73 protein-coding genes (1 of these 73 running past the window's edge) are annotated in these 86,024 nt (G+C 45.0%); 42 read left to right on the top strand and 31 right to left on the bottom strand.

Going from position 1 to position 86,024, the window contains the following annotated elements; all coding sequences use genetic code 11:
- Both A136_RS07210 and A136_RS07205 read right to left on the bottom strand, forming a co-directional pair.
- A partial coding sequence (locus tag A136_RS07210; RefSeq protein WP_017065064.1) for a chitinase N-terminal domain-containing protein occupies positions 1–305 on the bottom strand: 305 nt, incomplete at its 3' end.
- A 398-nt stretch (positions 306–703) separates the two neighbouring features.
- Positions 704–1,168: a DUF2850 domain-containing protein gene (locus tag A136_RS07205; protein ID WP_017065063.1), complete on the bottom strand. Its 465-nt coding sequence runs from the start codon at positions 1,166–1,168 to the stop codon at positions 704–706.
- Between the two features lie 307 nt (positions 1,169–1,475).
- Here A136_RS07205 and A136_RS07200 point away from each other — a divergent pair, with 307 nt between their 5' ends.
- Positions 1,476–1,757, top strand: a complete 282-nt coding sequence (locus A136_RS07200) for a pyrimidine/purine nucleoside phosphorylase (protein WP_017057600.1) — start codon at positions 1,476–1,478, stop codon at positions 1,755–1,757.
- Positions 1,758–1,953: 196 nt separating this feature from the next.
- Here A136_RS07200 and A136_RS07195 read toward each other — a convergent pair whose 3' ends face one another.
- Positions 1,954–2,826, bottom strand: coding sequence for a pirin family protein (locus tag A136_RS07195; protein WP_017065062.1), 873 nt, complete (start codon positions 2,824–2,826; stop codon positions 1,954–1,956).
- A gap of 157 nt (positions 2,827–2,983) precedes the next feature.
- Between A136_RS07195 and A136_RS07190 the strand changes: the two genes are divergently transcribed.
- Positions 2,984–3,268, top strand: coding sequence for a hypothetical protein (locus tag A136_RS07190; RefSeq protein ID WP_017061541.1), 285 nt, complete (start codon positions 2,984–2,986; stop codon positions 3,266–3,268).
- 25 nt (positions 3,269–3,293) lie between these two features.
- Here the strand turns inward: A136_RS07190 and A136_RS07185 are convergent, their stop codons facing one another.
- Positions 3,294–4,484: a GGDEF domain-containing protein gene (locus A136_RS07185; protein WP_017065061.1), complete on the bottom strand. Its 1,191-nt coding sequence runs from the start codon at positions 4,482–4,484 to the stop codon at positions 3,294–3,296.
- A gap of 315 nt (positions 4,485–4,799) precedes the next feature.
- Here A136_RS07185 and A136_RS07180 point away from each other — a divergent pair, with 315 nt between their 5' ends.
- The 6 genes from A136_RS07180 (at position 4,800) to manA (ending at position 12,037) form a co-directional block, all read left to right on the top strand.
- Complete coding sequence (locus tag A136_RS07180) at positions 4,800–5,138, top strand: DUF1840 domain-containing protein (RefSeq protein WP_017061543.1); 339 nt, start codon at positions 4,800–4,802, stop codon at positions 5,136–5,138.
- Between the two features lie 406 nt (positions 5,139–5,544).
- Positions 5,545–6,939: a hexose-6-phosphate:phosphate antiporter gene (gene uhpT / locus A136_RS07175; protein ID WP_017061544.1), complete on the top strand. Its 1,395-nt coding sequence runs from the start codon at positions 5,545–5,547 to the stop codon at positions 6,937–6,939.
- Positions 6,940–7,086: 147 nt separating this feature from the next.
- Entirely contained in the window at positions 7,087–7,695 is a 609-nt protein-coding gene (uhpA, locus tag A136_RS07170) for a transcriptional regulator UhpA (protein ID WP_017061545.1), read from the top strand.
- Complete coding sequence (gene uhpB / locus A136_RS07165; RefSeq protein ID WP_017065060.1) at positions 7,695–9,191, top strand: signal transduction histidine-protein kinase/phosphatase UhpB; 1,497 nt, start codon at positions 7,695–7,697, stop codon at positions 9,189–9,191. Before uhpA ends, uhpB begins: the two co-directional genes overlap by 1 nt.
- Positions 9,192–9,199: 8 nt before the next feature.
- Positions 9,200–10,540 (top strand): MFS transporter, encoded by a 1,341-nt coding sequence (locus A136_RS07160; RefSeq protein WP_017065059.1) that lies wholly within the window; start codon positions 9,200–9,202, stop codon positions 10,538–10,540.
- A gap of 291 nt (positions 10,541–10,831) precedes the next feature.
- Positions 10,832–12,037 carry a mannose-6-phosphate isomerase, class I gene (gene manA, locus A136_RS07155; protein WP_017065058.1) on the top strand — a complete coding sequence of 402 codons (1,206 nt, stop codon included), beginning with the start codon at positions 10,832–10,834 and terminating at the stop codon, positions 12,035–12,037.
- Here manA and A136_RS07150 read toward each other — a convergent pair.
- The 6 genes from A136_RS07150 to A136_RS07125 form a co-directional block, all read right to left on the bottom strand.
- Positions 12,034–12,489 carry a GNAT family N-acetyltransferase gene (locus A136_RS07150; protein ID WP_029235277.1) on the bottom strand — a complete coding sequence of 152 codons (456 nt, stop codon included), beginning with the start codon at positions 12,487–12,489 and terminating at the stop codon, positions 12,034–12,036. The genes manA and A136_RS07150 overlap by 4 nt on opposite strands.
- 161 nt (positions 12,490–12,650) lie before the next feature.
- Complete coding sequence (locus tag A136_RS07145) at positions 12,651–12,908, bottom strand: YdcH family protein (RefSeq protein WP_009846137.1); 258 nt, start codon at positions 12,906–12,908, stop codon at positions 12,651–12,653.
- Positions 12,909–13,109: 201 nt separating this feature from the next.
- Positions 13,110–14,099, bottom strand: a complete 990-nt coding sequence (locus tag A136_RS07140; RefSeq protein WP_017065056.1) for a rhodanese-related sulfurtransferase — start codon at positions 14,097–14,099, stop codon at positions 13,110–13,112.
- Positions 14,100–14,365: 266 nt separating this feature from the next.
- The gene (locus A136_RS07135) at positions 14,366–14,797 is read right to left on the bottom strand and encodes a GNAT family N-acetyltransferase (RefSeq protein ID WP_017065055.1); all 432 of its coding nucleotides are present in this window, start codon (positions 14,795–14,797) and stop codon (positions 14,366–14,368) included.
- Between the two features lie 75 nt (positions 14,798–14,872).
- A complete protein-coding gene (locus tag A136_RS07130; protein WP_017065054.1) occupies positions 14,873–15,208 on the bottom strand; it encodes a 5-carboxymethyl-2-hydroxymuconate Delta-isomerase in 336 nt (111 codons plus the stop codon).
- Between the two features lie 154 nt (positions 15,209–15,362).
- The gene (locus A136_RS07125) at positions 15,363–16,511 is read right to left on the bottom strand and encodes a PLP-dependent aminotransferase family protein (RefSeq protein WP_017065053.1); all 1,149 of its coding nucleotides are present in this window, start codon (positions 16,509–16,511) and stop codon (positions 15,363–15,365) included.
- Between the two features lie 115 nt (positions 16,512–16,626).
- Here A136_RS07125 and A136_RS07120 point away from each other — a divergent pair, with 115 nt between their 5' ends.
- The 7 genes from A136_RS07120 (at position 16,627) to A136_RS07090 (ending at position 24,635) form a co-directional block, all read left to right on the top strand.
- A complete protein-coding gene (locus tag A136_RS07120) occupies positions 16,627–17,496 on the top strand; it encodes an AraC family transcriptional regulator (protein ID WP_029235276.1) in 870 nt (289 codons plus the stop codon).
- Between the two features lie 246 nt (positions 17,497–17,742).
- Positions 17,743–19,080, top strand: coding sequence for an MATE family efflux transporter (locus tag A136_RS07115; protein ID WP_017065051.1), 1,338 nt, complete (start codon positions 17,743–17,745; stop codon positions 19,078–19,080).
- 234 nt (positions 19,081–19,314) lie between these two features.
- Positions 19,315–20,073, top strand: coding sequence for an ATP-binding cassette domain-containing protein (locus A136_RS07110; RefSeq protein ID WP_017065050.1), 759 nt, complete (start codon positions 19,315–19,317; stop codon positions 20,071–20,073).
- Entirely contained in the window at positions 20,070–20,921 is an 852-nt protein-coding gene (locus A136_RS07105) for an ABC transporter ATP-binding protein (protein ID WP_017065049.1), read from the top strand. The genes A136_RS07110 and A136_RS07105 overlap by 4 nt, the downstream gene beginning before the upstream one ends.
- A gap of 48 nt (positions 20,922–20,969) precedes the next feature.
- Positions 20,970–22,499: an ABC transporter substrate-binding protein gene (locus A136_RS07100; protein WP_017065048.1), complete on the top strand. Its 1,530-nt coding sequence runs from the start codon at positions 20,970–20,972 to the stop codon at positions 22,497–22,499.
- 4 nt (positions 22,500–22,503) lie between these two features.
- Positions 22,504–24,240: an ABC transporter permease subunit gene (locus tag A136_RS07095; RefSeq protein WP_017065047.1), complete on the top strand. Its 1,737-nt coding sequence runs from the start codon at positions 22,504–22,506 to the stop codon at positions 24,238–24,240.
- Positions 24,241–24,392: 152 nt separating this feature from the next.
- Positions 24,393–24,635, top strand: coding sequence for a hypothetical protein (locus tag A136_RS07090; protein ID WP_017065046.1), 243 nt, complete (start codon positions 24,393–24,395; stop codon positions 24,633–24,635).
- 140 nt (positions 24,636–24,775) lie between these two features.
- Here A136_RS07090 and A136_RS07085 read toward each other — a convergent pair whose 3' ends face one another.
- From A136_RS07085 to A136_RS07075, 3 genes are all read right to left on the bottom strand, one after another.
- On the bottom strand, positions 24,776–27,631 hold the full coding sequence (locus A136_RS07085; protein WP_017065045.1) for an FAD-binding and (Fe-S)-binding domain-containing protein: 2,856 nt from the start codon (positions 27,629–27,631) through the stop codon (positions 24,776–24,778).
- Positions 27,632–27,782: 151 nt separating this feature from the next.
- The gene (lldD, locus tag A136_RS07080; protein ID WP_017065044.1) at positions 27,783–28,922 is read right to left on the bottom strand and encodes an FMN-dependent L-lactate dehydrogenase LldD; all 1,140 of its coding nucleotides are present in this window, start codon (positions 28,920–28,922) and stop codon (positions 27,783–27,785) included.
- Between the two features lie 201 nt (positions 28,923–29,123).
- On the bottom strand, positions 29,124–30,818 hold the full coding sequence (locus tag A136_RS07075) for an L-lactate permease (RefSeq protein WP_017065043.1): 1,695 nt from the start codon (positions 30,816–30,818) through the stop codon (positions 29,124–29,126).
- 246 nt (positions 30,819–31,064) lie between these two features.
- Between A136_RS07075 and A136_RS07070 the strand changes: the two genes are divergently transcribed.
- The 3 genes from A136_RS07070 to A136_RS07060 all read left to right on the top strand — a co-directional run bounded on the left by A136_RS07070 (position 31,065) and on the right by A136_RS07060 (position 34,847).
- Positions 31,065–31,982 (top strand): LysR family transcriptional regulator, encoded by a 918-nt coding sequence (locus tag A136_RS07070; protein ID WP_017065042.1) that lies wholly within the window; start codon positions 31,065–31,067, stop codon positions 31,980–31,982.
- An 11-nt stretch (positions 31,983–31,993) separates the two neighbouring features.
- Positions 31,994–34,054 carry a prolyl oligopeptidase family serine peptidase gene (locus A136_RS07065; protein WP_017065041.1) on the top strand — a complete coding sequence of 687 codons (2,061 nt, stop codon included), beginning with the start codon at positions 31,994–31,996 and terminating at the stop codon, positions 34,052–34,054.
- A 373-nt stretch (positions 34,055–34,427) separates the two neighbouring features.
- Positions 34,428–34,847, top strand: coding sequence for a substrate-binding domain-containing protein (locus tag A136_RS07060; protein WP_017065040.1), 420 nt, complete (start codon positions 34,428–34,430; stop codon positions 34,845–34,847).
- Positions 34,848–35,386: 539 nt separating this feature from the next.
- On the opposite strand, the gene A136_RS07055 is transcribed toward A136_RS07060, so the two are convergent.
- From A136_RS07055 to A136_RS07045, 3 genes are read right to left on the bottom strand one after another with little or no spacing between them, the layout of a single operon-like run.
- Positions 35,387–35,860, bottom strand: a complete 474-nt coding sequence (locus A136_RS07055; RefSeq protein ID WP_017065039.1) for a GNAT family N-acetyltransferase — start codon at positions 35,858–35,860, stop codon at positions 35,387–35,389.
- A complete protein-coding gene (locus A136_RS07050; protein WP_017065038.1) occupies positions 35,853–36,776 on the bottom strand; it encodes an ornithine cyclodeaminase family protein in 924 nt (307 codons plus the stop codon). Before A136_RS07050 ends, A136_RS07055 begins: the two co-directional genes overlap by 8 nt.
- A 2-nt stretch (positions 36,777–36,778) precedes the next feature.
- A complete protein-coding gene (locus tag A136_RS07045; protein ID WP_017065037.1) occupies positions 36,779–37,930 on the bottom strand; it encodes an alanine racemase in 1,152 nt (383 codons plus the stop codon).
- 112 nt (positions 37,931–38,042) lie between these two features.
- On the opposite strand from A136_RS07045, the gene A136_RS07040 reads away from it, so the two are divergent.
- Positions 38,043–38,954 carry a LysR family transcriptional regulator gene (locus A136_RS07040; protein ID WP_017065036.1) on the top strand — a complete coding sequence of 304 codons (912 nt, stop codon included), beginning with the start codon at positions 38,043–38,045 and terminating at the stop codon, positions 38,952–38,954.
- A gap of 585 nt (positions 38,955–39,539) precedes the next feature.
- The gene (locus tag A136_RS07035) at positions 39,540–40,430 is read left to right on the top strand and encodes a LysR family transcriptional regulator (RefSeq protein WP_017065035.1); all 891 of its coding nucleotides are present in this window, start codon (positions 39,540–39,542) and stop codon (positions 40,428–40,430) included.
- Between the two features lie 4 nt (positions 40,431–40,434).
- Here A136_RS07035 and A136_RS07030 read toward each other — a convergent pair whose 3' ends face one another.
- Together A136_RS07030 and A136_RS07025 are read right to left on the bottom strand one after the other, a co-directional pair.
- The gene (locus A136_RS07030) at positions 40,435–40,845 is read right to left on the bottom strand and encodes a hypothetical protein (protein ID WP_017065034.1); all 411 of its coding nucleotides are present in this window, start codon (positions 40,843–40,845) and stop codon (positions 40,435–40,437) included.
- Positions 40,846–40,897: 52 nt separating this feature from the next.
- The gene (locus tag A136_RS07025) at positions 40,898–42,571 is read right to left on the bottom strand and encodes an amidohydrolase (RefSeq protein ID WP_017065033.1); all 1,674 of its coding nucleotides are present in this window, start codon (positions 42,569–42,571) and stop codon (positions 40,898–40,900) included.
- A gap of 312 nt (positions 42,572–42,883) precedes the next feature.
- On the opposite strand from A136_RS07025, the gene A136_RS07020 reads away from it, so the two are divergent.
- The 4 genes from A136_RS07020 (at position 42,884) to A136_RS07005 (ending at position 47,703) form a co-directional block, all read left to right on the top strand.
- Positions 42,884–43,480 (top strand): tyrosine-type recombinase/integrase, encoded by a 597-nt coding sequence (locus A136_RS07020; RefSeq protein WP_029235274.1) that lies wholly within the window; start codon positions 42,884–42,886, stop codon positions 43,478–43,480.
- A 283-nt stretch (positions 43,481–43,763) separates the two neighbouring features.
- Complete coding sequence (locus A136_RS22180; RefSeq protein ID WP_017065031.1) at positions 43,764–45,728, top strand: ATP-dependent nuclease; 1,965 nt, start codon at positions 43,764–43,766, stop codon at positions 45,726–45,728.
- 759 nt (positions 45,729–46,487) lie between these two features.
- Complete coding sequence (locus tag A136_RS07010) at positions 46,488–46,742, top strand: hypothetical protein (protein WP_017065030.1); 255 nt, start codon at positions 46,488–46,490, stop codon at positions 46,740–46,742.
- A complete protein-coding gene (locus A136_RS07005; RefSeq protein ID WP_017065029.1) occupies positions 46,735–47,703 on the top strand; it encodes a glycosyltransferase in 969 nt (322 codons plus the stop codon). The genes A136_RS07010 and A136_RS07005 overlap by 8 nt, the downstream gene beginning before the upstream one ends.
- A 125-nt stretch (positions 47,704–47,828) precedes the next feature.
- Here the strand turns inward: A136_RS07005 and A136_RS07000 are convergent, their stop codons facing one another.
- From A136_RS07000 to A136_RS06990, 3 genes are all read right to left on the bottom strand, one after another.
- Positions 47,829–48,959, bottom strand: coding sequence for an ISAs1 family transposase (locus tag A136_RS07000; RefSeq protein WP_029235273.1), 1,131 nt, complete (start codon positions 48,957–48,959; stop codon positions 47,829–47,831).
- Positions 48,960–49,354: 395 nt separating this feature from the next.
- A complete protein-coding gene (locus tag A136_RS06995; protein WP_017065027.1) occupies positions 49,355–50,983 on the bottom strand; it encodes an ABC transporter ATP-binding protein in 1,629 nt (542 codons plus the stop codon).
- A 12-nt stretch (positions 50,984–50,995) separates the two neighbouring features.
- The gene (locus A136_RS06990; protein WP_029235272.1) at positions 50,996–51,490 is read right to left on the bottom strand and encodes a hypothetical protein; all 495 of its coding nucleotides are present in this window, start codon (positions 51,488–51,490) and stop codon (positions 50,996–50,998) included.
- Positions 51,491–51,730: 240 nt separating this feature from the next.
- Between A136_RS06990 and A136_RS06985 the strand changes: the two genes are divergently transcribed.
- The gene (locus A136_RS06985; protein ID WP_017061577.1) at positions 51,731–54,091 is read left to right on the top strand and encodes a Lon protease family protein; all 2,361 of its coding nucleotides are present in this window, start codon (positions 51,731–51,733) and stop codon (positions 54,089–54,091) included.
- Between the two features lie 200 nt (positions 54,092–54,291).
- Here the strand turns inward: A136_RS06985 and A136_RS06980 are convergent, their stop codons facing one another.
- Positions 54,292–55,038, bottom strand: a complete 747-nt coding sequence (locus A136_RS06980; protein WP_017065025.1) for a flagellar brake protein — start codon at positions 55,036–55,038, stop codon at positions 54,292–54,294.
- 272 nt (positions 55,039–55,310) lie between these two features.
- Here A136_RS06980 and A136_RS06975 point away from each other — a divergent pair, with 272 nt between their 5' ends.
- From A136_RS06975 to A136_RS06965, 3 genes are read left to right on the top strand one after another with little or no spacing between them, the layout of a single operon-like run.
- On the top strand, positions 55,311–55,595 hold the full coding sequence (locus A136_RS06975) for a GNAT family N-acetyltransferase (protein WP_017065024.1): 285 nt from the start codon (positions 55,311–55,313) through the stop codon (positions 55,593–55,595).
- A gap of 11 nt (positions 55,596–55,606) precedes the next feature.
- On the top strand, positions 55,607–56,755 hold the full coding sequence (locus tag A136_RS06970; RefSeq protein ID WP_017065023.1) for a phosphotransferase: 1,149 nt from the start codon (positions 55,607–55,609) through the stop codon (positions 56,753–56,755).
- Entirely contained in the window at positions 56,745–57,926 is a 1,182-nt protein-coding gene (locus A136_RS06965; protein ID WP_010432674.1) for an MFS transporter, read from the top strand. The genes A136_RS06970 and A136_RS06965 overlap by 11 nt, the downstream gene beginning before the upstream one ends.
- Positions 57,927–58,034: 108 nt before the next feature.
- Here the strand turns inward: A136_RS06965 and A136_RS06960 are convergent, their stop codons facing one another.
- Both A136_RS06960 and A136_RS06955 read right to left on the bottom strand, forming a co-directional pair.
- Positions 58,035–58,949, bottom strand: coding sequence for a DMT family transporter (locus tag A136_RS06960; protein ID WP_017065022.1), 915 nt, complete (start codon positions 58,947–58,949; stop codon positions 58,035–58,037).
- 332 nt (positions 58,950–59,281) lie between these two features.
- Positions 59,282–60,175: a DMT family transporter gene (locus tag A136_RS06955; RefSeq protein ID WP_017065021.1), complete on the bottom strand. Its 894-nt coding sequence runs from the start codon at positions 60,173–60,175 to the stop codon at positions 59,282–59,284.
- 123 nt (positions 60,176–60,298) lie between these two features.
- On the opposite strand from A136_RS06955, the gene A136_RS06950 reads away from it, so the two are divergent.
- Positions 60,299–60,781: a MarR family winged helix-turn-helix transcriptional regulator gene (locus tag A136_RS06950; RefSeq protein WP_017061583.1), complete on the top strand. Its 483-nt coding sequence runs from the start codon at positions 60,299–60,301 to the stop codon at positions 60,779–60,781.
- Between the two features lie 99 nt (positions 60,782–60,880).
- Here A136_RS06950 and A136_RS06945 read toward each other — a convergent pair whose 3' ends face one another.
- Positions 60,881–61,321 carry a GlcG/HbpS family heme-binding protein gene (locus tag A136_RS06945; protein WP_004732837.1) on the bottom strand — a complete coding sequence of 147 codons (441 nt, stop codon included), beginning with the start codon at positions 61,319–61,321 and terminating at the stop codon, positions 60,881–60,883.
- 101 nt (positions 61,322–61,422) lie between these two features.
- The gene (gene aceB / locus A136_RS06940; RefSeq protein WP_017065020.1) at positions 61,423–63,048 is read right to left on the bottom strand and encodes a malate synthase A; all 1,626 of its coding nucleotides are present in this window, start codon (positions 63,046–63,048) and stop codon (positions 61,423–61,425) included.
- 313 nt (positions 63,049–63,361) lie between these two features.
- Here aceB and gcl point away from each other — a divergent pair, with 313 nt between their 5' ends.
- From gcl to A136_RS06915, 5 genes are all read left to right on the top strand, one after another.
- Positions 63,362–65,134 (top strand): glyoxylate carboligase, encoded by a 1,773-nt coding sequence (gene gcl / locus A136_RS06935; protein WP_017065019.1) that lies wholly within the window; start codon positions 63,362–63,364, stop codon positions 65,132–65,134.
- A gap of 153 nt (positions 65,135–65,287) precedes the next feature.
- Entirely contained in the window at positions 65,288–66,064 is a 777-nt protein-coding gene (hyi, locus tag A136_RS06930) for a hydroxypyruvate isomerase (RefSeq protein ID WP_017065018.1), read from the top strand.
- Positions 66,065–66,101: 37 nt separating this feature from the next.
- Complete coding sequence (locus A136_RS06925) at positions 66,102–66,998, top strand: 2-hydroxy-3-oxopropionate reductase (protein ID WP_017065017.1); 897 nt, start codon at positions 66,102–66,104, stop codon at positions 66,996–66,998.
- A 242-nt stretch (positions 66,999–67,240) separates the two neighbouring features.
- On the top strand, positions 67,241–68,551 hold the full coding sequence (locus tag A136_RS06920; RefSeq protein WP_017065016.1) for a glycerate kinase type-2 family protein: 1,311 nt from the start codon (positions 67,241–67,243) through the stop codon (positions 68,549–68,551).
- Positions 68,552–68,714: 163 nt separating this feature from the next.
- The gene (locus tag A136_RS06915; RefSeq protein WP_017065015.1) at positions 68,715–69,329 is read left to right on the top strand and encodes a TetR/AcrR family transcriptional regulator; all 615 of its coding nucleotides are present in this window, start codon (positions 68,715–68,717) and stop codon (positions 69,327–69,329) included.
- Positions 69,330–69,438: 109 nt separating this feature from the next.
- Here the strand turns inward: A136_RS06915 and A136_RS06910 are convergent, their stop codons facing one another.
- Positions 69,439–70,914: a Na+/H+ antiporter NhaC family protein gene (locus tag A136_RS06910; RefSeq protein WP_017065014.1), complete on the bottom strand. Its 1,476-nt coding sequence runs from the start codon at positions 70,912–70,914 to the stop codon at positions 69,439–69,441.
- A gap of 17 nt (positions 70,915–70,931) precedes the next feature.
- Positions 70,932–72,275 carry a glutamine synthetase family protein gene (locus A136_RS06905; RefSeq protein ID WP_017065013.1) on the bottom strand — a complete coding sequence of 448 codons (1,344 nt, stop codon included), beginning with the start codon at positions 72,273–72,275 and terminating at the stop codon, positions 70,932–70,934.
- Positions 72,276–72,617: 342 nt separating this feature from the next.
- Between A136_RS06905 and A136_RS06900 the strand changes: the two genes are divergently transcribed.
- The 8 genes from A136_RS06900 to gabT all read left to right on the top strand — a co-directional run bounded on the left by A136_RS06900 (position 72,618) and on the right by gabT (position 81,557).
- A complete protein-coding gene (locus tag A136_RS06900; protein WP_017065012.1) occupies positions 72,618–73,364 on the top strand; it encodes a gamma-glutamyl-gamma-aminobutyrate hydrolase family protein in 747 nt (248 codons plus the stop codon).
- Between the two features lie 16 nt (positions 73,365–73,380).
- The gene (gene puuR, locus A136_RS06895) at positions 73,381–73,938 is read left to right on the top strand and encodes an HTH-type transcriptional regulator PuuR (protein ID WP_017065011.1); all 558 of its coding nucleotides are present in this window, start codon (positions 73,381–73,383) and stop codon (positions 73,936–73,938) included.
- A gap of 36 nt (positions 73,939–73,974) precedes the next feature.
- Positions 73,975–75,459, top strand: a complete 1,485-nt coding sequence (locus A136_RS06890) for an aldehyde dehydrogenase (protein WP_017065010.1) — start codon at positions 73,975–73,977, stop codon at positions 75,457–75,459.
- Between the two features lie 30 nt (positions 75,460–75,489).
- Complete coding sequence (locus tag A136_RS06885; RefSeq protein WP_017065009.1) at positions 75,490–76,767, top strand: NAD(P)/FAD-dependent oxidoreductase; 1,278 nt, start codon at positions 75,490–75,492, stop codon at positions 76,765–76,767.
- 21 nt (positions 76,768–76,788) lie between these two features.
- Positions 76,789–77,655, top strand: a complete 867-nt coding sequence (gene aguB / locus A136_RS06880; RefSeq protein WP_017065008.1) for an N-carbamoylputrescine amidase — start codon at positions 76,789–76,791, stop codon at positions 77,653–77,655.
- Between the two features lie 11 nt (positions 77,656–77,666).
- Positions 77,667–78,749 (top strand): agmatine deiminase, encoded by a 1,083-nt coding sequence (aguA, locus tag A136_RS06875; RefSeq protein ID WP_017065007.1) that lies wholly within the window; start codon positions 77,667–77,669, stop codon positions 78,747–78,749.
- A 93-nt stretch (positions 78,750–78,842) separates the two neighbouring features.
- Positions 78,843–80,270: an NAD-dependent succinate-semialdehyde dehydrogenase gene (locus A136_RS06870; RefSeq protein ID WP_017065006.1), complete on the top strand. Its 1,428-nt coding sequence runs from the start codon at positions 78,843–78,845 to the stop codon at positions 80,268–80,270.
- Positions 80,271–80,285: 15 nt separating this feature from the next.
- Positions 80,286–81,557 (top strand): 4-aminobutyrate--2-oxoglutarate transaminase, encoded by a 1,272-nt coding sequence (gene gabT / locus A136_RS06865; RefSeq protein ID WP_017065005.1) that lies wholly within the window; start codon positions 80,286–80,288, stop codon positions 81,555–81,557.
- A gap of 169 nt (positions 81,558–81,726) precedes the next feature.
- Here gabT and A136_RS06860 read toward each other — a convergent pair whose 3' ends face one another.
- From A136_RS06860 to A136_RS06850, 3 genes are all read right to left on the bottom strand, one after another.
- A complete protein-coding gene (locus tag A136_RS06860) occupies positions 81,727–83,088 on the bottom strand; it encodes an 8-oxoguanine deaminase (RefSeq protein WP_017065004.1) in 1,362 nt (453 codons plus the stop codon).
- A 173-nt stretch (positions 83,089–83,261) separates the two neighbouring features.
- Positions 83,262–84,713, bottom strand: coding sequence for a nucleobase:cation symporter-2 family protein (locus A136_RS06855; RefSeq protein WP_017065003.1), 1,452 nt, complete (start codon positions 84,711–84,713; stop codon positions 83,262–83,264).
- Positions 84,714–84,937: 224 nt separating this feature from the next.
- Positions 84,938–86,024 carry the 3' portion of an NCS2 family permease gene (locus A136_RS06850; RefSeq protein ID WP_017065002.1) on the bottom strand. Its footprint extends 257 nt past the window's final position, so only the last 1,087 of its 1,344 coding nucleotides appear in the window; the start codon falls outside the window, past its right edge; the stop codon is at positions 84,938–84,940.

The raw sequence follows: 86,024 nt of genomic DNA, 5'->3' as shown, positions 1-86,024 counted from the left end.
CCGAATGAAGCCGTGGTTTGGCTGCCAGTGATTGGGCCAGTGGCTACTTTAACGCCATCAAAGTAGATGTTGTACGTGTTTCCTGACGTTCCGCTCCATTGGTTGAACTTAACGTCGACTTTTGCTTTGTCGTGATATTTAACCATCTGGTTGTAGCCAGAGGTGGTTTCCATCGCGAGTTCAATTTTAGAAAATTGCAGGTTGTTGGAACCGTACATGTCGATGCTAGGTGCTGTTGGAGCAGCTAATGCTGTACCAGATAGCGCTAGAGCAATGCTTGCAGCACAGGTATTTATACGAATCATACTATTTCTCTCATTCCTTGAAGATTACGAGAACCCAATGGCCCCATAAACGGCTCCAATCAGTTTTGAAGGAGCTTCCCAGTCAGTATTCGAGAGAGTTTTAATTTCATAACTGAAAATAAATCCGTTTTCGATGGACAACTAAAAAATTGTATCTTGTTACAATTCTGTTGCTTAATGAATGAGAGGCTGAGTCCATGTTTTATAAAATAAAACATCCTTCAGTAGGAAAATCTCACAAGTGAAAATTCACGACATGAAGTTATGAAAAGGTGCGACAAACTATAAGAAAATACTGTGGATTGAAGCTGAATCACAAAGTGAAGTATGTTGAGCGAGCGGGGTCGATCGACGGGTAAACTTGAAGACGAATGCTTATGGCAGTATGGATAAGAGGGTTATCTTTTGAATTGCTCAGCTAAGGAAGCGCGTCGTTGTTGCATGACACTATGGGTATCACCAGTCGCAGTATCTTCGTAGCCTTCTTTAATAAATTGCTGAGATGGTACGCTTGGCTCTAATCGCTTTAAGCGAGGCGAATCGTAAGTACCACTGATGGTGTAAACGGTGGTTCCAGAGCCAGTATTGATCGTGACGATCTTCCCGTCAAAATCGAATGAGGTAGTGATAAGACGATGATTCATCATCACACCGTTTTCTGAAAGTGTCAGGATGTCGGTGTTGTAAGGTGGCGCCGCAATCTCTATCCATGTGCCATAGACGTTGCTTGGGCTGACAGATTGCTGGTGGGCTTGGTAAGCAAAATAGCCGGCGGTGAGGGCAACCATAAAGCCAGCTAATAGGAAGCCGTAGAGTAACGAGTTGGCAAATAGATCTCTGCTTTTAGTCGGCTTTTTTGCCATTATCTCTTCATTTTTCGACTGATATTGTTTTAGATTCTATTAATTAAAACCTTAGTTTGCAAAAATTGTTCTAAGAGTTAGAAGCAGGATCGAATGTTCTAATAAATGTGGTTGCGTTAGTGGTTTTTAGCCTTGCTCCTCAGTATTTACGCTATCAATGAAAGCGAACTCCAGAAATGCTTAAGCTATGCGTATTTATTTCTTGTAGGAAAGTCTCGAATTGGTTAAAACAATTATCACCTAAATTTACGCATAGGCTTACTCGGTGAGCTCAATAATTGCAATTTGAAGATAACAAGGAAGTACAATGATTAAAGAAAACACATACTTTGAAGGTGGCGTTAAGTCGTTAGCGTTTAACCAGTCTGGTGCTGATGTGAGTGTTGGTGTAATGGCGGCTGGTGAGTACACGTTCGGTACTGCGGCTCCAGAAAAGATGACCGTTGTTAAAGGTGCTTTGATTGTAAAGCGTGTTGGTGATGATGACTGGACGACATACCAATCTGGTGAGTCTTTTGACGTTGCGGGTGACTCTTCATTCGACCTACAGGTAAAAGAAGCGACTGCTTACCTATGTGAGTACTTGTAATCAGGTCTAAATTTGTTCAATCAGGCATCGTTTGTCTCTGATTTAATAGAAAAAAACCACGCTCTAGGAGCGTGGTTAAATAAGTGATAGTAACCGGCAGTGGATAGTGTCACTTGTTTTTGTAGTCATCAAATGGATGACCAAATCGTTGTTCGTTGCAAAATCTCTTCAACCTTCAAAGCTCAAAGCCAAGACATCAGTAAGTCTCAAACACACCGTTGTTGTAGTCTTGAATTGTCTGTTTAATCTCTTCCATCGAGTTCATGACAAACGGACCATAGTGCACGACAGGTTCATTAATCGGCTGACCAGAAAAAATCAGTACACCTGAATCTTCTAGGCTTTCTAAAGACAACAATTCAGCTTTGGTGAGCAGGGCAAGTTGACTTTGGTTGATCACTTTGTCGCCGATCTTAATACTGCCTCGGTACACATAAGTCATGGCATTGTGATTAACATTAGTCCCTAACGTGACTTTTTGCCCAGAATGAGAGCGCCAATCCGCAACGCTTAATGGCACACCTGTTTTCTGTAATGGACCCTGCGCTCGTAAAGCCTCTGAATCCTTGTCAGTTTGGTTGTACAGTTCAAACCCTCCGGCAATCATTCTCAACAAACCACTTTGTTCACTTTGATGTTCCGCGATGCTTTCATTTTGGAAGTCGTGATATTGCGCTGGCTGCATTTTGTGTGCCGCAGGTTGGTTTATCCAAATCTGAAAACCATGCAGTGCGCCTTCTTCCATCATTGGCATTTCGCTGTGAATGACACCACGGCCTGCGGCCATCCACTGTGCGCCACCGCTGCGCAGCTCTCCAACATTCCCCATATGGTCTTTGTGTTGGAAGTGACCTTGCAGCATGTAAGTGAGCGTTTCTATCCCACGGTGAGGATGTGGAGGAAAGCCGCCAACATAGTCTTTGCTTTCATCCGACTTCAGTTCATCAATCATTAAAAATGGAGAGAAACGTGCGTTATTAAAACCTGCGAGTCGTTGGATTTTGACGCCATCACCATCTGAGGTGGCATGTGCTGTAATCACATGATCTACTGCTCTTACATTCGTCATTTTGAAACCCTCATAAACTTGAATAGCTGTAGTTTATGTAATTTGATTTAAAAAGAAGATGGCACAGCGTTGAGTGACTTATTCGAAAATCTTGAACAGGTAACAATATGAAATTATGTCTATACTCAATAGAGAGTATATCGCCAAGGAGGCCGCTATGGCAGTTCAGCAAAAACATGGCGAAAGGCATGGTCGGATAGGTTTTGATAACGACTTTACAACGGAGCAAAGCCAGCGCTTTACAGAGGTTGCAAACAGCGCAGTTAAACGCCGCGTGAAAAAACGTGAGATAGAAGCGCCGTTTATTCAGTCAGCTAAGCAAGCCGCTTTTAAAACCGTGGTGAGGCGACCTAAAGGGAATAACCCAAACCGAACACGTCAAGTCATATGGATTATTATGATCGGGTTAGTGAGTCTTTGGCTTATGTACCTTGCAGGTTAGCAGCGCCGCTCCGTTATAGGAATGGCTAGCGTTGGCGCGTTTTTAATAGCGTAACATTGTTCCCTTCGATCTTCGCTTCAAAGCAATCTTCAAGTTCAGATGAATCCGGTGCTGAGCTAACAAGGCTCGTTGGTAGTTCTTCTATCAGGGTCGATACTGGGTTGTCGTGATAATAAGCATATCGGTTTTTTCCTGAATGCTTGGCAACATACATCGCTTTATCAGCACATCTCGTCAGCTCATGTAATTCTTGGGCATCTTGCGGATACAAAGCAACCCCAACACTTAACGTCAATTCCTTGATTCTCTCGTTTGTTTGGCAGCCGCTTTCGAACAGCCCGCAGATCCTATCTAGAATGCCGTCTAGATCTTTACGAGTTGGCACATCGTAGAGCATCAGAACAAACTCGTCTCCAGCAAAGCGCGCGATGGAATAATCGTATTCATGGCTTTTTCTGTCTCTGGTTCGAATGTTGTTGCTCAAGCGATTGGCAAAATGCTGTAAGACACTGTCTCCCACATCGTGCCCGTAGCTGTCGTTAATGCCTTTAAAGTCATCTATATCCAAAAAGACCAATGCCGTAAGTGATCGCTCACTATCCACTGTCGCAAGCTTTTCTACAGCCCAGCGCTCAAAGCTCCAACGGTTGGCCAATCCGGTAAGTTGGTCTCTGTAGGCGAGATCTTCAATGCCTTCTTTATAAAGGCGTTGGATATAACTGACGGCTTTTGTGTAGTAATAAGCGGACGTGTGACACACCAAGCTCATGGTAAACAGGCTAAGAATAAACCGATGTGTGCTGTTAAATGGCAGAGAAAAGTTATTGGGCATTGCCGTAATTAAGGTGCTGATAAACAAACAAAATGAGGTGCTGAAGATGATTCCAATTCTGAAGTCATTGATAAAAATCACCGCCGCCAGAATAGGGTAGAGCCAAAGAATTCGGTCAGGAATGGCGTGACTGTACAAAAATAGGATGACCCCTTGAACCAGTAAAACACCGCTCAGGATCAATTCTGAATACTCAGGGTTAATGACTTTTCTTACGTAAAATGCATTGGAGATAGCGATAAGTGCAAAACACAGTTCGAAAACCGACAGCGTGTAATGTTGGCCTTGGAAGTAAGCCCAAGTGTAGAAAATGAATAACGCAGCGGCAGTCAGTGAAAAGGAGTGAACAATTTTTTGCTTGCGGGTGGATCGTATGTCCGCCATTTCTTCTAGGTGCCTGCCGACGAGCCTTTTCATGTGATCTGTGCCAAAGTTTTTGATAATGGTGTTAATAGTAGATTAAATAACAAGCTATGCAGAGGCTTAGATGTCTATTTAGTGTGACTACTATCAAGGTTTCATATGAAAGGCTGTTCAATCAATTCCAAATAGTGATGTATATCACCGATGGTGCTGGTCATCTCTAGAAGATTAGATTTAAGCATCAAACTTGTAACCGTTGTTTGATGTTTATCTACTTGCTTTCCAGAGAGTTACTCCACATAGTTTGTAAACGACCAAAATTAAGAAAGGCTCATTATGTTAATTACCTTTAGTTGTAAAGCTCATGCTAGTGTCACGATGTTTGGTGAAGTCGGCCTCCAGTTCATCAAGATGCTTGGGCATAGCGGCTCCATCCCAGGTGCTATGGATGCTTCAGAGGTTCCTCAAGCTCTGGATAATCTACGTGCTGCTATTGCAGCAGAGCAGAGCAAGTCCGTAGAGCATGAAAATACTGATGACGACAATGAAGAAGAGGTGGTTGAAGCGCCTGTTAATATCGGTAGTCGAGCGTTCCCACTGGTTGAATTATTAAAAGCTGCCATCAAAGATGAATGTGAAGTAATGTGGGAAGACGGTAGCGGCAAGCGACTGTAGTACGATTCACGCGAAACGTAACAAGCCTATTGAATCTATTTTAATCAGAATGAATGCTGAACCAGTATCGGACACACCATGACCATGGAGTTTTATGGTGATGAACCGATACTGGTGTTTTTTTAATGAAGTAATCCATTCGTTTCTGTTTATTTACAAGGTTCGTCAGCCCTGAAATGAGTGACTTTTGTTATCGTAATATCAATCCATAACAGACCGTAAACAAAGTGATGCTGTTCACGCTTTCTTGACTCCCAATTCTGAACTAAGAATTTTTCCTAGTTATTCTAAGACCCTCTCTCATGCGGTCGATTTTTAGACTCCTTATTATTTCACGGTCAACTAACAAACAATGTATGGCCGCAATTATGCCGTGCAGACCTCACAAAAAATAAGAGAGTTCACAATGTTAAAGTTCCTAGATCAGGTTCGAAAACCGACGCTGGATCTTCCGGTCGAAACTAGAAGAAAAATGTGGTTTAAACCATTCCTACAATCTTACCTCGTCGTGTTCATTGGTTATCTAACCATGTATTTGATCCGTAAGAACTTCAATGTCGCGCAAAACGACATGATTTCTACTTATGGATTATCGATGACGGATCTAGGTCTTATCGGTCTGGGTTTCTCTATCACTTACGGTATCGGTAAAACCGTCGTTTCCTATTATGCCGATGGTAAAAACACCAAGCAGTTCCTGCCATTCATGCTTGTCCTTTCTGGTATCGCTATGTTGGGCTTCAGCTTCAGTATGGGCGGTGGCAGTGCTAGCTTATTCTTGATGGTTGCCTTCTATGCGTTGAGTGGTTTCTTCCAAAGTACCGGCGGTCCTTCAAGCTACTCGACCATCACTAAATGGACGCCTCGTAACAAGCGTGGTTCTTATTTAGGCCTTTGGAATATGTCGCACAACGTGGGTGGCGCAGGTGCCGCTGGTGTTGCTCTGTTCGGTGCTAACTACCTTTTTGATGGCAACGTGATCGGTATGTTCGTGTTCCCATCAATCATTGCGATTGTGGTTGGCTTTATTGGTATGCGCTTTGGTAATGACTCTCCAGAAGCCTATGGTCTAGGTACGGTTGAAGAGTTGTTTGATGAAGAAGTCAGCGAAGAAGATACGGCTGCTGAAGAAAATCAAATGACTAAGAAAGAGATCTTTGTTGAATACATCCTGAAAAACAAAGTGATCTGGTTGCTCTGCTTCGCGAATATCTTCTTATACATTGTTCGTATCGGTATCGATCAATGGTCTACCGTTTATGCGTATCAAGAGCTAGGTCTATCAAAAGAAACCGCGATTTCAGGCTTCACTCTGTTTGAGGTTGGTGCACTGGTCGGTACGTTAATGTGGGGTTATCTGTCAGACCTTGCGAACGGACGCCGTGCTTTGGTTGCTTGTGTATCGCTTGGCCTGATTATCGTTTCGCTAGAGTTCTACCAGCATGCAACCAGTGAGTTCATGTACCTAGCATCACTGTTTGTGCTTGGTTTCCTAGTATTTGGTCCTCAGTTGCTGATTGGTGTTGCTGCAGTAGGTTTCGTGCCTAAGAAAGCAATCAGCGTTGCGGATGGCGTGAAAGGTACATTTGCTTACTTAATTGGTGACAGCTTTGCCAAACTTGGCCTAGGTATGATTGCAGACGGCACACCTATTTTTGGCTTAACGGGTTGGAAAGGCACGTTCGCAGCGCTTGATACGTCAGCTGCCATTTGTATCGTGTTACTGCTATTCGTTGCGGTTGCGGAAGAGAAGAAGATTCGCCACGCTAAGAAAATACACTTAGCGTCTCAAAACGCGTAGCGAGTCTCACGTGCTTTATTGGTTTAAAGCACGTGAGATCATACCAATCGTTAGTTCGATTCAGTATCATCTCTATTAATAAACTTAATTTTAGATAGCTCCTGTTGGGGCTATTTTTCTTTCTTACTCTTAATTTTGGTTAATATCATGATTAATGTTGCGCTTGTTGATGACCACGTCATTGTTCGATCTGGCTTTGCTCAATTACTCAGTCTTGAAGCTGATATTACGGTCGTGGGGGAATTCAACTCTGCGGCAGAAGCGCGCCTAGGATTGCCAAGTTGTCACCCTGATGTCGTGATCTTAGATATCTCAATGCAAGACGAAAGTGGCCTGAGCTTATTGGAAGAGATTCCATCTGGCATTGCCAGCATCATGTTGAGCGTTCATGACTCGCCGGCGATGGTTGAGAAGTCATTAGAGTTAGGAGCCAAAGGTTATCTCAGCAAGCGCTGTAGCCCTGATGAGTTAATCCAAGCCGTACACACGAGCGCAAATGGTGGCTGTTATCTCACGCCCGATATCGCCATAAAGCTTGCGACGCCCATGAAGAATAAAGCCTCTTTAAATCAGCTCACCCGCAGAGAAAGCGAAGTGTGTCAGTTATTGGCGACAGGGCTCGATGTAAAATCTATTGCCGTAGAGCTAGGGGTTAGCCATAAAACGGTGCATGTACACCGTGCCAATGCTATGGACAAACTCAATGTTAAGAACAACGTCGAGTTAGCTAAATTGTTTACACAAGACCAGTATTAATGCGTTCTTACCTAGCCACCTCCCTGTGTGGGGTTTTTATGGCTGGTTGTGCATGGTTCTGTTTGTGGGTTATTGCCTTCTATTTTATTAATGACCCTGAGTTAGCCATTCTGCTTTTCCCGTTTTCACTTCGATTGGGAATGACGCTGCACACTCGCACTCACTATTGGCCTGCTATCTATATTGCCGAGTGGGGGCTTGCGATCGCTTTAGCTCTGCTGCTTGATGAACCCCAATGGCTGACGATACTCATCGCCAGTGGATTGAGTATTCCTGCCACGCTAATTGCCAAGCGTTATTATTCTGGTGACCAGAATCGTCACTTGTTAGTGATGGCGAGCTTAATCATGGTCACAGCATTTATTAACGTTGCCGTGGTGGGTTCTCATGTTTCTGCTGTTTACATGGTGTGGTTGGTGAGTATTACTGGCGGACTGATGCTGGTGCCGATGTGTTATCTGGTCTGGAACTATCTATTCCAAAACAAGTGGGCACCATTGAGCTCTTACTTAATCAATAATGTCGTTGAGTTCAAAATCCGTCATATTGCTTTATATAGCGTGTTGTTGGTCGCCAGTATTTTGATACAAACCAGTTTGCCTGATGAGCTAAGGCGCTTTGCCCCGTTCTGTATGGCGATCCCTATTATCTTGCTCGCCGTTCGTTATGGATGGCAAGGTGCTCTGCTTGCAACAATGTTAAATAGTGTCGCGTTGATTGCAGCCCACAGCGGAACATCCAAACTCGAAATTACCGACTTACTCTTGTCTCTATCTGCTCAAACCATCACAGGTATACTGCTTGGTTTAGCGGTTCAAAAGCAGAAAGATCTCAACTCCAAATTGCGAAGTGAACTCTCCAGAAATCAAAACCTTTCACGTCAGTTAGTTACCGCTGAAGAGTCGGTTCGTCGTGATATTGCGCGTGAACTGCATGATGAAATCGGCCAAAACATCACGGCAATTCGTACTCAGGCAAGCATTATTAAACGTGTCGACGCGGCTGAGATGAGCGTTCGCTGTGCGGGTACCATTGAATCATTATCTTTGAATGTTTATGACACCACCAAACGTCTACTTACAAAATTAAGACCTAAGATGCTGGACGATCTGGACCTAAAAGATTCCGTGGAACAGCTTATTCGAGAGATGGAGTTTTCGGATCACGGCGTTGATATTCAGTTAAATTGGCAAGGTGATTACTCGTGTTTGAGTGACACGCTTAAGGTCACTATCTTCAGGCTGTGCCAAGAATCTCTAAACAATGCCTCTAAATACGCCAACGCGAGCGAAATCAGAATTGAACTGCTTTTAGGTGACCAGGCTTATCTTCAGATATCAGATAATGGCATTGGTTTTACAGCGCAAGATCTTCTCAAAGGAATGGGTGTTCGCGGTATGCAAGAGCGTGTTCAGGCGCTCGGCGGCAAGATGACAATCAACGCTAATGGCTCATCTTCGGGTACCAATATCAGCGTTACATTACCTAAAGTGTGAGAACGAATATGTTTGGATTTCTGCGCTCAACAACGTCAGAGAGTGATGCTCTAACTGATGATGAGGTCAATCAGAGTTATCGCTATTGGCGCCTTCACATCATGATAGGAATGTATGTCGGCTATGCGGGTTTTTACTTCACTCGTAAAACCTTTAATTACGCCGCGCCTGCAATGATCACCGATCTAGGTTTGGACAAAGGCGATATCGGCTTAATTGGCACGCTCTTTTATCTTTCTTATGGCTTATCGAAATTTATCTCAGGCACGATATCGGATCGGTCGAACCCTCGTTACTTCATGGGGCTTGGCCTAATCGCGACTGGTCTGATAAACATCGCGTTTGGCTTTTCGAGTTCGTTAGCGGCTTTTATCTCGCTATGGGTATTGAATGCATGGTTCCAAGGTTGGGGCTGGCCATCGTGTTCCAAGTTATTGACGACTTGGTATTCTCGCTCCGAAAGAGGCTTTCGCTGGGCAATCTGGAATACAGCGCACAACGTTGGTGGAGCGCTTATCCCTATTCTTGTGGGTTATCTAACGCTGCAGTTCAGTTGGCGAGCTGGGTTTATCTGGCCGGGTGTGATTGGTGTTTTTATCGGTCTTATTATCTGCTGGCGCTTACGTGACAAGCCCACCACCATGGGACTTCCGACGGTAGGGAAGTGGCGCAGTGATCACCTGGAATTAGCGCAAGAGAGCCATGGGCAAGGGTTAAGCTATCGAGAGATCCTGAAAACCTATGTGTTCAGCAATAAGTACATTTGGTTGCTCGCCTTTAGTTATGTGTTGGTTTACATCGTAAGAACGGCAGTTAACGACTGGGGCAATTTATACCTCACCGAAGAACACGATTACAGTTTGATCAACGCCAACGCTGCCTTGTCTCTGTTCGAGATAGGAGGTTTTGTTGGTTCACTTGTTGCTGGGTGGGGATCGGATAGGTTGTTTGGTGGCAACCGAGGCCCGATGAACATCTTGTTTGCGATTGGCATCTTCCTTTCGGTTTCGGCTTTATGGCTTATGCCTTTAACCAACTTTGTGTTTCAAGCGGCTGGGCTATTCTGCGTTGGCTTTTTTGTTTTTGGCCCTCAAATGCTTATTGGCATGGCGGCGGCGGAATGTTCACATAAAGACTCTGCCGGGGCAGCGACAGGTTTTGTTGGCTTGTTTGCTTATATGGGAGCAGCACTTTCTGGTTACCCATTAGCGCTCGTTCTAGAAGCTTACGGCTGGAGTGGGTTCTTCATTACCATCTCTACTTGTGCGGCCGTTATTGGCTTGCTGTTACTGCCTTTCCTACAAGCTCAATCACCTCAGAAAAGTGCAGAAGCTCGCTCTGGTTTTTAAGGAACGATAACAAGATAGTCACTAGTGTTTGTATTCAGATGCTTGTATCGCTGCTGTAATCAGTGCGATACAAGCCGCTATCTTATTCTCAGCGCTTTCTACTCGTGATATTCAAATGTGACTATTTTCACGCTTTTCATCGGTCTCACCTGTTTCTAAGAATTTTTCCTATTGCGTCTAAGACCTCATCTCATGTGGGTTCTAGCCGAGCTCTGTAGTCTTTCTAATTATTTACGTTATTAGAAATCAGCTCTCTGAATTGTGTTCAAAGGGCTCACTACGGAAAACGCCATGTCACTCAGCCACCTCTCAGAACACTCATTTTTCCCAATGGAAAACACCATCCAAAATTATGCATGGGGGAGCATTTCTTCGATACGTGAACTGTTTGGCTTTAAGAATGAGTCACAAGAGCCGCAAGCGGAAGTTTGGATGGGAGCGCATCCGAAAGGTTGCTCAATGGTCAAGCTGGACCAACATTTAGTGCCTCTATCTGAGCTGATTAACAAGAATAAATCGGCCTACCTATCAACCGATATTGCGCAGGCGTTTGGTGAGCTACCATTCTTATTTAAGATCTTAGCGGCAGAAAAGGCGCTGTCGGTTCAGGTGCACCCAAACAAGCGACAAGCTGAAATTGGCTTTGCGAGAGAAGAGCAAGCAAGAATCCCTCTAACCGCAGGGCATCGTAACTATAAAGACTCAAACCACAAGCCTGAATTGGTTTACGCGGTCACTGAATACCAAGCGATGAATGGCTTTCGAGAGTTCGATGAAATATTAGGTCTGTTCAGAAAGTTAGATTCGAGCGAGCTGGCTAGTTTGGTTGAACAGTTTGGCAATAACCTTGATTCTCTAGGTTTAGAGACGTTTTTCCGCGATCTATTAACGTTGAATGAACAACGTAAACATCAAGCATTAGAGCAACTTCTGACTTACGCGGCTGCTCATCAAGACCAAGCGGAGTTTGCTTTGGTTATTGAGCTTAGTCATCAGTATCCAAACGATATTGGTCTATTTTGTGTTCTGCTGCTTAACTTGATCACATTGAACCCGGGTGAAGCGATGTATTTGAATGCGAATACTCCGCATGCTTACATTAAGGGAACTGGGCTCGAGATCATGGCAAATTCAGACAACGTTTTGCGAGCAGGTTTAACGCCAAAGCACATTGATGTCGCCGAGTTGGTTGCCTGTACAGAGTTCAAACCGATCCCGTTTGAACGCTTGTTGTTAGCGCCCTCAAAGTTAGGTCAATGTGATCGCTATGATATTCCTGTCAGTGATTTTGATTTCAATATCTTTCATCGCCCAAAGCAAGAAGAAGTCATCACAAGCGGTGCTGAAATTTTAATGGCGATAGATGATGATTTAACGTTAATGAGTCAGAAAGGTGAACACCTAACACTCACCAAAGGGCAATCGGTATTTATCCCAGCTTATATTGGTCATTATGTACTGAGCAGTAATGGGCGAGTGGCTAGGGCGTTTAATTAGAGATGGTGTTTGTGGTATAGATTGAGCTCCATCCCCACAAAATCATCATCTCCTTCATCAACAACGTGATAGCCAAGCGATTGATAAAAGTTAATAGCACGAGCATTACTTTTAAAACTCGATAGAGTGACTTGACTAAGTTGCTCTGCCATAGCTTTTTTATGTATGAGAGTCATGACTTGCTTGCCAAGCGAACGGCCTTGGTATTGAGGGAAAATGATCAGCAGATGAATATGGTATGCGTTGTCATAAGGCTTAAAGCAGACGAGTCCTACTCTCTCATTTTCGCGATATACCCAATGAAACCAAGATGGATGGTATTCGTTTAAAAGTCGTAGGCGTTGGAAGTTGTCATCCCAGCCGAAAACGTCATCTACGTGTATGAAAAGACCTTGTTTAACACACGCAAACAGTTCTTCGAATTCAGAATTTGAAACGAGCTGGAGTTGTATATTCTCTTCTTTCATTGCCACTTTGCTTCTTTATCAAACGCCTTTGAATAAGCAAACAGTAACATAACTGAAGAAGCCGAATTAGCTTAGATTTGCGAAGTGATGAAACCAAAAAGCCATGCGTGATGCATGGCTAAGAATAAAGTCTTGGATTGATTTTTCTATACGATCTTAAGCGCGTGATGGCGTGTGAGCTGTTTGTGTAGCGAGTCTTTTAGCTCCATGCGTTCTACTTTGAGGTTGTGCATGCTGTCGTCATCGATAGGGCTGCCAGAGATTTCTAGCTGACGGATGTCGTAGTCGAGTTGGTGGTATTTCTGCATGTCTGCTTTGAATTTTTCGTCGTCGTGGTTGAGCTGAACAATGTCTAATTTAAGATCTGGGAAATCTAAGATAAAGGCATGGTTTTCATTGAGCATTGGCACTTCCTCTCTAGTCGAATTATTAACAGTATAGAAGTAATTTTTCGAAAGAAATGTGGTTCAAAACACAAAGCCGTAAAGCGATCAAAAAACGGCGCAAACTCGTGGGATTATCCTCGAAATTGCGCCCTTTTGTATGTATATAGCTAACTATTTATAGTTATATGTTTAGAACTATAAGAGTTTAAAGCAGAAAGTTTACTTTGCTTTCTTACCAGAGCGTTGCTGCTCTTTGTGTGCAAGCTTCTCTTTTTTGCGTTGCTCGATAAGGTGAGCAGCTTCGCCGCCTACGTGGGTTTCGCCACGAGCATTCGACAGTTGAACTTGCTTTTCACGTTCACGGAAACGGGCTTTCTGCTCGTCGCTGTGCTTATCAATACACTTAGGGCAGCTTACGCCTTTCTCGAAGTGTTTAGAGGCTTTGTCTTCGTCAGTGATTGGCAGGCGACACGCGTTACACACATCGTAACCGCTCTTTTCTAGCTGGTGGTTTACTGCAACTCGACCATCAAATACGTAGCAGTCGCCTTCCCACATACTCTCTTCTTCAGGTACCTCTTCTAGGTACTTAAGAATGCCGCCTTCAAGGTGATAAACCTCATCAAAGCCTTGTTCTTTCATGTAGGCTGTTGATTTTTCGCAACGAATACCGCCAGTACAGAACATCGCAACTTTCTTGTGCTTCTTAGGATCAAGGTTGTCTTCAACGTACTGAGGGAATTCACGGAAGGTTTCTGTGTTTGGGTTTACAGCATTTTTGAAGGTGCCGATGTCCACTTCGTAGTCGTTACGAGTATCAACCAGAATCACATCAGGATCAGAGATCAATGCGTTCCATTCGTTTGGTTTCACGTAAGTGCCGACAACGTGGCGTGGGTCGATGCCCTCAACGCCCATGGTTACGATCTCTTTCTTAAGCTTAACCTTGGTGCGGTTGAATGGTTGTTCTTCGTTGAACGACTCTTTGTAAACAACATCAGCCAAGCGAGAATCTTGTTTGAACCATTGAAGAAGGGCGTCGATAGATTCGCGCTTACCTGCAACGGTACCGTTGATGCCTTCACTCGCAAGTAACAAAGTACCGCGGATTTGGTTGGCTTCTAACACGTCGGTTAGTGGCTGGCGAATTTCTTGGTAATCATCAAGTGCTACGAATTTATACAGAGCACATACAACATATTGAGACATGGTTTTTCCTTTCTGCGAGCTGGAACGTAAATCCAGAGCGGTTGCCTGTTTTGATCAGAACTGAGTATTTCAACTTAGTTCTGTCTTGTTGGCTTATTAAAATCAGGCGCAGTATAACCAAGGCGGTGCGGGACAAAAACCAACCAAACGTAGGGCTATATAACATCATTTTTGATGTGGTTTTAGGTGTGATAAAAAGGCCGTTATTTGAAAAGCAGTTTTAACTCAAATAAGGAGTGGTGCTTTGTTGTCTACTGAATACTTGGCTAAGAACTTATGTAGTATCTCATCTCAATGAGTTGGTGTTCTCCGACGATTTCCACTTCACGAATGAACTCAAAGCCGAACTTTTCATAGTAATTCTTTAGGTATTGATGGGCGTGGATTTCAATGACTTTGGCACTATGTTCAGAGGCGTGTTTTAGAAGTGCGCTAACAATTTTAGACGCGATACCAGATCCTCGATAAGGCTGTAGAACCGCAACACGTGCCATGGTTGAGTGTCCTGATTCATCAATGTGCAAGCGTGCCGTCGCGACTAAATTATCTTCATCGGTGATCAGTGCATGATGTGATACTGGGTCTAACCCATCAAGATCCAATACATGGGGGATACCTTGTTCAACAACGAATACTTGATGACGAATGGACTGTGCTTTCGTTATCAATTCTGGGTTGTTACCAATCACCAATTCCATTTCATTGCTCCATGCTGCTAACGAATGTTTTGAAAATACCCTATTTGTGAGGGGCTGTACGTTTGTAACTTGTCCTTAAACTAAGGCTTTTGAATAGCTGCTTGTCTCTATATCGATGATCTCTACGGTCAATGAAGCATTGGATAGTGGAAGAGCAAGTAATTGGTCCAAAATGGACTTGGAGAGCATCGCTTTAACGCTTTCGTTACGCCCAGACAAAATACGCACAGAGACATGCACGAAGTCTTCTTTTACTTCGCCGGTTTGGTAATGCTGATAGGCAAGGCTGCGTACTTTGATGTCTTCTCCTGTTGGTGAGAACAACTGAGATTCCATCGCGCCGAGAAACACTTTTTGGTTGAGTTGCTGACCATCAATAGTGGATGAGTGTTCGATAATACAATGCGGCAAACTGACGTCCTTTCTGTACTTTATGGAGACCTAAAATTAAGGCCAATGTGACTCTCTTGTTGAGAATGACATTGGCCTTTAATGCTGACTCGTGACGGCTTTCTCGGTAATAAGCCGATCAGGCAATCACCAAAGCGGCCAGTACTGTCAGCGATTACGCTTGGTTAAGTACTTCCGCTAAGCGTTTCACCGCTTCTGTTAATTCTTCTGGGTTGGCGTTAGTGAAGTTTAAGCGCAGTGCGGCTTTTGCTTCATCGGCCTTTGGATAAAATACTGGGCTTGGTACAACCGCCACACCATTCGATAGCAAAGTCTTAGCTAATTCGAAGGTATCGCACTCTGGGGTTTCTACCCAAATGAACATCCCGCCATCTACGGCTTTTAACACGCAATCTGCAGGCAGTTGTTTTTTTAGCTCTGAGAACAACACTTCATAACGAGACTTGTACAGTGTGCGAATGTTTTCCATGTGTACGTTGAAGTCTTCATGTTTTAGAAGACCAACAAGCAGTGCTTGCATAGGTACACTTGAGTGTAAATCCGCGCCTTGCTTCACTTTGATCAGTGGCTCAAGGTAGCTGCGTTTGCCTGTTACCGCGCCAATACGTAGACCTGGCGATGCAATCTTAGAGAATGAACGAAGAACGATAGAGTTATCAGGGCAGAACGAAGAAACCAACGGCAGCTCTGTGCCTGTGAAACGTAGCTCACGGTATGGCGCATCTTCAATGAATGCCACGTTGTATTTGATACACAGCTCAGCCACTTTTTGACGAGTTTCTGTTGCCCAGCACACACCGGTTGGGTTGTGAAAATCAGGCACCGCGTAGAACATTTTTGGCGCTTGCTGTGCAAAGCATGTTTCCAATTCATCTAGATTCGGCCCAAATTCGGTTTGAGACACGGTCGCAATGTTTGCTTGAACTAGGCCAAACACCTGCATCGCACCTAAGTAGCTTGGCGCTTCCATCACAACCACATCACCTGGATCGACATACGCACGCGCAATCAAATCCAAACCTTGCTGAGAGCCAGTACAAATCATTGCCGTGTGTGACTCTGGCAATTGGTAGCTTTGTGTTAGGTGGTCAAGCAACGGGCCGTAACCGGCAGTAGAACCGTATTGGAAAACTTCAGGCATGTTCGCTAGGTTTTCTAGCGTTGGCTTCATTAAATCGATAGGGAATGTTTTCTCGTCCGGTAAACCACCGGCCAATGAGATGACATTTGGATCACTTGCGGCTGCGAGGATCTCTCGAATGTATGAAGATTGAATCTGTTGTAATGACTGTGCGATTTCCATGTGTTGTGTCTCGTCGTTTATCGTTTTTATTCTATCGCTTGATATTACACGGCAATTGTAAAAACAAGCGTGTCCGTTTATGCTCTTAAACATGTCCATTTATGCTATTTAAACGATGTCACGTCAACACATATCGCGAATCAATGATGTCCTGTTCCATATTCACCAAGACATCAGTCAGCCTTTGTCTGCCAAAGAGTTATCTGAGATAGCGGCCTATTCAGAACAGCACTTTCATCGCACCTTTAAAAGCGTGGTCGGGGAGTCGTTGCATCAATATATCCGACGCACTCGAATGGAGTATGCAGCCAACCAATTGATGTTTGATACCAGCTCGTCAGTGGTCGAGGTCGCCCATAAATGTGGCTTTAGCTCGGTGTCTTCGTTTAGTCGAGCATTTAAAGCGACTTTTAATATGTCGCCCGGAGAATGGCGTAAGCATGATTTACAAGTAGCAGAAAAACCCTATTTAAAAGATCCCGAAGTGGCGGCGGGCTATTTGAATGTTGCGCAGCGAGTGTTACCTGAACCTAAGATTATTGAAGTGCCTGAACGGATGGCGGCCTATGTTCGACATACGGGATATAATCGATCCATTCGCAATGCGTGGTTGATATTGAAAGCGTGGGCGAATTCGGAACAGCGTGATTTCTCGAGCCAATTTGGTTTGCATCACTCAAACCCTGCTTGGGTTGGGATGGATCAGTGCCGCTATGTGGCGTGTATCGCGATTGATGAGCCGATTAAGTATCGTAGCGTAGTTAATCAGATGGTGATTCCGGGCGGCTTACACGCTGTGTTTCGACTAAATGGCCGCTATGGAGAACTGCTACCACAGATCAGTATGGTGTTAGAAAAGTGGCTACCCACATCTGGTTTCAAACAGCGCTCGACTCCCGCGTATGTGCATTATCATCAGAATCATTTTCTCAACACCGATGAAGTGTTCGAACTCGATTTTTACCTTCCCGTGAGCTTTTACTGAGCCTTTACTAGGTTAACCATTGAGTTGGCTCAGTAATTGGTTTTGTTGTGTTTTGTCGAGCGTGATTTTACTCATTTGTTGTGGCTAATATGCTCGCTCAATGACAGAAAGGCCTCTTATGTTGATGGTGCGATAGGAGAGAAGCTTGTTGATAAACGACTCTAAGTAAATGATGACAACGTACGGATTAAACGATAGCATCCCGCTCTAATTGCAAATAGTTCTTAATATCACCCGCTAGAATATATGACCATTACCCACAAAGATTATCTGAAAATTGCCTTCCCTTTCATCATCTCAACGGTGACACAGCCTCTACTAGGTGCTGTGGATACCGCTGTTATCGGCCAACTTGGTATTGCTGAACTGATTGGCGGCGTGGCGATCGGCACCATCATTATGAACACCATGTATTGGTTGTTTGGTTTTTTCCGTGTCAGTACCACGGGCCAAAGTGCGATGGCACTGGGTAAGGGAAACCGCACTGATTTGGCGGGTAGCTTGATGCGTCCGTTTGTGCTGTCTGGTTTAGTGGGTTTGATCTTTATCTTGATACAACCACTCATCTGGCAAGGCGCAATGTGGGTGATAGAGCCTGAAGCCAATGTAGCCGAGCACGCGCATATCTACTTCAGTATTTTGATTTATGGCGCGCCTTTCGTGTTGCTTAACTACACCATTATTGGTTGGTTAATGGGACAGGCGAAAGCCAAAGACGTTCTTTATACACAAGTGTTTGGTAATGTGTTGAACATTGTCTTGGATGCGGTGTTTGTACTTTATTTCGATTTGGGTGTCGCAGGTGTGGCTTACGCAAGTTTGATTGCACAAGTTACCACCTTTGCGATTGGTGTGACCTTGGTGATGAAGACCAGCAATATTTCGATCTCTGAGTTCTTGCAAGGCTCGAAGATGACCAAGAAAGACCTATCGACAATCATCTCTTCGAATACCGATCTATTGCTTCGCACCATTTGTATCTTGGTGTTCTTCAACATGATGGCGCGTACTGGCTCTAAACTGGGTACCGATGTTCTAGCGGCTAACGCGATCTTGATGCAGGTGACCTTCATTGTCAGCTATATGTTTGATGGTATTGCCAACGCATCGAGTGTGTTTGCAGGTAAGGCGGTAGGACAGAAGAACCCTTCAATGCTTGATCGTGTTTTAAGGCTTAACTTCCAATGGACGGCAGGTTTCATTGCCGCGCTGACGCTTTTAACTTTGATTTTTAAAGATATGATTGTTTTCTTGTTTACCGATATTCCAGCGCTGGTCACGCTGTACCAAGAGATGGCTCCGTGGTTGATTGTGTTCCCGCTGGTGTCTGGCTTTGGCTTAACGGTTTACGGCATCTTTACCGGAACGGGAACCACGCGTCCGGTTAGAGACTCAAGCATCGTGACTTTGTTGGTATTCTTAGCGGTACAGGCATTCACCGTCGATATTTGGGGTAATCATGGTTTGTGGTTGGCGTTTACTCTGTTCTATCTTGGGCGTATTGCGTTCCTGTATCCGTTCATCGCACAAGTTAAGCAGAAGTGTTACCCAGTCGAAGATACCGCTCATGGTGCCATTAACTAAGTAACCTAATCACCACCTGTAATATTTTATGAAAGCGCTTTACTATTTTTACACGATAAATTTAGTGAGTGCTTTTTTGTATCGGTAAAAATCACCTCGAAGGGTCAACACGCCCTAATGAAAATTGGTCAATCAAACAGCAAATAAAGTGCGATGCAGTTCAATGTTCTCTTTTCATCATGTCGGCTAAATGATAGAGTTGTTATGTTATAACATCTATATGTGAGTATCTGCGTGAACACCCCACTTTTGTCTGTTGACCACCTAACGATCAAAACCTCTTCGAGAACCCTTTTCCAAGATATCCACTTCGATGTTTATCGAGGTGAGCTGTTGGCGATCATGGGACCGTCAGGCATTGGTAAGTCGATGCTTTCACGTGCGATTGCGGGTTTTCTGCCAGAAACGGTCGAGGTTGAAGGTCATATTTCTCTGTCTGGTGAAGCGGTATGTGGTTTGCCTATGTTGCAAATAACTGCCACACAGCGCCCCGCAGTTATCTTCCAAGATGCGCTTCAAGCTTTGAACCCTCTGGTTTCAATAGAAGGTCAACTCTGCCTTGCCTTGACGGGAACTCGCACTAAGCTTAAATCAAAAGAAAAAATTCAAATTACCGAGTTGCTGAATCAACTTGGTTTTCCTAATCCAGAAACCATCTTGCCGTTGTACCCGAGCCAAATTTCGGGTGGGCAACGCCAACGTGTGTGTATTGCGATTGGCTTGCTGAGTAACGCCGATATTATCATCGCCGATGAACCAACCAGTGCGTTAGATCCGGTGACAGAGCAAGAGATACTTAAGCTGATTCGACACAATGTTAAACAGCGTCAAATTGGTGGTTTACTCATCACCCATGACCTGCATAGCGCGTTGGCGTGTGACAAGCTGTTAGTCATCGATGATGGTGGTGTGGTGGCTTACGGTGCACCGAAACATGCACTTGAGTCGAGCTCTCACGCTTTCTGCTGTTCATTGAGAGACTTAATCGAATGAGCTCGACCTTATCACTAAACTCAGAAGCCTCGCCATTAATGCCAGTGACTGATTCAGAAACACAAACACCGATAGAGATTAAGTTCGACAATGTGAGTGTTCACTACTACTCCGTACCAAGTTGGTTGGGTGGTAAAGCGTTCAAAGCGCTACAGAACATAGACCTTAATGTTGAAGACAAAAGCCTAGCAATTGTTGGGCGTTCTGGTGCCGGTAAATCAACGTTAATTGAACTGCTATTTGGCCTTAAAGCGCCAACCGTTGGTCAAATAAACTTGTTCGGTTATTCGCTCCCAATTCGCGATAGCAAAGCGCAAGCAACGGTGTGTCGCTTGATTCAATTGGTGCCTCAAGAGCCCCACACTAGCCTCAACCCTTACTATACCGTTCGACAGATCTTAGCCGAACCTCTAAGTAACTTAGATGTTTCGGGTAATCATGAAGCCATCATTGAAGAGGCGCTTTCAGACGTTGGATTGCCTGCCAGTTTGCTCTTACTGAAACCTAATCAGCTTTCTACAGGTCAAGCTCAACGTGTGGCTATTGCTCGGGCTCTTGTCGTTAGACCCGCAGTGCTGGTGGCCGATGAACCTACTGCCAGCCTTGACCCAGTGAATCGCCAAAGGTTGTTGGACTTGGTTAATTCATTAAAAAAGAAGCGCGATATGCGCCTTATTTTGGTTACTCACGATTTAGGTGCCGCAAAAGCCCTTTGTGAAGAAATACTGGTACTCGACCATGGTGAAATGGTGGAGCACGGACCGACCGATCAAGTGATGAGTAAACCTGCTCATCCTGCGACTCAGATGCTGATCGAGTCTCAGCCTCTTTCGAAATCTACTTGTTAAACACAACCTTATTTATAAAAAAAATACAGCTACAGAGAAAAAATAATTATGCGTTTTAATTCAATCAAACTGGCTTGCACGCTTGCGTTGGCTCTGCCTTTGACGGGCTGTTTTGACTCTCAACCAGGGTCTAGCGATGCCGTAGTAAAATCTGAAATTCGAGTTGCGATGATGCAACCACCAAGAACGGGTTTATCGCCACTTTCTGATGACGCTTTTAAGTTATCTCGTTGGAGCACAGCAGAAACTCTGGTTAACCTGAGCCCAACCTCAGAAGCAGAACCTATGCTAGCAACGGATTGGAAACATCTTGATCCTCTGACTTGGCAGTTCACGATTCGCCAAGGCGTTAAATTCCATGATGGTTCGACATTAACGGCAAACTCTGTAGTGAACTCTCTACAAAAAGCGCTTGAAGCAGCACCTAAGCCGCGCATCCTAGATGGCGTAGAGCTAGAAGTGAAAGCGATGGACAACTACCGCGTAGAGATCAAGACCAGCTTTGATGACCCTCTGTTACCAAGCCGTTTATCAAGCCCTCAATTAGCGATTCTTGCAGCAAGTGCTTACCAAGAAGATGGCCGTGTTAGCCCAATGGGTGCAGGTACGGGCCCGTTTGAGTTGACTGAAATTAACGGTACAACCAGCGCGAAGCTAAAACGTTTCGATGGCTACTGGGGTCAAAAAGCACAGGTTGAATCTGTGATTGCAGAATACGTTCCTAACGGTTTTGCTCGTGCTGCAGCTCTAAGAACAGGCACGGCAGACATCGTTGAAGCAGTGCCCGTTTCACAAATCGCGACCATTGATCCGAACCTACTTTATGAAGTGGCGATGCCTCGTACCAATACGCTTTACCTAAACAACAAGTCAGGCGTATTCAGCGATATTAACTTGCGTAAGGTTGCGGCGGCTGCGGTGGACCGAGAGCAAATCGTGAATACCGTTTATGAGAACCACGCGGATATTGCACAAGGTCTATTAGGTCCTGCACTTGCTTGGGCTGAACCAATTCGACCTGAAGGTCAGGCAGTTGACAAAACGCTAAAAGCGAACGGCGAAAGCATTGTTATTGGTACCTTTACCGACCGTGCAGAGCTTCCAGAAGTGGCAGCGCTACTGAAGCAACAACTTGAAGCGGCTGGTTTCAAGGTTGAGCTGGATATTCGTGAATATGCTCAGATCGAGAACGATGCGCTATCTGGTAAGTTTGACGCGTTTATCCTTTCTCGTGCAACGGTTCTAGATTCGGGTGACCCAGTGGCTTACATGATGAGCGACTTTGGTTGTAAGGGTTCATTCAACCTTGGCCAGTTCTGTTCTCAAGAGGTAGATAAAGCACTGAATCACGCTGACCTACAACCGCTAGGTGCGCTGCGTCACCAAGCGATCATCGAAGCTGAACAAAAAATCCTTAACGATTTCGCGGCTATCCCGCTGCTTCACGAACGTGTGATTCAAGGTGAAAGTGAGCGTGTAAGCAATGTAGTTCGTGACCCAAGTGAACGTCGCTTGGTTGATCAAACTACACAGGTCAAAAAAGCGACACAAGTTAACCCGGCAACACAGGCTAACTAAATAAATGTTATCTGCTGAGACTCTGCGTCGAACTCTATTTATCTTGACGCCTTGGCTATCAAGAATCGCCTCACTGATTGTGGTGGTGATTCTTGTTGGTTTGATGCCTGACATTGCAGGCATCGATCCAAGCCAATCTATTCTGCGGGCTAGGGCGGGGCAACAACACCTGCTTACGCCTGAAGCTTTAGCGGCGGTACGCGCTGATCTTCAGCTTGACCGTTCAGCCATTGAGCGCCTGCTCGACTGGGTAGGAAGTGCTTTTTCAGGTGATCTAGGTGAATCATGGATTGATGGTTCCTCGGTTGCATTAAGCATTCAAAAAACAGCATCTACGTCTCTGTTCTTGATGTCTAGCGCACTTGTGATGACTTTCGTACTGTGTGGTGCAGGCTTACTTGCTACCTTACGCAGTTGGAAGAAGGGCAAACTAGGGCAGAGTTACAGCAGTTTAAGCACCGTATTAATATCGTTGCCAGAGTACGTAGTGGCCTCGGTATTAATACTGGTGTTCTCTATCTGGTTAGGTTGGCTGCCGCCGTATGGTTGGCAAGGTTGGCAAGACATCTGGCTACCGAGCTTAGCGCTTGCATTGCCTGCCAGTGGCCTGTTTAGTCGTCTACTCAGAGACAGTTTACAACGCGTTCTCAATGAACCTTGGGTGATCACTTGGCTCAGTGCCAACGTTCATTCCAATCAAATTATTCGCTTTGCGCTGAAAAGAGCGCTGAGCAGTCTGATCCCGCAAATCGCGATGATCGTGATTGGCTTAACTGGTGGCGCAGTCGCGGTTGAGCTTATCTTCTCGATCCCTGGTATCGGGCGCATGATTCTTGGTGCAGCCAAGGCGCAAGACTTACCAACGCTGCAAGGCGGCTTATTGGTGTTGCTGCTATTTTCAATTGCCGTGAGCAGCATGAGCTTGTTTGTTCAGCAATTGATTCTTGGCCACAGCCTGAAAAGCGGCAAGCTCATCAGTAGCCACTCTTCGTTTCGTTTTACCCAGAACCGCGCAAAGCGTGTCACTGCTTTTGCGATCTTCTCTTTCCTAATTGCTATCGTTGTATGGGCTGCATTCCGAGACCCATACACTAGCCAATTCGCACGCTTGGCATCACCGAGTTGGCAAGCACCTTTGGGCGCAGATGGCATTGGTCGAGACCTACTGGCGAGAATTGGTTCTGGTATGATTGCGACCTTCCAAGCCGGCATATTGGCAACGTTCTTGAGCTTGGTGACGGGCATCATTATGGGTTTCAACACCCGCTTTAGCCAAGGCCTTATCGAGATCACTAAGGGTATCCCATACATCATTGCAGGCTTGCTTGTTGCAGGCTTAACGGGGATGAATCCGAACAGCGCATTAATCGCGATTGTATTGGTGTCGTGGGCGCCGCTAGCTGCACACTGCTCAAGCTTGATCGTAGAAGCCAAGGCTCAACCTTATACACACCTCGCGCCACTATGGGGCACCAGTAAGCTTAGAATCTTCCGTTTCTACTTGCTTCCGTATGTGTTGCCACCGTTGTTAAGACACGCGATGTTGAGGCTACCGGTTATCACTCTAAGTCTGACCTCGCTGAGCTTCATCGGATTAGGGGCAAAGCCACCAACACCTGAATGGGGTTTGATGATCGCAGAGAACCTTCCATACATTGAGCGCGCGCCATTAGCAGTCATGGGGCCAATTGTTGGGCTGATCTTGTTCGGTGCAGCCATTAACTTGATGTTTGATGACTAACGTAAAGATCCGGTCGCTGAGGTTTCTAAATTGACGATCCGATTGGGTATTCGATTTAGCATTTATGTTGTAACCTTAGCCCTGCTTTTTAGAGACGCTTTTTGATCGGCTCGAAAGTTAAACAGGCCCTAGTTAAGTGTAAAGGATTCAACATGTATCTCGTTTTGTATTGCCACAATATTGGTATGACCGACTTTTCTTTCTTTGAGACGGAAGATTTCGATAAGGAAGATGGCTATATCGTGCGAGGCAAATGGCCGAACGAGAAAGCGTTCCGTGATTACTTAACCAAAGAGTTTGGTGACATGAACGAGTTCCAAGTGATCGACTTAATCGCCAAAGGCGCAGAAGCAGAACACTACTCGCCAGAAGAGTTGGTGCGCTTAGCTTTGTAATATCTAGTTTAATAACGGTTAGCTTATCAGCATCCAGTTAAGTAGCATCTTTCGAACAAACGAATAAAGAAATGGCAGCCTGATTCGGCTGCCATTTTCGTTTTAGGTTAAAGCTAATACCTTTTGCATCGTGAATGATGCTACTGCGCCACTTCGTCCACCAAGTACAAGATTGACTGATACGGAATGCCACTGTGATGCGACAAACCTATCTCACAGGTTCGGCTGTTGCTGAATCCGCGAGTGCAGTTGCTCGGCACTTGTTCTTTGAGTGGGTGTACCGCCGCTTCATTCAGCTCTGGAGTGGTAAAACCTTTATCACCCGCCCAACCACAGCATTGAATATGCTCAGGAACGATGACCTCTTCGGTACAGGCTTTAGCAAGGCTCAACATCGCGCCTTCCAAACCCATTCGACGAGAACTACACGTCACATGCAGCATCACGGTTTCTTGCAGCGGCTCAAGTGTCAGGTGCTCAAGCAAGTATTGATTCACAAACCCTGTCGGCTCTAGCACTTCTAGTGGCTTGGTGAACTGTTCAATACTGCGTTTAGCACATGGGCTGGTGTCCATTAATACTGGGTATTCACCCTGACGACTGGCTTGCCACAACACTTCTTCGAGCTGTTGCGCTTTAGATTGGGCTAAATCGGTCATCCCTTTGCTGTCGTAAGGCATGCCACAACATTGGTCGTCTAGCTTCTTCGGAAGAATCACCTCAAATCCTGCTTTGTTAAGCAAAGACATGGTCACTTCAGTTAGAGGGCGTTGGTCGCCCGCATCACTCTGTTGTCCCATGGTGCGACTGGCACACGAAGGCAGGTAAACCACCTTCTTATGATTGCTTGAGTTTTCTGCCGTCACTGGTGATGAGACTAGCGTGTGACTATTGGATTGCGGCATCTCAGGCATCCAAACGGGTGTCGCGCCTTTGGTGATAGAGCGCAAGCCGTTGGTTAGCTTTCCGACTGTATTCGCCCCTAGAACCTTGCTTGCCACTTGGTTGGTTTTGAGCCCAGCTTTGGTCAGCTTTGTGGTGGTCGAGAAATGCTCCGCTGTCCATTTGGCGATTGGTGTAAATTTTTCGTATTTGGCAATACGGAGCTTCTTGATCAAATCGCCGGTGTTGATTCCCACTGGGCAACGCTCGGCACACAGGCCAGTTGCGGCGCAGGTATCGATACCTTGGTATTCGAAGGTTTTCTCTAGCTCACTTGCTTCTATCTCTTCACCTGCGGCACGGCGGCGTTGTAGCTCGCGATATAACACGATGCGTTGGCGTGGTGATAGGGTTAAGGTGCGAGACGGGCAAACAGGCTCACAGAATCCACACTCAATACAGCGGTCGACTAGATCATCGGCAGCAGGCATCGGCTTCAGGTCTGTGATGTGGGAGTTTGGATTGTCGTTGATGATAACGCCGGGGTTAAGCAGCCTTTCTGGGTCAAACAGCGCTTTGATCTGTTGCATCAAGGCATAGCCATCTTTGCCCCATTCCAATTCCACATAAGGTGCCATGTTTCGGCCCGTGCCGTGTTCCGCTTTCAGTGAACCTTGATACTTCACTGCAACTAGCTCGGCAACGTCATCCATGAAACCGCCGTAACGGTCGATCTCTTCTTGGCTGTCGAAGCCTTGGGTAAACACAAAATGAAGGTTGCCTTCGAGTGCATGGCCGAAAATGATCGCTTCGCTGTAGTCGTATTTATCGAACAACTCTTGCAGCTCTCGAATACCGTTAGCCAGGTTTTCAACAGGGAAAGCCACGTCTTCGATGATAACGGTTGTGCCAACTTCACGAACGGCCCCAACTGCTGGGAACATGCCTTTTCGAATGCCCCACAGGGTTGCAACAGTCTTTGGATCGGACGTAAAAGGGACCGATTCAACAATCGTGTAATCAGCCAATGCATCCAAAATTGATTTACATTGTAAATCTAAGTCCTGCTGGGAGCTGGCGTGTGATTCCACCAAAATAGCCGCCGCTTCTAAATCTAGGTTTGGCATAAACGCAGGCATACCCGGTTTATCCGCGACAGAACGTAGCGCCCTGCCGTCCATCAACTCAACGGCTGCAACCGGAGTTTTGGATAATGTAGTTACGGCTTTACTTGCTTGCTCGATGTCGGCAAACACCAATAGCGCTGAAGCTTTGTTCGGGTGTTCAATCACCGTGTTGTAAGTGATCTCGGCTATGAAGCCTAGTGTGCCTTCTGAGCCAATCATCAGGTGTTTTATGATCTCAATTGGGTCGTGGTAATCGACCAATGCATTGAGCGCGTAGCCGGTGGTGTTTTTAAGACGGTACTTGTGGCGGATTCTGTCTGCCAGTTCTTGATTTGAGCTAGTCTGTCTGTGTAAATCAATAATGCCTTCAAACAACGTTTTGTGTGATTGCTTGAAAGCTTCAACGCTGGCGTTATCTGCCGTATCAAGCAGGGAACCATCACTCAATACGATTTTCATGCTCTCGACGGTGCGATAGGAGTTTTGCGCAGTACCACAACACATACCGCTGGCGTTGTTCGCGGCAATACCGCCAATTTTACAGGTGTTGATAGAGGCTGGGTCTGGGCCGATTTTACGTTGGAAAGGGGCGAGGTATTTGTTGGCATCAGCACCAATCACACCGGGCTGAAGAATGATCTGATTGCCGTTATCGACAATTTCATGACCACGCCAGTCGTCGGTAAGGGTGATGAGCACCGAGTCTGAAACCGCTTGTCCTGACAGGCTGGTGCCTGCGGCGCGGAAGGTAAAGTGAATGCCGAGTTCGCGACAGCTTTGAATGGTGAATATCACTTCGTCTAAGTTTTTAAGCCTTAGAACCATTTTCGGCACCAAGCGATAAAAACTCGCATCGGTGCCGTAGGCCAATCGCTTTGCCTCTTGCGTGACAATGCGTTCCGTTTCTATTTTTTGAGCCAGTATCGCTTCAAGCTGCTGATAAGCTTGTGCGTCTATTACTCGCTCATGGGATGTGTTTGTCTCCATCTTTGCTTCCTTGTGCTTCTTATTTGGCACTGATTTGTTTTTATATTAATTTTCCAGTGCTTAAACGGTGTCACAACGGTAGTGGAATTGCTGTGACACCGATTGAACTTCAGCCTAAGTAGACCAAAGCATGAGTCTGAATCGTGGAGATTTAATCTAACCCCACCAAAGATTCACGAGTTAAGTCTTTGATTGTCTTCGCGCCTGTTAATGTCATCGCAACGCGCATCTCTTTGTCGTAAAGGTCGAGTAGATTCTCAACGCCGGCTTGTCCTTGCGCTGCTAATGCGTAAACGAAAGAACGGCCAAGCAAGGTGCAGTCTGCGCCCAATGCCATCATTCGAACCACATCCAAGCCAGTACGAATGCCAGAGTCGACCAGAATTTTGGTGTCGCCTTTAACTGCATCAGCAATCGAAGGCAGCGCTTTGGCACTTGATAGAACGCCGTCAAGCTGGCGGCCGCCGTGGTTTGAAACCACAATGCCGTCTGCGCCAAATCTCACCGCATCCTTTGCATCTTCTTCATCAAGAATGCCCTTGATGACCATTGGACCGTCCCAGAAATCACGAATCCACTCTAGATCTTTCCATGAAATCGACGGGTCGAAGTTATCACCTAACCAACCGATGTAGTCTTCCAGCTTGGTAGGAGAACCACGATAAGTAGAGATGTTGCCTAGGTCGTGTGGTTTACCCAGTAAGCCGACATCAACTGCCCAGCTAGGATGACGCATAGATTGGAATACGCGGCGTACTGCTGCATTTGGACCACTCATTCCTGAGTGCATGTCACGGTAGCGAGCGCCGGGTACGGGCATATCCACGGTGAAGACCAGTGTTGTGACGCCAGCGGCTTTAGCGCGTTCAAGAACGTTCTTCATGAAGCCACGGTCTTTTAACACGTAAAGTTGGAACCACATTGGGCGTTCAATCTTAGGTGCAACTTCTTCAATCGGACATACCGACACGGTCGACATGGTAAAAGGGATGCCTTTGTTGTCGGCGGCTTTTGCTGCTTGTACTTCACCGCGTCTTGCGTACATACCCGTTAAACCAACAGGCGCCAGTGCGATTGGCATCGCTAGCTTCTCGCCAAATAGTTCGGTTTCCAAATTTAGGTCCGACATGTCGTTGAGTACGCGTTGTTTTAGCGCAATCTCAGCTAGGTCAGCCGTGTTGCGACGTAGGGTATGTTCTCCGTAAGAGCCACCATCAATGTAGTGGAAAAGAAACGGTGGTAATTTCGCTTTTGCTGCGGCGCGGTAATCAGTCGATGCGGATATGATCATAATTTCAGTCCTAAATTCTTGGGATGTTGCTCTTCTTTGAGAGCTTGGTTTGGGCTGCTTTAATTCGGGAAAATGGCGTTAATACCCATGGGTGTTGATGTGCTCTAGTATCCATCCCGGAACTCATCAACTGTCTTATTAGACGGTGTCGCTGTCGGGGAATTGAGTATTAACGCCAAGTGCTTTTGAACGACTTATGGTTTACATAAGTGCGTCGGTCATTTTGAATCCGTAGATAACCACTAGGCCGATGATGCCTGTCATCACCAAGTAGTAGAACGTTGGAATGATTGTCTTACGTAGGGTTGCACCTTCGCGTCCTAGCAAGCCAACAGTTGCTGATGCCGCTACCACGTTGTGAATCGCAATCATGTTACCTGCTGCTGCACCAACGGCTTGTAGAGCAACAACCACCGCACTAGAGATAGTCAGAGTCTGCGCTACTTCGAATTGGAACTGGCTGAACATCATGTTTGAAACTGTGTTCGAACCTGCAATGAAGGCACCTAACGCACCAACCGTTGCACTCAATGCTGGGAATGCGCTACCAACGAGGTCAGCTGCGAAGTTTGCCGTGGTTACGGGCATACTTGCTAAATCTGCGCCGTTCACACCAGAGTTAATGAAGATACGAACCATTGGGATGGTGAACGCCAACACAAAGCCTGCGCCAATCAGAGTCTTGCTCGATTCACCGAAGGCTTTAGCCAGTGGCGTTGCGCTGCGAGATTGCATGAGAACAGCAACCAGCGCGACGAAGACCAAGATACCGCCCGGTAGATACAGAGGCTGAATCGCAGTGCTCACACCGGTTTCACCAAGGATGTTGCTGAACGATAGGCTAACGCTCTTCAGTAGGCCTTTGAATTCAGGGCTCACGCGGCTCGCAACCAAGGTCACCGCTAGCAGCACGTATGGTGCCCATGCCATCGCCATGCTCATCTTCTTATGGCCTTGATTGTTGTCGTCAAGGTCGATTTTCAGAGAACCTAGCCATTCTGCAGGCCACTTGTCTTCGCTCTCAAAATCCCATTTTGATTTTGGTACGAGGAAGCCACGTTTTGCTGCAGTAACCACAATCGCAAGGCCAACCAAACCACCAATCAGTGATGGGAATTCAGCGCCTAGGAAAACACCTGTTAGTGCGTAAGGAATAGTGAAAGCAGCACCTGCGAACAGTGCGAACGGCAGGATATCTAAACCTTCAGTCCAGCTTTTGTTCTTACCGAAGAAGCGAGTCAGCATCATTGCCATCAAGACAGGAATCATCACACCAACGCAGGCGTGGATGATTGCAACACTTGATGTGATCTGTTGTAGGTAAGCATCCCATGTTGAACCATTGGCAATCAGGCTTTCACCAATGTTGTGCGTGTCCAATCCTTTGTTCACACCAACGATGATAGGTGTACCAACCGCGCCGAATGATACTGGCGTAGATTGGATCATCATGCCCATCAGTACCGCAGCCAGCGCAGGGAAGCCGATAGCAACCAGCAGTGGTGCAGCGATGGCAGCTGGTGTGCCGAAGCCAGATGCGCCCTCAATGAATGAACCGAAACACCAAGCAATGATGATTGCTTGAACACGACGGTCAGCGGATATATCAGTGAATCCGTTGCGGATGGTGGTGATAGCTCCGGTGTGTTTCAAAGTGTTTAATAAGAAGATGGCGCCGAACACAATCCAGAGAACCGACACTGTAATGCCGAAGCCTTGGAATACAGAAGCCAGCACGCGAGTGCCAGACATGTCCCAAGCAAGTAGGGCGATAGCAACGGTTAAGGCAAATGCCACAGGCATCGCTTTTTTTGCAGGCCAGTTAAGGCCAACCAGCAGAATCGCTGCAACAACTATTGGTAAAAATGCCAATAGGGCTAGTAGAGTTTCACTCATGGGTACTTCCTCGTACTGTTTTCAAACGTTCATGTTTGAAGTGAATAACACGTCATTAGTTTTGTAGGTGTAATCTGAATCTCGAGGATTCAATTGTTGTAATTAGAGTCGCTTTATTTGTAACCGATGTGATTGCAAAAGCTGTTTTTGTAATTGTTTTGTTAATTTGGCGTGAATTTACCCCTTTATTTTTTATTGATATAGGGAAATAATGAAAATAATTAATTCCAAAATTGGCATAATCAGATGCGAGCAGACGATTTGATCCTGTTTTCACAGGTGGTAGAGCTGGGCAGTTTTAGTAAGGTGGCAGAGCAAAATAACCTTACAAATTCGGTAGTTAGTAAAAGAATTGCGCGTTTAGAGGAAGAGATTGGCGTGCAATTATTATATCGAACCACGCGTAAATTGACCTTGACTGAGGCGGGCAAGGCAATGTTACACGGGGCCAAAAATGTGAAGCAGGCAGCTCAAGAGGCTATGGACGCAGTTTCAGGCTTTGGTGAAAATGTCAGTGGTCATATCAAAATGTCAGTGCCTAATATCTCCGGAGATTTGATTCTCGCAGACGCTGTGGCCGAGTTTTGTAATATGCACCCAGGTTTAACGGTCGATATGTCTCTGAATAATCGCTTTGTCGACTTGGTTGAGGATGGTCTCGATTTGGTGATTCGAACCGGCTACTTGGAAGATTCAAGCCTCATTGCTCGTCATATATTGGATTCACAATGGGTGGTGTGTGCCTCGCCATCTTATATCGCTAAGAACGGTAAGCCGATGCAGCCCAAGGATTTGGTTGAGCACAATTGCTTGCAATACGCTTATCAAACGACAGGCGCTAGTGAGTGGCAGTTCTTACACAGTAAGGATGGCTGTACCGACAACGACAAATACATCGTGCGCGTCTCTGGCTCTTTCTCTACCGATAACGCGACGGCATTACGAAAAGCCGCTTTGGGCGGTCATGGTGTGGCGTACGTGCCACGTTGTCTGGTGTATCACGATATTCGTAACGGCCAGCTGGTGGATATCTTCCCTGATTTAGTCGGTAAAAAGCTGGGTATTTATGCGGTGTACCCGTTCACTCGTCAGCCACCGAACAAGATTAAGTTATTGATTGAACACATCAGAACGCGTTATCTGACGATTTCACATTATTTTTAATAAGGATCACGATGAGCTATTTAAAAGAGTATCAATATCCAGTCACCAACAAACAGATCGTCAGCGATGACTATTTTGGTCAGATAGTCGAAGACCCATATCGCTGGTTAGAAGACGACAGAAGTGACGAAACCGCGCAGTGGGTGGCGAGCCAGAATGAAGTGACGTTTGATTACCTCGCTCAAATCCCGTATCGCGCAGAACTGCGAGAGCGATTAGCGAAAGCGCAAGACTACAAAAAGAGCTCACAGCCGTTTGTGCGAGGTAATTACACCTATTTCTATAAGAATGATGGACTGCAGAATCACAGTATTCTTTATCGTCAGAAAGAAGGTCAGTCGATTGAAGTATTCCTAGATCCGAATACCTTCTCGGAAGACGGCACCACATCTCTAGGCTCGGTGTCGTTTTCTAAAGACTACAGCTTAGTGGCGTACAGCATTTCTGAAGGTGGTAGCGACTGGCGCAAGATCTTCGTGATTGATACCGAGACTAAACAGCAGCTTGAAGCCGAAATCACTGACGCCAAATTTACTGGTATTTCTTGGTTGGGTAATCGCGGCTTTTATTACTCTAGTTACGACAAGCCAGACGGCAGTGAACTCTCTGCTCGTACTGAGCAACACAAGCTGTACTTCCATGAGTTGGGTACAGAGCAAGCTAGCGACAAAGTTATCTTTGGTGAGAACAACGCTGAGCAGCACCGCTATGTATCAGGCTATACCACCGAAGACGACCGTTACTTGATCATTCTAGGGCGAGAGTCGACATCGGGTAATAGACTGTTCTATATCGATTTAAACTCACCAGAACAACAGCTGAACACGCTGATTGATCATGTGGATAGCGACATTTATCTCATCGATAACCAAGATGAGACCTTCATTCTATATACGAATCTTGATGCGCCTAATGGCAAGGTGGTGAGCTTTGGTACTCGCGATGGGAAATGGCTCGAAATCATCCCTGAAAAGCCACAGCCATTGGATATCAGCACGGGTGGTGGCCACTTGTTTGCTCACTACATGGTGGATGTGGTGTCTAAGATTGAGCAGTTGGATTACCAAGGTAACCTAGTTCGTGAAATTCATTTGCCTGGGCTGGGAACGGCCAGTGGCTTAGGTGGAAAAAACGAGCAAACTCAGCTTTATTACACCTTTACCAACTATGTAACGCCGCCAACGATTTTCTCTTTCGATGTCGAATCAGGCAATTCTGAAATCTACCAACGCTCTGAGTCTCCGTTTGAGTCGGATCAATTTGAGTCTAAACAAGTCTTCTATACCTCGAAGGATGGCACCAAGGTTCCGATGCTTATCTCTTATAAGAAGGGATTAGTGTTAGATGGCAATAATCCAACCATGTTGTACGCCTATGGTGGCTTTAACGTTAGCCTAACGCCTTCTTTTTCGGGCACGGTTGGCAGTTGGCTAGAACTGGGTGGCGTATATGCGGTGCCGAACCTGCGTGGCGGTGGTGAGTATGGTAAGGCGTGGCACAAAGCGGGAACTCAGCAGAAAAAGCAGAATGTCTTTGACGACTTCATTGCTGCTGCCGAGTTCTTAATTGAAGAAAACTACACCAGTAGCGATAAGTTGGCGATTCGCGGCGGTTCTAACGGAGGCTTGCTGGTAGGAGCTTGTATGACACAAAAGCCTGAGCTGTTCCAAGTGGCTCTGCCTGCTGTTGGGGTGTTGGACATGTTGCGTTACCACACATTCACGTCTGGCGAAGGGTGGGCGTACGACTATGGCACATCCGCGCAGAACAGAGAGATGTTCGAATATCTGCTTGGCTATTCTCCGGTTCATAATGTGGTGCGTGGCACGGATTATCCAGCAACATTGGTGACGACCGCTGATCACGATGACCGCGTAGTACCGGCTCACTCTTATAAGTTCATCTCAGAGCTGCAAGATAAGCATGAAGGTAGTGCGCCCGTGATGATTCGTATTGATGTTAATGCGGGCCATGGCGCCGGAATGCCGCTCAGCAAAGCGATCGATCTCACCGCCGATATCTACGCATTTACTCTGTTCAATATGGGGGTTGCGTCTCTAGATTCACTTTAACGAATGCTTGATTCTAGATAACTGGGTATTTTACTCAGACCAAGAAGCCTCAAAATCTACCTTAGATTTTGAGGTTTTTCATATATATGAAAACCAATCAAATTCACACCTCGTTCTCTTTGCTTTTCGGCACCCTTTTACGTGATAGCCGCCACCATTACTGATGAAATGAAAGCGATTTCAAGCTGATATTTTACGCATTTTTCACTATAACCTGTTGATCTAAAATCAGTAGTTTTCGTCATGGATTTTCTAAAAGTTTCATGGCATTTAAGCTGATTTATCAGTGTGAACAGCGACCAACTTTTCAACTCTTTCATTGCTTAATATTTCCCTGTTCGATGAAAACTCAAAAAAATAATAGGGAATTACAATGCAAAATTTTAAGCTTTTGCCAATAACAGTCGCAGTGGCGGCCTCGCTTGCTTCACTCTCTTCTTTTGCTGCTGATACTGATATCGAAGCATTAGAAAAACGAATTCAAGAGTTAGAATCTAGGGTTCACTTCTCCGCCTTGTTTACTGCTAACGACCAAACCGCTTACGGGGCGATTAAGGCGCTACACGATCACGGTTATAAAGTGCCAGAAGATGTGTCAGTGATTGGGTTTGATGACTTACCAACGTCGAAGTATTTCACACCCGCGTTAACAACATTAAGGCAGCCAATTGAAGAGATTGGTGAAGTGTGTGCTCAGTCGATCTTGAACTTGTTATCTGGCGAGCGACATGAAGCAAGGTTGCCTCCGATTGATTTAATTGTGAGAGAGTCGACCAAATCTTTGTATCGTTAATTTCAAGACAAGCATCAAGGTGGTGCGCCTGTGATGATTCGTACTGATGTCAATGCGAACCATGGTGCAGGAATACCGCTGAGTAAAGCTATCGATCTCACCGCTTATATTTGCGCGTTCATATTGTTCAATACGGGGCAGGTAAGCTAAAACACTTTTGCCCCATTGTGTGTTCACTTCGATGAGTGAACTACATCGGCAATCTATTTTTACAATACATAAACTAATGGTTAGGAAAAGGCCCGACACATTTTCTTTCTTCACTCTAGGTAGTCAGCATATTTAGATAGTATGGACAATAGGATAGAGTCAGACCATACTCCAGTCAAAAAGCTCATCGAAGCGATTCAAGATCTTTAAAGGTTACGGAGACTGAATAAGAGTCAATTTGATTGTTGGTTACTCTGTGACCGGGGGGAGGTGAGAGTGCACGAGGGGTCAGCGTTTTTGAATGAACTCTTCAATACCTTTACAGTTGAAGTATAAAATGAGGCGGCCAAATAGCCGCCCCAGACACACCATCTGACTTGTTTATCCACTCATTCCTTTAAGCTAAAAATTAATTCAATTTCATCATCAAGTCTTCTACCCGTTGGTATAAATCCGAGCTTTTGGTAAATATGGAGAGCATTCCCTTCCTCTTTATCCATTGTGGTCAGGGACACGCCTTGTAAACCGATAATGGAAGCGTATCGCTTACTAAAGTTAATCGCTTGATTTCCCAATCCCTTTCCTTGAAAACGATGGTCAATCATGACGCGCCACACGTACAAATGATCCTTTTGAAAGTGCTCATCGAACTTGTCGAGTAGTCTTGGATCGATAAGAGAGATGAGCCCTGCTGGTTTGTCGTCTAAATAAATGCCGTAACTGACGCTATCGTCGTTGAAACTCGCCTCTGCAAGCCATTCTGCGTTATTAGCAATGAGGTGTTTTTGGGACTCTTCCACGGAGAGGTCGATAATGTCATCGATGGTGTTACCGTTTATTTTTAAAAAGCCAACGTTATTCATGGTAATCTCCCTTGGATAGGTATTTATCTAAAACTATTTGCGCAATATAAAGATCTTGATAGGCAATTCCTGAGCTATCAAAAATAGTAATGTCGTTTTTGTTCCTTTCTTTTAATTGAAGATTGTCACCGATCTGATAGATCTCTTTATCTGGCGCATGCTGGAACTCACCAATTGTTTTGGACTGAGATAAATAATCACAGTAGAGGGTGGCGTTCTCAAATAGCGATGGTGGAAGTTCCTGTTTTCCTATTTTATCTGCTCCCATTGCAGAAATATGAGTTCCAGGTTTTACCCATGAAGATTCAAACAAAGGAGCGGTGGACGCTGTAACGGTAACAATAATATCTGCGCTTTCACAGGCTTCTTGAGCGGATTTGATGTCTGTTGTTAACCCTTCTTTGCTTAGCTCTTTCGCTAGTTGGTTGGCGTTAGTCTGATTTCTACCAACAATCAGGACTTTAGATAGATTCCTAACTTTTGAAATGGCAAGCGCTTCGTATTTAGCTTGATGACCTGTGCCAAATAACGCGAGTACAGATGAATCTTGTCTCGCCAGTAGATCAACAGCGATGGCATCAGCTGCTGCAGTTCGGTAGGCATTGACCAAACTTGCTGACAAAATGGCTTTCATTTCCCCCGTATCCGGTGAAAGAAGAAAGATATGAGTACCATGGTTCGGTCGCCCAAACTGATTATTGCAAGGCCAATAGCTTCCCATTTTCCAACCAAGTAATTGATTTGTGCATGCTGATTTGAGTGAAAACATTGAGCCTTCGATCGGGCCTGATGCGTTAACGACCGGAAATATTGATGAGTGCTGATCTTGTACTGAAGAAAATGCCGCTTTGACCGCTTTGTATGCCAGCTCGTGAGAAATTAACGCTGCTGTCGTTTTTTCATCTAGATAAATCATGTTTACCACCCTGAAACACGTTGCCATTGCTCAATTTGACCCTCGACCAAGTCAAAGACATAGTATTTACTGTGCATCGCGCTTGTAGAGCATGCATGATTTGGGACGATGTGTACTCTAGAACCAATGGGAAAACATTCGAAGTCGATCTCGCTTCCAGAAGCCGCTTCGAGTATGCCGTGCTCTTGATTTACCTGCACTACTTTCAGTATTTGACTCTCTTTGCCATTCGGTTGGAGAACCACGCCATAACATTGTTCGTCATGACCTTTATCTAAAGAAAGAGCCATCCATCCAGCATCAACAAATATTTGCCCCCTCGATTTGTTGTGTCCAATAACACTACTTACTACTGAGATTGCGATATCGTTTAAAGTGCATACTCCAAGCCGATGCATCACTAAGTCAAACAATGAATAGACGCCAGCTCTGACTTCTGTGATTCCACTTGTGTTTGTGTATGAGCATGCCGTCGGGGTAGAACCCACGCTGACTATTTCGCAGTAAATCCCAACCGACTCGAGGCGTTTCGCCGCAAGTTGTGCAGTCGCTACTTCATTACTGGCGGATTGGTTTAACGCTTCTCGAGACTTACAGTGGTAAGACTCACCTGCGTGGAGCATCACCCCTTTAAAATTGCCCAAACCCTTATCTAAGCTCTTAGCCATTGCAATCAGGGCTTCGGAATCTGCACTTACTCCACCTCGGTGTCCGTCGCAATCAATCTCTATCAGGCAGCTAATAACACACCCACGTTCTTGACAGTAGGTGTTAACGAAATCGACTTGTTCCATGCTATCAAGTAAAACCACAATACTCATACCACGTTTCAGTAGCAGTTCGACTCGCAATAGCTTTTCTTTTGATATGCCAACAGCATAGAGAATGTCTTTACAACCATAACTGGCAAGCTGTTCTGCTTCCTCAAGGGTGGATACAGTGATTGGAGCCTCTAGAGAGTCAATTAAGTAAGGAAGCGCATCTAACGACTTTACTGTTTTAAAGTGGGGTCTTAGTGGTGTGCCTAGTTTCGACATATGGCTGCGCATTTGAGCAAGGTTGCTCAAAAATTTTTGTTTATCCAAATAGAGAAATGGTGTGCCGATGGCATTGTATTGTTTTTCTAAATCAGGGTGTCCCGTATGCTTAATCATTTCATTTACCTAAACTTGCAAAGTGAAATTAACTATTGATGAAATGATTATGAAGTAGGAAGAAGTTGAATTATATTAACAAAAATCTACTTATACATTAGGTTGGAAGTTAATGTTAACGACAGAAGATATTCGATTTCTTGTGGTAGTTTCTAACCATAGAACATTGGCAGATGCGGCTCGTACGCTCAATATAACGCCGCCATCAGTCACTCAGCGTATTCAACATATCGAAAAGAAGCTATCGCTTAAGTTACTTCAACGGCCTTCGCGCGTGGTTAGCTTAACAGAAGAAGGGCGCGTTTTAGTTGATACTGGTATTTCGATCCTTGAAGATTTGGACGAGCTCACCGATAAACTCAATGAAAGCAGAGGGGATGTCAGTGGTTGTCTAAGAGTATTGGCGCCCCTTGGCTTTGGCAACGATGTGATAGCCCCTTTATTAGGTGAGTATAAAAAAGCTCATCCTCGCCTAGAGGTGGAGCTAGAGTTATCAGATAAGCCAAACTGGGCCAACCATCATAAATGGGACATTATCATCTACATTGGTCACCTGGCGGATTCCAGCCTTAAGATGGTGAGTTTAGCCCCAAACAAGCGCTTTGTTTGCGCTTCGCCCGAGTATTTATCACGTTATGGACAGCCTGAAACTCCGCAAGATCTTAAGAAGCATCAATGTATTGCGTTGAGAGAAAATAATGAAGATGTCACGTTGTGGAGCTTTACTCATACAGTCTCAGGATCCATAGAAAATGTTCGAATTCGTCCTTCACTTGCAAGTAATGAGGGCAGAGTGATTAAAGACTGGGCCTTAAGAGACTTAGGGATTATCATGCGATCTGAATGGGATATTCAATCACAGATTGATAGTGGTAAATTAGTGCGATTATTGCCAAATTATGAGCTTCCAAATGCCGATATTGTTGCCCTCGTGAGTTCTGCTGCGCATGAGAGGTCAGCGCGAGTCACTGGCTTTTTATCTCTATTAAAAGATCAATGCCAAAAAGCGCCGTGGTTAAGTTGATAGTATGTTGTTATCAGAGGTGTGCTAGCGCCGATCATGGCAAACACACCTTTGCCCCAAGACGTGTTTAGTGCGCATGAAACCAACATGAGATTTATTTGTGCAACAAGCTGCTGCACAATTAGTAAATTGCCTGCTTCATCGAATGTCCAACAGGCTGCTGGACAAACTCCAACCCCAATTTTGCAACAGCCTGTTGCAAAATTCACTATGAAGCACTTCTGCCCCAAAACAATTTAGAGTGTTTGCCTAGTTTAAAAATGTTATTGGTGATTTACTTTATCTTTTTTCATATATGTCTTTAATACATTCTTTTTTGGGTTAGAACGGTATGCTTTCTTCGAATAGGGCTTGTTTTTCGGGTGCTACGCGCTGAGCATAGTAATTCAAGATAGGTGGGCGCGGAGAATTTTCTATTAATATTTTTTTATCTTCGAGTAGAATTATTAATTCTACATATGTCTTAATTGATAAAGAACAAGGACTTATTGTGTAATTTGGCTGAGCTGAGATCTCAAGAAATGAGTCACGCATTTAATACATACTGGAATTAGTCAAAGCACCATCAACTCTAAGTATTGGTCTATGAACACACTTCATCTAAAAGCACTGTTATTAGCCGTAGAAACTGGATCGATTTCTGCCGCGGCACGTAAACTGGGTAAAAAGCAATCTCAGGTTAGTCAATGGATTTCTGATCTGGAAATCGATCTGGGGGTTAACTTCTTTGACCGAACAGGAAATAAAACCACTTTGAGTAAAGACGGGGAACGTTTACTTCCCCATCTTACTCATACACTGAGCCACCTTGATAAGTTTGTCCAAGGTGCTGAAATGCTTATGCAAAATGAGCCGACTGTACTGACCATAGGGATTGAAAACTACATCCCTGACATTGTGTTTACGCAACCTCTAGCCTCTGTTTTAGATTTACCCCATTTGAGTGTTGAGGTCTATCGCGATGAAAGAACCCAACTGGAGCAAGACTTAGGCGATGGTCATGTAGATGTCATAATTACCCATGAGTCGGAAACTATTCATCACAAACATTTCGATTATTGCCGTCTAGGGTACTATAGAGAAATTCTAGTCTGTAGTCCTGACCATCCACTGGCTCAGTTATCTCACGTTACCAGTAAGGACTTGAGTGAATACCGCGAGTTAGTATGGGGTGAAGTAAGTAGCGAAGACAACGATGGTTTTAGCCCGTGTTACTGTGTGTTCTCAGATATCGATCCCCTCATAGCTATGCTCAAACACAATAAGGGATTTGCGTTTTTACCAGAGGAGTGTGTTAGCACGCAAATCGAAAACGGCCTACTGGTTGCTCTCAAATGCGACTTCGAACTCTCTGGCATTGACCGAAAAGTTGAGCTGTGTTGGCGCAACGGACTAACCCTTTCTGAAAGTGGGAGTATGGTAATTAAAGCCTTTAAACACTACCATCTTCTGCCCCAGAAACACCAATACAAGTAGCGAATTAGTCAGACGCTGCGATAAGCGCATCCCACCAATCATAGATATACAGGGAGGCGTAAATAGGTAATAGCGCCCATAGCAATGGATCGTCCCATACCGTTGATGTGGTGCCAATAGCCGCTATCGCCAAGATCATAAGCTCAGAAATACCAGTAAAGAGAAGTAGCTTAGTGAAGTGAACCAGAATTCGCTGAATCTGATTAGCAAGCTGAGTTTTCTGGTATGTCGCTTCAAACACGCCAATAATACCAGCAGCCATCATGAGCCCAATAACGGCTAAAATCGCCGACTGATTACCATGTTCCATATCGCGCATGCTATCGAAGGTGCAGCTAAACAGTACCGGGACAAGGATCACCAGCAGTATTAGTTGTTTCAGGCTCACTTCAATATAGAAACGTTTACGTAGCACTCTTACCTCCGTGGAAAAAATAAGGTGCCGGAAACATCCTGCACCTTTTTAGTTACTCTTCTGAGTCGAAAACTATATCACCCTGTAACATTGTCATTAAGATCTTAGTGTCGGCAATCTCACCTACCCGCAAGCGGGTAATATCATGTTCCAAAATGGCAAAGTCTGCTGATTTTCCGACTTCTATCGAACCTGTAATATCACTGATTCCCAAACTTTCTGCGGCGTTGGTTGTGTAAGCATCAATCGCTGAATGAATATCCGGCAATCCCGTTTTACCCATTTTAAGGCTATTGGCGATACCAACTAACGGATTGATATCATGCACATTCCAGTCACTACTCAAAGAGACGTTAGCCCCTGTATCAAAGATGGCTTTCAGGTTCATCATGGCTCTGGTGCGTTTAGCACCAAGAAAAACTTCTGCCCATTTGTGATCATGGTAAGCCACATAATCAGAGCCAACCTGAAAATCTGCCGTTACATTCAGCTTGGCAAAACGCGGGACATCTTTTGAGTTCACCAGCTCCACATGAGTTAGTGTATAAGGTTTATCTGCGCCTTGACTGCGAACATATTCGATAGCATTCAGTGACTCACGAATACCTCCATCACCTATAGCATGAATATGAGCGCTATAACCAATTTGATTTAACTCATCAAGCCAGATTTTCATTTGCTGCGGTGGAATATAGTTGATGCCGTATGGCTCGTCAGGAATATAGGTGTCTAGATACGGAGCCAGTGTTTTTGCAGTTCCGTTAATGAAAATACCATCGCTATACATTTTCACCTGATCCACCAGTAGCAAACGAGATTTGTCGCTGGATTGAATTTTCTTTAAAAATGTAAGCTGGGGTTCCATGGAGTCGGCCGGGTAAATCCACGGGCGAAGCGATACACGAGCCGTTAAGTTTCCTTTTTCTTCAGCTTGTTTCCACACTTCATACCAGCCACGTTTCCAATATAATCGACCGTCACCAATTGTGGTTATACCATGAGCGGCCGCTTCTTCAAGGCCTGCCATTAAGCCTTCGTAACTTTGATCAAATTGGCTCTCTAAGCTGTTCCATGCCATCTCCATAACAATATCGCCCGCATTATCAAGCAAAATGCCATTGAGTTCTCCAGTTTCATCGTCTTTAAGAATCTTGCCGCCTTGCGGTTCTTGGGAGTGTTTGGAGATGCCTGCTTGCTTAAGGGCTGCTGAATTCACCCACATGGAGTGGGAAGTCTGCTCCATAATCACCACTGGTTGATCCGGGAAAATACGGTCAATCACTTCTAAAGGTGTATAACGGTTGTCTTCACTTAGGATTGCATCAAGAGAAAAGCCATAACCCATTAGCCATTCGTTCGACTTAGCTTGCTTACGACACGCTTTTAGATAGGGGATCTGCTCTTCCAGTGAAGTATCCATATTCAGCTCACAATTGCCCCCTGCCTCCGAAGCCGCTTCAAACACATGGTTGTGGTTATCGATAAAACCCGGCATCACAAAAGCTTGTTCAACATTGATAATGTTAGTTGTCGAGGTCCGATAGGCATTGACTTCGGGTGTATTACCAACATACACAATATTACCATCGTAAATCGCGATAGCATCTGCATCGTCGTAACCGTAAATCTTGGCGTTAGTGATAATCACATCCGCTTGTTCAGCAGCAAGAGAAATTGGACTCATGGTTAAGCTCGCTATTAATGCAAGTGAGTAAACTCGGTTCATATATTGATCCTTTAATGTCCCACAATATCTGTGAGTATAGGAAGTAGGTGGTTTGAAGAAAGTCTACAGTAGTCAAAAAATAAATGAAAAATAGTGAGTATTAGAATCTTGGGGTAGTCTGCACAAATCAGATTTCAAGTTACTTATTCTTATATGTTGCACTCTTGTTAAAGCAATTAATCTAACAAAGTATTGTCCACGGATGATTCTGAGCACCCTGAACGACTGCGTGATCGATGGCTATCAGGCTGGAACAGTTTCAGTTTATAGCCAGACTTTATGTTGACCAATAATATCGAAGAGGAGGTCAACATGAGAAAGTTATCTTCGGGAAAATGCAGCGGCATTAAACGACCATTCAAGTTGGAAGAAATTTGGCGAATTAGAACTAGGCTAGAGCTTGAAAGCGACCTAATGCAGCTTGCACTATTGAACTTAGCCATTGATAGCAAATTAAGGGCAAGTGATTTACTAAGGCTGCATGTATATGATGTTTCTTCGCAAGGTGTAATCTATGAAAGGGTTCAATGCATCCAGAAAAAAACTGGCACCGACGTCCACTACGAGATTACCCCGAGAACGCAACAAAGTATTAGCCGATGGATCTACTCGGCATCCTTAGAGGCAAGCAGTTTTTTGTTTCCAAGTGGTCGCCAAAAAGGACAACCTATCAGCTACTCATTCTATCGATCGATTATCAGGAACTGGGCAGTAAAACTTGGATTGAATGCGGACTACTATGGCACTCATTCCATGCGCCGTACTAAAGCAACCTTGATCTATGCCAAAACAAAAAACATCAGAGCGGTACAGATTTTACTGGGGCACTCGAAGCTAGATAACACTATTCGTTACCTTGGAGTGGAACTGGAAGACGCTCTGAGGCTCTCAGAGCAAACAGACTGCTGAGGCTTGCTGATACAGGCTTTTCTCCTGAAAAGCCTGTGCCACAAAGTCATTTTGGCCAGCAGTCCAGCATAGCGCGTTCTGTTGGTTCTTCCCCTATTTTTGCTAATGTCATCACGCCTGATTGACCATGCAGCGTGTACAGTTATGAGTGCAGTTGTGATAGTGCTATCAGACGCATGGGGCTTTGGTAGTGTGTGAAAAACTCACATTGGCAGACGATGCTCTGTTTAAACAGAGCACAACGCTATTGAATAAGATGTTAGCTTCTTAAACAAGGATGAACATGAAATTAGAGTCAGTTAGAATTCAAAACTTCCGGTCTTTTAAAGACGAAACTGTAAACTTCGATGATTATAACTGCTTGGTTGGTCCAAATGGTGCCGGAAAATCAACAGTAATGAATGCACTGAATGTTTTCTTTCGTCAGCATAAAGACTCTAAAACCGACTTAAGCAAACTTTCTGCTGATGACTTTCACCATAAAAATACGAGTGAACCAATCTCAATTACGGTGACTTTCAAAGACCTTTCGACAGAGGCTAAAAAAGGGCTAGCTGATTATGTAAGACAGGACCAGTTAGTTGTTATGGCTAAGGCTGAATATGACGAGGGAACAGAAAGGGCTGGAGTAAAGCAATTTGGTAATAGACTCGGCATGACCGAGTTTAAAGTTTGGTTTGAGGCTGAAAAAGCTAAGAAACCAGCAAAGGAACTAAAAGAGATATTTGCTAACTTGAGAGACAAGTGGCCTGATATATCAACAGCAAGTTCAAAAGCCGACATGGCTGACGCACTCAACTCATTTGAGGCCGATCATCCTGAAAATTGTAGCCTTATCCCAAGTGAGGATCAGTTTTATGGTGTTTCAAAAGGTGCAAACAGACTCGCCCCGCATTTACAGTGGGTATTTGTATCCGCGTCAAAAGATTTTTCAGAAGAAGCAGAGGAAAACAAAAATTCTGCTCTTGGACAGCTATTATCGCGGGCCATAAGATCAAAGGTCAATTTCACAGAAAAAGTTACCAGTTTAAGAAATGACCTAAAACAAAACTATCAATCAATGCTTGAAGCAGAACAAGGAGTTCTTTCGAGCATATCTGATTCATTGGAAACTAAGCTAAAGCTTTGGGCTAATCCAAGCGCAACTGCAAAAGTTCTTTGGAAAAGTGATGCTGATAAAGCCATAAAAATCGAAGAGCCATTTGCTCATATACAAATTGGGGAAAAAGGCTTTGAAAGTGAATTAGCTCACTTTGGTCATGGAATGCAGAGATCATATCTATTAACTCTACTTCAAGAGCTAGCTGACATTGATGACGAAAACGCCCCTACGCTAGTTATGGCGATTGAAGAACCTGAGTTATATCAACACCCACCTCAAGCGAGGTATTTATCAGAAGTTTTACAAGACCTAGCTAATGATAATTCTCAAATCGTTGTATGCTCGCATAGTCCATATTTTATACCAAGTGATGATTTCCATACGGTGAGAATGGTAAGAGAGGTTGGTTCTCCGGTTTCTTCATCAGTAACCTCATTAAAGTATGACGATTTAGTAAAAGAGTTAAAGGATGCTGGGGAGAAAGCCGTTAAAGAAAGCGGTATGATCGCTAAGCTTTACCCAACACTACGTCCTGAAATTAGTGAGATGTTTTTTAGCAAGAAACTGATATTAGTCGAAGGAATTGAGGATGTGGCTTATTTAACCTCTTATGTTCAATTGATGGGTAAATTGTCAGAATTTAGGCGTTCTGGTTACCATATAATTCCAGTTGGTGGAAAAAATGAATTAATAAAACCGTTAGCAATAGCAAAATTACTTAATATCGAAGTGTTTGTAGTTTGTGATGCTGACACCGACAAAACAAGAGAATCTGAAATCAACAAACACAAAAACGATAATGCTGCTATTTTGCATCTATTAGGTCATGACAAAAATGAACATTGGCCAAGTAACGATGTGAAAAAATCTAACCTTAGAATGTGGAAAACAAATATAACAAACACAATAGGGCCTGAGTTTGGTGAAGATTGGAAGCAACATGAAGATCAAGCAGCTGCCTATTACGGGAATGCAGGTGGATTAAAGAAAAACCCCTTAGCTGTCTCAAGGGCGCTAGAAAGCGCTTGGAAAGCAGGCTTAAAGTCAGATACTTTACAGGAGTTAGTTAATAGTATTCTGGGCTCAAGTACAACAGAAGCTAACAAGCCAAAGCAGGCGGACAGCGCAAGTGCTGCCGCTATTTGAGGTGTTAATCTCACGTTTCTAGCGCGTTTGTGCCCCTAAATTGGTTTAGCCAAAAAGTCTGCATTCACAGTCGAGTGGTTTTTGGCCTAATAGAACTAATCTGACACCCAAACTCAAAAAGAACGTAAACTGGGTATCAGAGTGCAGTTCTTAGTTCAAAGCAACTCGATGACTTTTGCTCTACAAACCGATCTTAAAGCGTCACAAACCTACAAGGCGTTATGGAAGCATACCGCCTTGATCAAGTGTCTAAAATCTTCGCTAAGAGCGTTTGAGGTGGTCTGAGGGCTGTTTCTGATAGCAAACGCGCACATTTACCATAATAGGAATAATGAACACCTAGTTTATGCACTAACTTTGTTATTATCTATGCCTTAATTTTTTAGCGTTTTTAGGTCTGATATGAAAAAATGGCAAAATTCAGAGTGATATTTTTACTCTTAGCAACCTCGATGTTGTCAGCTTGTGTGTATACATCCAATGTTGATTATGTGCGTATTTCGGTGATTGCGATCGCCTGTTTCGGTTTATTCCGATCACCAGATCCTACCTTTTTTCTCTCTTCTTATTTTTACTCTAAGTGATCGGATAATCGCGGAATCAGTGATCGGTTTAAACCGAAATGGGTGATCGGATAATCACGAAGTGATTTCGCACACATCGGTACGATGTATAAGTGCGCATTTCCTCATAATCAGAAATGTGTTTTCACAGCATTGTGATGGTAAAATACCCAAGTATCAACAACAGGATTTGACCATGACAACAAAACTAGAAAAGCTAAAGCGAAAACAAGAGCAACTGAAAGAGCAGATACAAAAAGAGGCACAACGAGTTAAAGCTCAAAACAGAAAGAATGACACAAGACGAAAGATTCTTTTAGGGACGATGGTATTAGATAGGATGTCAAAAAATGACGAGTACAAACAAAAGATCCTATTAATGTTGGATTCTTATTTAAAAAATGAACGTGATAGACTTCTATTTTCGTTAGAGGATAAAAAGCATGACTAGATGTATTCTTCACATACACTCCCAGCCATTACCACCAAATAAAAATAGTGGTGGTGCAAACCGATTGGTTGATTGGTTAGCAAAAGAACAATCCAATATGGGATTTAAAATATATGTATTGTCTCCAGAAGGTTACTCAACAAAACAATATACTCACATTACATTGACAGATGAAGCGAAATGTAATTTACAAAAACTTTCAACATTAATCCCAAAAGATATTACAGACATAGAATATCATGGAGGATTATCCACGGAAATAATATTTAAGTTACGAGATAGATATAAAAACTTTATATCTATCTGCCACGCAGGAGATGGAATTCAGTGTAATACTGTGTTTGTATCAAAAAGCCACGCATCTCAGTCTAAATATAATAAAAATAAAATTAATTTTAATTACATCTATAATGGAATCCCAGAATCAGAATTTGAATATAACGAACAAAAAAAAGGATATTTTCTTTTTTTAGCCAAAGTAAAAAGAAGTAAAAAAGGAATACAGACAGCAATAAAAGTAGCAAAGAAAACAAAATCAAATTTGATTGTGGCTGGCGGACACCGACTAGGCTCACCAGAAACATGGTTTAAATGGCATCCATTAATTACACCAGTTGGATTTGTGAATGGTGATTTTAAAAAAGACTTGTTAAGAAACGCAAAAGCATTACTTGTTCCAATATCTTGGGAAGAACCTTTTGGGCTAACAATTATTGAAGCAATGCTATCAGGAACACCTGTAATAGCATACAACAGGGGGGCAATGAGTGAATTGATAGTACATGGTGAAACAGGGTTTCTGTGTGAGAATGAAGACGAATTTATCAAAGCGATGTCACTTACCCATCAGCTAAATAAGAAAAAAATGAGAGAAAGAGCGATAAAATATTTCTCATCCTCAGCAATGGCAATAGGTCATCTCAAAATGCTCGATCAGGCATCAACAAAGCAGTGGGAATAAGTGCGTGAAATGCCCCTTATGTTAAATGCGCTACTTAGCTATTAAAAATCAATGCTAGAGGCTCTAAAATCGACGTAGAGCGCATTACACCACACAAACCACACCCAGATAGCTGCAGGGCAAGATTACGAAGCCCCTTGCCCTGCAAGGACTTGCGAAAGGTAAGCGTTATTGCGGTTCGCTTTTTTCTGCTTTCTTTTGATCCCTGCTTTGAAGCTGATTTCTTCCGTCAGCAGATTTAAAGCTATATGTCTTATAACTGCTAAATTCTCACCGGCTTGCTCTCGACGTATCCGACATTCATCTTCTTTAAAACCAACGTCTAATCGCCAGTGCATCTGATTTTCAATGCTCCAATGTGCTCGCGTGCTCTCTAGTAAAGCTTTAGCCGTTAGTTTTGCTGAGCTTATGTAGTGCTTGATTTGCATTGTTTCTGCTGGCTTATCACCTTTTTGACGAATTGAAACGACCATACCAATTGTGGAGAGTTCAGCCCAATCAAACGCTATATAGCCTAAGAAATCTGTATTGTGAACAACCATACTCAAACGCGTTTCTGTACGACCATGCCCTTTCTCTTGAGTGACGTATTTATCACCTTCAAAACTATTAATCATACTAGAATTAAACACTTGGCTAATCGCTTGCTCCAATCGTTTTTGATTACCTTTTACCGCTAAGAGATAATCTGCATCTTGAGCGACTATCTTTTCAGCTATATCCTTCTGGCATCCCATAGCATCAATAGTCACTAAACAACCTCGCAAGGAAAGCATTTCAAGCAGTTCAGGGATCGCTTTTATTTCATTGCTTTTATCCGCAGTCTTCACTTGTCCTAGTACAACTTGGTTTGCTGCACTAAAGGCACTAACCATATGGATTGCACCACAACGCTTGTCTTTGTTGTATGTGCCTCTGAGAGTTTTGCCGTCGATAGCAATCACTTCACCCTCTGTCGTCTCATGACAGTCTTTCATCCACGCAGTAAAGCATCGTTGCAGTTGCTTGGCGGAAATAAGATTGATAACTCGGGCAATGGTATCGTGTACTGGTATGCCTTGTTTGAAATCACCATACTGCCTAAGCCATTCCAAGTTATCTTCACCAAAATCTTCAATATCCTCCCAACCTTCAGCACCAGCAATCACTGCTGCAATTGTTAAGAAGATAATGTCGGTTAGCGTGTGCTCTATTTTCCAAGCTTGGCGAGGGTCTCGAATAACTGAAATATGGTCCAAAAGGCTTAATCCATTCATTATGGCTAAATATCTGCTGTTAAAAAACAGTATATGATCACACCTAAATCTGATCATCAAATCGATCTTGAATGTATTGAATTTGTTGTGACTTCAGTGTACAAATTAGTGGAAACATCACTTCACGCTACCCCTTATTCCATATGGGTTTTTCATGATCTTGCCCTGCAGCGAACTCTGTTCAAAGTCCGTTAATTTTAGCAAACCTTCATAATCACTGGTTCGAATCACTGAGTTGATTTTTCATATACGCCAGAAACGAAAAATGTCGCATCCATGCGACATTTCTCTTTTGGCGGCCAAACCAGTTTTGCTATATCCATTCTAGATTTCAATCCATTAGGAGATTATTCAGAATGTAATTATAAGACGCTGTTAATGTTGATTAGTTCCCTTTATGCGGCATTTTTTTTCGATTTATCTTCTAAGTCGAATGACGCAGCGATTAATTTCTTGGTGTAGTTGTTTTTCGGCGCATTGAAAATCTCTTCTGCAGACCCTTCTTCCATCACTTCACCCTTCTGCATCACCAGTACACGATCCGACAGTGCTTTCACTACCGAGAGATCGTGGCTGATGAACAGGAAGCCGATATTGTGCTTGGCTTGAATGTCTTTCAGCAGGTCAATCACGGTCAGTTGTACTGAGCGATCGAGTGCTGAAGTCGGTTCATCCAGCAAAATGAAAGAGGGCTCTAGAATCAGTGCGCGAGCAATCGCGATACGTTGTCTTTGCCCGCCAGAGAACTCATGTGGATAACGGTTTATTGAATTCGGCTCTAAGCGAACTTCAATCAATGCTTTGCGCGCTCTTTCTAAACGTTCTTGCTTGGATAGATGAGGTTGATGCACCGTTAAGCCTTCGGTGATGATTTCCCCAACTGTCATGCGTGGTGATAAAGAACCATAAGGATCTTGGAACACCATTTGGACATCTTTCTTAAGCTTGTGACGCTCTTTATCATTTAATAAGCTAACGTCTTGGCCTTTGTAAACAATACGTCCGGTACTCGGCAGCAAGCCGATTAATGCACGTCCAAGGGTTGATTTACCTGAACCAGATTCACCAACAATGCCTAGCGTTTCGCCTTGCTTAAGATTCAACGAAATGCCTTTTACGGCTTCGAAGTACTGGCTTTTACTCTTGATAAAGTGTGATTTCACCAAGAATTGAACTCGGATGTCGTCAGCACACAATAGTTCTGGGGCTGTCGCCTCAACAGGAACCTTAGCGCCTTTCGGAATCGAGTTAATGAGCATTCTTGTGTAATCATGTTTAGGACTATCGAACAAAGATTGAGTCATCCCTTCTTCTACGAGCTCACCTTTACACATCACTAGCACGCGGTCTGCAAAGTGTTTCACCACACCTAAGTCATGGGTGATGAACAAAATTGCCATTCCCATCTTGCCTTGGATCTCTTTGATAAGAGCAAGCACTTCAGCTTGAACCGTTACATCTAATGCAGTTGTAGGCTCGTCAGCAATCAGGATATCCGGTTCATTAATCAGCGCCATTGCGATCATGATGCGTTGCAGCTGACCACCCGAAAATTCGTGAGGGTACTTGGTGTAAGCCTGCTCTGGCATTGGTAAATGAACCAGATTGAAGAGCTCTAGTACGCGCTGTTTTGCTTTTGATTTCGATACTTTGCGATGACACATAATGGCTTCTGCCACTTGAATGCCAACACGAAGGTAAGGATTGAGAGAGGTCATCGGCTCCTGAAAGATCATGCCGATTCTATCGCCACGAATCGACTGCATTTCTCGCTCAGTTTTCCCAAGAATCGATTGTCCCTCAAACTCGATGTCTGATTGTTTATCAATAATCGCGTTATCAGGAAGCAAACGCATAAGAGCGTTGGAAGAGACGGATTTACCTGAACCTGATTCACCAACAATGGCCAAGGTTTCGCTTGAGTTAAGGGTAAAGTTAACCTTTTTGACCGCATCAATGATTCCATCATTGGTTGTGAAGCTAACGGAGAGGTTATTGACTTTAAGTATGGCCCGGTCCGACATGATATATCCTTATCAATTTAAGACATTAGGTGAAGATTGAACTTCTGACGTTGTTTTAAGTTGCCCAAAATGGTGATGAGCACGTTGAATTTGTTCTAGTTCGAGCATCCAATGTGAACTGCGCTGAGCGCTGCAAAAAGCGATCAGGTGATTGAGCAAATCTTCGCTCTGCTTTTCTAATAACCCAAAGGTACGTTGAATCAGCTCAGTGTTCTCCAGAGAGATAAATTGCATCAGAGCGTAAGATTGATTCAAGGTATCGAAGGCTTGTTGATGCTGACCTAATCGGTTGAGTATCTCTGATTGAGCGACACTTGCGTCTCTCAACCCGGCAAGCAGGCAGGCAAATTGGCAAGGCTTAATATCGCTTTGGTATGCTGCATCTTGGATGTGATGAGGAAGTGAGGTTAGAACATCACCATACAGGCGCTGTGCTTCAGGCCAGTGACCTTGTTCCATTAACTGTTCAGCTTTTAGGTAGTGCATCCAGCATCGTTCAATTTCCATATCCACATCCTCAATTTATAATATCAGAAAATGTTAATGATATTTATTATCAATTGCAAATTAAAATCATTCACATGTTAAGTTGGTGAATTAAATGACGAGCTATTCCTAAAAATGGCTTAAATTGTGTGTTATTTGTTCAGTTGAACAGCTGTGTAGCGTAAGTCACTAAATTTGTAGGAAATTACATCTACACTGATTTTATCTACACCCAAGTAATGAAGGACTAAGGAGGCGGCGATGGCGATGCAAAGACTCAATACAGAACAGCTGTATCAGGTAGCGGATTTAGATAAGCTACCATGTAAGTCGACCAAAGAACTGGCTCCAATTGACGAAATCGTCGGGCAGGAACGGGCACAAAAAGCCGTTGAGTTCGCGATGTCAATCAAGGAAAAGGGTTACAACATTTATGCGATAGGGCGAAATGGTCTGGGTAAACGCACCATGATCTTGCGCTATCTGAACCGTCACCCTCAAGAAGTGCAGGAGCTTTTTGATTGGTGTTATATCGCGAACTTTGAAGATATTCGTACACCTAAGGTACTGAAATTACCTCGTGGCGTTGGCAGCAGCTTAAAGCAAGATATTGAAAAGCTAATGCGTAAATTGCTGAAAGGTATGCCTCTAGCGTTTGATAACGAGATGTACTTTAGCCGTGCTGATAGGCTTAAAAACCAATTAGCAGCTAAGCAACAAGCCGCGTTAGAAAGCATTAGCCAAGAAGCGAAAGACAAGGGCATTAACCTGACGATCACCACTCAGGGTGATTACCAGTTTGTGGCCATGAATGGCGATGATCTTCATACCGAAGAGAGCTTTGATCTGCTTTCGCCGGAAGAACAAGATCAATTTGATAAAACCATTGATGGATTGGAAGTCGGTCTGCGAACCATTTCTCGTGAGTTGACGGAACTTGAAGAAACGTACACTGAGAAAATTCAAAAACTGAATGATGATACGGCGCGAGACGTGATCACGCACTTCATCAAGCAATTGAAGAAGGATTACAGCCAATATCCAGACATTAAAAAGTACCTAACGGCACTGCGTAAAGACATTGTCGACAACGCTGACATCTTCTTAGAAGAGAGCACTGAGCAAGCCGAAGTTGCAACCGCTTCTTTGGATAAGAAAATGCCGCGTCGCTACAAGGTTAACGTGATTGTGAGCCAAAAGGAGGAGACTCTGCCGATCGTGGTGGAAGAGAATCCAAATTATCACTCTCTGTTTGGCTATGTAGAAACGGCAACGTTCAAGGGCACTGTCTTTACAGACTTCTCATTGATTCGTGCAGGTAGCTTACACAGAGCTAACGGTGGCGTATTGCTGATGGATGCGGTGAAGGTACTTGAGCAGCCGTACGTTTGGGAAGGCTTGAAACGAGCGCTGCGTTCACGTCAATTGAGCTTCACTTCATTAGAGAAAGAGGTGACCTTAACGGGCGCGGTATCGCTTGATCCAGAGCCGATTCCATTGGACGTCAAGATCATCCTGTTTGGCGACTACCGAACTTACCAACTGCTGCAACACTACGATGCAGAGTTTGGTGAATTGTTCCGTGTGACGGCCGATTTTGAAGATGAGATGAAGCGTACTCCCGATTCTGAAATGCACTACGCGCGCTTTATTTCGAGTATCGTGCACGACAACAACATGCTGCATTGTGACCGTAAAGCGATCGCTCGCATCATTGAGCACAGCTCTCGTCAGGCGGGTGACCAAGGTAAGTTGTCGCTGCACTCGGCACACATTGCTAATCTGCTTCGTGAGTCAAACTACGTGGCGAGAGGTTCAAAGTCGAACCTGATTCGAGCAACACACGTCGACCAAGCGTTATCTAACCAACAGATGCGTGTCGGACGACTGCAAGACAGTGTGATGGAAACCTTCACTAACGGCACAACGCTAATCCATGTTGATGGTCAAGCGGTTGGGCAAGTGAATGCGCTGTCTGTACTCAGCACGACGGATCATATGTTTGGTGCGCCGAACCGAATCACGGCAACCACCGCTTACGGTGATGGTGAAGTGATTGATATTGAAAGAAACGTAGACTTAGGTGGCAGCATTCACTCAAAAGGCGTGATGATCTTGTCGGCTTACCTTTCTTCCGTATTTGGCAAGACAGCCAAAGTCCCGCTCACCACTAACATCACCTTCGAACAATCGTATGGTGGCGTCGATGGTGACAGTGCGAGTATGGCTGAGTTCTGTGCGGTGGTGTCAGCGTTTTCTAAGCAGCCAAACCGTCAAGACATCGCGATTACAGGCTCGATGAACCAGTTTGGTGAGTCTCAGCCAATTGGTGGTGTGAACGAGAAAATTGAAGGTTTCTTTGATGTGTGTGAAATCAAAGGGCGTTCAAACGAACAAGGGGTGATCATCCCGCGTTCAAATGTTCACAACCTGATGCTGCGTAGCGATATTGTGAAAGCGGTTGAAAAGGGCGAGTTTAATATCTGGGCGATTGACCATGTAACAGAAGCGATTGAACTGTTCACAGGCAAAGCCGCAGGAGAGGCGAGTGATGAGGGTAGTTATCCAATTGATACTATATTTGGTATCGCCCAAGCTAAACTGAACGCACTGCGCAAATAGTTTGAATATCTAGATACACAGTTTAATAGCTAAGCTAAATAGATAGATAAACAAACAGATAAACAGATAAACAGCCAAAACGCAAAAGCCATCGATTCTAGAGTCGATGGCTTTTTTGTTGGTTGAGGTTTAGTTTGCCAGTGAACTAATTGTAGTTGGTCAGCTTGCTGTATTCGGTGAAAGTCGCGTGTTAAAAGGCGTTACCCATTTCGTAAGCAAAGCTTGGTGCCATCGAACTTCAGTTTTGCCAACAAGTGTTTGGCGTTAGCTCGGCCAATATCATCAAATTCGACACCGTATCGAGCGTAGTGTGTCGATTTCTGTAGATTGCAGACGATGCCTCGCAATGGCGGAATCAGTGGTCCGTTGTAGTTCTCAGGGGTTATCTCAATAGACACGCGATCGGCAATCTGAATCGCACGAGAGGTTGGTGAGGTAACGAAACGACAACCACTTTTCGATAAGTCTCTTATCTCACAGTTTGCTCGCTGGTCGTTGAAGATGATTCTTGAAGCCAGATTCACTTCATAGCGTGTTTCTTTACGCAGCTGAGTCACTTGCATTGTGCTTGGTGTTGAAAGTACAAGAATAGGGAAGGGTTCACCAATCTTATGGTGAATTTGGCTTCTAAAGTGGATAAGCGCGCCTTCACCTCGTAGAGAATACGCACGAGCGGTCATCCAAAAACCTTCTTGAAAGAAAAAGTTCAGATCTTCATTGGATACCTCGGGAACCTCAACCACAATACAGTTATCACTGTGCGTTCCGATAAACTTGGTGGTGGCGAGAAACTTCGTGCCAACGGGAGTCGAGACATTTAATGTCAGCTCACTGCCGTGCTCAATCATGGCCAGTGCATCAGTGCTATTGATAGTGGAAACGGTGCGATTACGAGGGTCTTGAAGTGCCTGATTATGCTCCAAAGGCTTCTTCAGGGGTGCGTTCATTATATGTTCTCCATGCGCCAACATGCGTCTGTTAGATATTGATAACTTGCTAACAAGGGGTTGTTACGTGCTAGATTTAGTAGGTGTACTAACGCAATTTATAGAGTGCTTTTAATTGGTTTGAATTTTATTTATAACCACACGCTATAATAATATTTTCTTTGATTGTAAGTACTTAGTTTTATTTATATGCACTTGCGTTAGTCTATTACAAGGAATTCATACTTCAAACTTTAATTGTTTGTCGTATCCATTATTTGCAGGAGTTGAGAATGCAGGCAGTTAAATGGGATCAAGATGTGAACCAGATCACGGTTGAGTTAGAACCAGATCAGTTTGCGGTAGTTAAGTATAAAAAGGATGGCGATGTACTGCATATCACCTCAACTCGAATCCCTGATGAACTGCAAGGCAAGGGCTTTGGTAAGGCGATGATGGAGTCGGTATTGCCTGAAATTGAACAAGCGGGCTTCAAAATTGTGCCGGTTTGTAGCTATGTGGTTCACTACATGAATAGGCAGCCACAGTGGTCACACCTTCTATCCGATAAAGCATAACAACGAGTAATATGTCTCAATCAATATCGTCGAATAATCGAGCTCAACCTGAAGCGGGTTCAAGTCAAAATCAGCCAGAGCTTTATCAACAAGAGTTTTATCAAAATGAGCTTTATCAAAAAATAGCGACCTCGCTGGGTTGTCATGAAGGGTTTGATGTCCAAGTGATTCAACGCCTATGGGGTGGATATGGCGAGTTAGTTCGCTTAGTCTTTTCTCAAGAAAGCAGTGCGGAACTCAAGAGTGTGATTGTTAAACATGTCGCGTTGCCAGATAAAGCTGAACACCCAAAGGGTTGGAATACCAAACTCTCTCACCAACGAAAGGTACACTCTTACCAAGTGGAAACAGCTTGGTATCAGTCATTCACCCAACAATGGGATGAGCGCAGCCCTGTACCTGTTGGGCTGCAATGTGAACTAGAAGAGAATGAGTGGCTGATAGTGATGCAAGACTTAGCGGATATAGGTTTTCCGTTAACCTCTCAGTTTGATGTACTTGCAGCTTCTGACTATCAGGTATCTAGTTACACACGAGAAGAACATAAACAACGCGATGCTTGCCTAAAATGGCTCGCTAACTTTCACGCAAAGCACATCAATGTAGATCAAGAACAATCAGCCTCATTGTGGCAAGTCGGCACATATTGGCATTTAGACACACGTCCTGATGAGTTAAACACTTTGATTGATTTACCCTTGAAGAACCAAGCCAAGCACATCGACCGTTTATTAAAAGAATGTCCATATCAAACCTTAGTCCATGGCGACGCCAAGCTTGCCAATTTCTGTTTTGATTCAGAAATCCAAAACGCAGCTGCCGTCGATTTCCAATATGTGGGTCACGGTTGTGCGATGAAAGATGTCGCTTTGTTCATGAGTAGTGCGGTGAGGCCGCAAGACTGCGCTGAACTTGAGCCACAGGTACTGGATATTTACTTCCGACACTTGAAAGAGGCATTGGCGTACTATCAGCCACAGCTTTCGTTCTATGAAGTCGAATCCGCTTGGCGACCAATGTTCTATGTCGCATGGGCCGACTTCCAACGTTTCGTAAAAGGCTGGAGCCCAGAGCATTGGAAGATTAACCCGTATACTGAGCAGTTGACCTTACGAGTGCTTACTCAATTAGACGAACAGGAGTCCGTCAATGTTCGATAGAACTGCGAGCTGGAAAACGCCGCAAAACTTTTTATTACTGATTTCGATTGTTGTCCCTATCGCGTTTTCGAGCTGGATGGCACTGCTTAATAACTTCGTGATTGAAAAAGCGAACTTTGATGGTGCGGATATTGGTTTACTGCAAAGTGTTCGTGAAATACCTGGTTTCTTAGCGTTTACCGTAGTGTTTGTGCTGGCCTTCATACGTGAACAACGCTTTATGTTGATATCGCTAGCGATGCTCACTGTAGGCACCGCGATTACGGGTCTGTTCCCTTCACTCACTGGTCTGTTGCTGACTACGATTTTGATGTCGACGGGCTTCCACTATTTTGAAACGCTGAAGCAGTCTTTGTCACTACAATGGTTGAGTAAAGAAGAAGCACCAGAGATGTTAGGTAAGATGATCTCCGTTGGCGCGTTGGCATCTTTAATCACTTATGGCTCTATTTGGGTGATGTTAGAGCAACTCAAACTCGACTTTGCTTGGGTGTATGGCATCACTGGCGGAATTGGTTTTGTTTTAGTTTTGGTGATGACCTTTGGTTTCCCTGAATTTCAGACTAAGACCCAACAAAATAAGAAACTGGTATTGAGAAAGCGTTACTGGCTCTACTACGCGCTAACGTTTATGAGTGGTGCAAGAAGACAAATCTTCACCGTGTTTGCAGGCTTTCTGATGGTAGAGAAATTCGGTTACTCGGCAGCTGACATAACGCTATTGTTCTTAATCAACTACCTATTTAACTTCTTGTTCGCAAAACGTATTGGTCGATTTATTGGTGTGGTGGGTGAGCGTAAGGCGCTGATTTTCGAGTATGTCGGTTTGATTGGTGTATTTGTCGGTTATGGCTTAGTGCAAAACGCAGAGTGGGCGGCAGCACTTTACGTGGTCGATCATTTGTTCTTTGCATTGGCACTAGCGATCAAAACTTACTTTCAGAAAATTGCAGATCCGGCTGACATGGCATCAACCGCTGGTGTCTCTTTCACCATCAATCATATTGCAGCGGTCGTTATTCCAGTGGTGTTTGGTGTGATTTGGTTGTCTTCTCCTGCAACGGTTTTCTATATTGGTGCAGTGATGGCCGTGGTTTCTCTAGCGCTATCTTTAAACATTCCGAAGAAACCTGAAGAGGGCAACGAAGTGCGAATGTTTAGCTGGCGCTAATGTTGGTCTCGATATTATGAAATAAGCAAAAAGCTCCAATAGTGATATTGGAGCTTTTTGTTTATGTGGGATATGTATATCTAATCCGCAAAATAGGTTTCACGCGGATCAGTTTCTTACGGTTTTTAATTCGGTACGCAGCTTGAAAATTCCCTTTGGTGCCTTGGTGAGTAAAATGCCGCAAAGTAGGGGGATCATCATAAACAATGATTGTTCAGACAGAACTTCACCGTTGACGTAACAAGATATTAGCAGCGCTACTACCGGGAAAATCAAAAAGCAGATAGACGCTTGGAAAGGGGTCGAAACCTGCCCTAATTTGAAGTAAGCCACAATGCCGCCAACACTCGCGACAAAGCCTAGGTAAACCACGGCTGAGATTGAATCCTCAGTGAAGGATTCAACATTCACGTTTTCACCTACAGCTGAAACAGCGAATAAGAATAAAGCAGCAATCAGGCTCGGTACGGCGTTGTAGGTCAGTACTTCAATACCTTTGCAGTGCTTTTGAACCAGCACATACATAACTGCGTGAATCGCAACAGCAAGGCCTAAGCAAACCGTGCCAATTAGGTAGTCATCGCCACCCATCTGCATTTCGTTGCCAAGGATTAAACATAGGCTCACAACAGCAGTAATCAAACCGAATATCTGGTGCTTCGCCAGTCGTAGACCTAAGAATAAGCCAGACATCAGCATCACAACCACAGGCATGTTGGCGAAGATGATCGACGCTAAACCTGAAGAGATGTATTGCTCGCCATAGATCATCAACGTAAACGGAATCGCGAAATACATCAGCGCAACAATAAGCAGCCATTGGCGCTTACCTTTAGGGAACAGCAGTGGTTGGTTGAAGACTTTCGCTAATACCGCAAGCAGAGGTGCTGCAAGTAAAAAGCGTAACGCAGTAGCAAAAATAGGTGGGATAGAATGCAATGCTACTTCCATAGCGAACCAAGTGGTTCCCCAAATTAAGCAAACAGAGACAAAAAGCAAAATAGTTAGCGACTTCGAATTCATGGTGACTACTCATTAATAATTATTTTAAATCATAGGCTTGTAGCGCCTTAATGACGTGGCACAGTATAGAAAGGTAGTCGGAGAAAAGTTTTGTCTTTTTATCTCTAATTTGAGTTTTTTGTGGAAATTAAATCTCTATTATGATTATTTTATAGAAAATAAATTCGCTTTAGATAGTTAAAGTAAAGTCATTGTTCTTTGTGAGGTTTAATTTAACTTAAGGAATGGTCAACTCAACGAGTATGGCTGTTGGGTTATTGCTGTTAGCGTAGCAACAAAAAACGCGCCCTTAATGAGGCGCGTTTTTGAGCAATACGTTTAAGAGGCTGCGTCTACTGCGTAACAGGCTTAACTTGTTTGGGTTGTCTTACCGCAAGGATAAGTTGTGGTAGCAGTGACATCACTATCATGCCGGTCATTAGTGAGTATTGTACTGCAGTGAATGATTCACCCATTAACACCATGCCTGTCACGATGCCAGCCACTGGGTTTGCGATTCCACCGAAGGTGAAATCAACCACCGACATACGTTGTAGCAACCACACATACATGCCGTAACCCAGCGCTGTGTTTAGGCCAATCACCCACACGAGTCCCATAGCATTACGAGTATCGAAATGAGTCACGGCATTAACATAAGGCTGCGGGTCGATGAATGCATGAACGCCAGACGCGACAGACAAAATCGTACCACCCAGAATCAACTGCCACGTTAATACCTTCCACCAGTGCATGCGGTTACCCAGTGACTTGGTAATGCTGCTGCCGATGACAATACACATTATTGCGGCGAACATTGCGCCTAAACCGATTGGGTTCAGAGCAATTTGGCTTGGGTTAAACAGTATCCACGCTAAGGTGATCAAGCCAATACCCGAAAGGGCCTGAATCAGATGCGGGCGCTGTTTTTTCACTACCCAGTGGAAGATCATCGCGAACACTGGCACAGAGATCATACCCACGCCAGAGATTGCCGAAGGCAGCGTTAGCGCCATCACGAAGATCAAGCCAAAGAAGGTCGCGATATTGATAAGGCCCAGTGTGAAAATGATTTGCCACTCGCCTTTTTTAGGCAGTGTTGGTTTTACTGCTAGCAATAACAAACCAGCAGGTAACGCACGCAAAGCACCCAATAATAATGGTGGCCACTCCTGTAGCGTAAATTGCGTCACTGCATAGGTTGTTCCCCAAAAGAACGCGGGGATCATTGCTAATAATATGTTCATTTAAAATATCTTTACGTTAAGATAACTATTGTGTGAACTGTATACTGAGAACTAGTGGTTGTAAAGTATCTTTATGTTAAACTAGTTTGAAGTAATCAGACTAACAACGGAGCGAGATTGCAAATGGATGCTATCGACCGCGTAGTAGAGCAATGGGCAAAGGAAAAGCCCGAACTAGATACTGAGCCTATGGCAATGATGGGTCGGATTATGCGTATTGCCAAGTATATGGAGACGCAAGTTGCCGAGCTTCATAAAAAATACGACATGAAGCTGGGTGAGTTTGATGTGCTGGCGACGTTGCGACGTTCTGGGAAGCCTTACCGACTGACGCCATCTGAACTGATTGGATCCATGATGCTGACATCTGGCGCGATGACCAATCGCCTTGATAAGCTAGAAGCCAAAGGGCTGATCAGTCGTGAACACAGCAAAGAAGACAGACGCAGCGTGAGTGTCCAGTTAACTAAAGATGGTCTTATTCTGATTGACCAAATGATGACTGAACATGTCGAAATGCAGAAAAAACTGGTTAAATCATTGTCTGCGAGTCAGAAGAAGAACACCAACCAACTTCTGAAAACATGGTTGAGCGCGTACGAGTAGTTTTTCTGATCTTCCTTTAGATTCAATAAAAAACCGAAGCCTAATCGCTTCGGTTTTTTTGTTCCTGTCTAAGAATTTCAAGTACAGAGAGTTAGCGAGTTAAGCTTGCAGCATCTCATCACTGAACAGTTCTGCGCAGCCAATACCATTAATGGCGCAGCTTTCATCAATGTCTGAAATGTCACCGCTCACGCCGATAGCACCCAATACCGTTTTATCCTTGTCTCGAATCAGTAGCCCCCCAGGAACTGGCACCATGTTTCCGTGCGCGAGCACGTTTACGGCGGAGATAAATGCTGGTCGGTTGTCAGCATCTTGGGCGAGTTTTCTAGAGGAACAACCCAGTGCGAGTGCCCCCCACGCTTTAGCAATCGCGATGTCTGGTCGCATCATGCTAGAGCCATCTTGACGTTGCAGAGAAATCAGCTTGCCACCGCTGTCTAAGACGGCGACCGTCAAAGGCTCAGTGTGGATCTTGTTTCCTGCTTGTAAGGTGCCATCAATGATGGTTAACGCTTGTTGTAGAGTCAAACTTCCCATGTTATCTCCTAGTTTTTCAAGGGGCCGTGTACCAAGCTAAGTCAGCCAATCATTACTCTTGTTGTGAATATCATCGACTGATTCATCTCGGTACAAGAGTTCTAACTGGACTCTTGTAATAGCCCATAGCTGGGTAAAGTTAGGAAGGCAGCGAACTCTTTGGCTGTAGAAAGTTGATAGAAAAGATCAGCTGTCTCTTCAAATCGACCTGCTGTATAGCGCGAGTCTCCGACTTCATGTTTTATCGTGTCTAGCTCTTGGTAAAGCCAAGAGTGGAATAGTGATTTGGTAAAGGTTTGGCCATCATCGAGTGTTACCCCGTGGTGGATCCACTGCCAGATATTGGCTCTTGAGATCTCAGCAGTCGCGGCATCTTCCATAAGGCCGTAGATAGGTACACAGCCGTAGCCTTGGATCCAAGCCTCAATGTAATACAGCGCAATGCGGATATTCTTACGCACACCCGCTTCGTCGCGGCTGCCTTCACAAGGTTTTAGCAGAGAGTCTGCATTGATCACATGGTCTGGGCTTTGGAAGTCCATTTGGTTTACTTTGCCATCGAGGTGCTTATCGAAGATCGACATCGCTAAATCAACCAGTGCAGGGTGCGCGACCCATGTGCCGTCGTGTCCGTTCTGAGATTCTCTTTGCTTATCTTCGATAACCTTGGCGGTTACACGCGCCATTTCTTGCGGATCGTTCGCTGGAATAAAGGCCGACATACCACCCATCGCCAGTGCGCCGCGAGCATGACAAGTACGCACCAACAGTTGGCTATAGGCATTTAGAAACTCTTGATCCATGCCGATCCCGTGGCGGTCAGGCAGGATGCGGTCTTTATGGTTTTTCAGCGTTTTGATGTAGCTGAAGATGTAATCCCAACGGCCACAGTTCATTGCCACGATATGATCACGCATTGCGTACAAGATCTCTTCCATTTGGAATACGGCTGGAAGCGTCTCAATCAAAACCGTCGCACGAATGGTGCCTTTGGGTACGTGGAAATAGTTTTCGGTGAAGCTGAAAATATCGTCCCACCACTGTGCTTCTTCCATGCTCTCAAGCTTGGGAATGTAGTAGTAAACACCTAAGCCTTGTTTTGCACGTGACTGATAGTTATGGAAAAAGTACAAAGCGAAGTCCATCAAGCAACCGCCGATAGGCTGATTGTTGAATTGAATGGACTGCTCTGGCAAGTGAATGCCTCGTGGGCGTGCGATCAGCAGTGCAGGATCGTCGTTTAATTGGTAACGCTTCTGCTTCTTCTCATCGAAGTAACTAATGGTGCCAAGGTTGGCGTCTCTTAGGTTGATTTGCCCTTCGACCATATTGGCCCAAGTCGGGGAAGACGCATCCTCAAAGCAACACATGAAGACTTTTGCGCCTGAATTTAGCGCGTTGATCACCATCTTTCTTTCGATAGGTCCGGTGATTTCTACGCGGCGATCAAGCAGCTCTGGTGGCGGTGTTGCTACCTTCCACTCTTTATTCTGACGAATGGAAACGGTGTCTTTTCTGAAATTGGGTAGCTCTCCCTCGTCATATTGAGCTTGTTTTGTGTTGCGGTCACTTAGCAGGGCATGACGGCGATCTCCAAACTTATTGACGAGAGCTTCTAAGAATTTTAATGCATCTTTAGACAAGATCTCTTTGTACTCGGAGTTGTTCATATTCCCGAGTACCTGCATACACTGCACTTCTTCTCTCTCTTTTACGTCATTCATCATTGTTGTCTCCTTTAAACAATATGATGTCATTTTGTATACAAAATGCTCTTTTTAAGGATATTTATATTGTAGAAATTGTAAACAAGCAAACGGTATTTAACATTTATTTATCATTTGATCTTTTTGTAATTTATTTTCACGTAAAGATATTTTATGTAAAGCAATGAATTGTAAGCTTTTCAGGATGAGTACGTACTTAATGTGATGGGTTGATGTAACAAAATTGTTTCATTCTGGGGTTGATAAATAGCGAGGATGGTTCATAGTACACAAAAGTTGGTTTAATTGTATACAGTCTGAATTGGAGGTTCGAATGGCAATTATGAAAGCGATTGAAGCAGCGGTAGAAGTGCTTAAACGTGAAGGTGTAGACATCGCATTTGGTGTTCCCGGCGCAGCAATAAACCCTATGTATGCGGCTATGAAAAAGCTCGGAGGAATCGACCACGTCTTAGCTCGTCACGTAGAGGGTGCTTCCCATATGGCCGAAGGGTACACGCGTACTAATCAAGGCAATATAGGTGTGTGTATTGGTACCTCTGGCCCTGCGGGAACGGACATGATCACGGGCCTTTATTCTGCGTCTGCTGATTCGATTCCAATTCTATGCATCACAGGCCAAGCGCCACGTGCTCGTCTTCATAAAGAAGATTTCCAAGCGGTCGACATTGAATCTATCGCTAAGCCAGTGGCTAAGTGGGCAACCACGGTGCTGGAACCTGCACAAGTGCCACGCGCATTCCAAAAAGCCTTTCATTTGATGCGTTCGGGTCGCCCGGGGCCAATCCTGATAGATCTACCGATTGATGTTCAGCTGGCTGAGATTGAGTTTGATATCGATACCTATGAACCGCTAGAACCTTACAAACCGCAAGCAACTCGCGCGCAGGTTGAGAAAGCATTAACTATGATGTCTCAATCGGAAAAACCGTTGATTGTATCGGGTGGTGGCGTGATTAACGCTGGCGCGTCCGAATTGTTGCAACAGTTTGCCGAGATCACTGGTGTTCCTGTGATTCCAACCTTGATGGGCTGGGGCTCTATCCCAGATGATCATGATTTAATGGCGGGTATGGTGGGGCTACAAACGTCTCACCGTTACGGTAACGAAACCATGCTCAACTCTGATTTTGTGTTTGGTGTCGGTAACCGTTGGGCCAACCGTCATACCGGCTCTGTGGATGTTTACACCGAAGGTCGTAAGTTTGTTCACGTTGATATTGAACCAACCCAAATCGGCCGCGTGTTCTGTCCGGATTTAGGCATAGTCTCTGATGCGAAAGCGGCGCTAGAGCTAATGGTTGAAGTGGCGCAAGAGTGGCGTGACGCTGGCAAGCTGCCGAACCGAAATGCTTGGGCAAGCGAGTGTCAGGAACGCAAGTCGACCATGCTGCGTAAAACCAATTTCGATGAAGCGCCAATGAAACCGATGCGTGTTTATGAAGAGATGAACAAGGCATTTGGTCGTGACACTTGTTATGTGAGCACCATTGGTTTGTCGCAAATTGCTGCCGCTCAGTTCCTACATGTTTATAAGCCGCGTAATTGGATCAACTGTGGTCAAGCTGGCCCATTGGGTTGGACAACACCAGCCGCATTGGGTGTACGAGCGGCCGATCCAAATCGCGACATTGTCGCTATCTCTGGTGACTATGATTTCCAATTCATGATTGAAGAACTGGCCGTCGGCGCGCAATTCAATCTGCCATACATTCATGTGTTGGTGAACAACTCGTATCTAGGTTTGATTCGCCAAGCACAGCGCCAATTTGATATCGACTATTGTGTACAACTGGCGTTCGATAACCAGAATGCACCAGAGCTTGAAGGCTACGGTGTTGACCATGTTGCCGTTGTTGAAGGCCTAGGTTGTAAGGCAATTCGAGTTCGTGAACCAGAGCAAATTGCGGCAGCGTTTGAGCAAGCCAAAGAGCTGATGAACAAGCACAAGGTGCCAGTGGTCGTTGAGCTGATTCTTGAGCGAGTAACCAACATTGCGATGGGCGTAGAGATCAATGCCATCAACGAATTTGAGCCACTTGCCGAAAGCCGCGGCGATGCCCCAACAGCGTTAGCGTACAAGTAATCATTAAGTCATGTGTATACGTAGAGCTGAGGTTTAGCTCTACGGAAAGTCTCCAAGAAATCGGAGCCTTACTAAGCAACCGTAGCTCCATCAAATAACCGTTGCTTCACTAAACAGTCATAGTTTCACCAAATAAAGAATAAGGACAGAGTCATGGCAAAATTTGCAGCAAACTTGTCAATGTTATTCACGGAAGTTGATTTTATGGATCGCTTTGAAGCTGCCGCAGAAGCGGGCTTTCAAGGTGTCGAATACCTTTTCCCATATGCCTTTGATGCGGATGAGATTAAACAAAAGCTCGAGGCTAACAACCTAGAGCAAGTGCTATTTAACTTGCCTGCGGGTGATTGGGACGCTGGCGACCGCGGTATCGCGGTAGACCCAGCAAGAGTTGAAGAGTTTCAAGCGGGTGTACCTAAAGCCATCGCTTACGCAAAATCGCTCGGCTGTGCTCAAGTGAATTGCTTGGCCGGGATTGTTCCACAAGGTGTGACCCAACAAGACGCGCAATCAGCGTTTGTGATTAACCTGCATTACGCGGCGAACGCGCTAGCAGCAGAAGGCATCAGCTTAGTGATAGAAGCGATCAATACCCGCGATATTCCGGGCTTCTTCTTGAATACCACAGAGCAAGCTAAAGCGATCATCAAAGAGGTAGGGAGCGATAACCTTTCTATCCAATACGATATTTATCATATGCAAATTATGGAAGGCGATCTTACGCCGACCATGCAACAGAACATTGGTCAAATTGCACACGTGCAACTGGCGGATAACCCAGGCCGACACGAACCGGGTACTGGCGAAATCAACTACCCATTCGTGCTCAACTATCTTGATGAGCTTGGTTATCAAGGCTGGGTGGGCTGCGAATATAAACCTAAAACGACAACGACAGAAGGCCTTGGTTGGCTGCACCAGTACCGTTAATTGCGTCTGGTAACCCTCAAACGTTAAGGAGAACAACATGTCTAAAATTGCATTTATCGGAACTGGCATCATGGGTAAACCTATGGCGAGTAACCTTCAAAAAGCAGGTCACGATTTGATTCTGTCTGATCACTTTAATGCAGCACCTGCTGATCTTGTGGCAGCGGGCGCAACGGTCTGTCATTCACCCGCGGAAGCGGCTGAAGCAGCAGATATCATTATCTTAATGGTGCCGAATACCCCTCAAGTAGAAGACGTCCTGTTTGGTGACAATGGCGTCGAGCAAGGCCTTACCGCCGGTGGCGCTGCTGGAAAACTGGTTATCGATATGAGTTCAATCTCACCAATCGCAACCAAAGCGATTGCAGCGCGAATCAATGAAGGTGGTGTTTCATACCTTGATGCACCGGTATCAGGTGGCGAAGTAGGCGCTATTAATGCAGCGCTGACTATCATGGTGGGCGGTGAGCAAGACGCGTTTGATAAAGCTCGTCCTCTGTTCGAAATCATGGGTAAGAACATCACGCTAGTAGGCGACAACGGTGCGGGTCAAACCTGTAAGGTCGCAAACCAAATCATTGTTGCTCTGAATATCGAAGCCGTGTCTGAGGCGTTAGTCTTTGCTTCGAAAGCAGGCGCTGATCCAGCACGCGTGCGTCAGGCGCTACTAGGTGGCTTTGCTAACTCTAAGATATTGGAAGTGCACGGTGAGCGTATGGTCGAAGGCACATTCGACCCGGGCTTTAGAATCTCACTTCACCAAAAAGACTTAAATCTTGCGCTAACGGGCGCACAGGAGCTAGGGGTTGCGCTACCGAACACGGCAAATGCACAAGAGCTGTTTGGCGAGTGTGCCGAAATGGGCGGTGAAGGTTGGGACCACTCTGCGCTTATCCAAGCGATTGAGAAACGTTCTGAACACTCGATTCGTTAATCTAGTTAACGGTTTATCCGTTTAGTGGTTAGTCAATCAACCGATTATCCGTTAATTAATTAGGGCTGCTATCGATTCGTAGCCCAACAGTTTGTTTATAAATCGCGTAGTTTCGTCTCCTTTTATACGCGTTCCTGATACGAGGCAGAGGTTGAAGTTGTTCCTTTCCAACTTGATCTTAGCAGGCACCCTTTGGCCTTGTATCGGGGTTCTTTTTTTCTCCGTCAACTAAGGAGTGGCTGATGGACATTGATGCTAAGCAGTTTCTACAAACCCTTTTCTCAAGTGCTGTTAATCAGGCGCTACCTAAAAATCACATCGAACCTTTTCTTCCTCAAGACATTTTTTATCGCTCTGCTAATCAAGCCGGGCGTACTGTGGTGATAGGAGCAGGAAAAGCAGCCGCGTCGATGGCCGCAGAGCTTGAAGCGGTTTGGCAGGCAAAGAAACAGCAAGATCTCGCACTGCGTGATCTTGAAGGCTTAGTGGTGACTCGTTATGAGCACACCGCACCTTGCGAACACATTGAGGTGATTGAAGCAGCGCACCCCGTGCCAGATGCGATGGGCTTAGAAGTGAGCCAACGTATGCTGCAATTGGTGAGTAGCTTGAGCGCAGATGACACGGTTATTTGCCTACTGTCGGGTGGCGGTTCCGCTTTGCTAAGTCTTCCCGGTGGCGACATCAGCTTGGCGGAGAAGCAACAAATAAATAAAGCGCTGCTCAAATCAGGCGCCGCTATTGATGAGATGAATTGTGTTCGCAAACATCTATCTTCGATAAAAGGGGGGCGACTAGCAAAAGCCGCGTATCCTGCAAGGGTTGTGTCACTGGCGATTTCAGATGTGCCGGGCGATGACATTAGTGTGATTGCCTCTGGCCCAACCGTACCCGACACCACCACGCGTTTTGATGCGATGGCAATTTTAGAGCGTTACCAAATAGAAACACCACGCACGGCATTTGAATGGTTAAATAATCCAGAGTCAGAAACCGTAAAGCCAGATGACGTATGTTGGAAAAATGCAGAGCACCATATTATCGCGACCCCGATGTCGGCATTGGAATCCGCTGCAGCAGAAGCTGAAGGCTTAGGCATTCCGGCTTATGTGTTGAGTGATTGCATAGAGGGAGAAGCGCGAGATGTTGCGAAGGTGCACGCTGCGTTGGCTAAGCAAGTGGCCAATCACAAGCACCCATTTGAGACGCCTTGCGTGATACTTTCCGGTGGCGAAACCACAGTAACCGTTAAAGGCAATGGTCGCGGTGGGCGTAACTGTGAGTTCTTGTTGAGCCTATATAACGAGCTTAAAGGCCAAGACAACATATTTGCATTGGCTGCTGATACCGACGGGATTGATGGCGTGGAAGACAATGCGGGCGCGTGGATTACCCCACAAACATGGCAACAAGGTTCGAGCTTGTCGCTTAAAGCTCAAGACTACCTCGATGCCAACAACAGCTACGACTTCTTCAAGCAAGTCGATGTGCTTCTTACCACGGGGCCGACGCTGACCAATGTGAATGACTTCCGCGCAATATTGATTCTTTAACTTGAACAGTTCAAAAACACGGTATGGAATGGTCGCTTCTTAACAAATAGAGCGGCCATTTTATTGTTATCAATGCGGTGACCTTGAGTTCTGAGATTATCTTCTGGACTAATGAAGCACGTTGATTACTATGATTTTAGTAACGAGCTGTAAAGGATGCAATATGTCTAGGATCAGACAAAAGAATCAAGATTTAATCATCGAAGTCGCGTGTGAACAATTCGCCACTCATGGTTATGCTGCAACAAAAATGGCCGATATCGCGAAAGCGGCCGACATTCCCAAGCCTAACGTATTCTATTATTTCAGCTCAAAAGATAAGCTCTACAACGCTGTGCTTGAAACCGTCACTCAGCCTTTACTAGAAGCGTCTCGTCCGATTGAAGAGCTCAGCGATCCTGTTGAAGCCTTGTCTCAATATATTCAAACCAAGCTGATCATTTCTCGCGATCATCCACATGCCTCTAAGGTATTTGCCAATGAAGTGATGTCTGGCGCTAAAGTATTGCCGAAAGAGATTGGTGACGAGCTGTATAAGCAATCCCAGATGATTCTTGATAAGTTCTCGACATGGTCGGCGCAGGGCCTAATGGACGATGTTCCCGCTCATCACCTGATGTTTACCATCTGGGCGGCAACTCAAACCTACGCCGATTTTGGCTGGCAGATTTGCAGCGTGATGCAGAAGGACCAACTCGATGATAAAGACTATGCCGATGCCGCTCAGTTCATCACACAGTTAGTGATTAAAGGCTGTGGTGTGAAAGGGAGCACTTGAAAGCTGGAGAGTCTTGCTGAGAGTTGCTTTAAGCTTGCTCTTCAGGAAATTGAAATGCCTTATCGTAGAATAAGGCATTTTTTACGCTTGTATTTTAGCTGTATGAGGCTTAGCCAACTAACAAGAAGAAGAGAGCTGTTGCGACAATACCTATCAATGCGTAGGGGAATTGAGTGGTTGCGTGTTGCATTGAGGTACACCCGGAACCTTGAGCTGACAATACCGTTGAGTCACTAAAGAAACATGAGTGACTGCCCGCTGCTGATGCCGAAAGCAGAGCCGCAATAGTTAAATGTAGAGGTACGCCAAGTTGTTCGCCTAGAGGCAATACGATTGGCATAGCAACTGCAAAAGTTCCCCAAGAAGATGCGGTAGCAAACACCAATGCACCGGTGATCATAAAGATAATTGCTGGGAAGTAAGACGCCGATAGATAAGGGCTTACTGTCTCGATGACATATTGTGTCACTCCTAGAGAATCATTCACAGACTTCAGCATGAATCCACCAATCACCGTTGCCAATGGCAGCAGCATAACTTTGATTCCGTCGTAGACAGCTTCAAACATATCATTCATTGAGATTAGACGTTGAACACCATAGAAGCAGATAGTAAAGATAATTGCGACAAATACGCCTGCTAATAGATCAATACCGAAGTACCAGCTTGCACCAACTAACACCACCATAGGCAATAGGAAGTTGATTAATCCCATCGTTGGGTTGGTGTGCGCTGTAATATCTGCGCCAAAGTCGATGTCTGTTGCACCGTCAGGACGTACTTGACCTTTCTTCGCTCGTTCCTCAGCCTGCTTCATTGCGCCTAAATCCGGCATCTTTTCTAACGCAACGAGAAGGACGATTATCAGCGTAACCCAGCCATAAGCCATGTATGGAATCGCTTCAATATATGCTTTGATACCCTCACCAGCTTCAGCCACTCCATTCGCTTCAAGCAGTGAGCTAAAGAAAATAGCCCATGTTGATATTGGCACCAGAATACAAATCGGCGCAGCGGTGGAATCGACTAGATAAGATAGTTTTTCACGGGAGATGTTGTATCCGTCAGTAATCTTCTTCATCGATGATGAGATAGCGATCGCGTTCAGATAGTCATCAATAAAGATCATGATGCCGAGGAAAAAGGTCATCAGCATAGATTGTTTACGGCTCTTAACCTTTGTGACCAACATATCTGAAAAGCTTAAAATACTGCCGCCTTTTTCGAGAATTGCGATTAATCCCCCCATCAGTCCGCAAACTAGAACGATCCATGCAATGGTTTCGTTCATCATTACATCCATCGATATGCCGACAATTTGCTCAACGGCTTGCGCAGGATTGAGTAGTAGTACACCAGCGATGGTACCACTAAAAAGCGCCTCTACGGTGCGGTGTGTAGTTAGGGCGAATACCAAAACAAGTGCGGTAGGGAGAAGGCTCATCCATCCATAGGCCTCTCCTTCTTGGTGGTTCAATCCAATTGATGTGAAGAAAATGAAAGTCGCGACAACCAATAGAGATACCATGATGTGTTGACTGTTGATCTTCAGCGACGCGTCCAACGCCTTAGTTTGCGTAGTCATACGTGTAGTTCCTTTGTTTATGCTGAGTGCAACATCCAGTCGATTTCTAATGGAGTGATGGCGCGTTCAAACTCCGCCAGTTCACTTCGTTTACAAGCTAAATATAGATCGACAAACTCTTTAGAGATGTACGGGGTCAGCTCACTGCGTTCTAGCTGATCGAGAGCTTCAGACATACGCAGAGGTAAGTCTATTGCATCATCACTGAGGGAGTTAGGACATTGGTCTTTGGTATAGTTTTCACTCGCTAATACTGCGGATAGTACTACTGCAGCGAGAATGTAAGGGTTAACGTCAGCTCCCGCAATGCGGTGTTCAATTCGGCGATTGTTGCTGTCGCTGATAGGAACACGCAGTGCGACACCGCGATGGTTCTCGCCCCAGTCTGCTTTCGTTGGCACGTAAGCTCCTGGAACAAAGCGGCGGTAAGAGTTAACGTTAGGGCAAATCAAGGCCATGGAATCGGATGTTTGAGCAAGCATCGCGGCCATGGTTTGATAAAAGAGATTACTGGGTTCACCATCTTGTTGGCTGAAGTGGTTATTGTCGTTGGAATCCACCAAGCTAAGGTGGATGTGCATACCGTTACCAGCTTGCTCACTAAATGGCTTAGCCATGAAGGTAGCATCGAAATCATGTTGATTAGCAATTTGACGAATTAGGCGTTTGACGATGATGATTTCATCACACACTCGTAGTACATCTTTAGAGTGGTTGAAGTTAATTTCGAATTGTCCTGGGGCGGATTCAGATAGTGCCCCCGAAGTATTTAACCCTTGTTCTTGAGCGACTTTGTTAAGATCGGCCAAAAAGTCTGCGTAATCATCCAAACCATCTAAGTCATAGACTTCGGTATCTTTTTCTCGTGATTTTTTGTTTGGGTTGATGGCTGTTTGTAGTGCTCCCATCTCACCCCGCTTCCTGTCTATTAAGTAAAACTCTAGCTCTAAGGCAACACATGGATGTTGATCTTTGGTGTGTAACTTTTCGAGAATTTCACTGACGATATTACGAATAAAGAGCGGGTTTGGGGTGTGGGCTGACTCATCCATCATACTCAACATTATTTGGCCCACTTGCTCTTTAGCGGTAGGCATCAATGTATCCGCAATTGGGAAACACATGTTGTCTGGTTCTCCCAATTCTTCACCTAACCCTGCTGTTTCAACCACATTACCTTTGGTATCTAAAGTAATTGTCGAGAGGGGAAGAGCTACTCCTTTATGCAGCTTGTGTAGTGCACTTACTGGGATGCGCTTGCCTCTTGGTGTGGCATTGATGTCGGTAAAAATCAGATCAACAAACTCGATGTTGGGCCATTTTTGTCGAAAATTTTTAACTTCCTGTAGATACGATTCCATTGTGTTCTCCAACTAGCCTCTATTTGGTAAATTAAAAGTAATAAAAAAGAAACAAGTCAATTGTACTAATTAGACTAAAGTCTAGTTTTAAAGGTTATTTCCTTTTAATACATAAGCTTGCGTTGATTACTTTGAAATTTACAATTTTATTGAAAGATGTTTCTGTTAACTATTTTGTAACAGTTGATTGTGTTTTGCTCAATATAATGTCCAAAATTAGTCGTTTTTTTGACCAAAAAGGTGGATTTGGTCACGCTTTGGTCATAATATCGAACATCGGTGTTGATAATTTTGTACATGATTTGTAGTGTAAGTGTTAAATAAATCGAGCACGGAAGTAACATGTCTAGAACAAGCAAACCCATTATTGGAATTGTTAGTTGCGCTAAAGAATTGGGTGGCTATCAAATACAGGCAGTGAATAATTTTTACCTCACGGCTGTGAAAGACTTTGGTGGGTTGCCACTGATATTGGCTCCGGATATGGCAAGTGAAGACGTTGAGCGTCTTCTTAACATCTGCGACGGTTTTTTATTTCCGGGGAGTCACTCAAATGTGGCACCACATCATTACAACGGCACTCATGAAGAGTCTAAGAAAGATGAAGCTCGAGATGAGCTTTCCTTTACTTTGATTCGTCAAGCGATAGACAAAGACATTCCGTGTTTTGGTGTTTGCCGTGGATTTCAAGAGATGAATGTTGCTCTGGGAGGCTCACTGAACCCAGCAGTTCATGATTCAGGTTTCAACGACCATAGAGAGAGTGAGGTCGAAGACTTTGAGGAAAAGTACGCTCCATCACACGCGGTGTTGGTGCAAAAACAAAGTTTGTTTGAGAAATGGCTGACTGAAAATCATTGGGAAAACACTATCTTTTTTGAGGTTAATACTCTTCATAACCAAGGGGTTGACCAATTAGCTCCCCAACTGACTGTGGAAGCTAAAGCACCGGATGGTTTAGTGGAAGCGTTTAGTCTTCCAGGGCAAAAATTCTTTGTTGGCGTGCAGTGGCACCCAGAATGGAAAGCAAAAACGAATCATTTCTCTCAAATTTTGTTTAAAGAATTTATGATGGCGGCCTCTCTATAAGTTAGGAGCCACCTACATGGACAACCAAGAGATTGGTAAAAATATTGTTCGATTAAGAAAAGAACATGGATTGTCACAACGAGAATTAGCCGAACGAGCAGGTATTACACATAGCGCGATCTCTTCGATTGAGAATGCGAAGGTAAGCCCTTCAGTAAGTTCGTTGCAAAAAATAGTGAATGTTTTTTCTTTATCTCTTTCGGAGTTTTTCACACTTGAACAACCCAAAAGCGATGAAGTGAAGGTTGTCGTTGCACCTGAAGAGTTGGTTGAAATGGGCAGTGAGTCGGTTTCAATGAAATTGGTAACCAACGGCAGCAAAGAACAGGTAATTGGATTTTTGATTGAAGAGTATGCCCCCCACGGCACAACGGGTGCGGCGGAAATTAAACATGAAGGCGAAGAGATCGGCACTATTTTAGAGGGCGAAATCACTCTGGAATACAAAGAGCAATCTTTTGTCCTTAAACAAGGTGAATCGTACATTATTGATACGACGCAGCCGCACAAGTTCACAAATCACACAGACAAGGCTTGTCGAATGATAAGCGCGCATACGCCAACCACATTCTAAGTGGGCCTTGCCTTGTTGTGATAACAAGGAGAGCGTATGAAAACCCAAGAACAATGGATTGAACTGAGAAACAATCTAAACATCGAAAATCGTGCCTTTATTAATGGCGAATATAGCGCAGCTATCAGTGGAGAAACTCTAGATGTTGTTAACCCGGCTACCGACGAGACACTGACCCAGATAGCTCGTTGCCAAGAAGAAGATGTTGAGCTTGCGGTAACATGTGCTCGTCAAGCTTTCCTTTCTGGTGAATGGAGCAACAGCGCTCCGTCATATCGCAAAGCGGTACTCAGCCAATTTGCAACGCTGATTGACCAACATCGTGAAGAACTTGCGTTGCTGGAAACCCTAGATACGGGTAAGCCAATCAGCCATAGCTTTTCAACCGATATCCCTGGTGCTGCAAGTGCACTGCGTTGGTATGCAGAAGCCATCGATAAAGTGTATGGGGAAGTCGCGCCAACGGAACAAGATGTACACGCCTTTGTTTCTCATCAAGCTATCGGTGTTGTTGCAGCGGTAGTTCCATGGAACTTTCCATTATGGTTAGCTTGCTGGAAACTTGGCCCTGCATTAGCAGCAGGTAATAGCGTTATTCTTAAACCCTCTGAAAAATCTTCTCTCACTGCTATTTATATTGGTCAACTCGCCAATCAAGCAGGCTTACCACGTGGCGTTTTTCAAGTCGTTACAGGCTTTGGCCATGAAGCCGGTGATGCTTTAGCGAAACACCATGACGTCGACTGTATTGCATTTACGGGTTCCACTCGTATTGCTGGTCAATTAATGGTTCGTTCTGGTGAAACCAATCTTAAGCGTGTGTTTGCTGAGGCTGGTGGTAAGAATGCCAATATCGTATTTGAAGACTGCGAAGACCTCGATCGTGCAGCCGCAGAAACCGCTGGTGGTTGCTTCTATAACCAAGGCGAAGTCTGTGTCGCTGCAACTCGTTTATTAGTGCACGAAAGCATCAAAGATCGCTTTGTTGATAAAGTCATTTCTGCGGCTCAATCCTTTATGCCGAAAGACCCAATGGACACCTCATCTTCGATGGGAGCGCTCATCGATCAAGGTCACAAATCAAAAGTGCTTGAATATATAGAGCTTGGCCAAGCGGAAGGTGCAGTGCTTCGTTGCGGGGGTGATGTTGAAGGCAAAGGTGCATTTGTTGAGCCGACCATTCTTGATAACGTTGACAATAAAATGCGTGTCGCCCAGGAAGAGATCTTTGGTCCTGTACTTTGTGTTATCTCATTTAAAGATGAAGCTGAAGCCGTCGCAATCGCCAATGACTCAAAATACGGTTTAGGTGCGGCGCTTTGGAGCAATAACATTAACCGCGTACACCGTGTAGCTAAACAGCTTCAGGCAGGTTCTGTTTGGGTGAACAACTACAACGAAGGTGATATGACCGTCCCTTTTGGTGGGTTCAAAATGAGTGGTAACGGCCGTGATAAATCACTGCACGCCATCGAAAAATTCACAGAAACCAAAACCACTTGGATTCGCCTTCACCCTTAGCCTGCTGATGATTAATAAAGGAATATCACTATGAATAAGCATACGGATTCGTTTTACGCCCACTCTATCCCGAACATGCCAGAGTTCCCACAACTGCAAGACAACATTGAGTGTGATGTGTGTGTGGTTGGGGCTGGGTTTTCAGGTTTATCTTCGGCTCTTCATTTAGCCGAGAAAGGTTTTAAGGTAGTGGTACTAGAGAGTGCCAAAGTTGGTTTTGGAGCAACTGGTCGTAATGGTGGACAGATCGTCAATAGCTACAGCCGAGATGTTGATGTAATAGAAAGCCGTTACGACCAACCCCAGGCTAAAGCCCTGTGTGACATGATTTTCGAAGGCGGAGATGTCATTCGTGGCCTAATCGAAAAATACGATATTGAGTGTGACCACAAACGCGGTGGCCTATTTACCGCGCTAAACAAAAAGCAGTTAATAGGTTTAGAGCATCATAAGAAAAACTGGGAGCGATATGGTAATGACCAGCTCACCATGTTGGATGCTAGCCAAGTAGAAGAGGCGGTTGGTACTCAAGCTTACACCGGTGGCTTGCTTGATATGCGAGGTGGGCACATTCATCCGCTTAAACTCGCATTGGGGGAAGCCGCAGCATTTGTTTCTCTTGGTGGCCAAATTTTTGAACAATCAGCGGTAACGTCCATTGAAAAAGGTGCGAATCCTGTTGCAAGAACAGCGAGCGGTAGCGTGAAGAGTAAATACTTGGTGTTAGCTGGCAACGCCTACTTAGGTGGGTTGGCTCCGAATATCAGTAACAAAGCCATCCCATGTGGAACTCAAGTCGTGGCGACAGAGCCGCTTACCGATGAGCAACTAAAACAGGTTTTACCAAGTGACTACTGCGTTGAAGACTGTAATTACTTACTGGACTATTTCCGATTGAGTGCCGACAAACGCTTGTTGTTTGGGGGCGGGGTGGTTTATGGCGCTCGTGACCCTCAAGACATTGAGTCTCTGATTCGTCCTAAGTTAGAAGGTATTTTCCCTCAACTTAAAGGTATCAAGATTGATTACACATGGACTGGTAACTTCTTACTTACCTACTCACGTATGCCGCAGTTCGGCGCATTCGACGACAATATTTATTATTTGCAAGGCTACAGTGGTCATGGAGTTACCTGTACTCACTTGGCTGGCAAGTTATTGGCAGAAGCCTTAACAGGGCATGCCGAACGATTTGATGCCTTCGCACAACTCAAGCACTACGCCTTCCCTGGTGGACGTCACTTCCAAATACCATTCACAGCAGTTGGCGCAGCGTATTACAACCTAAGAGATAAACTGGCTATCTAACCGGACGATAAGGAACATCCAATGAGTAGAGTAGTAAAATTCGCGGCCCTGCAACTGACCAAAAGCTGGGATCTGGAAGATAACCTAAATAAAGCTAAGCAAGCGATTCGTGAAGCTGCGAGTAAAGGTGCCAATGTGGTTTTGCCGCAGGAATTGTTCGCTGCTCCTTATTTTTGTAAGAAGCAAGAAGCTAAGTATTTTGAGTTGGCTGAGGAAGTAGACAATTGTCTGTTGATAACAGAGATGAGTGCATTGGCAAAAGAACTCGGGGTCGTGATTCCAGTTAGTTATTTTGAAAAAGCGGGTAATACCTTCTTTAACTCATTAGTGATGATTGATGCCGATGGCACTGTGCTAGATAACTACCGCAAATCACACATCCCGGATGGTCCGGGTTATAGCGAAAAATACTATTTTAGTCCTGGAGATACTGGTTTCAAAGTATGGCAAACCCAGTTTGGTAAGTTCGGCGCTGGTATTTGCTGGGATCAATGGTTTCCCGAGCTTGCTCGTAGCTTAGCGTTACATGGTGCAGAAGCCATTTTTTACCCAACCGCTATTGGCAGCGAACCACAAGATCCAACTTTAGATTCTCGTGATCACTGGCAACGCACTATGCAAGGCCATTCCGCTGCAAACTTGGTTCCTGTGATTGCGTCTAATCGCGTAGGCACAGAATGTGATGATGGCATTGAAACCACATTCTACGGTTCTTCTTTTATTACCGATCATACTGGTGGCAAGTTGGCAGAAGCGCCACGTGATGAGGAAGCTATCATTTACGCGGAGATTGATTTAGCCGCAACGGCTCAAGCGCGTCACTCGTGGGGGCTGTTCCGTGACCGCCGCCCAGATCTATATGGCTCTGTGGGCAAACTAGCAGTTTAAAGGGGCAGACTATGCAGTTATCGACAACACCACTGCAAGATGGGTTCTACTTTCCAGCTGAGTTTCATCCTATTGAAGAAGTTTGGTTGGCTTGGCCAGAAAGACGAGACAATTGGCGTGATAACGCCCTTCCTGCCCAGCAAACATTCGCTAGCATTGCGAATGCAATAGCAGAAGTGACTAAGGTTTGTGTCGCCGTGAGTGCGAAGCAATTTGATAAGGCGAGAACATTGCTTCATTCAGATATTCGGCTTGTTGAAATCCCATTCAATGATGCGTGGATGCGTGATATTGGGCCCACAGTGTTGGTGAATCAAGACGGCGAGCGTCGTGGAATCAACTGGCAGTTTAACGCTTGGGGTGGTGACTATAATGGCCTCTATGAAAACTGGCAGCAGGACGACCTAGTGGCTAGCTCAGTATGTGACATTATCGGAATTGATCACTACAACGCCCCATTCGTTTTAGAGGGGGGCTCAATTCATACTGATGGCGAAGGTACGCTCTATACAACAGAAGAGTGTTTGCTTAGTCCGGGACGCAACCCTGAGTTGAATCAACAACAGATAGAAACACATCTCAAAGAATATCTAGGTATTGAAAAGGTCATTTGGCTGCCTAAAGGACTATTCGATGATGAAACTGACGGACATGTTGATAATTTGATGCATGTAATTGCCCCGGGGAAAGTGGTATTGAGTTGGACAGATGATCCATCAGACCCACAATTCGCATTATCTCGTCAGGCGGAACAAGTGTTAAAAGATCAATCTGATGCTAAAGGTCGAGAGATTGAAATCATCCGTTTACCGTTGCCAGGGCCCTTGCACTATAGCGAAGCAGAAGCAAGCGGAATTGATAAAAGTGATGGAATGACACGTGATGCAGGGGAAAGGTTAAGTGCTTCTTATGCCAACTTTCTTATCGCGAATGGTTATGTGTTTTTGCCATTGCTCGATGATAGAACTGACGAGCAGGCAATAAAAATATTGCGGCAAGCGATGCCTGAACATCAAGTCGTTGGTATACCAACGCGTGAGGTTTTGCTGGGTGGAGGTAACATCCACTGCATTACTCAGCAGATCCCTGCTTAGGAAAACCATTATTAAAACAATGAACTATTGGTTTTCTGCTTGGTAGGGTAACTATCAGTAGACGCCAAGGTAAAGCTGTCAAAAGGAATCCCCATGCAACAAATTACAAATCAATCATTGCTGTCGTTTATGGTGCTAAATCAAGACCAAGGTATTGCTGTAAGTAACCCCGCGACGGGTGAAATACTTGGTTATGCACCAGTGTCGTCTGAACATGACATTTTAGATGGGGTCGAGCGTGCAAGCTTCGCGCAAAAAGAGTGGGCTTTGCTGCCAGCCAAAACCCGTTCTGGTTTACTACAAAAATGGTATCAGTTGTTACTTGATAACAAGGAAGATCTCGGTCGCCTGATGACGTTAGAGCAAGGCAAGCCATGGGCAGAAGCACAAGGTGAGGTGTTGTACGGCGCAAGCTTTATCGAGTGGTTTGCTGAAGAAGCGAAGCGTACCTATGGTGAGACAATTCCAGCGCCAAGTAGCGACAAACGCCTTGTAACTATGAAACAACCTATTGGAGTAGCTTGTGCGATTACTCCGTGGAATTTTCCTATTGCAATGATAACTCGTAAGGCAGGTCCAGCACTTGCGGCTGGCTGTAGTTTTATTGTGAAGCCGTCTGAATCCACACCTTTATCTGCTTTTGCTGTAGCTGAGCTAGCATATCAAGCGGGTATTCCTCGTGATGTACTGCAAGTGGTATTGGGCGCGAATTCTCGTCAAGTTGGCGGTATTTTTACCTCACATCCTCTGATTCGTAAGCTCTCTTTCACGGGCTCTACGCAAGTTGGAAGAGTGCTGATGCAGCAAAGTGCAAACGACATCAAGCGAACGTCAATGGAGCTCGGTGGAAATGCACCATTTATCGTATTTGATGATGCAGATATTGATGCGGCTGTGCTTGGTGCAATGGCGTCTAAGTTTCGTAATGCCGGTCAAACTTGCGTCTGCGCTAACCGTTTTTATGTACATAACAAGGTGTACGATGAGTTTGTTGAAAAATTCGATGCAGCAGTGCAGCAGCTTAAAGTAGGCAATGGTCTAGAAGAGGGTGTAAATGTTGGTCCGGTAATCAGCGAATCAGCAAAACAAGGTATTCAGTCCCTCATTGACGGCGCAATCGAACAGGGCGCGAAACCAGTTACTGAGCCGAAAACTCTTGATGGTCTATTCATGCAACCTGTCGTTCTCAAAAACGTTACGCATGATATGGATATTATCTCGCAAGAGATCTTTGGCCCCGTCGCCCCTGTGATCAAATTTGATGATGACCAACAGCTTATCGAAATGGCTAACGACACTATCTATGGCTTAGCGTCTTACTTCTATAGCCAAAATATCCACCGTGTATGGAAGATAGCAGAAGCACTGGAGTACGGCATGGTAGGAATTAACGAAGGCATGATCTCTACCGAGGTAGCCCCTTTCGGTGGAGTTAAGCAGTCCGGTATCGGGCGTGAAGGGGCAAAACAAGGTATCGATGAATACATGAGCATCAAATATCTCTGCTTTGGCGGCAACTAATCAAAGGACATGACAATGACAAATCAACAACTACATCAAAGAAGAAGCGAAGTTATCGCTCAAGGCATGGGCGCACTGTACCCACTTTATGTCGAAAAAGCAGAGAATGCTCACGTGTGGGATGTGGATGGAAATAAATATATCGACTTTGCTGCTGGTATCGCGGTAACGAATACAGGGCATGCAAATAAGCGTATCAACGAAGCGGTAAAGGCTCAACTGGATAACTTTTCACACACTTGTGCTATGGTGACGCCTTATGCCTCCTTTGTTGAACTGGCAGAAAAGCTCACAGAACTCGCCCCCGGTGACAGTGATAAAAAAGCGATTTTCCTGACAACAGGAGCTGAAGCGGTTGAGAATGCTGTGAAAGTAGCGAGAGCTCATACTGGCCGCAGTGGTGTGATTGCTTTTAAAGGTGGCTTCCACGGCCGTACTAATATGACCATGGGGCTAACTGGTAAAGTCGCGCCTTACAAAGCGGGCTTTGGCCCATTTCCAAATGAAATATTTCATGCACCTTACCCAAATGCTTTTCATGGCGTAAGCACAGAACAAAGCCTGCAAGCGCTCGATGATTTGTTTGCGTGTGATATTGAGCCATCACGCGTGGCGGCGATAATCTTTGAGCCTGTGCAAGGTGAAGGCGGTTTCTATCAAGCCCCCGCGGAGTTTGCTCAAGGCCTGCGTGAGTTGTGTGACAAATACGGCATTATGCTTATCGCGGATGAAATTCAAACGGGCTTTGCGCGCACGGGTAAAATGTTTGCCACTGAATATCTGGGCATTGAACCCGACATGATAACAATGGCAAAAGGTATTGCGGGTGGTTTCCCTATCTCAGCAGTAGTGGGAAAAGCCGGTGTTATGGATTCGGCACTACCAGGTGGCTTAGGTGGTACTTACGCTGGCTCTCCGTTGGGGTGTGTGGCTGGTTTAGAAGTCCTAAAAATTATCGAAGAAGAGCAATTGTGTGCTAAAGCAATGGGCATTGGTGAGGTTGTGAATGCCCGTATGAGCAAGCTACAGGAATCGGTTCCAGCTATTGGTGAAATACGTACCACTGGAGCGATGATGGCTATTGAGTTTACTGATCCAGAGTCAGGCAAGCCATTGCAGGACTTAACTAAAGCGGTGATAGCGAAAGCACAAGAAAATGGTCTTATTCTGCTTTCGTGTGGTGTAAAAGCGAATGTAATTCGTCTGCTTCCACCATTAACTATTGAATCTGAAGTACTCAGCGAAGGCTTAGATAAGCTTGAGAAAATTATTCTGGAAGTTGTTTAGGATTTGAGTTAAGACATTGTATTTTAATATAAAGGTCATTGTAGATATTCTTTTCGTGCTTATAATGTCCCTTCCTGAAATGTATTTACACATTGAGGACGGGGCTGTGAATGAATAAGTAAGGCCGACATCACGTCGGCCTTTTTTCGCTTTTCTAGTTAGAGAGTATTTAATTATTCATCGCCAGTTTACCTAGCTTCATTGCAGCTGCATGGTGGCGGTGCATTAGTTGTTCCATGTCTACGCCAATCACAGCGCCATTGTTCACTCGCCACTTACCTGCAACCATCACTTTATCCGCTTGTTGAGCACCACAAAGTAGTAATGCGGCCAGTGGGTCGTGGCTGCCAGAAAAACGAATATCATCGAGCTTGAACATCGCGATATCGGATTGTTTGCCAACCTCTAGTGTACCAATGTCGGTTCTGCCCATTGCCGCGGCAGAACCGGATGTCGCCCAGCGCAATGCATCAAAGTGTGAAACGTTGGCGGAACCATATTGCAGGCGTTGTAGATACATCGCCATGCGCACTTCGGCAATCATATTAGAGCCGTCGTTTGAGGCCGAACCATCCACACCTAGCCCGACTTTTACTCCTGCTGCTTCTAGATCGTTGTTTTTACAAATACCGGAAGCCAACATCATATTGGAAGTTGGGCAGTGACTGATACCAATGCCTGCTTTACCCAAACGTTTGATCTCTTCTGGATTGAAGTGAATACCATGAGCGAGCCAAGTGCGCTCGTTCAGCCAACCCACATCTTCTAGGTAATCAACTGGGCGCAAGCCAAACTTCTCTATACAGAAGTCTTCTTCATCGAGCGTTTCGCATAGGTGCGTGTGCATCATGACGTTTTCACGCTCACTGATCTTGGCGGTCTCTTTCATCAGGTCGGTAGTGACTGAGAACGGCGAACAAGGCGCGAGCGCGATTTGAATCATCGCCCCTTCATCACGCTGGTGGTAATCACGAATCAAGCGCTGGCTGTCATCAATGATGGTTTGTTCGGTTTGAATGGTGTGTCTTGGTGGCAATCCACCCTCATCTTCCCCTAGGCTCATGGAACCTCGGGTAAATATCGCTCTAACGCCCAGTTTCTCTGCGGCCTCGACTTGCAAATCAATAGCGTGCTCAAGCCCGTCTGGTAGCAAGTAATGGTGATCGGAAGCAGTGGTACAGCCCGACATCATCAGCTCAACCAGAGCAAGCTCTGTTGCGAGGCTCATCATCTCCGAATCGAGGTTGGCCCAAACTGGGTAGAGGCTTTGTAGCCAATGGAAGAGTTCTTTATTGAGTGCGCCGGGGTAGGCTCGCGTTAGGGTTTGATAGAAGTGGTGGTGCGCATTGATAAGCCCAGGAGTCACAACATGACGAGAGGCGTCGACGCTGTAATCTACGGGTAAGGTCGGCTCTTTGTGTTTGCCAACCAGTTCAATGATTTTATTACCTTTTATGACGATTCCGCCTTCTGCATCAGCCTGCGAGCCAGTGTAGATTGCGAGAGGATTCTTAATCCAGATGGTTTCCATTCATAGTAGTCCTTAGCCATCTCAGCCTTTTCAGGGAAGAGGGTCTTTATTGGTATTTGCTGTTGAAAGATAAATTCGAATCAGGGCGTTAAAACGTTCAATGCTCTAATCAGCCCTGATCCTACGGAAATCGGTTTTACGCTAATCAGTGAATCAGTGAATCAGTGAATCAGTTAGTTCACTTTGGGCTCAGGGTTATCTGATGCCGCTTGAACGTCTGCTTCTGTACTTGCTTGTTGAATCTCTAATTGCTCGCCTGAGTGTAGCTCTTCTTCAGCCTGTTCTTTCATTTCTAACTCAACTTGCGCTTGGCTTTCGGCTAGTGCTTCTTGCTCTTCTGCGCGTGAAGACTTTGGCAGAACAAGGTTCAGCAGTACCGTCATGATAGTGCCTGTAGTGATGCCAGAGTGAAGAAAATTCGCCAAATCATGTGGCAAGTGTTGCAGCAATCTTGGTTCGAAAGTGACGGCTAAACCAGACGCCAAACCAACACAGATTACCAAGGCATTTCGCTTGGTGTCTGCGGCCTTGATCAACATGCGGATACCCGCGTAAGCGATCATACCGAACATCACAAAGCCCACACCACCCAAAACAGGTTTCGGGATCGTGACGGCAATGGCGGCTAATTTCGGGAATAAACCGCCTAAAATCAACAAACCACCGGTTGCAGCCACTACATAACGACTCGCTACACCTGTGATACCTACAATACCGACATTTTGACTGAATGATGCCAGTGGCATTGCCGTTAAAATTGAAGATAAGGTACTGCCAAGGCCATCGCCTAGAAGGCCACGTTTTAAATCTTTACCGGATACTTGGGTTTGACAGTTGTTACCGAGTGCCATGAAATCACCCGTTGCTTCAGCGATAACCACGATGTACACCAAGCTCATGCTGATGATGGCACTCGCAGAAAAGGTGAAGCCATATTTGAAAGGTTCAGGGCCACCAACCCAAGCGGCAGAACTGATTTGCTCAAGGTCGACCATGCCAAGCGATAGCGCCACAATGTAACCGCCCGCTAAACCAATCACGATAGCGGAAGCAGCAACCGCGCCTTTACAGTAAACCGACACGCCAATCACTATCCCCAAAGAGACCAGTGCGAGAAACAGTTTAGGTAGAGTGGCGAATTGTTCCGTGTTGGCAGGAGAGTCGCCAACCCAGTTCATGGCAACCGGTAAAATGGTTAAGCCGATTAAGGTAACCACAACACCACTTACCACGGTCGGGAATAGCTTGCGAACCTTGTCCATATAGAAGCTGGCACCAATGACCACAAACGAGCCGATAAGCGCCGAGCCCATGATGGCGGCGACACCACCTTCGTTACCGATCGAAATAGCGACACCTAAAAAGGCAAAGCTTGAACCCATCACCACGGGTAATCGAATACCAACAGGGCCAAAGCCAAGGCACTGCGCGACGGTCACAATACCAGACGCCAATAGCGCTGCATTGATCAGTGAGACGATCTCGGTGTTGGGCAGGCCGATAGAGGCGCCGACAATAAGAGGCACAGCAACGATGCCACCAATCGAGGCGAGCATATGCTGTAAAGCGAGTAGAAGGGTTAGCCCATGGGGCGGTCTTTCATTAAGGGTGTACAGAAGTTTCATTTGATATTCCTCTGCCTGCGTTTCCGTTTACAGGCGATTGGCGGTCAAATAATGACTTCTACAAACTGCGTAGGGTCATAAAAAAGTGCACTGAATCGGTAGGGTTTCTGCTCTCTCGTCATCAATGCAATTAGCTTTCTTAAAAATCATGTTGTTGCTTGGCTTGCGAACCAGCCAAGCAACGTTGTGAGCAATCAAGAAATGACTGCTCAGGAGCTTTAGGGTTAACCGATGAACACTAGCTTGGCGATGAAGATAGCCGCTAGGAAGTACATCGAGATAGACACATCTTTGGTTTTACCTGTCGCCAACTTAAGCACTGTGTAGGTAATGAAACCCAATGCGATACCGTTCGCGATAGAGAAGGTCAGTGGCATCATTAGTGCGGTAATCGCGGCTGGAGCACCGTTAGTGAAGTCTTTCCAATCGACGTGCTGCATGCTGCTCATCATCACGAATGCGACGTAAATAAGAGCACCAGACGTTGCGTAAGCGGGGATCATGCCTGCAAGCGGTGATAGGAAAATTGCCGCTAAGAACAACACACCAACCACGATTGCTGAAAGACCTGTACGTGCGCCTGCTGCAACACCGGCTGCACTCTCTACATAACTGGTTACTGGCGGACAGCCTACACACGCACCTGCCACGCTTGAAATACTGTCGGCTTTCAGTGCTTTGCTTAGGCCTTCGATCTTACCCGTTTCAGGGTTGGTCAGGTTTGCACGCTCAGCTACGCCCATCAAGGTACCAGCTGTATCAAACATGTTTACAAAAAGGAAAGCCAAGATAACGCTGATCATCGATACGTTTAGTGCACCGGCGATATCCATTGCCATAAAGGTAGGCGCTAAGCTTGGTGGTGCAGCGAAGAAGCCATCGTAGTGAACTAGGCCAAGCATCATGCCGACTAGCGTTACACTCAAAATACCGATAAGCACCGCGCCAAACACTTTACGCTCACTCAGAACCGCAATGATCAAGAATGCAATCGCAGCAAGCAGAGCTTCTGGTTTCGTGAAGTCACCCAATGAAACCAAAGTTGCTGGGTTTTCGACGACGATACCCGCTGTTTTTAAGCCAATTAGACCTAAGAACAAACCAACACCTGCAGTCATTGAATAGCGCAAGCTCTCTGGAATACTCTCGATGATCCATTGGCGGACTTTGTAAAAACTCATCCCGACAAACAAGATACCGGAGATAAACACCGCACCCAGTGCCACCTCCCAGCTGTAACCCATTTCGCTCACAACCGTGAAAGAGAAGAAGGCGTTCAAGCCCATGCCCGGTGCAAGGCCGACAGGCCAG

The organism is Vibrio crassostreae 9ZC13, assembly GCF_000272045.2.
In the GTDB taxonomy this organism is placed as follows: domain Bacteria; phylum Pseudomonadota; class Gammaproteobacteria; order Enterobacterales; family Vibrionaceae; genus Vibrio; species Vibrio crassostreae_C.
Note: the sequence above shows the minus strand (reverse complement) of the source record. Positions and strands in the feature narration are given on the sequence as shown.

Coding starts and splice junctions, on each gene's coding strand:
- A136_RS06890 (WP_017065010.1), top strand. CDS start 73,975: ATGAAAACCCAAGAACAATGGATTGAACTGAGAAACAATCTAAACATC.
- A136_RS07140 (WP_017065056.1), bottom strand. CDS start 14,099: ATGTCTCAATATGTTGTATGTGCTCTGTATAAATTCGTAGCACTTGAT.
- uhpB (WP_017065060.1), top strand. CDS start 7,695: ATGCGTTCTTACCTAGCCACCTCCCTGTGTGGGGTTTTTATGGCTGGT.
- A136_RS07005 (WP_017065029.1), top strand. CDS start 46,735: ATGACTAGATGTATTCTTCACATACACTCCCAGCCATTACCACCAAAT.
- lldD (WP_017065044.1), bottom strand. CDS start 28,922: ATGATCATATCCGCATCGACTGATTACCGCGCCGCAGCAAAAGCGAAA.
- A136_RS07050 (WP_017065038.1), bottom strand. CDS start 36,776: ATGATTTATCTAGATGAAAAAACGACAGCAGCGTTAATTTCTCACGAG.
- A136_RS07180 (WP_017061543.1), top strand. CDS start 4,800: ATGTTAATTACCTTTAGTTGTAAAGCTCATGCTAGTGTCACGATGTTT.
- A136_RS06860 (WP_017065004.1), bottom strand. CDS start 83,088: ATGGAAACCATCTGGATTAAGAATCCTCTCGCAATCTACACTGGCTCG.
- A136_RS06915 (WP_017065015.1), top strand. CDS start 68,715: ATGTCTAGGATCAGACAAAAGAATCAAGATTTAATCATCGAAGTCGCG.
- A136_RS06960 (WP_017065022.1), bottom strand. CDS start 58,949: ATGAATTCGAAGTCGCTAACTATTTTGCTTTTTGTCTCTGTTTGCTTA.
- manA (WP_017065058.1), top strand. CDS start 10,832: ATGTCACTCAGCCACCTCTCAGAACACTCATTTTTCCCAATGGAAAAC.
- A136_RS06965 (WP_010432674.1), top strand. CDS start 56,745: ATGTTCGATAGAACTGCGAGCTGGAAAACGCCGCAAAACTTTTTATTA.
- A136_RS07095 (WP_017065047.1), top strand. CDS start 22,504: ATGTTATCTGCTGAGACTCTGCGTCGAACTCTATTTATCTTGACGCCT.
- A136_RS07020 (WP_029235274.1), top strand. CDS start 42,884: ATGAGAAAGTTATCTTCGGGAAAATGCAGCGGCATTAAACGACCATTC.
- A136_RS07135 (WP_017065055.1), bottom strand. CDS start 14,797: ATGGAATTGGTGATTGGTAACAACCCAGAATTGATAACGAAAGCACAG.
- A136_RS07090 (WP_017065046.1), top strand. CDS start 24,393: ATGTATCTCGTTTTGTATTGCCACAATATTGGTATGACCGACTTTTCT.
- A136_RS06855 (WP_017065003.1), bottom strand. CDS start 84,713: ATGAAACTTCTGTACACCCTTAATGAAAGACCGCCCCATGGGCTAACC.
- gabT (WP_017065005.1), top strand. CDS start 80,286: ATGACAAATCAACAACTACATCAAAGAAGAAGCGAAGTTATCGCTCAA.
- A136_RS07075 (WP_017065043.1), bottom strand. CDS start 30,818: ATGAGTGAAACTCTACTAGCCCTATTGGCATTTTTACCAATAGTTGTT.
- A136_RS06900 (WP_017065012.1), top strand. CDS start 72,618: ATGTCTAGAACAAGCAAACCCATTATTGGAATTGTTAGTTGCGCTAAA.
- A136_RS07000 (WP_029235273.1), bottom strand. CDS start 48,959: ATGAATGGATTAAGCCTTTTGGACCATATTTCAGTTATTCGAGACCCT.
- A136_RS07055 (WP_017065039.1), bottom strand. CDS start 35,860: ATGAATAACGTTGGCTTTTTAAAAATAAACGGTAACACCATCGATGAC.
- aceB (WP_017065020.1), bottom strand. CDS start 63,048: ATGATGAATGACGTAAAAGAGAGAGAAGAAGTGCAGTGTATGCAGGTA.
- A136_RS07145 (WP_009846137.1), bottom strand. CDS start 12,908: ATGCTCAATGAAAACCATGCCTTTATCTTAGATTTCCCAGATCTTAAA.
- A136_RS07040 (WP_017065036.1), top strand. CDS start 38,043: ATGTTAACGACAGAAGATATTCGATTTCTTGTGGTAGTTTCTAACCAT.
- puuR (WP_017065011.1), top strand. CDS start 73,381: ATGGACAACCAAGAGATTGGTAAAAATATTGTTCGATTAAGAAAAGAA.
- A136_RS07185 (WP_017065061.1), bottom strand. CDS start 4,484: ATGGCGGACATACGATCCACCCGCAAGCAAAAAATTGTTCACTCCTTT.
- A136_RS07045 (WP_017065037.1), bottom strand. CDS start 37,930: ATGATTAAGCATACGGGACACCCTGATTTAGAAAAACAATACAATGCC.
- A136_RS06925 (WP_017065017.1), top strand. CDS start 66,102: ATGTCTAAAATTGCATTTATCGGAACTGGCATCATGGGTAAACCTATG.
- A136_RS06975 (WP_017065024.1), top strand. CDS start 55,311: ATGCAGGCAGTTAAATGGGATCAAGATGTGAACCAGATCACGGTTGAG.
- A136_RS06990 (WP_029235272.1), bottom strand. CDS start 51,490: ATGGAAATTGAACGATGCTGGATGCACTACCTAAAAGCTGAACAGTTA.
- A136_RS07200 (WP_017057600.1), top strand. CDS start 1,476: ATGATTAAAGAAAACACATACTTTGAAGGTGGCGTTAAGTCGTTAGCG.
- A136_RS22180 (WP_017065031.1), top strand. CDS start 43,764: ATGAAATTAGAGTCAGTTAGAATTCAAAACTTCCGGTCTTTTAAAGAC.
- A136_RS06945 (WP_004732837.1), bottom strand. CDS start 61,321: ATGGGAAGTTTGACTCTACAACAAGCGTTAACCATCATTGATGGCACC.
- A136_RS06950 (WP_017061583.1), top strand. CDS start 60,299: ATGGATGCTATCGACCGCGTAGTAGAGCAATGGGCAAAGGAAAAGCCC.
- A136_RS06905 (WP_017065013.1), bottom strand. CDS start 72,275: ATGGAATCGTATCTACAGGAAGTTAAAAATTTTCGACAAAAATGGCCC.
- A136_RS06920 (WP_017065016.1), top strand. CDS start 67,241: ATGGACATTGATGCTAAGCAGTTTCTACAAACCCTTTTCTCAAGTGCT.
- A136_RS06870 (WP_017065006.1), top strand. CDS start 78,843: ATGCAACAAATTACAAATCAATCATTGCTGTCGTTTATGGTGCTAAAT.
- A136_RS07025 (WP_017065033.1), bottom strand. CDS start 42,571: ATGAACCGAGTTTACTCACTTGCATTAATAGCGAGCTTAACCATGAGT.
- uhpA (WP_017061545.1), top strand. CDS start 7,087: ATGATTAATGTTGCGCTTGTTGATGACCACGTCATTGTTCGATCTGGC.
- A136_RS07065 (WP_017065041.1), top strand. CDS start 31,994: ATGAGCTATTTAAAAGAGTATCAATATCCAGTCACCAACAAACAGATC.
- A136_RS07070 (WP_017065042.1), top strand. CDS start 31,065: ATGCGAGCAGACGATTTGATCCTGTTTTCACAGGTGGTAGAGCTGGGC.
- A136_RS07205 (WP_017065063.1), bottom strand. CDS start 1,168: ATGGCAAAAAAGCCGACTAAAAGCAGAGATCTATTTGCCAACTCGTTA.
- A136_RS06955 (WP_017065021.1), bottom strand. CDS start 60,175: ATGAACATATTATTAGCAATGATCCCCGCGTTCTTTTGGGGAACAACC.
- A136_RS06885 (WP_017065009.1), top strand. CDS start 75,490: ATGAATAAGCATACGGATTCGTTTTACGCCCACTCTATCCCGAACATG.
- A136_RS07100 (WP_017065048.1), top strand. CDS start 20,970: ATGCGTTTTAATTCAATCAAACTGGCTTGCACGCTTGCGTTGGCTCTG.
- aguA (WP_017065007.1), top strand. CDS start 77,667: ATGCAGTTATCGACAACACCACTGCAAGATGGGTTCTACTTTCCAGCT.
- gcl (WP_017065019.1), top strand. CDS start 63,362: ATGGCAATTATGAAAGCGATTGAAGCAGCGGTAGAAGTGCTTAAACGT.
- A136_RS07115 (WP_017065051.1), top strand. CDS start 17,743: ATGACCATTACCCACAAAGATTATCTGAAAATTGCCTTCCCTTTCATC.
- A136_RS07060 (WP_017065040.1), top strand. CDS start 34,428: ATGCAAAATTTTAAGCTTTTGCCAATAACAGTCGCAGTGGCGGCCTCG.
- A136_RS06985 (WP_017061577.1), top strand. CDS start 51,731: ATGGCGATGCAAAGACTCAATACAGAACAGCTGTATCAGGTAGCGGAT.
- aguB (WP_017065008.1), top strand. CDS start 76,789: ATGAGTAGAGTAGTAAAATTCGCGGCCCTGCAACTGACCAAAAGCTGG.
- uhpT (WP_017061544.1), top strand. CDS start 5,545: ATGTTAAAGTTCCTAGATCAGGTTCGAAAACCGACGCTGGATCTTCCG.
- A136_RS06970 (WP_017065023.1), top strand. CDS start 55,607: ATGTCTCAATCAATATCGTCGAATAATCGAGCTCAACCTGAAGCGGGT.
- A136_RS07120 (WP_029235276.1), top strand. CDS start 16,627: ATGTCACGTCAACACATATCGCGAATCAATGATGTCCTGTTCCATATT.
- A136_RS07190 (WP_017061541.1), top strand. CDS start 2,984: ATGGCAGTTCAGCAAAAACATGGCGAAAGGCATGGTCGGATAGGTTTT.
- A136_RS07195 (WP_017065062.1), bottom strand. CDS start 2,826: ATGACGAATGTAAGAGCAGTAGATCATGTGATTACAGCACATGCCACC.
- A136_RS06995 (WP_017065027.1), bottom strand. CDS start 50,983: ATGTCGGACCGGGCCATACTTAAAGTCAATAACCTCTCCGTTAGCTTC.
- A136_RS07010 (WP_017065030.1), top strand. CDS start 46,488: ATGACAACAAAACTAGAAAAGCTAAAGCGAAAACAAGAGCAACTGAAA.
- A136_RS06980 (WP_017065025.1), bottom strand. CDS start 55,038: ATGAACGCACCCCTGAAGAAGCCTTTGGAGCATAATCAGGCACTTCAA.
- A136_RS07125 (WP_017065053.1), bottom strand. CDS start 16,511: ATGGAAATCGCACAGTCATTACAACAGATTCAATCTTCATACATTCGA.
- A136_RS07160 (WP_017065059.1), top strand. CDS start 9,200: ATGTTTGGATTTCTGCGCTCAACAACGTCAGAGAGTGATGCTCTAACT.
- hyi (WP_017065018.1), top strand. CDS start 65,288: ATGGCAAAATTTGCAGCAAACTTGTCAATGTTATTCACGGAAGTTGAT.
- A136_RS06910 (WP_017065014.1), bottom strand. CDS start 70,914: ATGACTACGCAAACTAAGGCGTTGGACGCGTCGCTGAAGATCAACAGT.
- A136_RS07035 (WP_017065035.1), top strand. CDS start 39,540: ATGAACACACTTCATCTAAAAGCACTGTTATTAGCCGTAGAAACTGGA.
- A136_RS07105 (WP_017065049.1), top strand. CDS start 20,070: ATGAGCTCGACCTTATCACTAAACTCAGAAGCCTCGCCATTAATGCCA.
- A136_RS07085 (WP_017065045.1), bottom strand. CDS start 27,631: ATGGAGACAAACACATCCCATGAGCGAGTAATAGACGCACAAGCTTAT.